At 49.8% G+C, this 115,343-nt stretch carries 108 protein-coding genes and 1 tRNA gene (2 of these 109 cut by a window edge); 57 read left to right on the top strand and 52 right to left on the bottom strand.

Features of this window, described 5'->3' with window-relative positions:
- The 6 genes from Q9292_RS13025 to Q9292_RS13050 form a co-directional block, all read left to right on the top strand.
- Positions 1–1,160, top strand: partial view of a tetratricopeptide repeat protein gene (locus Q9292_RS13025; RefSeq protein WP_313988783.1) — the 3' portion only. It extends 5,983 nt beyond the left edge of the window; only the last 1,160 of its 7,143 coding nucleotides appear in the window; the start codon falls outside the window, past its left edge; the stop codon is at positions 1,158–1,160.
- Entirely contained in the window at positions 1,157–4,609 is a 3,453-nt protein-coding gene (locus tag Q9292_RS13030) for a tetratricopeptide repeat protein (protein ID WP_313988785.1), read from the top strand. Before Q9292_RS13025 ends, Q9292_RS13030 begins: the two co-directional genes overlap by 4 nt.
- Position 4,610: 1 nt before the next feature.
- Positions 4,611–5,540, top strand: coding sequence for a GNAT family N-acetyltransferase (locus tag Q9292_RS13035; protein WP_313988788.1), 930 nt, complete (start codon positions 4,611–4,613; stop codon positions 5,538–5,540).
- Complete coding sequence (locus tag Q9292_RS13040; protein ID WP_275354908.1) at positions 5,537–6,295, top strand: class I SAM-dependent methyltransferase; 759 nt, start codon at positions 5,537–5,539, stop codon at positions 6,293–6,295. The genes Q9292_RS13035 and Q9292_RS13040 overlap by 4 nt, the downstream gene beginning before the upstream one ends.
- 2 nt (positions 6,296–6,297) lie before the next feature.
- Complete coding sequence (locus Q9292_RS13045; RefSeq protein WP_313988792.1) at positions 6,298–7,752, top strand: FAD/NAD(P)-binding protein; 1,455 nt, start codon at positions 6,298–6,300, stop codon at positions 7,750–7,752.
- A 185-nt stretch (positions 7,753–7,937) separates the two neighbouring features.
- Positions 7,938–8,348, top strand: coding sequence for an FdtA/QdtA family cupin domain-containing protein (locus tag Q9292_RS13050; protein ID WP_313988795.1), 411 nt, complete (start codon positions 7,938–7,940; stop codon positions 8,346–8,348).
- Between the two features lie 87 nt (positions 8,349–8,435).
- Here the strand turns inward: Q9292_RS13050 and Q9292_RS13055 are convergent, their stop codons facing one another.
- Entirely contained in the window at positions 8,436–9,287 is an 852-nt protein-coding gene (locus Q9292_RS13055) for a 2OG-Fe(II) oxygenase (protein ID WP_313988796.1), read from the bottom strand.
- Between the two features lie 413 nt (positions 9,288–9,700).
- Between Q9292_RS13055 and Q9292_RS13060 the strand changes: the two genes are divergently transcribed.
- From Q9292_RS13060 to Q9292_RS13105, 10 genes are all read left to right on the top strand, one after another.
- Positions 9,701–10,501, top strand: a complete 801-nt coding sequence (locus Q9292_RS13060; RefSeq protein ID WP_313988799.1) for a flagellin — start codon at positions 9,701–9,703, stop codon at positions 10,499–10,501.
- Positions 10,502–10,746: 245 nt separating this feature from the next.
- Positions 10,747–11,850 (top strand): DegT/DnrJ/EryC1/StrS family aminotransferase, encoded by a 1,104-nt coding sequence (locus Q9292_RS13065; RefSeq protein ID WP_313988801.1) that lies wholly within the window; start codon positions 10,747–10,749, stop codon positions 11,848–11,850.
- A 235-nt stretch (positions 11,851–12,085) separates the two neighbouring features.
- Positions 12,086–12,886: a flagellin gene (locus Q9292_RS13070; RefSeq protein ID WP_313988804.1), complete on the top strand. Its 801-nt coding sequence runs from the start codon at positions 12,086–12,088 to the stop codon at positions 12,884–12,886.
- A gap of 818 nt (positions 12,887–13,704) precedes the next feature.
- Positions 13,705–14,505: a flagellin gene (locus Q9292_RS13075; protein ID WP_275354917.1), complete on the top strand. Its 801-nt coding sequence runs from the start codon at positions 13,705–13,707 to the stop codon at positions 14,503–14,505.
- A 73-nt stretch (positions 14,506–14,578) separates the two neighbouring features.
- Entirely contained in the window at positions 14,579–14,926 is a 348-nt protein-coding gene (locus Q9292_RS13080) for a flagellar protein FlaG (protein WP_194746937.1), read from the top strand.
- Positions 14,927–14,956: 30 nt separating this feature from the next.
- On the top strand, positions 14,957–16,645 hold the full coding sequence (fliD, locus tag Q9292_RS13085) for a flagellar filament capping protein FliD (protein WP_313988807.1): 1,689 nt from the start codon (positions 14,957–14,959) through the stop codon (positions 16,643–16,645).
- Between the two features lie 24 nt (positions 16,646–16,669).
- Entirely contained in the window at positions 16,670–17,158 is a 489-nt protein-coding gene (gene fliS, locus Q9292_RS13090) for a flagellar export chaperone FliS (RefSeq protein ID WP_228518641.1), read from the top strand.
- A gap of 1 nt (position 17,159) precedes the next feature.
- Positions 17,160–17,492 (top strand): flagellar protein FliT, encoded by a 333-nt coding sequence (locus Q9292_RS13095; RefSeq protein WP_194746935.1) that lies wholly within the window; start codon positions 17,160–17,162, stop codon positions 17,490–17,492.
- Positions 17,493–18,629: a flagellar hook-length control protein FliK gene (locus Q9292_RS13100; protein ID WP_194746934.1), complete on the top strand. Its 1,137-nt coding sequence runs from the start codon at positions 17,493–17,495 to the stop codon at positions 18,627–18,629.
- Entirely contained in the window at positions 18,616–18,894 is a 279-nt protein-coding gene (locus Q9292_RS13105) for an EscU/YscU/HrcU family type III secretion system export apparatus switch protein (protein WP_194746933.1), read from the top strand. Before Q9292_RS13100 ends, Q9292_RS13105 begins: the two co-directional genes overlap by 14 nt.
- 73 nt (positions 18,895–18,967) lie before the next feature.
- Here Q9292_RS13105 and Q9292_RS13110 read toward each other — a convergent pair whose 3' ends face one another.
- Together Q9292_RS13110 and fliE are read right to left on the bottom strand one after the other, a co-directional pair.
- Positions 18,968–20,563 (bottom strand): tetratricopeptide repeat protein, encoded by a 1,596-nt coding sequence (locus Q9292_RS13110; protein ID WP_313988815.1) that lies wholly within the window; start codon positions 20,561–20,563, stop codon positions 18,968–18,970.
- A 64-nt stretch (positions 20,564–20,627) separates the two neighbouring features.
- Complete coding sequence (gene fliE / locus Q9292_RS13115) at positions 20,628–20,993, bottom strand: flagellar hook-basal body complex protein FliE (protein WP_194746931.1); 366 nt, start codon at positions 20,991–20,993, stop codon at positions 20,628–20,630.
- A 276-nt stretch (positions 20,994–21,269) separates the two neighbouring features.
- On the opposite strand from fliE, the gene fliF reads away from it, so the two are divergent.
- The 13 genes from fliF (at position 21,270) to fliR (ending at position 32,841) form a co-directional block, all read left to right on the top strand.
- Positions 21,270–22,991, top strand: coding sequence for a flagellar basal-body MS-ring/collar protein FliF (fliF, locus tag Q9292_RS13120; RefSeq protein ID WP_194746930.1), 1,722 nt, complete (start codon positions 21,270–21,272; stop codon positions 22,989–22,991).
- A gap of 3 nt (positions 22,992–22,994) precedes the next feature.
- Positions 22,995–23,990: a flagellar motor switch protein FliG gene (fliG, locus tag Q9292_RS13125; RefSeq protein WP_194746929.1), complete on the top strand. Its 996-nt coding sequence runs from the start codon at positions 22,995–22,997 to the stop codon at positions 23,988–23,990.
- Positions 23,991–24,014: 24 nt separating this feature from the next.
- Positions 24,015–24,683, top strand: a complete 669-nt coding sequence (locus Q9292_RS13130) for a flagellar assembly protein FliH (protein WP_194746928.1) — start codon at positions 24,015–24,017, stop codon at positions 24,681–24,683.
- A gap of 30 nt (positions 24,684–24,713) precedes the next feature.
- Positions 24,714–26,195 carry a flagellar protein export ATPase FliI gene (fliI, locus tag Q9292_RS13135; RefSeq protein ID WP_313988821.1) on the top strand — a complete coding sequence of 494 codons (1,482 nt, stop codon included), beginning with the start codon at positions 24,714–24,716 and terminating at the stop codon, positions 26,193–26,195.
- Between the two features lie 18 nt (positions 26,196–26,213).
- The gene (gene fliJ, locus Q9292_RS13140; RefSeq protein ID WP_194746927.1) at positions 26,214–26,660 is read left to right on the top strand and encodes a flagellar export protein FliJ; all 447 of its coding nucleotides are present in this window, start codon (positions 26,214–26,216) and stop codon (positions 26,658–26,660) included.
- Positions 26,661–26,678: 18 nt separating this feature from the next.
- Positions 26,679–28,073: a flagellar hook-length control protein FliK gene (locus tag Q9292_RS13145; protein WP_313988824.1), complete on the top strand. Its 1,395-nt coding sequence runs from the start codon at positions 26,679–26,681 to the stop codon at positions 28,071–28,073.
- 150 nt (positions 28,074–28,223) lie between these two features.
- Entirely contained in the window at positions 28,224–28,838 is a 615-nt protein-coding gene (locus tag Q9292_RS13150; RefSeq protein WP_194746925.1) for a flagellar basal body-associated FliL family protein, read from the top strand.
- Between the two features lie 15 nt (positions 28,839–28,853).
- Positions 28,854–29,858: a flagellar motor switch protein FliM gene (fliM, locus tag Q9292_RS13155; protein ID WP_194746924.1), complete on the top strand. Its 1,005-nt coding sequence runs from the start codon at positions 28,854–28,856 to the stop codon at positions 29,856–29,858.
- 59 nt (positions 29,859–29,917) lie between these two features.
- A complete protein-coding gene (fliN, locus tag Q9292_RS13160) occupies positions 29,918–30,343 on the top strand; it encodes a flagellar motor switch protein FliN (protein ID WP_194747501.1) in 426 nt (141 codons plus the stop codon).
- A gap of 21 nt (positions 30,344–30,364) precedes the next feature.
- Positions 30,365–30,886, top strand: coding sequence for a flagellar biosynthetic protein FliO (gene fliO / locus Q9292_RS13165; protein ID WP_313988829.1), 522 nt, complete (start codon positions 30,365–30,367; stop codon positions 30,884–30,886).
- Positions 30,887–30,997: 111 nt separating this feature from the next.
- Positions 30,998–31,762 (top strand): flagellar type III secretion system pore protein FliP, encoded by a 765-nt coding sequence (fliP, locus tag Q9292_RS13170; protein WP_255521171.1) that lies wholly within the window; start codon positions 30,998–31,000, stop codon positions 31,760–31,762.
- A gap of 23 nt (positions 31,763–31,785) precedes the next feature.
- Entirely contained in the window at positions 31,786–32,055 is a 270-nt protein-coding gene (gene fliQ / locus Q9292_RS13175) for a flagellar biosynthesis protein FliQ (protein ID WP_194746923.1), read from the top strand.
- A gap of 18 nt (positions 32,056–32,073) precedes the next feature.
- Entirely contained in the window at positions 32,074–32,841 is a 768-nt protein-coding gene (fliR, locus tag Q9292_RS13180; protein WP_194746922.1) for a flagellar biosynthetic protein FliR, read from the top strand.
- A 107-nt stretch (positions 32,842–32,948) separates the two neighbouring features.
- Here fliR and flgL read toward each other — a convergent pair whose 3' ends face one another.
- The 11 genes from flgL to flgB all read right to left on the bottom strand — a co-directional run bounded on the left by flgL (position 32,949) and on the right by flgB (position 43,037).
- Entirely contained in the window at positions 32,949–33,854 is a 906-nt protein-coding gene (gene flgL / locus Q9292_RS13185) for a flagellar hook-associated protein FlgL (RefSeq protein ID WP_194746921.1), read from the bottom strand.
- Between the two features lie 40 nt (positions 33,855–33,894).
- Entirely contained in the window at positions 33,895–35,538 is a 1,644-nt protein-coding gene (flgK, locus tag Q9292_RS13190; RefSeq protein ID WP_194746920.1) for a flagellar hook-associated protein FlgK, read from the bottom strand.
- Positions 35,539–35,640: 102 nt separating this feature from the next.
- Positions 35,641–36,717, bottom strand: coding sequence for a flagellar assembly peptidoglycan hydrolase FlgJ (gene flgJ, locus Q9292_RS13195; protein ID WP_313988836.1), 1,077 nt, complete (start codon positions 36,715–36,717; stop codon positions 35,641–35,643).
- Between the two features lie 13 nt (positions 36,718–36,730).
- Positions 36,731–37,816, bottom strand: coding sequence for a flagellar basal body P-ring protein FlgI (locus tag Q9292_RS13200; protein ID WP_275356364.1), 1,086 nt, complete (start codon positions 37,814–37,816; stop codon positions 36,731–36,733).
- 87 nt (positions 37,817–37,903) lie between these two features.
- Complete coding sequence (locus Q9292_RS13205; protein WP_194746918.1) at positions 37,904–38,554, bottom strand: flagellar basal body L-ring protein FlgH; 651 nt, start codon at positions 38,552–38,554, stop codon at positions 37,904–37,906.
- A 40-nt stretch (positions 38,555–38,594) separates the two neighbouring features.
- A complete protein-coding gene (gene flgG / locus Q9292_RS13210; RefSeq protein WP_194746917.1) occupies positions 38,595–39,377 on the bottom strand; it encodes a flagellar basal-body rod protein FlgG in 783 nt (260 codons plus the stop codon).
- A gap of 53 nt (positions 39,378–39,430) precedes the next feature.
- Positions 39,431–40,174 carry a flagellar basal-body rod protein FlgF gene (gene flgF, locus Q9292_RS13215; protein ID WP_194746916.1) on the bottom strand — a complete coding sequence of 248 codons (744 nt, stop codon included), beginning with the start codon at positions 40,172–40,174 and terminating at the stop codon, positions 39,431–39,433.
- A gap of 44 nt (positions 40,175–40,218) precedes the next feature.
- Positions 40,219–41,457 carry a flagellar hook protein FlgE gene (flgE, locus tag Q9292_RS13220; RefSeq protein ID WP_313988842.1) on the bottom strand — a complete coding sequence of 413 codons (1,239 nt, stop codon included), beginning with the start codon at positions 41,455–41,457 and terminating at the stop codon, positions 40,219–40,221.
- Positions 41,458–41,495: 38 nt separating this feature from the next.
- Positions 41,496–42,167 carry a flagellar hook assembly protein FlgD gene (locus tag Q9292_RS13225; RefSeq protein ID WP_275354943.1) on the bottom strand — a complete coding sequence of 224 codons (672 nt, stop codon included), beginning with the start codon at positions 42,165–42,167 and terminating at the stop codon, positions 41,496–41,498.
- Positions 42,168–42,187: 20 nt separating this feature from the next.
- Complete coding sequence (gene flgC / locus Q9292_RS13230; RefSeq protein WP_194746913.1) at positions 42,188–42,595, bottom strand: flagellar basal body rod protein FlgC; 408 nt, start codon at positions 42,593–42,595, stop codon at positions 42,188–42,190.
- 19 nt (positions 42,596–42,614) lie between these two features.
- Positions 42,615–43,037, bottom strand: a complete 423-nt coding sequence (gene flgB, locus Q9292_RS13235) for a flagellar basal body rod protein FlgB (protein WP_313988846.1) — start codon at positions 43,035–43,037, stop codon at positions 42,615–42,617.
- Between the two features lie 276 nt (positions 43,038–43,313).
- Between flgB and flgA the strand changes: the two genes are divergently transcribed.
- The 3 genes from flgA (at position 43,314) to Q9292_RS13250 (ending at position 45,051) form a co-directional block, all read left to right on the top strand.
- Positions 43,314–44,081, top strand: a complete 768-nt coding sequence (gene flgA / locus Q9292_RS13240) for a flagellar basal body P-ring formation chaperone FlgA (protein ID WP_313988849.1) — start codon at positions 43,314–43,316, stop codon at positions 44,079–44,081.
- A gap of 161 nt (positions 44,082–44,242) precedes the next feature.
- Positions 44,243–44,563, top strand: a complete 321-nt coding sequence (gene flgM, locus Q9292_RS13245; RefSeq protein WP_275354946.1) for a flagellar biosynthesis anti-sigma factor FlgM — start codon at positions 44,243–44,245, stop codon at positions 44,561–44,563.
- A 5-nt stretch (positions 44,564–44,568) separates the two neighbouring features.
- The gene (locus Q9292_RS13250) at positions 44,569–45,051 is read left to right on the top strand and encodes a flagella synthesis protein FlgN (RefSeq protein ID WP_194746909.1); all 483 of its coding nucleotides are present in this window, start codon (positions 44,569–44,571) and stop codon (positions 45,049–45,051) included.
- Between the two features lie 72 nt (positions 45,052–45,123).
- Here Q9292_RS13250 and Q9292_RS13255 read toward each other — a convergent pair whose 3' ends face one another.
- The 11 genes from Q9292_RS13255 to Q9292_RS13305 form a co-directional block, all read right to left on the bottom strand.
- Positions 45,124–47,031, bottom strand: a complete 1,908-nt coding sequence (locus Q9292_RS13255) for an ATP-binding cassette domain-containing protein (protein WP_313988853.1) — start codon at positions 47,029–47,031, stop codon at positions 45,124–45,126.
- A 1-nt stretch (position 47,032) separates the two neighbouring features.
- Positions 47,033–48,949, bottom strand: a complete 1,917-nt coding sequence (locus Q9292_RS13260) for a nucleoside-diphosphate sugar epimerase/dehydratase (RefSeq protein WP_313988855.1) — start codon at positions 48,947–48,949, stop codon at positions 47,033–47,035.
- A 17-nt stretch (positions 48,950–48,966) separates the two neighbouring features.
- Entirely contained in the window at positions 48,967–49,542 is a 576-nt protein-coding gene (locus Q9292_RS13265; protein ID WP_313988857.1) for a sugar transferase, read from the bottom strand.
- A complete protein-coding gene (locus Q9292_RS13270; RefSeq protein WP_313988859.1) occupies positions 49,532–50,419 on the bottom strand; it encodes an NAD-dependent epimerase/dehydratase family protein in 888 nt (295 codons plus the stop codon). Before Q9292_RS13270 ends, Q9292_RS13265 begins: the two co-directional genes overlap by 11 nt.
- Positions 50,416–51,315, bottom strand: a complete 900-nt coding sequence (locus Q9292_RS13275; RefSeq protein WP_275354954.1) for a glycosyltransferase — start codon at positions 51,313–51,315, stop codon at positions 50,416–50,418. Before Q9292_RS13275 ends, Q9292_RS13270 begins: the two co-directional genes overlap by 4 nt.
- Before the next feature lie 11 nt (positions 51,316–51,326).
- A complete protein-coding gene (locus tag Q9292_RS13280) occupies positions 51,327–52,289 on the bottom strand; it encodes a glycosyltransferase family 2 protein (protein ID WP_275354955.1) in 963 nt (320 codons plus the stop codon).
- Entirely contained in the window at positions 52,279–53,607 is a 1,329-nt protein-coding gene (locus Q9292_RS13285; RefSeq protein WP_313988866.1) for a hypothetical protein, read from the bottom strand. The genes Q9292_RS13280 and Q9292_RS13285 overlap by 11 nt, the downstream gene beginning before the upstream one ends.
- Positions 53,608–53,612: 5 nt before the next feature.
- A complete protein-coding gene (locus Q9292_RS13290; protein ID WP_313988869.1) occupies positions 53,613–55,475 on the bottom strand; it encodes an acyltransferase family protein in 1,863 nt (620 codons plus the stop codon).
- Positions 55,475–56,230 (bottom strand): glycosyltransferase family A protein, encoded by a 756-nt coding sequence (locus tag Q9292_RS13295; protein WP_313988872.1) that lies wholly within the window; start codon positions 56,228–56,230, stop codon positions 55,475–55,477. The genes Q9292_RS13290 and Q9292_RS13295 overlap by 1 nt, the downstream gene beginning before the upstream one ends.
- Positions 56,227–57,165, bottom strand: coding sequence for a hypothetical protein (locus Q9292_RS13300; protein ID WP_275354963.1), 939 nt, complete (start codon positions 57,163–57,165; stop codon positions 56,227–56,229). Before Q9292_RS13300 ends, Q9292_RS13295 begins: the two co-directional genes overlap by 4 nt.
- Positions 57,166–57,248: 83 nt before the next feature.
- A complete protein-coding gene (locus Q9292_RS13305) occupies positions 57,249–59,288 on the bottom strand; it encodes a UvrD-helicase domain-containing protein (RefSeq protein WP_313988875.1) in 2,040 nt (679 codons plus the stop codon).
- A gap of 225 nt (positions 59,289–59,513) precedes the next feature.
- On the opposite strand from Q9292_RS13305, the gene Q9292_RS13310 reads away from it, so the two are divergent.
- Positions 59,514–60,701, top strand: coding sequence for a GGDEF domain-containing protein (locus Q9292_RS13310; RefSeq protein WP_313989282.1), 1,188 nt, complete (start codon positions 59,514–59,516; stop codon positions 60,699–60,701).
- A gap of 31 nt (positions 60,702–60,732) precedes the next feature.
- On the opposite strand, the gene ylqF is transcribed toward Q9292_RS13310, so the two are convergent.
- Positions 60,733–61,668 carry a ribosome biogenesis GTPase YlqF gene (gene ylqF / locus Q9292_RS13315; protein WP_313988877.1) on the bottom strand — a complete coding sequence of 312 codons (936 nt, stop codon included), beginning with the start codon at positions 61,666–61,668 and terminating at the stop codon, positions 60,733–60,735.
- Positions 61,669–61,830: 162 nt separating this feature from the next.
- Positions 61,831–62,913: a DUF481 domain-containing protein gene (locus tag Q9292_RS13320; protein WP_313988880.1), complete on the bottom strand. Its 1,083-nt coding sequence runs from the start codon at positions 62,911–62,913 to the stop codon at positions 61,831–61,833.
- Positions 62,914–63,189: 276 nt separating this feature from the next.
- Between Q9292_RS13320 and Q9292_RS13325 the strand changes: the two genes are divergently transcribed.
- Positions 63,190–64,020: an SAM-dependent methyltransferase gene (locus Q9292_RS13325; RefSeq protein WP_313988883.1), complete on the top strand. Its 831-nt coding sequence runs from the start codon at positions 63,190–63,192 to the stop codon at positions 64,018–64,020.
- Positions 64,021–64,139: 119 nt separating this feature from the next.
- On the opposite strand, the gene Q9292_RS13330 is transcribed toward Q9292_RS13325, so the two are convergent.
- Both Q9292_RS13330 and Q9292_RS13335 read right to left on the bottom strand, forming a co-directional pair.
- Positions 64,140–64,841 carry an OmpW/AlkL family protein gene (locus tag Q9292_RS13330; protein WP_313988885.1) on the bottom strand — a complete coding sequence of 234 codons (702 nt, stop codon included), beginning with the start codon at positions 64,839–64,841 and terminating at the stop codon, positions 64,140–64,142.
- Between the two features lie 180 nt (positions 64,842–65,021).
- On the bottom strand, positions 65,022–65,333 hold the full coding sequence (locus Q9292_RS13335; protein ID WP_194746890.1) for a hypothetical protein: 312 nt from the start codon (positions 65,331–65,333) through the stop codon (positions 65,022–65,024).
- A gap of 242 nt (positions 65,334–65,575) precedes the next feature.
- On the opposite strand from Q9292_RS13335, the gene Q9292_RS13340 reads away from it, so the two are divergent.
- Complete coding sequence (locus Q9292_RS13340; RefSeq protein WP_313988888.1) at positions 65,576–66,631, top strand: M14 family metallopeptidase; 1,056 nt, start codon at positions 65,576–65,578, stop codon at positions 66,629–66,631.
- Here the strand turns inward: Q9292_RS13340 and Q9292_RS13345 are convergent.
- From Q9292_RS13345 to Q9292_RS13410, 14 genes are all read right to left on the bottom strand, one after another.
- Entirely contained in the window at positions 66,628–67,923 is a 1,296-nt protein-coding gene (locus tag Q9292_RS13345; protein WP_313988891.1) for a DUF3526 domain-containing protein, read from the bottom strand. The two genes, Q9292_RS13340 and Q9292_RS13345, sit on opposite strands and share 4 nt — an antisense overlap.
- Positions 67,920–69,326, bottom strand: a complete 1,407-nt coding sequence (locus tag Q9292_RS13350; RefSeq protein ID WP_313988894.1) for a DUF3526 domain-containing protein — start codon at positions 69,324–69,326, stop codon at positions 67,920–67,922. The genes Q9292_RS13345 and Q9292_RS13350 overlap by 4 nt, the downstream gene beginning before the upstream one ends.
- Entirely contained in the window at positions 69,323–70,033 is a 711-nt protein-coding gene (locus tag Q9292_RS13355) for an ABC transporter ATP-binding protein (RefSeq protein WP_313988897.1), read from the bottom strand. Before Q9292_RS13355 ends, Q9292_RS13350 begins: the two co-directional genes overlap by 4 nt.
- Positions 70,030–72,087, bottom strand: coding sequence for a TonB-dependent receptor (locus Q9292_RS13360; RefSeq protein ID WP_313988899.1), 2,058 nt, complete (start codon positions 72,085–72,087; stop codon positions 70,030–70,032). The genes Q9292_RS13355 and Q9292_RS13360 overlap by 4 nt, the downstream gene beginning before the upstream one ends.
- A 319-nt stretch (positions 72,088–72,406) precedes the next feature.
- Complete coding sequence (locus Q9292_RS13365) at positions 72,407–74,521, bottom strand: TonB-dependent receptor (RefSeq protein WP_313988902.1); 2,115 nt, start codon at positions 74,519–74,521, stop codon at positions 72,407–72,409.
- Between the two features lie 64 nt (positions 74,522–74,585).
- Positions 74,586–74,930 (bottom strand): hypothetical protein, encoded by a 345-nt coding sequence (locus Q9292_RS13370; protein WP_275354983.1) that lies wholly within the window; start codon positions 74,928–74,930, stop codon positions 74,586–74,588.
- A gap of 101 nt (positions 74,931–75,031) precedes the next feature.
- Complete coding sequence (locus Q9292_RS13375) at positions 75,032–75,736, bottom strand: DUF1826 domain-containing protein (protein ID WP_313988907.1); 705 nt, start codon at positions 75,734–75,736, stop codon at positions 75,032–75,034.
- A gap of 1 nt (position 75,737) precedes the next feature.
- Complete coding sequence (gene zigA, locus Q9292_RS13380) at positions 75,738–77,000, bottom strand: zinc metallochaperone GTPase ZigA (protein WP_313988909.1); 1,263 nt, start codon at positions 76,998–77,000, stop codon at positions 75,738–75,740.
- Complete coding sequence (locus tag Q9292_RS13385; protein ID WP_313988912.1) at positions 76,988–77,968, bottom strand: GTP-binding protein; 981 nt, start codon at positions 77,966–77,968, stop codon at positions 76,988–76,990. Before Q9292_RS13385 ends, zigA begins: the two co-directional genes overlap by 13 nt.
- Positions 77,965–78,756 (bottom strand): ZIP family metal transporter, encoded by a 792-nt coding sequence (locus tag Q9292_RS13390; RefSeq protein ID WP_313988916.1) that lies wholly within the window; start codon positions 78,754–78,756, stop codon positions 77,965–77,967. Before Q9292_RS13390 ends, Q9292_RS13385 begins: the two co-directional genes overlap by 4 nt.
- A 200-nt stretch (positions 78,757–78,956) precedes the next feature.
- A complete protein-coding gene (locus tag Q9292_RS13395) occupies positions 78,957–80,066 on the bottom strand; it encodes an aminomethyltransferase family protein (protein ID WP_313988918.1) in 1,110 nt (369 codons plus the stop codon).
- Between the two features lie 220 nt (positions 80,067–80,286).
- On the bottom strand, positions 80,287–81,957 hold the full coding sequence (locus Q9292_RS13400) for an APC family permease (RefSeq protein WP_313989285.1): 1,671 nt from the start codon (positions 81,955–81,957) through the stop codon (positions 80,287–80,289).
- Between the two features lie 390 nt (positions 81,958–82,347).
- Positions 82,348–82,989 carry a two-component system response regulator NarL gene (narL, locus tag Q9292_RS13405; protein WP_272227256.1) on the bottom strand — a complete coding sequence of 214 codons (642 nt, stop codon included), beginning with the start codon at positions 82,987–82,989 and terminating at the stop codon, positions 82,348–82,350.
- A gap of 14 nt (positions 82,990–83,003) precedes the next feature.
- On the bottom strand, positions 83,004–84,848 hold the full coding sequence (locus Q9292_RS13410) for a histidine kinase (RefSeq protein ID WP_313988921.1): 1,845 nt from the start codon (positions 84,846–84,848) through the stop codon (positions 83,004–83,006).
- Positions 84,849–84,889: 41 nt separating this feature from the next.
- Between Q9292_RS13410 and Q9292_RS13415 the strand changes: the two genes are divergently transcribed.
- Positions 84,890–86,269, top strand: coding sequence for a PAS domain-containing protein (locus Q9292_RS13415; protein ID WP_313988924.1), 1,380 nt, complete (start codon positions 84,890–84,892; stop codon positions 86,267–86,269).
- Positions 86,270–86,294: 25 nt separating this feature from the next.
- On the opposite strand, the gene Q9292_RS13420 is transcribed toward Q9292_RS13415, so the two are convergent.
- The 4 genes from Q9292_RS13420 to Q9292_RS13435 form a co-directional block, all read right to left on the bottom strand.
- Positions 86,295–87,332 (bottom strand): DUF3445 domain-containing protein, encoded by a 1,038-nt coding sequence (locus Q9292_RS13420; RefSeq protein ID WP_313989290.1) that lies wholly within the window; start codon positions 87,330–87,332, stop codon positions 86,295–86,297.
- Positions 87,333–87,343: 11 nt separating this feature from the next.
- On the bottom strand, positions 87,344–88,297 hold the full coding sequence (locus Q9292_RS13425) for a PDR/VanB family oxidoreductase (RefSeq protein ID WP_313988927.1): 954 nt from the start codon (positions 88,295–88,297) through the stop codon (positions 87,344–87,346).
- Positions 88,294–88,899 (bottom strand): dimethylamine monooxygenase subunit DmmA family protein, encoded by a 606-nt coding sequence (locus Q9292_RS13430; protein WP_313988930.1) that lies wholly within the window; start codon positions 88,897–88,899, stop codon positions 88,294–88,296. The genes Q9292_RS13425 and Q9292_RS13430 overlap by 4 nt, the downstream gene beginning before the upstream one ends.
- A gap of 97 nt (positions 88,900–88,996) precedes the next feature.
- Positions 88,997–90,463, bottom strand: a complete 1,467-nt coding sequence (locus Q9292_RS13435; RefSeq protein ID WP_313989293.1) for an NAD(P)/FAD-dependent oxidoreductase — start codon at positions 90,461–90,463, stop codon at positions 88,997–88,999.
- A gap of 332 nt (positions 90,464–90,795) precedes the next feature.
- Here Q9292_RS13435 and Q9292_RS13440 point away from each other — a divergent pair, with 332 nt between their 5' ends.
- Entirely contained in the window at positions 90,796–93,120 is a 2,325-nt protein-coding gene (locus Q9292_RS13440) for a DUF1989 domain-containing protein (RefSeq protein ID WP_313988933.1), read from the top strand.
- Positions 93,121–93,299: 179 nt separating this feature from the next.
- On the opposite strand, the gene Q9292_RS13445 is transcribed toward Q9292_RS13440, so the two are convergent.
- The 3 genes from Q9292_RS13445 to Q9292_RS13455 all read right to left on the bottom strand — a co-directional run bounded on the left by Q9292_RS13445 (position 93,300) and on the right by Q9292_RS13455 (position 95,908).
- Complete coding sequence (locus Q9292_RS13445) at positions 93,300–93,716, bottom strand: DUF393 domain-containing protein (protein ID WP_313988935.1); 417 nt, start codon at positions 93,714–93,716, stop codon at positions 93,300–93,302.
- A gap of 123 nt (positions 93,717–93,839) precedes the next feature.
- Positions 93,840–94,313 (bottom strand): Fur family transcriptional regulator, encoded by a 474-nt coding sequence (locus Q9292_RS13450; RefSeq protein ID WP_313988938.1) that lies wholly within the window; start codon positions 94,311–94,313, stop codon positions 93,840–93,842.
- An 8-nt stretch (positions 94,314–94,321) separates the two neighbouring features.
- Positions 94,322–95,908, bottom strand: a complete 1,587-nt coding sequence (locus tag Q9292_RS13455) for a protein adenylyltransferase SelO (RefSeq protein WP_313988941.1) — start codon at positions 95,906–95,908, stop codon at positions 94,322–94,324.
- A gap of 212 nt (positions 95,909–96,120) precedes the next feature.
- On the opposite strand from Q9292_RS13455, the gene Q9292_RS13460 reads away from it, so the two are divergent.
- The 9 genes from Q9292_RS13460 to Q9292_RS13500 all read left to right on the top strand — a co-directional run bounded on the left by Q9292_RS13460 (position 96,121) and on the right by Q9292_RS13500 (position 106,951).
- Positions 96,121–96,588 (top strand): archaeosortase/exosortase family protein, encoded by a 468-nt coding sequence (locus Q9292_RS13460; protein ID WP_313988943.1) that lies wholly within the window; start codon positions 96,121–96,123, stop codon positions 96,586–96,588.
- Positions 96,573–97,133, top strand: coding sequence for a hypothetical protein (locus tag Q9292_RS13465; protein ID WP_313988946.1), 561 nt, complete (start codon positions 96,573–96,575; stop codon positions 97,131–97,133). Before Q9292_RS13460 ends, Q9292_RS13465 begins: the two co-directional genes overlap by 16 nt.
- A gap of 140 nt (positions 97,134–97,273) precedes the next feature.
- On the top strand, positions 97,274–99,397 hold the full coding sequence (locus Q9292_RS13470) for an IPTL-CTERM sorting domain-containing protein (protein ID WP_313988947.1): 2,124 nt from the start codon (positions 97,274–97,276) through the stop codon (positions 99,395–99,397).
- 93 nt (positions 99,398–99,490) lie between these two features.
- Positions 99,491–101,392, top strand: a complete 1,902-nt coding sequence (locus Q9292_RS13475; protein WP_313988950.1) for a ribonuclease catalytic domain-containing protein — start codon at positions 99,491–99,493, stop codon at positions 101,390–101,392.
- Positions 101,385–102,176, top strand: coding sequence for a polyamine aminopropyltransferase (locus Q9292_RS13480; RefSeq protein WP_313988953.1), 792 nt, complete (start codon positions 101,385–101,387; stop codon positions 102,174–102,176). Before Q9292_RS13475 ends, Q9292_RS13480 begins: the two co-directional genes overlap by 8 nt.
- Before the next feature lie 4 nt (positions 102,177–102,180).
- Complete coding sequence (locus Q9292_RS13485; RefSeq protein ID WP_313989296.1) at positions 102,181–103,320, top strand: class I SAM-dependent RNA methyltransferase; 1,140 nt, start codon at positions 102,181–102,183, stop codon at positions 103,318–103,320.
- A gap of 291 nt (positions 103,321–103,611) precedes the next feature.
- Positions 103,612–105,855 carry a putative bifunctional diguanylate cyclase/phosphodiesterase gene (locus tag Q9292_RS13490; RefSeq protein ID WP_313988956.1) on the top strand — a complete coding sequence of 748 codons (2,244 nt, stop codon included), beginning with the start codon at positions 103,612–103,614 and terminating at the stop codon, positions 105,853–105,855.
- Between the two features lie 35 nt (positions 105,856–105,890).
- Positions 105,891–106,265, top strand: a complete 375-nt coding sequence (locus tag Q9292_RS13495) for a nucleotide pyrophosphohydrolase (protein ID WP_313988959.1) — start codon at positions 105,891–105,893, stop codon at positions 106,263–106,265.
- Between the two features lie 191 nt (positions 106,266–106,456).
- A complete protein-coding gene (locus tag Q9292_RS13500; protein ID WP_313988961.1) occupies positions 106,457–106,951 on the top strand; it encodes a YbaK/EbsC family protein in 495 nt (164 codons plus the stop codon).
- A gap of 108 nt (positions 106,952–107,059) precedes the next feature.
- Here Q9292_RS13500 and Q9292_RS13505 read toward each other — a convergent pair whose 3' ends face one another.
- Complete coding sequence (locus tag Q9292_RS13505; RefSeq protein WP_313988963.1) at positions 107,060–107,497, bottom strand: hypothetical protein; 438 nt, start codon at positions 107,495–107,497, stop codon at positions 107,060–107,062.
- Here Q9292_RS13505 and Q9292_RS13510 point away from each other — a divergent pair.
- The 10 genes from Q9292_RS13510 (at position 107,496) to Q9292_RS13555 (ending at position 114,475) form a co-directional block, all read left to right on the top strand.
- Entirely contained in the window at positions 107,496–107,699 is a 204-nt protein-coding gene (locus Q9292_RS13510) for a hypothetical protein (protein ID WP_194746865.1), read from the top strand. The two genes, Q9292_RS13505 and Q9292_RS13510, sit on opposite strands and share 2 nt — an antisense overlap.
- Positions 107,700–107,708: 9 nt before the next feature.
- Positions 107,709–108,548 carry an aminodeoxychorismate lyase gene (pabC, locus tag Q9292_RS13515; RefSeq protein ID WP_313988966.1) on the top strand — a complete coding sequence of 280 codons (840 nt, stop codon included), beginning with the start codon at positions 107,709–107,711 and terminating at the stop codon, positions 108,546–108,548.
- A complete protein-coding gene (gene mltG, locus Q9292_RS13520; protein ID WP_313988968.1) occupies positions 108,535–109,539 on the top strand; it encodes an endolytic transglycosylase MltG in 1,005 nt (334 codons plus the stop codon). The genes pabC and mltG overlap by 14 nt, the downstream gene beginning before the upstream one ends.
- Before the next feature lie 29 nt (positions 109,540–109,568).
- A complete protein-coding gene (gene tmk, locus Q9292_RS13525; protein WP_313988970.1) occupies positions 109,569–110,174 on the top strand; it encodes a dTMP kinase in 606 nt (201 codons plus the stop codon).
- Positions 110,168–111,178: a DNA polymerase III subunit delta' gene (gene holB, locus Q9292_RS13530; RefSeq protein ID WP_313988973.1), complete on the top strand. Its 1,011-nt coding sequence runs from the start codon at positions 110,168–110,170 to the stop codon at positions 111,176–111,178. Before tmk ends, holB begins: the two co-directional genes overlap by 7 nt.
- A gap of 124 nt (positions 111,179–111,302) precedes the next feature.
- Positions 111,303–111,665: a PilZ domain-containing protein gene (locus tag Q9292_RS13535; protein ID WP_275355029.1), complete on the top strand. Its 363-nt coding sequence runs from the start codon at positions 111,303–111,305 to the stop codon at positions 111,663–111,665.
- A 25-nt stretch (positions 111,666–111,690) separates the two neighbouring features.
- On the top strand, positions 111,691–112,467 hold the full coding sequence (locus Q9292_RS13540; RefSeq protein ID WP_313988978.1) for a TatD family hydrolase: 777 nt from the start codon (positions 111,691–111,693) through the stop codon (positions 112,465–112,467).
- A complete protein-coding gene (locus tag Q9292_RS13545) occupies positions 112,458–113,222 on the top strand; it encodes an MBL fold metallo-hydrolase (RefSeq protein ID WP_313988981.1) in 765 nt (254 codons plus the stop codon). The genes Q9292_RS13540 and Q9292_RS13545 overlap by 10 nt, the downstream gene beginning before the upstream one ends.
- A gap of 137 nt (positions 113,223–113,359) precedes the next feature.
- Positions 113,360–113,728, top strand: coding sequence for a hypothetical protein (locus tag Q9292_RS13550; RefSeq protein ID WP_313988984.1), 369 nt, complete (start codon positions 113,360–113,362; stop codon positions 113,726–113,728).
- 159 nt (positions 113,729–113,887) lie between these two features.
- Entirely contained in the window at positions 113,888–114,475 is a 588-nt protein-coding gene (locus tag Q9292_RS13555) for a hypothetical protein (protein ID WP_313988986.1), read from the top strand.
- 147 nt (positions 114,476–114,622) lie between these two features.
- Here the strand turns inward: Q9292_RS13555 and Q9292_RS13560 are convergent.
- Positions 114,623–114,707, bottom strand: a tRNA-Leu gene (locus tag Q9292_RS13560).
- Between the two features lie 35 nt (positions 114,708–114,742).
- Here Q9292_RS13560 and rnr point away from each other — a divergent pair.
- Positions 114,743–115,343 carry the 5' portion of a ribonuclease R gene (gene rnr, locus Q9292_RS13565; RefSeq protein WP_313988989.1) on the top strand. It continues 1,877 nt past the right edge of the window, so only the first 601 of its 2,478 coding nucleotides appear in the window; the start codon lies at positions 114,743–114,745; its stop codon lies off the right edge, out of view.

Here is a 115,343-nt window from a genome sequence, read left to right on the forward strand (position 1 = left end):
CTGTTCAGTGGTTTAACAAGACAAAACCACTTGCAGATCAGACAGTTTTCCCTGAAAGCTGGTTAAAGGCTTATCCTCAGGCATTGATGATTGAGTACACTTCCCGTTGTAATTTGCGCTGCAAGTATTGCTCCAAGAGCAATCCCGGCGACGACCAAATTCCTGGGCGCAATATGGATATGACAACCACAACCGTGGATGCGGTCATTCATTTAATCGAGCAATCTTCCTATAGCGAGTTGTTGCTGGCAGGAACCGGTGAGTCTACTTTTCATCCGCATTGGCGTGAAGACTTTCCACGCATGATACACGCTGGCAAGTCTCGTAATCCGTCATGTTATATCCATGTCAACAGCAACTTTGCGGCCAAATACGAAGATGAGGATTGGGCTGTGTTTGCGCAGCTAGACGGGATCGTGATTTCAATTGATACCGCTGATCGGCAATTGACACGTGAGGTACGCGCCAAGTCCGACCTCGGTTTGATTATTTACAACATTACCCGTTTGCAGACTTATTGCCAGTTTCACGGTCTCAAGTTGCCCAAACTGACGGTGAACGTTACTTTATATCATGAAGCGGCTGACGGCCTGCCTGAATTGATGGCGATGCTGTCTAATTTACCGATCACGTCGGTGACGATTTCAGATTTGTTTGAGCGTGAAGCCACTGACAAACATGCGATTCGTCCTTTGCACAATGATGATCCGGTGTCATTCAAGCAAGCTGTTGAGCATTTAAAGCATGCCATGGAAATTGCAGATAAGCAGCAGGGCTTTCGCGTCACCATACAGCCACATTTGATGGAGAGAATCGAAGCCATGGCGAAAAGTATCAATGCTGCAGCCACTGATACAGGCGCTGTGCAGGCCGATCCGCAACTTTCCACCAAGCTTTGTTTGCAGCCATGGACACGCTTTACGCTGGCTGCCGATGCTGCAATCTTCCCTTGCTGCATGACTGAAATGGATCCGGTGGGCAATATTGATAGTGGCAAAGAAGAGGAGGGGTTGAACGGTGAAGGGATACGTGCCTTCCGTCATGCATTGCTGCGAGGTGATATGCCAAGCTCCTGCAAGCATTGCACGAATGCACCGGATGTCAGCCCACAAACCCTGCAGACAGCAATCCATGAACTTTCAAGAAAGGCCAATGCATGAGCCAGGACACTATCAATCAGATGAATGCCACGCCGGAGCAACTGATGGCTGAGGCCAATGCGCTGGCAGATCAACCGGAACAAGTGCTTAGACACTATCAGGCTATGTTGCAGCAATATCCTCGCTATGCGCCTGCTTATCACCAGTTTGGATTGGTTTTGCGCTCACAAGGGGATGCTGGTGCAATCGGCAAACTTGAACAGGCTGTTCAGCTGGATGCCGGGAATGAGCAATATTGGGTCAGCTACATTGAGGCCTTAATGTTTTGCGCGCAATTGCAAAAAGCTGCTGCGGCAATTCAATTAGGGTTGCAGTACGGTTTAGGACTGTCAAAAGCACACGTACTGGCCCAGACATGTGTAGACATGATGGAAGCGGCCGGGTCTTCAGTCATGGCCACTGCAAGCGAAGTGCCTGCTTCATTTGTCAAATCAGGCAACGTTGCTAAGGTTAAAATTTACCAGGCCTATTATTCCGAACAAAGTCGCCTCGAGTTGGATAAAGGATTTATTCCGTTTGATAACCTGGCCAATCCCCGACCAGATTGGCGTGAGTATTGGTTTATGCGTCAATACTTTTTAAATGAGGCGCTAGATGAAGAGACCTTCTATGGCTTCTTCTCGCCAAAGTTTTCTGAAAAAACCGGGTTAAGTTCTGCAGAGGTTTACCGTTTTATCGAGGCCAATGCTGATCAGTCAGACGTGATTCTTTTTTCACCTTTTTTTGACCAGACCGCGTTTTTCCTGAATCAATTCCATCAAGGTATCCTGGCCCATCAAGGCATTGCACCTTGCTTTGAATTGGTGATCAATAAAATTGCGCCTCAAGCCGAGATGGACACACTCATCATGCACAGCGAAAACTCTGTGTATTCTAATTTCTTTGTGGCAAAACCTAGCTTCTGGCGAACATGGCTGGCAGCTTGTGAAGATTTGTTTCATGAAGCTGAAGAGGGTAAAACGCTGCTCGCAAAATGTTTGAATGCCGATACTACCCATGAACATAAACTTTTGCCGTGTAAGTCATTTGTGTTTGAACGGATTGTTTCCTTGATGTTGGTGACACAACCGCAATGGCGGGTCAAAGCTTATGATTCAACTTTAATGCCACTGGTCAATTCGACATTGGCTGAATTTGTGACCATGGATGAATTCAAGGCATTGGATGAAATGAAAAAACAGGCCTGTAAGCAGCACTGTGACGTGGATAGTTTGGGCTACACTGCTTTGAAAGATAAGATCGTTGATCGGATTAAGCGCCATCGGTTAAATCAGCTCGAGCAAGCGATTGAGGAAGTGTATGCGCAGGCCGAGCAATTACAAGCCGCAGGTGAGCTTCAAAAGGCGATGGCTTTATATGAAGATATTCTCAAGAATCAGCCACAACATGCCGGGGCCAATCACAATCTGGGCTTTATTGAAACGCATACGCGGGGTGTTGAAGCCGCCTTACCCAAGTTTGAAGCAGCAGTCATGGCCAGGCCTGAGGTTGAACAATATTGGGTGAGCCTGATTGATGCTTATATCTTAGCGCAAGACTTTCCTGCAGCTTATGAGGCGATCAAGCAAGGCCAGAAACATGCATTGACTGCACAAATGGCTCAGCTATTAAATCAGGAGTGTCTAGAGAAAACCGATAGTGCCTGGCGCTTGCAAAAAGAAACAGAGACCGCATCGCTTGTAGAGTCAAACTTGATAACGCATGCGGCAATAGAGGCTTTGTTGACGCAAGCACAAGCTTTACAGGCAGAAGGTAATTATCAGTCTGCCAAGGCGCAGTTACAACAAGTGTTACAAGCTGATCCCAAACATGCCAGGGCTAATCATGACTATGGACGATTGCTCGCAGAAACAGAGGCATTAGATGCCGCGTTACCATATTTGGAAGCAGCGATTGCGAATGCCCCTCAAATTGAGCAGTACTGGGTCACCATTATTGATGCCTATACCCAGTTACATGCCTTTAAAACCGTGTTTATGGCGATCAGCGAGGCTAAGAAGTATGCCTTGTCTGAGGCAATGCATGACATGCTATATGAGGAAGTTGTCAATTACGCGATTGGTCTCATTGGCAATCCTCAAGTTCAACAAAGTCCGGTCATGGAGGGGTTGATAGACGCTACCGGCCTGCTGCAGGAGATTGTGACAGCCAATGTAGCCGATATTCAAAGAGGCCAGTCTAGCGGAGCGTTGATTTCTGGCAATATGGATTTAAGCGCTTGTGAGGCCTTTATGCAACGTTTTCCAGCTTTGATGGAGAACGATAAACTGATTAATTTTGTGCGTGCAGTGGTTTTGAAACTGATGTGGTTGCCAGAATTTACTGGTCATAAAATATTTGCACCATATTTTGATCAGTTACTTGCCAACATAGACTTGGGTATTCCAGCCGTTGTACCACGCAATGCCAAACTGGCAAACATTGTTGTTGCAACAGAAGTCTATGACTTTGGCGGACATACCAAGGATATTATTACCATGCTGCATCAGCTTGAGAATCCCATGCTGGTGATCACCGATGTTTATGCAAGATTTGCAACACAATCGTTTTACAAGAATATTCAAAGCGCGCTGCCACAGTGCCCTGTTTTAGTCCTGCCACAAGAAAGTTTGCTGGCCAAAGGCCAACGTTTGGCCAGCCTGATTAATACCTATGCCCGCAATGTGTTTTTGTTGACGCATCAGGATGATGTCGCTGCGGTCGTGGCTTGTCAGCCTAATTTTGAGACGGATTACTACTTTATTCACCATGCGGATCACAATTTGTCAGTAGGAAGCGGCGTCCCCCATTTGAAACATGTCGATTTGTATGGGCAGCGAGCCATCAACTGTCATGAAGATTTGGATCGCGAAACATTGTTTTTACCAACGACGGCTGTTGACCAAGGGATTAAAACTTTTGACTATACCTCTGGCAAGTTGAATACAGTCACGGCTGGCACCTTTGCCAAGTTTAAAACCGAGGGTGCGATTGCTTTTCAGGAGTTGGTCTGCCAGGCATTGTATCTAGGCGAAGGTCAGCATTATCATTTTGGTGAGATTCAGGCCCCTGTGCTGCAACAAGTGCGGGACTACCTAACGCAAAAAGGCTTGGATGTAGCGCGTTTTGTGTATATGGGCAACGTGCCCTCCTTATGGCAAGCCTTGCTCGAGATTGATGCACATGTGTTTATTGGCTCTGCCCCTATTATGGGCGCTAAGTCGGATATTGAGGCGCAGGGAGCCGGCTATCCTTTACTGGCGTTTAAAGCCCTAGATTGCCCGCGTCATCTTAACGTTGGCAGCCATGCCCCTGAGACGATTTACTGGCATGACATGGAGACGTTTATCGCCGGTTTAAAAGCACTGAATGCTGATCATTCGAAGTATGCAAAAGCGGCACGTACCTACTATGAACAGGCTTGTTCCATGAACGCTTATCAAGAGGTATTGGGGAAAATGAGTCACTAGTATGGATATTCGGACTTATCAGCAACAGCATGTGGCATGGGACCAGTTTTTGGCACAGAGCCGGAATGGGGCCTTCTTTTTCAAAAGAGGCTACATGGATTATCACGCTGACCGTTTTCAGGATGCTTCTTTGTGGATAGAGAAGGAAGGGCAAGTACTTGCCATGTTGCCGGCGAGCCGCGACGGTGACACCATCGTCAGCCATGGCGGTTTGAGTTTTGGCGGTTTGGTCATGAGTGCACGTCTGGGGGCGGCAGATGTAAAAGCCCTGTTTGAGCAGTTACGTGATTACTGGGCGGCCATGGGGATTAAAAAGCTTATTTATAAGCCTATTCCTCATATTTATCACAGCATGCCCAGTGAAGAGGATTTGTATGCCTTGTTTAGATTAGGTGCCAGGACCATGCGAGTGGATGTATCAACCACCATTATGCAGGAGTCACGTTTGCGCTTATCAAAAGGTCGTAAGCATGCATTGTCCAAAGCGGCTAAAGCAGGGGTCACGATTAGAAAAAGTGATGACTATGCCAGTTGTTGGCAGATACTCACTGATAATTTGCAAGCGCGACATGGCACCAGTCCCACGCACAGCCTGCAAGAGATCTCGCTGCTAGCCAGCCGCTGTCCTGAAATCAGCTTGTATATGGCCTATCTAGATGAGCAGCCGATTGCCGGAGTTGTCATGTTTGATTTTGGCCGGGTTGCGCACACGCAATACATTGCGCCTAGTCCGGTGGCAAGAGAAGTGGGGGCGGTAGATTTACTACTGGAAACGCTCATCAGCGAAGTCTACGCAGATAAGCCCTATTTTAATTTTGGCATTTCTACCTGCCACAATGGCTTAAGTTTTAATGAAGGCTTATGTGCGCAAAAGGAAATGTTTGGTGGCCGCACGACAACCTTGCAATGGCTGGAAATGGATTGTGTATGATGCATGATGACCAACGTAAACAGGCGATCTCGGCTTATGAGCAAGCGTACAGCGCCAGCGATTTTGAAGTGATTCAGGCGCGCTATCGTAAAAAACTCTTGCTAGAGTTGTTTGAAAAATATCAACCCAAACATGTGCTGGAGGTAGGCTGCGGTTGGGATACGATTGCGAATCACTGGCAAGGCTTTGAAAGCCTGACCGTCGTTGAGCCTGGCCCGCAGTTTGCAGAAAAAGCCAGAAAAGATACTGCCCAATTAGCAGGTGCACAAGTGATCGAGGCGTTTCTTGAAAGTAGCCATCTCGGTAAACCTGACCCGGCATATGATTTGATCCTGCTGAGCAGCCTGTTGCATGAGGTGCCAGATGCGAAGGCATTATTGGCTAGTGCCAAAGCATTGGCAGGTCAAAATACAGTGATTCATATCAATGTGCCGAATGCGTTGTCTATGCACCGCCTGCTAGCTGTGGAGATGGGGTTGATGGATAGCGTCTATGCCCAGTCTGCACTGCAAAAATCATTTAATCAGCCACGTATTTTTGATTTAAAACAATTAAAAGTATTGGCGAAAGAACTAGGATTACAAGTGCTTGAGGCAGGTTCTTTTTTGGTGAAGCCATTTACCCATCACCAAATGATGACGCTGATGCAACAAGGCTTGCTGACGCAGGAAATGCTGGATGGCTTGTGGCAATTGGCCCGGCATTTTCCTGAAAACGGCTCTGAAATTTATGTCAATCTCAAACTTGAGGACTGAAAATGGATACTAAAACAACGGTGATTGTAGGGAATGCTTTAGCTGGAATGGTCGCGGCATTAGAGTTGGCGCGCCAAGGCAAAAAGGTGACCTTGGTCAATCCTGGTGGACCATTGGGCGGTTACTTTGCCGGACTGGAGATTGATGGCGTGATGTTTGATGCGGGTCTAGTCAAGTTTGAGCTGGATGGCTATCTTTCGCAAAAAAGTACCTTAGCCAGCTATAACCCCAAGCTACGTAATGATGTGGGCCGCTTTATGAATATCGTGCATGCCTGGGCCCTGCAGTATGCGCCATTACATCAGTTTGACATGCCAAAAATGTGGTTGCAGAACAAGGCTTACGATGATGTGGTATTGAGTAATAGCTACCATACCTTTAGTCAATTGCCTTTTGCCCAGCAAAGTATTCAAGAGTTGCAGCAATTACCTGCTGCAGAGATTCATGCGCGCGAAAAATCCAATGGTGCCCGTTACCATACGCTGGATTACCTGACCGCTTCCCTTGCCAATCATGGTAAAGCCATGCATGACCATATCATTGCTCCTTACCTGATGAAGGCACAAGGCGTGACAGCCGACAAAATGCTGGCACGTTATCATCGTGTCGCCTGGTTACCACTCTTCTACCCCGAGACATTGCTGGCTAGTTTTCAGGGAAAAGCGGTGCCCCTGCAACCCACCGTATTTCACTATCCCAAGCAAGGGGCGGTCGGTGGCATCTGCCGTCAAGTCAAACAACAAGTACTCAGTCATCCCAATATCACCTATGTGCAACAAGCGATCCAAACGGTAGAAAAAAATGACAGTGGATGGCGGTTACAGTTGGGTGAGGGGGCCGTGAGTGGTCCTATTGAAGGTGGCCATTTGGTCTGGACCGGTGCGCCAGCAGCTTTGCTCAAGGCGCTGGGGAAACAGCCTACCATAGTGCAAGAGATTAAATCGCCGATTGCTGTACTATTTCTGCGCATTAAAAAAGCGGACATCCGTGATGTGTATACGATTTTGCATGTTCTGGATATGGATAAATGCGCTTATCGGATTACAAATCAGACGGCATGTGCTGATCAACAAGACGAAGATATGAATATTGTGGTTGAGTTTAACCAGAATTATTTCAAACAGTTGTACGGTGAGAATGATTCGGACGCATTCATCGTTGAGAAATTACTGGCCGAACTGGCGGCCATGAACATGATTGCGGCAGATGCCCAACCTCTGATTGCTGCCATCAAACGTATCCCGGGTGGATTTTTGGTACCAGATCAGGCGGCACGGGATGCTTGGGAGCAAGATCAGCAAACCGTGGCAGCACTGCATCCTGAGATTGCTTTACTCGCAATGTCGAGCGGCTTTTTTGCCACCTCACTTAACGATCAGGTGATTCAAGGGTTGTACTATGCAGAAACCCGCCTGGACGCAGAAGTTGAAACAGTCAAGGAAACACTGCCTGCCTGAATCTCAAGTCACTGACTCGCCACAGATTCTGGTGGCGAGCAATTTGATATGCCTTATTTGGCTGTGAGGCGAGCCTGTCACCTTACTGATGATAAATGCTGCCTTTTCCAGGCTTTATTAGTTGAATTAATTCGTGCATGCCTATCGTATAGTGGGTTGAGTTACGAGATAGAGCAGGTGTGTGTATGCCACTAGAACATTGCAGAATTATTGAGTTGCCTAAAATCCATGACCCGCATGGCAACCTCACATATATTGAAAGTGATAATCAAATCCCATTCGCGATTCAGCGCGTCTACCATGTGTATGATGTGCCGGGCGGGGCCGAGCGCGGCGGGCATGCGCACAAGAATCTGCATCAGTTTATTGTCGCCATGTCTGGTAGTTTTGATATCACCCTGGATGATGGCAAGGATAAGAAAAAATTTCATTTAGCCCGTTCTTATTATGGCTTGTATATCTGTCCTATGATTTGGCGTGAAATTGATAATTTTTCTTCAGGTTCAGTATTAATGTGCCTGGCCTCAGAAAAATATGACGAAACTGATTATTTCCGGCGTTATGATGATTTTATGCGCGCGCGCTGGGCTGCTTGAGATCACCGTTTTATCCCGTTTTTGAAGTGGGCATATAAAAAGGCGCATCATTGATCTGATGCGCCTTTGTTTTTTATACGTGAATCACTATGTGCCCGAGTGGCTCACAGTGGTTGCAGTCGTGACAGGTTGTGCTGGTTGTTTGACCGGCTTTTTGTTTTGGCGGTAGACCTGGCCAGAGGTCGATACATTGGCGCGCATTCTAATCAGCTCAGCAATCTCTGCATTTTCCTTCTGCTCTTCTCTAGGGGCAAATAAAGCTCTGCCTCTAGGGTCAGCATCGACAGGGGGTTCGCACAGGTAATAGACGGCCAGGCTCTTGCGATAGATACCATAAGGCTGCGTCAGGGGGCGGCTCATGCCATGCCAGGAGTTCTGGGTGGTATCAAAAATCACGGCCCGGTTAAATTTGGGGCAGACTTCTTTGATCAGTTCACCTGGCTGGTTTTGTTCAGCGTCGTGACTCCACAAACCCAAATGGCCGCCATGGTAAGCCTTCAGTTGTTCAGAGACGTAGATAATGATGTTGATTTTGCGTTGCAAGCCCAGTTTGGGGTGAATGGAGTAATCCAGGTGCGGATTCAGGTTGCCTCCGGTGCCGTGAATATGCCAGCCGCCACCATGCAACCCGTTATCAGCATACAACTGGGTGCCGACAATTTCGGACAGTTTGTCTATCACGGGTGCTGAGTTCAGAGTTTGAAACAGGGCATAGGTCAGAGCAGGGAAGGCATTCCAGTCATTTAAGGCCTTTTTATCTTCAATCTGGTTTTGGTAACAAAACCAGCGCGAAGAATCATACTCGGGAAACTCACGTGCAACCTTTTTCACCAGGTCAGGATTCAGGAAGTTATCGATCACGGCATGACGAAAGGGCTTTGCATCCTCAAAATGTTGCATTCCTTTGGTCAGTTGATTCAAATCCAGAAACGATTGCATGAAAATCCCCCTTCGCATTCATTGAGCGTGTTATGTATTTATATCGGACGCACAAGCAATTTATTAAGGCGAATACGCATGTATTTATGCGCTAATTTTTGTAGATGCAGTACCGACCTTGGGTGGTGGCGCAGTGCGACAAGGTCTTAGCGTTTTAGCGCATCAATCAGCGCGCAGGGATATCTCTAGAAATAGTGGCAAAACCACGTTCTATTCAATGAAATCAAATATGCGGGGCTGCGATAAAGTGATTCTTAACTTGACGCAACGTTCTTACTATAACGGTCAGCATTTGCTTAACTTGAGTAATAACGTGCGAAATCAGATTAATTTAAAACAGATTTGAAGAGCTTGAGTGTGGCATGAATACTTAACATGAAGCTCGATATTTTTGTACATTAAGGAGGCTTAACATGGCTGCAGTCATTAATACCAATATTTCATCATTAAATGCCCAGCGCAATTTAAATGCATCTCAAGCTGGTTTGAATCAATCCATACAGCGTTTGTCTTCAGGGCTGCGCGTTAACAGTGCCAAAGATGATGCGGCCGGGTTGGCGATTGCAACACGCATGGACTCTCAAGTCCGTGGCAATGATGTGGCAATTCGCAACTCCAATGATGCAATTTCCTACCTGCAAGTGACCGAAGGTGGTTTGTCGAAAGCGACTGATGTGCTGCAGCGTATGCGTGAGTTGGCGGTGCAGGCAGCCAACGGCAGCTACGGTAGCGGTGATCGAGCCAATCTGGACACGGAATTTACGCAATTGACTGCGGAGCTAACCCGCTTGAGCACCTCCACCCAGTTTAACGGTTTGAATGTATTTGGCGGTCCAGGCTATACCTTCCAGATTGGTTCTGGCTCTGCGGATACTTTGCAAGTCAGTTCCGTGACCGCAGCTTCCATCACTGGTAATGTGCAAACCGCCTCAGCAGCAACGGCTGCGATTACAGCCATTGATGCGCAACTGGATTCAGTGAATACGTCACGTGCGAGTCTGGGTGCGTACCAGAACCGCTTTGAAGCGGTAATCAGCAGCTTGCAAGTGAATATCGAAAATGTGTCCGCGGCGAAATCCCGGATTATGGATGCAGACTTTGCGTCAGAAACTGCGAAGATGACCCGTAACCAGATTCTGCAACAAGCTGGCACGGCGATGCTGGCCCAGGCCAACCAGTTGCCTAACAGCGTCATGTCACTGATTAAAGGGTAGTCTTTCAGCAGCTTTCTTGGTGTATATGTTTACAGGTCGTGGGCTTTTGTCTAGGCAAAAGCTCACGACCTCTTCATTTCTGGATCATCTCATCAACACACCAGTTCTCTATCGTTCAGGATAGGCCGGTAAAACCGGTTTTGTTTTTTTCAATTTAAAGTTTCCAGATGCGATATAGTTAACGCAATCTTTGCGGTAACACGCGCGATCCCTGTTGCTGGGATGTTGATAATTGGATGCCAAACATGATTCCTTTCCTTGATCTCAAAGCCGCTTATGACGAATTGTCGCCTGACCTTGAGACTGCCCTGTTAAGGGCTACCCGTTCTGGCTGGTATATCGGTGGCGAAGAAGTGGAGGCCTTTGAAGCCCAGTTTGCCGCATATACTGGCGCCCCGTATTGTGTCGGCGTGGGCAATGGCCTCGATGCACTGACCTTGGCCTTGCGCGCCATGGATGTGGGGGTGGGGGATGAGGTGATTGTCCCCTCCCATACTTATATTGCGACCTGGTTGGCGGTGAGTGCGGTCGGCGCGACTGTGGTCCCTGTCGAGCCTACTGAGGGGCAGTTCAATATTGATGTTGCCGCCATTCAGGCAAAAATCACAGCTAAAACCAAAGTCATTTTGCCGGTGCATTTATATGGTATCCCGGCAGACATGGATGCCATTTGTGCATTAGCCAAACAGCATGGCTTGCTGGTGTTGGAGGATGCTGCGCAAGCGCATGGCGCTGCCGTCAGGGGTAAATGGGTAGGTACGCATGGGGATGCGGTCGCATGGAGCTTTTACCCGGGCAAGAATTTGGGGGCTTTGGGCGATGGTGGGGCCGTCACCACAAGGCATGAGCATCTCGCCCAACGTATACGCGCGCTTGGCAATTATGGCTCAGCCGTCAAATATTACAATCTGGAGCCTGGCGTGAATAGTCGCCTGGATCCCTTGCAAGCCGCCGTGCTGTCAGTCAAGCTGGCTGCGCTGGATGAGTGGAATACACGCAGGCAGGCATTGGCGCAGCGCTATCTTGAGGGTTTGCAAGGCCTGCCTTTGCAATTGCCTGTTTCTCCAGCCTGGGCCAATACTATCTGGCATTTGTTTGTGATCGCAACGCCACAACGCGATGCCTTGCAAACCTGGTTGCAGGCGCATGGGGTGCAAACCCTGATTCATTATCCCGTCCCGCCACATTTGCAACAGGCTTATCAGTCGCTCGGTTGGCAAGCAGGCCATTTTCCGTGTGCCGAGCGTTATGCCAATCAAGTACTGAGTTTGCCCATGGGCCCGCAACTCTCAGTCACGGCTGTCGACCAGGTGATTGAGCTGGTACAGCAGTTTTTCAGAGCGCAGTGAGACTGTCTCACGCATCGCCTCGTTTAAAGTTTTTCCGAGTAGGGTCGTAAAGAGTGTCAAGTGCATGATCTTCCCAACAGAAATTTAAAGTGCATGATTAAAGAAATTTCTGGCGAAGTCGATAAAAGTAATAACAACGCTGAATAGCAAACACGAAGTCAAAAAGTGGATCAACGTTGATATGACATGCCGATTTGACACTAACTACACATAGGACTCTGAAGGAGACTAAAACATGGCTTCTGTAATTAATACCAACATTGCATCCCTGAATGCACAGCGTAACCTGAATGCTTCACAAACAGGCTTGAATCAATCGATTCAGCGTTTATCTTCTGGCTTGCGTATCAATAGCGCCAAAGACGATGCAGCGGGGATGGCAATTGCCACTCGCATGGACTCCCAAATTCGTGGCAATGAAGTTGCGATTCGTAACTCAAACGACGCGATTTCTTACCTGCAAGTGACAGAAGGTGGTTTGTCCAAAGCGACAGACGCCCTGCAACGTATGCGTGAACTGGCCGTACAGGCAGCCAACGGCAGCTATGGTTCTGGTGACCGTACTAACCTGAACACAGAGTTTACACAACTGACTTCAGAATTAACCCGCTTGAGTACTTCTACCCAGTTTAACGGTTTGAATGTATTTGGTGGTTCAGGTTACACCTTCCAGATTGGTTCTGGTTCTGCAGATACCTTGCAGGTGAGTGCAGTGACTGCGGCTTCTGTGACTGGCAGTGTTGCCACCGTTTCAGATGCGACTGCAGCGATTACCGCGATTGATGCGCAACTGGATGCGGTGAACACTTCACGTGCCAGCCTGGGTGCCTACCAAAACCGTTTTGATGCCGTTGTGAGCAGCCTGCAAGTGAACGTGGAAAACATTTCTGCAGCGAAATCCCGGATTACGGATGCAGACTTCGCGTCAGAAACTGCGAAGATGACCCGTAACCAGATTCTGCAACAGGCAGGCACAGCAATGCTGGCCCAAGCCAACCAGTTGCCTAACAGTGTCATGAGCTTGCTCAGAGGCTAAGTTTTCTCGAGGCTTTCAAATTATGGCGAGCATTTGTTTAGACAAGTGCTCGCTTTTCTTTTTTTAGTCGCCAGCATTGTCAGTCAGCACCTGGCTATGCATCCTGATCTGCCGGTCTAACACAACAGCATCAACCCTTGCACTGGCGTGTCACAACATGGGCATTGCAGGTTTGTCCTGCGGATGCAACATTGCGCCTGATCTACAGCCGAGTGGCTTTCATTTCCCTTCTTCGTTTCATGATCCACAATACGTCAAGCAATTCGATAAGTTTATGAAAATAAAAAGAATACCTTTATTTTCACCTCTGATTTCAACGTACTCCATCTCTCAGTGAGCGTCTGTGCGACTTTGAAGATAAGCAGGTAAAAACGTCGTTGTTTAGCCAAATTATGCTGGCTTGGTTACGGTAAAGTAGGCATGTTGGTGTACCGCTAACTCACTTGAGTGCAGCGGGCACAAAATGAGTTCATGGAGACTGCAGGACTGAAGGAAATTACACGGGATTTTTCGCAAGAATAGACCAAGTCGTGCTGACGCGATGACCATGCTGACACCGGCATGGTAGCCATGTTGCACGGCTTGAATTTGCCATGAATGATTTGATATTAAAGTTTTTCCGAGAGGAGTCGTAAATAGTTTCAAGTGCATGATCTACCCAACAGAAATTTAAAGTGCAGCATTAAAGAAATTTCTGGCGAGGTCGATAAAAGTAATAACAACGCTGAATAGCAAACACGTAGTCGCAAGTGAATCAACGTTGATATGACATGCCCATTTGACACTCATTGGATATACGACTCTAAAGGAGATTTAACATGGCTTCTGTAATTAATACCAATATTGCATCTCTGAATGCACAGCGTAACCTGAATGCTTCACAAACAGGCTTGAATCAATCGATTCAGCGTTTGTCTTCCGGCTTGCGTATCAATAGCGCTAAAGATGATGCAGCGGGGATGGCGATTGCCACTCGCATGGACTCCCAAATTCGTGGTAGTGATGTTGCGATTCGTAACTCAAACGACGCGATTTCTTACCTGCAAGTGACAGAAGGTGGTTTGTCCAAAGCGACAGACGCCCTGCAACGTATGCGTGAACTGGCCGTGCAGGCAGCCAACGGCAGCTATGGTTCTGGTGACCGTGCCAACCTGAACACAGAGTTTACACAGCTGACTTCAGAATTATCCCGCTTGAGTACATCTACCCAGTTTAACGGTTTGAATGTATTTGGCGGTTCAGGCTACACCTTCCAGATTGGTTCTGGTTCTGCAGATACCTTGCAGGTGAGCGCAGTGACTGCGGCATCTATTAGCGGCAACGTGTCCACTGTTTCAGATGCGACTGCAGCGATTACCGCGATTGATGCGCAACTGGATGCGGTGAACACTTCACGTGCCAGCCTGGGTGCCTACCAAAACCGTTTTGAAGCCGTTGTGAGCAGCCTGCAAGTGAACGTGGAAAACATTTCTGCAGCGAAATCCCGGATTACGGATGCAGACTTCGCGTCAGAAACTGCGAAGATGACCCGTAACCAGATTCTGCAACAAGCAGGCACAGCAATGCTGGCCCAAGCCAACCAGTTGCCTAACAGTGTTATGAGCTTGCTGAGAGGTTAATTGTTCAGACACTTGAATCATATCCACAGAGGCATCCCTCTGTGGATTTTAGGCTAAGCAGAGGAGCAGCATCATGACTCAATCTATGGATGGTGTTGGCGGTAACCGCACATTAACAGGTGTGCCTGCAGTAAATAGCTTGAAGCTGGTGAAGTATGCAGAAGCCAGCGGCGAGCAAAAACCTGTCGAAGCGATGGATAAAGCCACTTTGACCGGGGCGGTAAAAAAACTGAATGACTATGTGGCGCCTGCGCTGCAAACCATACAGTTTTCGATTGATGATGACACAGACCGTATCGTCGTGAAAGTGGTCGACACCGAGACACAGAAGGTGCTCAGGCAAATCCCAAATGAGGAGGTGCTGGCCATTAGCAAGACGCTGGACAAATTAAGAGGCCTAGTCATTCGTCAAACGGTGTGATGAATTGTGATTGTATTTGGAGACTAGATTATGGCATCAATTGTAAGCTCAACGGGCTCATCAGGGTTACCTATTGACTCTCTTGTCAGTGCCATGATGACGTCTGCCCAGCAGCCGATTACCCAGATCAAGACGCAAGTCTCTACTTACAATGCCAAACTCTCTGCGTACGGTACGTTGAAAAGTGGATTGAGTACCTTCCAAACAGCTTTGGATGGTCTGTCTAGTGCCGGCAAGTTTAATGCGCAATCCGTGACGCTCACCGATTCAAACAGTATCAGCGCGACTGCAAATGGTAGCGCTACCAATGGCAACCACAGCATTTCGGTGAGCCAGCTGGCGACTTCACAACGTATTACCACGTCTGCTTATAGCGATGCCAGTACCACTTTTGGTACCGGGAGCCTGAAGATTTCCTTTGGTACTTATACCCCAGCCAACGGTAGTACGGCAGCTTCTTTTACTGCGAATAGCAGCAAAAATGCGATTACGGTCAATATCGACAGTAGCAACAATACCCTGTCCGGTATCCGTGATGCCATTAACGCACAAAATGCTTCTGTCACGGCGTCTATTGTCAATGACGGTACTGGTAACCGCCTGGTGATCACTTCCATGGACACTGGTGCAGCCAATAGTCTGAAGATTGATGTCACGGATAACGATGGCAACAATACCGACGGTAGCGGCTTGTCCACCTTTGCTTATGACCCGACCGCCTCCAGCGGCAGTGGTAAAAACTTAAGTGAGCTTCAGGCTGCACAAAATGCGTTATTGACTGTTGATGGGTTGAGCATCAGTAAGGCGAGTAACACCATTACTGATGTGATTGAGGGCGTGACCTTAAACCTGAAGGCAGTCACCAGTACGCCTAATGCAATGACGATTGCGACGGACAATAGCGCGATTAAAAGTTCTGTACAGAGCTTTGTCGATGCCTACAACAAACTGAATACCAGTCTGCGTAGCCTGACAAAGTTTGTTGATGGCGGGTCTTCTGCCAATGGCCCTTTGCTGGGTGACTCGGTGGCCCGTAACGTGTCAGTGAAACTCGGATTAATGATGTCCCGCATTTCACCTACGGCCAGTACCTACCGTACCTTGAGTGACATTGGCGTCACCGTGGGTGATGGCGGAGTCATGACGCTGGACGATACCAAGTTTCAGAAAGCGATGGCGAATAGCCCTTCCGATGTGGCGAAAATCTTTTCACCTTCGGCAAGCAGTACCGATCCATTGGTCAGCTTCGTCAGCAGTGGGGATAAAACAGTTTCTGGCACCTATGCCGTCAATATTTCACAAGCGGGGAGCAGCTCACAAGATGTGGCTGGTACCCTGAATGGTGTGAATGCGATTGGCAGTGGTAATACCCTGACCGGCGCATTTGGTCAGGATAGCGCAGGTTTGAAACTCAGTATTTTAGGCGCTACGACTGGAGACCGTGGCACGGTGACTTTCAACCGCGGCCTAATCGGGGAGTTTAGTAGCATGCTTGATAGCTGGCTGGACTCCGATGCTGCGTTGGCCACCAGGACAGACGGTTTGCAGTCGTCTATTAAATCATTGAATAAAAAAGCCGATGACTTGAGCGCCAAGCTGCCAAGCCTTGAAGCAAGTTATCGTGCCCAGTACGCAAAACTGGACGCATTACTCAGCAGCATGCAAACCCAGAGCACTGCGTTGACACAACAATTGAGTGCAATAAGCAATAATAGCTAATCGCGGAATATTATCAGGAGAATCATGATGTTTGGATCGAAACAATCTGGCATTAATGCCTACGCCAAAGTAGGTTTGGAAACCGGCGTCGTGGATGCCAGTCCGCTCAAGCTGACGATCATGCTTTACGAAGGCGCTGTAACTGCCTGCATCCGCGCGCAGCAAGCGATTCAAAAGCAGGATATTCCGCAAAAAGGTGAATATATCTCCAAAGCCATTTCCATCATTGAAAGCGGTTTGCGTACCAGCTTGAACAAACGTGCAGGGGGCGAGGTTGCCCTCAATCTGGACCAGCTGTATGAATACATGATCCGTACACTCATGCAAGCGAGCCTGCGTCAGGATAGTACTAAAGTTTATGAAGTTCAGCAGTTGCTCATGGAGTTGAAAGGCGCCTGGGAAACGCTGGAAAAATCGGGGATGAGCCGCCTTGCACAACAGAATGCCTTGGAAAACTCGGCGATCGCAGAAAAAGCACAGGCGTATCAACATTTGGCCATGGCCGGGGCCTGATATGTCCAAGGCGCTGATTAATACTTATGAGTCTGCTGCCAAAATCATGGCGCAGATGCTGCTGGCCGCTCAGCAAAATGCTTGGGAAAAAGTGACAGAGCTGGAGCAGTCTTACATGCTCAAGATCGAAGTGATCAAAGCGCTGGAACAAACCTTGCGTTTACAATCCGAGCAACTGACACAGGCGCAGCATTTGCGCAAACAGGAGTTGGTGCAGAAAATTTTGGCCGATGATGGCGAGATCCGTAATTTGCTCTATCCCGTCATGCATCGCATTACCGATATGATTTTTGATGCGCAGCTACATGCACGCACCCCACCGGATGTGATTTAGATGATTCCTATCCCGCAAGTCCTCTCACAACGTTTCATTACCAGTGAAACTGAGAACTTGCGTGCGGTCACTTCCATCATGCCGGTGGAAGGTACCCAGGCCGAAGCTCCTTTATGGGAGCGCATGCGTCCAGGCATGCAGTTTACCGGACTGATTTTGCAAAAAGACAACGCTCAAAAAGGCGCAGGCAATGCCGACCTGGCTGCTTTTAAAGTGCAAATCCAGTTACCCAACCAGCCACCCATGGTGGTGCAGATGCAATTACCCGCTTACTTGTCGCAACAGCAAACACTGAACATGCAGTTTATGGGGCTGGCACAAGGCCAGGGCAAAGACGCCGAGGGCTATCCGCAAGTGCGCTGGGGTGTGCAGTCTTCCGCGGCGGGCACGTCACGGCTGTCGACAGCTGGGTTGCTGGCAGAGACGCCACATGCAGACAACCCCGCTACTATGCAAAGTCTGGTACAGAATGCGGCCGGGCAATCGAGTCTGGTCGAGTTAAGCTCTCCCGCCAGAAACCTACAGCGCTGGCTGGATGCCAGCCCGTTTCAGTCGCAATCTGCCGTCTTGCAGGCACAAACCGTGGTCAGCAACAGCCCGCAAAAGCCGCAAGTGCTGGCGCAAGATCTCAAGCATGCGCTGGATAGCTCGGGCTTGTTCTATGAGTCTCACCTGAAAGAGGCGACGCTGGGCACCCGGCCCTGGCATCAACTACTGCAAGAGCCGCAAAACAAACCTCACTTTGTACCGCCGGAGATGGTGTCGCAACAGTTACAGGTGCTGGAACAACAGCGTGTGATTTGGCATGGTGAAGTCTGGCCCGGCCAGATGATGGAGTGGCAGGTCAGTGAGCGCAAAAATTCCCAGCAGTCTAGCGAAGACCCGACCTTAAACAGTTTGTTTAGCAATTTGAAATTGCAGCTGCCAAGGCTGGGCGAGGTGGCTGTAAGAATCACGCTGGCTAACGGGCGCTTTAGTGTCCGTGTGCAGCCCACGGATGCAGCGAGCCTCAAGGAAATGCAATCTGGCCGCAGTACGCTGGCCATGAATTTGCAAGCTTCTGGCGTGAAGCTGGATTCCTTGCAAATCGTGCGTGAAGAAATCGCGCAGCACAGGCCGCAATATGCAGCAGGATAAGCCTTATACCCAATCTGCCGTGGCCCTGGCTTACGAAGCCGGGGATTTGGCGCCACGTGTGGTGGCCAAAGGCAATGGTCTGCTCGCACAACGCATCATTGCCCTGGCGCAAGAACACGAAGTCTATGTGCATGAGTCACAAGCCATGCTCAACCTGCTCATGCAGGTCGAACTCGATGCCCATATTCCCCCACAGCTGTACCAGGCGATTGCTGAAATTCTGGCCTGGTTATACAAGCTGGAACAAGGGCAGGCCGACCATTAAACTGGCCAGTCTCAGATAGAGACTTTGTCGCAGTAAAATTGCCGCATCTTGTTTTGCCAGAGAGTTACTGCGTCTACGATTTTTCTGCAATCACTTCTGCCAGCGCCTGTTTGACGTCTGTAATGACACTTGTCCAATGATGGTGTTGGGCTCTGAACAGTCTGGCCGAGGGGTACCACGGACTGTCTTCGCGTGCGAGCAGCCAGCGGAAGTCTGGTGGGTCAGGTAACAATATCCATACCGGTTTGTGCATGGCGCCAGCCAGATGTGCGACTGAAGTATCCACTGAAATAATCAGATCCATGCGTGCGATGAGCGCAGCGGTATCGCTAAAATCCTCTAGTTCGGCCTGGTGCTGCGTGAGTTGTGGTAGCCCGCTTAACGCAGCCTGGTCAGTATCGCGAACTTCTTTTTGCAGGCTATGAAAACTCGCATCCAGTGCCAGCAACGGCGCCAGCTGCGCTAGCGGAATACTGCGGTAACGATCTTTCTGATGCGTGGTGGATCCTGACCAGACCAGGCCTACCCGTAATCTGTTCTGACTAGTCATCTGCAGACGGCTTACCTTGTCAGGCGCGGCAAACAGGTAAGGGGTGTGCTGAGGCAGATTGCCGAGTTCTGTCTTGAAGACATATGGCAAGCTCATGAGCGAACAATGGTAATCATAGTCCTGATACGCGGTGCCTGCAGCAATCAGTAAATAGTCTGGCCCCAGTGAGCGCAACAAGGGAATCAGGCTCGCTTGCACTTCAATAATCACCTGTGCGCCCAAGGTGGCGACCAGTTTGGCGTAGCGTATAAACTGGATGGTATCGCCCAGCCCCTGTTCGGCGTAAAGCAAGATACGCTTACCTTGCAGGGATTGTTCGCCGGTCCACATCGGTTGCACACAGACCGCACGGCGTCCCCTGGGCAAATGTGGCGCATGTTTGCCACTTTCGTACATGGCCCAGCCTTGCGCATAATCGCCGGTGAGTAACTGAAATAACGCCAGATTCCAGTGCAAGGTCGGGTTGTGTGGTTCCAGTGTCAGCGCCTGACGATAACAGTCGCTGGCCATGTCAATGTCCAGCATATCCAGATACAGGTTGGCCAGATTAAGATAAAACAACGCGTTCTGCTGATCGGCTAGCGGGATTTGCTGGTAGCTGGCCAAGGCCTCATGATGGCGGCCAAGCACGTGTAAGATGCTGCCTCGGCATAATAAAGCCGGTGCCAGCGTGGGTGCATAGCCGACCAGGTGGTCTGCACTGAGCAAGGCTTCTTCATAGCGGCCGAGCCGACTCAGGATCAGGCTTTTGCTGTGTAAGGCGGCAACGCAAGCCGGGTTTAACTGTAAAGCAAATTCATGATGGGCGAGCGAAAACTCAAATTGCTCTAATTCAAACAGCAAGTTGCCGCATTCGATAAGTGTGGGTTCATGCTCAGGCGCAAGATGCAGGGCCTGGTTAAAACAGTGCAGGGCCTGCGGGGCGTTTTTTTGCTGCTTGAACAGCATTCCCTTTTGAAACCAGGCTTGAACATTCGCGGGGTTGCTGGCTAACACGGCGTCAGGTGACTCGTGGCTGGCGGTACTGCCTGATGGCCGCAATACTGGCGTGCCATTGAGTCGCATCAGCGGGGCAGAGGGGGTGTGTTGTATCAAGCCAGCCACGGGTTGAGCCTGCATTGTTCTTTTCTCACTGTTAAAACGGACTGATGGTCTGGCCCAGTCGCCAGCTGGCTAGTTAAGCCTAGACTTGCATATTCATCATGTCCTGATAGGCGGTGACCAGTTTGTTGCGGACTTGCACTGTGGCCTGAAAGGCGATATTCGCTTTTTGCCCGGAGATCATGACATCAGACAGGCTGACATTGTCATTTCCCATGGCAAAATCCTTGCCCATTTGTTCGGCCTGCAATTGCATATTGTTGACCTGGTCCAGAGAGGATTTCAGCGCATCACTAAAGCTCACTTGTGTCGTCGGGCTTGCCTGGGGCGGCTTGGCGACAGGATTGGCAATAGCACTGTTGCCCAGACCTTCTGGTTTTTGAGCCGCCGCCCGTAATTGCGCCAGCATGGAGGAGATGCGTTGTGCATCAATACCGCCTGCGTTCATAGGTGTCTCCTTTCATCCTGTACTCGTTTCGTGGGGGAGGCCATCACCTCTTATCTCATGGTGAGCACTGTAACATTGCGCCAGCTGGACTGCTTTGCAAAATAGGCAACATTAATCCGTCTTATTTGCTGATTTGAATAGGCAGGGTCAGCGCATAATGTGATCCATGTGAAAGTGTCCTGACAGGATATTGAAGTTCAAAAGAGGTGGCAGCATGACCGGCAATCAACAGGCCGGGAGGCAGGTCACTGCAAGTAGGTAATATTGGAGGTTCAGATGGCTGCTGATGCTGCCTTATTAACAACAAGCAATGAGTCTGGCGGAGCGTCCAACATGTTTGGGCAGCTCGGACAAAAGTTAATGCTGGTCGCCGGGATTGCTGCCGTGGTTGCGGTGATGGTGGTGTTCTGGCTGTGGAGCCAGAAGCCGGATTACCGGGTGTTGTTCTCCAACTTTGCTGACAAGGATGGCGGTGCCATCGTCGCCGAGTTGGATAAATTGAATATCCCTTATCAATTTGCCGATGGTGGGGGTGCCATTCTGGTGCCTGCTGACATGGTGCATCAGGCACGTTTGAAACTGGCGGCACAAGGTCTGCCCAAAGGCGGCAACATCGGCTTTGAACTGCTGGAAAACCAGAAATTTGGCGTGTCTCAGTTTGTTGAGCAGGTAAACTTTCAACGCGGCCTTGAGGGCGAGCTGGAACGCAGTATCCAGTCTATCTCTGCTGTGCAGGCCGCACGTATCCATCTGGCGATTCCCAAGCCCAGCGTGTTTGTGCGCGAGCAACAATACCCAACCGCTTCTGTGCTGCTCAATCTGCACAATGGCCGCCGGTTAGACGCGCAACAAGTGGGTGCCGTCGTGCATCTGGTGGCAAGCAGTGTGCCTAACCTGTCTGCCGATCATGTCACCGTGGTCGATCAAAACGGCAATTTGCTGTCCGATAACGCCAATAAGCTCAAGCAAAGTGGCCTAGACCCAGAGCAGATGGCCTACGTGGAGAATATGCAAAACAGCATTGCTCGCCGCGTGGAATCCATTATTACGCCGATTGTTGGTGCGAAAAATGTGCACGCCGAAACCAGCGCCGAGATTGACTTCTCGATGACAGAACAGGCCAACGAGTCCTATAAACCCAACACCAAGCCGGATGACATGGCGATTCGCAGTGCGCAAAGCCATGAGACGCAAAATACCGGCGCCAACAACGGCGCGGTGCCTGGTGCTTTGTCTAACCAGCCGCCTGCAGATGCGACTGCTCCGATCAATGCCCCTGGTGCGCAGGGTCAAGGGGAAAATGCTGCGCCTGCTGCTGCCCCAACCCCACCACAAAATACGCAAAAAGATACCACCACTAACTACGAGCTGGACAAGACTGTGAGCTATATCCAGCAGGCCAAGGGCGGCATCAAGCGCCTGCATGTGGCGGTGGTGGTCAATCACATCCCAGTCGTGGATAGCACCGGTAAAACGACTTACCGTGCACTGACCGCGGCCGAGAAGCAGCAGGTAAGTGACCTGGCAATGCAGGCCATGGGCTACAACAAAGAGCGTGGCGATACTATCTCTGTGGTGAATACCCCGTTCGTGGCCGAAGCACAGGAAAAACTGGTTGAGCCACCGCTGTGGAAGGACCCTGTCATGATTGAGTATGGTAAAGATGCCTTGCGCTTCCTGGCTGGCGTGGTGGTGTTGATGATGATTTATAAAAAGCTGCTCAAGCCGATGGCCACCAAACTGACTGGCGCGGATAAAAAACAACTGGCTGTGACTGCGGCACAAAACGCGGCAGCAGGCGGTGAAGCGGTTGCCGGCGCGGCAGGCAGTGCAGCTGAAGGTGAAGATGCACTGGTCACCTTGAGTGGCGATCCTCCTGCGTTAACGGGCGATGATGGCCGTATGGATCAAACCTTGCTGGCCGTGAAGCAGGTGGCCAAAGAAAACCCACGCATGGTCGCGAATGTGGTTTCCAGCTGGGCGACTGCGGAGAAATAAACCATGACTGAAGGCTTGACTAAAAGCGCGATTTTGATGCTTGCCCTCGGTGAAGACGAAGCGGCGGAGGTGATGAAGTATTTGTCACCCAAAGAGGTACAGCGGCTGGGCATTGTCATGGCCTCAATGAAGCCGGTGCCACGTGAAGAGGTAACTGCAGTGCTGGAGTCCTTTATGGTCGACTTTGCCGGCAGCAGTGACTTCGGTCTGGATTCGGACGCCTATATCCGCTCGGTTCTGATCAAAGCTTTTGGCGATGACAAAGCCTCCAATCTGTTAAGCCGGATTCCGCAATCGCAAGATGCCGCGGGTATTGAAAGCCTGAAGTGGATGGATGCCTTCAGCGTGTCCGAGTTTATCAAGAATGAGCATCCACAGATTATCGCGACCATCTTGTCACATCTGGAGGCAGACCAGGCCGCAGAAATTCTGGGGCATTTTACTGACCGTTTACGTCAGGATGTGATTTTGCGGATTGCCACGCTCGACAGCATTAAACCGGCCGCGCTCAAAGAGCTCAATGAAGGCATGATGAAAATGCTGTCAGGCAATGAAAACCTGAAGCGTCAGCCGATAGGTGGCGTAAAAACCGCGGCTGAAATCATGAACTACCTGAGTGGCGACAACGAGGCCAAATTGATGGAAGGCCTCAAAAGCTATGATGACAATATGGCGCAGGAGATCATGGACCAGATGTTTGTGTTTGACAATATTCTGGAAATTGACGACAAAGGCATTCAAACGCTGCTGCGTGAGGTGCAATCTGATATGTTGATTGTGGCTTTGAAGGGAACCTCTGATGAAATGAAAGAGAAGTTCCTGCGCAATATGTCTTCGCGTGCAGCCGATATGATGCGTGAAGACATGGAAAGCCGTGGTCCGGTCAAGCTGTCTGAGGTTGAAGCACAGCAAAAACAAATTCTGCAAATTGTGCGCAGGCTGGCCGATGAAGGCCAGATCATGCTGGCTGCCAAAGGCGATGGCGAGCAATATGTTTAAATCCAGTCAGTGTAAGGAAGCATAATGGTGGCTGCAGCAATCCCAAAAGAACAAATGAGTGCCTATCAGCGCTGGGAGATGGCCAGTTTTGATGATGCTAATAGCAGTGAGAGCGTGCGTCGCAAACAGGCACAGGCCGATGAAGCCGCGCGCACGGTCACTGAAATTCTCAAGCAAGTCCGCCAGGAAGCCTATGAAGAAGGGTTCAAGATTGGTTATGGCGATGGCATGCAGCACGCGCAGGCACAACTGGAAAACGAACGTGGTCAGTTGTTGCAAATGGCGCAGAGTTTCCAGCAGGCGCTGGCGTTTCAGGATAGCCATGTTGCCGAGTCTGTTTTGAGCCTGGCGCTGGATCTGGCCAAAGCCATGATGAAAACCAAGTTGCAGGCCGATCCGCAGGCGGTGCTCCCGGTCGTGCTGGATGCCATGCACTATTTGCCCCAAGTCAGACAGCCCGCGCGCCTGATTGTGCATCCGGATGATGCGCAGGTGCTACGCAGTCATATCGGCGACACACTCAAAGAGCAAGGCTGGCAAATTGTCGAAGAGTTGCAAGTCGAACGTGGCGGTTGCCTGGTTGAAACGGCAGATAACCAGATTGATGCCAGCAATGAGGTCCGCTGGAAACGTCTGGTACAAGGGCTGTCACGCTATGATGACTGGCATAAACCTGCCTCCACCCACGAATAAGTTTTTCACTTTCTAGTTTAAGCCTACGTCATGACAATTTCAGATTCAGGGCTGCCGACGTTAGACGCGGTTGCTGACAATAGCCCCCAAGTCACCAATGAGCCTCCCAAGCAGCCCAATGTGCATGAGCAGCGCTGGCAAAGTTATTTGCGCGATTGCAGTGAACTGATCAATATGGTCGACCCGCTAGAAGTCGCAGGTCGTATCGTCAAGGTGACTGGCCTGGTGATGGTCGCTACCGGTATCAAAATGCCAATAGGCGGTGCCTGTTTTATCCCGTTACAGGATGGAGGCCGGGTAGAAGCCGAGGTGGTGGGATTCGATGGCGAGAATTTGCTGCTCATGCCGCAAACCGCGTTGGAGGGGGTGACCCCGGGCGCCAAGGTGTTCAGCATGGAAATTGCTGAAACCGTGCCAAAACCCCAAATTGGCCGCCCGCCACGTCGACGTGCACAGGATAGAGCGCGCCATTTTCCGGTAGGGGATGGCTTGCTCGGACGCGTGGTCGATGCAGCCGGTAATCCGCTGGATGGTCTGGGCCCAATTCCGGGGGATGTGACCGCGCCGCTTAATGGCCGCGTGATTAACCCTTTGCAACGGGCACCGATTGAAGACACGCTGGATGTAGGGGTGCGTGCGATCAACGCCATGCTCACCGTGGGCAGGGGGCAGCGCATGGGCCTGTTCGCCGGCTCTGGTGTGGGTAAGAGTGTGCTGCTGGGCATGATGGCCCGTTACACCACTGCGGATGTGATCGTGGTCGGCCTGATTGGTGAACGGGGCCGCGAGGTACAGGAATTTATCGAGCAGATTCTGGGGCCGGAGGGGCTGGCACGCTCTGTGGTGGTCGCTGCACCTGCCGACGTCTCGGCATTGATGCGCTTGCAAGGCGCGAGTTATGCCACGGCCATTGCCGAGCGTTTCCGCCAGCAAGGCAAAAATGTGTTGCTGATTATGGATTCACTCACGCGTTATGCCATGGCGCAACGCGAAATTGCCCTGGCCATTGGTGAGCCACCGGCAACCAAGGGCTATCCGCCTTCTGTGTTTGCCAAATTGCCGGCACTGGTCGAGCGTACCGGCAATGGCGCCAGGGGCGAGGGCTCGATTACAGCGTTTTATACCGTGTTGACCGAAGGCGATGACCAGCAGGATCCGATTGCGGACTCTGCGCGCGCGATTCTGGACGGACACATCGTGTTGAACCGCAGCCTGGCCGAGAGCGGACATTACCCCGCCATTGATATCGAGCAGTCGATCAGTCGCGCCATGCACAACATTACCAGCAAAGAACATCAACAGGCCGCCCGCATGCTCAAGCAGTGGTACTCACGCTATCTGCGCAATCAGGACTTGATCGCGGTAGGGGCTTATCAGCCAGGATCAGACCCCATGCTGGATATCGCGATTAGAAAACGTGACGACATCAATGCCTTTTTACAACAAGACATTGATGAGTGTGCGGATATGCAGCATAGCCTGCAGCAATTAGCCAACACGCTAACCTTATAGCCCCTTTAAAGCGAGCCCATGGCCAAACAATCCACCCAAACCCTGACCTTGCTTAACCAGTTGGCTGCCGACGAGGTGGAAGCGGCGATGCAGGCGCTGGCCCAGGCCATGCAACAGCTGGAACAGGCGCAACAGCAGCAAGTCATGCTGGCGCAATATCAGCAGGAATATGAGCAGCAATGGCAGCAGGTAGTGCAAAACGGCCTTAAAGCCGATTTATACCGTAATTTTCAGGGCTTTTTCTCGCAATTGGAATTGGCGGTACGCACGCAAAATGCTCAAATCGAACAATGTCAGGCGATTGTCCAGCAGCAGCGGTTGCGGTTGCAGGAAAAACAGCGCAAGCAAAAGTCTTATGAAGTTTTGATTACGCGGGCTCAAACCTCACAGGCCAAGGCTGAAAACAAGCGTGATCAGAAAATGATGGACGAATTTGCCAGCCGCGCCAGACGAGCACGTTGGTAAATAGCCGGGAGTAATGTGATGGCCTTGATTAATTCACCAGTACTGCCTACCCAGGCGTCAGAGGCGCTTAAAGCGCCCATGACGTCGTCAGGCGGCCAGGAGCCGGTGTCACCCGATGCGTTTTCACAAACCTTGCGCCAGCAAATGGCCCAAGCCCAACCTGCTGCGCCTAAAGACAAGCCTGCTGCGCCCAAAGCGGAGAGCAACACTGAGCAAGGTGCTGTGTCGAATAAGGCGAGCGAACCGACTGAACAGGATGGCAAAGGCACTGCTGCCACGGGGACAGAAGTGGCCCCAACCGAAAAAAATATTCCCCATCGCACAGGCAAAACCACGGCCAAATCTAAAGCAGACGAGAACGCCAGTCAGGCAAACAGTGTCGCCAAAGAGACTTCTAGCGTGGTCTCACCTGCCATTGGAGGGATTGACCCTGCCAGTTTGACCGATGCCAAACCTGACCAGAAAAAAACCGGTGTTGGCACGACTGAGGATACCAGCGCTGCGGCTGCCGGCATCATGCCATGGATGCAGACCATGCTTGCGATGCGGGCCAATCAGCCCGCAGAGGCTGCAAAAGGTGGCGCCGAAGGGGTCGCATTGACCCTTAGTAACGGTCGCTTTGCAGCCGCTGGCTTCGATAAAGCCTCTAGCCAACACGGAATAACGAATGAGTTGCAGATCACGCCAGCCACCGACAAAGACACGCTGACAGCAGCGACCGCGGTTGTGCCAGACGGTAAGCAGCTCTCGAGTCTATCCACCAAATCAGAAAAGACGGCGGAAGGTTTTACAGCGCTGTTGAATAACGCCAAATCGACCAGCGCGGAGATTGTCTTGCCTAAAGGCATGGAGCAGGCCGTGCGTGCGCATGAAACGACGCAGGGCGCCAGTACATTGACCACGCCGCCCATGATAGAGGCCATGCAGCAGACGCCCTGGTTGCAATCGGCTGGCGTGACCGATTTGAGTCAGGTGGTCACCACCCAGATTACCACGCCGTTTACCGATGACCGTTGGCAAGCGGCAATTAACCAGCATGTGATGCAGATGGCCAGCCAGAGCGACGAAGTGGCTAGCCTGACCCTGTCGCCCCCGGATTTGGGGCCCATCCAGGTGGTGTTAAAGGTCGATAACCAGTCAGTGAATCCCAGTTTTATCACGGATAACCCTCTGGTGCGCCAGGCGCTGGAAGATGGCATGCAGGATCTGCGTGATCGCATGCAGTCCCAGGGCTTGCAACTGGGCCAGACCTTCGTCGGCAACGGGCAGCAAGCGCAACAGCATTTTGAACAGCAATCCAGCCGTGATTCTGCAAGGACTGCAGCCCCTGCGGCTGAGTCAGACACGGCGATCGCACCGCAAACGGCAGTCCAGCCACGTGTGGTACGTGGCCTGGTGGATACGTTTGTATAAGCATTGCTCCAGGCTGGCTAGCATGCCTTACCCAGCATAAAGGTCGATTTAACGCTGATTTTCCCCTTTTATCCGGCAATGTTTTGCTGGGCGCTCTCCGCATAATGACACCATATATCGTCAAGGTTTTACAGTAAGAAAGGTAGTGTCATGGCTCAAGAACCAGCAAAAGCAGACGGTGCAGCAGAGGCCGCCCCCAAATCCAAGAAAAAACTGATTGTGATCCTGGCCGTGGTGCTGGCGTTAGCCGCTGGCGGCGGCGCAGCAGCCTTCTTCCTGATGAAAAAACCTGAAGCGCATCAGGCCAAAGGCAAGCATGGTAGCAAGGCCGAGAAAGAGGATGGCCATGAAGAAAGTGCTGCTGAGGGCGAAGAGGAAGAGGCCGCAGCCGATGAAGAAGAGGAAGAGCATGAAAGCGGTGGTGGCGGTGGCCATGGTGAAGCAGGTGCGGGCCCGGCCTACTTGCAGTTTGAAACGTTTACCGTGAACTTGCTGCCTGATCCCGATGAAAAGTTTTTGCAACTGGACCTGACCATTGAAGCCAAAGACACTGCACTGGCCGACAAAATGAAGGCACAAATGCCGCTCATGCGTAACCGTGTATTGATGTTGCTCACCAGTAAAAAAGCATCGGATATTGCGACGCCTGAGGGCAAAGCTCAGCTCAGCGAAGAACTGCTGGCAGAACTGAAAAAACCTTTGAAAAAGGGGGGTAAACAACTCAAGATCAAACAGGTGTTGTTTACTTCATTTGTCATCCAGTAATGCCTGAGAATAACCATGTCTGCAGATAAATTCTTATCACAAGACGAAATCGACGCCTTACTTAAAGGGGTCGAGGGCGACGATGACAGTGATGCCTCCAGCAAGGATGAGTCTGGTGTTCGCAACTATAACCTGGCCACGCAAGAGCGCATTGTGCGTGGGCGCATGGCCACGCTTGAGATCATTAATGAGCGTTTTGCCCGGTTGCTGCGTATTGAGTTGTTCAATTTTCTGCGGCGTACAGTCGAAATCTCGGTAGGGCCGGTCAGGATCATCAAATACACGGACTTTATCCGCAATCTGGTGGTCCCCACCAATCTCAATTTGATTCACATGAATCCCTTGCGCGGCACGGGTGTGCTGGTACTGGATCCTACCTTGGTCTTTTTGCTGGTGGATAATATGTTTGGCGGCGATGGCCGCTTTCATACCCGGGTGGAGGGACGTGATTTCACCGAAACCGAGCAGCGGATTATTCAACGTGTGCTAAATATCTTGTTTGACGCCTACCAGAAAGCCTGGGCGCCTATTTATCCGGTGCAGTTTGAGTATCTGCGCTCGGAGATGAATACCCAGTTTGCCAGCATTGCCACCCCGAATGAAGTGGTGGTGGCGATTACGTTTAATGTGGAGCTGGGACCTAACAGTGGCGAAATCCATTTCTGTGTGCCTTATGCCATGGTGGAGCCGATCAAGGACTTGTTGACCTCGTCCCTGCAAGGCGAGAACCTTGGCGGTGACAAACGCTGGGTAAAAATGATGACCCAGCAAATCCAGGCGGCAGAAGTTGAAATTGTGGCCAATCTGACCACACGCAAGATGATGGTGGCAGACCTGCTTGCGTTAAAAGTGGGGGATGTCATTCCTGTGAATATTCAGGATACGGTAGAAGGACAAATCGATAACGTGCCCATTATGGAGTGTCGTTATGGCGTGTTTAACGGGCAATATGCGCTCAAGGTGGAAAAAATGATACGTGCTGACGGTAGTAGTCAGGAACAATTGCAAGGAGAGTCATAATGGCAATGGATCCCGCGACAAGTAGTAATGAAGAGGAATTGGATGCCGCACTGGCCAGCATGGGGATGCCTGAGTCGGAGGGGGTGCAAACCATTGCCGAGGATGACTGGGGCGCGGCCCTGGCCGAGCAAACCAAAGCCGAGTCCTCTGCATTGCAAGAGCCGATAGGCAAGGCCGCCGTCTTCAACGAGTTTAGCAGCAGCAACAAGCTCGAAGGCACCCAGAACGATATTGATTTTATTCTGGATATTCCGGTACAGCTGACTGTAGAGCTGGGCCGTACCAAGATTTCGATCAAGAACCTGCTGCAATTGGCGCAAGGTTCTGTGGTTGAGCTGGATGGCATGGCGGGTGAACCCATGGACGTATTAGTGAATGGCTGCCTGATTGCACAAGGTGAGGTGGTGGTGGTGAACGACAAGTTTGGTATCCGCCTGACCGACATCATTACCCCAGCAGAACGTATCCGTAAACTGAACCGCTAACTGTCCGGGATACTGATGCGTATGATGTATGCATGCAAATGGCTGCTGGCCGCCTTGGCTAGCTGGAGTGTTTCGCCGCTCGCCCTGGCTGCCGCGACAACAACGGCTGCCATGGTAGCCCCTAGCACCGGCGATACCTTGGGCCGTATGGTGTGGGGCACGGTGATCGTCTTGCTGGCGATTGCAGCGGTTGCCTGGTTCTTGCGCCGCGTCCTGCCTGGGCAAGGCCTTTCAAAAGCTGGTGTGATCAGGCAGGTTGGCGGCTTGCAATTGAGCCCACGCGAGCGGGTGGTGGTGCTTGAAGTGGGTGGCCGTTGGCTGGTGGTAGGGCTGCATGGTGGGCAAATGACCGCGTTGGGTGAGGTGAGTCCGACTGCCACTGAATCGGCTGCAGCCGACAGCACGCAGGCGGCAGAGCCTTCTGCCCAGGCGATCTCTGCTCAAGCGATTGTTGATCCGCAAGCTTCTTTTGCCGTGCGTTTGCAACAGGCGATGCAGGCCACCTTGCAAGACAAAGTCAAATCTTTCAAAAACAAGCCTTGAGTGGCTTATTTCCAGCCTTTGATTGGGCTGTCCCCAGCGTAGACTATCCCTAACTTATTTTAGAGCTTGTGCTGTCCAAAGATGGCGCAAGTCAGTGACGGGTATTGTTGCATGCGTTTACATTCCATCCTCAAGTCTTTGCAAGTCATGCTGCCAATCGCACTCCTGCTATTGTGGTCATCAGGCAGTCTGGCGGCAGAGGGCTTGCCCATCGGCACGGTGACGCCGGCGCCAGGGGGTGGCCAGGACTATACACTGAGCCTGCAAACGCTCATTCTGCTGACTGCACTCACGTTTATTCCAGCCGCCTTGCTCATGATGACCGGCTTTACGCGCATTGTGATTGTGCTGTCGCTGTTACGTCAGGCGCTGGGGACACAATCTGCACCGTCTAACCAGGTATTGATAGGCCTGGCCTTGTTTATTACCTTTTTTGTCATGGGGCCGGTATTTGACAAGATTTATACCGATGCCTACCAGCCGCTTTCCGAAAGTAAAATCACCATGCAGGAAGCGCTGCAACGCGGTGTCTTGCCGCTTAAAACCTTTATGCTCAAGCAAACGCGCGAGACCGACCTGGCCATGTTTGCCAATATGGCCCATAGCGAGTCCATCAATACGCCAGAAGAAGTCCCGCTCAGAATCCTGGTGCCTGCATTTATGACCAGTGAGCTAAAAACGGCGTTTCAGATTGGTTTTGCCATTTATATCCCGTTTCTGATTATTGATATGGTGGTGGCCAGTATCTTGATGGCCATGGGCATGATGATGATGTCACCGGCCGTGGTCTCTTTGCCTTTCAAGCTGATGCTGTTTGTGCTGGTAGACGGCTGGCAATTGATCCTGGGGTCTTTGGCGCAAAGCTTTGTCCTCTAACTCGTTTCTTTTTGGAGTATTGTATGAGTCCAGAACAAGTCCTGACCTTGGGCAGTGAAGCCATGCAGACCACCTTGCTGGTGGCAGCGCCGGTATTGGGCACTGCGCTGATCATTGGTCTGGTGGTCAGTATTTTTCAGGCGGCCACACAAATCAACGAGCAGACCTTGTCTTTTATCCCCAAGCTGGTAGGGGTGATGGCGATCTTGCTATTGGCCGGGCACTGGATGCTGATGACGCTGGTGGATTACATGCACCATATCTTTACCATGATTCCACAGCTGGTCAATTAACGAGGGCTGCCTCGCCAGATGCTGACGATTCATGACTCAGACCTGCAGCAGTGGGTGGTACAGTTTCTCTGGCCGCTGACACGTATCCTCGGCTGCATTGCCGTGGTGCCATTATTTAGTCATCCCTCCATTCCCAACCGCATTAAACTCACAATCGGCTTTATCATTACGCTGGCACTGGTGCCTGGCATCCAGGTGCCTAATATTGCCGTGCTGTCATGGCAAGGCTTGTTCTCATTACTTGCACAGTTTTTGATCGGCATCAGCATGGGCTTTGTCATGCGGCTCATGTTCACTGCCGTCGAGCTGGCTGGCTTTATGATGGGGATGAGCATGGGGCTGGGCTTTGCCAGCTTTTATGACCCGCATACCGAAGGGCAAACCATCGCCGTCGCCCAGATGCTGACCATGCTGACCTTGATGGTGTTTATGAGCCTGGACGGGCACTTGATTGTCATTGCAGTGATGATGCAGAGTTTTGAAACCATGCCGATAGGCATGACGCACTGGCAACTGAATAGCCAGGCGATTGCAAGCATTGGAGGTCATATTTTCTCGCAAGGCTTGCTGATGTCTTTGCCCGTGATTGCCAGTCTGCTGATTACCAACATGGCGCTGGGCGTATTAACCAAAGCCGCCCCTCAACTCAACCTGTTTGCCATGGGCTTTCCAATCACGATCGCGGTCGGGTTTATCATGATTTTGCTCGGATTACCTTCTCTGATTCATCCGGTCGAGGACTGGATGATCGATGCGCAGCAATACATGCTGCAAGTGTTGCATTAGTCTCACTGATTTACCAATCGCGCTTTAGACGTATTGTTTGGATTGATCCATGAAAAAGCCGATTGCTGGTAAGCGATCGGCTAAAATCAGTGCGATACCGGTCTGAATTAAATAAACTGGAACAGTGACAGTTTAGAGGTCGAAACAAACGACTTCTGAGCGGCTTCCATAATGGTATTCTTTTTAGCCAGGTCAGACAGTGCTTGCGTGTAGTCCAGGTCTTGCAAGTCGGAAAGTACCTTAGAGTATTGCAGGGATATATCATCGCCTGTGTCATCCAGAATCTGGATTTCATTGAGTTGGCTACCAATTTGCGCTCTGGTATCAAGAATACTGTCCAGGGATTTGTCTGTATTCTGCAGAGCAGTTGCCAGGCCATTGGTGAAGTTGGTGCGGGATGTTGCATCAGTAATCGGTGTATTGAGCAACGTAATTGCCTGTTGCATGTTGGCAAATAAATTATTGCCATTGGCATTGAACACGCTATCACCTGTAAACGTGGTCGGCATGGTCCGGTTATCGTCAATCTGCAAATTCATACGCGAGGTCTCCCCCTGGAAAACACCCGCACTGGTAAATGCCGCCTTATCTGTAGTAAATCCTGAGTAGATAAAATTACCCATGGAGTCTTTGGCGTTGGCCAGACTGATCAGGCTATCCAGGCGCCCTTGCAACTCAGTCGCAATACTTTGGCGCTGTGAATCGTTATAGGTGGCGTTACCCGCGGCCGTCAGCGAACTCTTGATATTTAACACCAGGTCAGTCACGGACGATAAATTGGTTTCATAGTTTTCGAGCATGCTACTGGCCGTTTTTCGCGTCTCAGCAAAAGTGTCCTTCATGCTCTTGTTATTGTTGATCTCGATAATCCTGGCAGAGGCAACCGGGTCATCCGCTGGCGAGCGGACTTTCTTGCCTGAAGAAATTTTTTCATTCAGATCATTCACGTCACTTTGTAGGCCCATGAGGCGGTTGGTGCCATTGGCATAGATCGTATTTGTACTTAATCTCATAGTGACATCCTTACTCGATGTGATTTACCCAGTTCTGAATTTATCTGCCCAGACTTAGCAGGGTATCGAACATATTACTGGCGATTTGCATCATTTTGCCTGCCGCTTGATAGGCTTGCTGATAGCGTAGCAGGTTGGCAGCCTCTTCATCCAGGTTGACCCCTGATTGTGACTGCATGGCCGAGGTGGCATTATCCAGCGCAGTTTTGTCGGCCTGGTTAATGATGCTCATCTGGTTGGCTTTAATCCCCACCGCACTGGTGGTGAGGGCATAAGCCTGTGCAAAGGTTCTGTTGGTAGAGCTGGCATTCACCCTGACGAAGTTCTGATTCTGTAAATCAGCCAGTTTTAGCGCATTGGTGTTGTCGCTTTCCCCTTTAGAAGGGTTGTCGGCCAATGCCAGCTTTTCCACATCCGTTACCGCCAGGGTCAATCCGCTGGCAGCATACTGGGTAGGCTTAATCAGGTAAGAGTCGCCATTGGTCGGTGAACTGGTATTCGTGTTAATGGTGATGCCATCCTGATTGAATGGCAAGGTTACATTTGTCCAGACGTACTTATCATTTTGGCGCGTGATATTGTACTGACCATTCACATACTCCAGGGTGTAGTTGCTGCTGGTCAGTTGTGAAGGGTCCGTGATCGCGACAGAGGCCTGTTTGCTCTGGTCAGTATTATTGCGGTTACTGATCGCGACCGGACCAGCAATATTAAACATATTCTGGCCAACGGTACCGGTCAGGTCTGTGCCCTGTTTGTGCTGGTTGTTAAACGCCGTGGCAAAGGTAATCGCCAGTTGTCCCAGCTGGTTTTGTACCGTGTCTAGCGTTTCATCCCTGAATTGCAATGCGCCGCCCAATGCGCCGCCCGTCAGAGAGCCGCTTATGGGTTTAGGCGAGCCAGAAGCACCATAACCGACTTCAAGTCGGGTGCTATCTGTGTCATTGGGTACCGCATACAGGTCTTGGGATTGATTGCCCAGTACAATCGGGATGCCATTGCCGATGGAAACGTTGTAAGTGTTATCTTGCTGTGGCAGGACTGTCGTTTTGATCTGTTCACTGATTTTTGCGACGAGCAAGTCACGCTGGTCCATCAGGTCATTGGGCGGATTACCAGTTGAACTAAACGCTTGCTTGATTTTTTCATTCAGATCCGCAATAGAGCTGGCATAGCTGTTAATGGTTGCCACACTGGTTGAAACTTGCGTATTGATATTCGAACGCATTTCATCCAGACGCGAATTGACTGCGGTAAAGCGGCTCACCAAGGATTGCGCATTGGAAATGACCGTTTGCCGGGTGGCGATATCCGAAGGGTTTGCAGCCGCAGCGCTGACAGATCTGAAAAAGTTGGTCATCACCGCGCTCACGCCGGCTTTGTCATCAGACAGCAGGCTATTAACTTCATTAATGCCTTGTAAATATACCGAGCTTGAACTTTGGTTACTGGTTGTATTAATCACTTGTTTGGCCAGCACGTCATCGTAGGAGCGCACGATGGTCCCAACCTCGGCGCCTTGACCAAGGTAACCGTTACCAAAACTTTGTGCGGCTGCTGCCTTTTGAACAATAGACTGCCTGTTGTATCCAGGCGTGGATGCATTGGCAATGTTATGTCCCGTGGTTGCAATGCCTAGCTGAGCGACGGTCAGCGCACTTTTCCCAACGTTTAATACATTCATATGCTATAGACCTTTCGGGCAAGCGGATGGATGACCGCTTAAAAACGGTCATCAACATCACGATTAAGTTGCCTAACGGCAATGTTTTCAAATACTTTAATTTCAACTTCGCAAATGATTAATCACTTGCGTCAGTTTTTTGCCATATTGCGGATCAGTCGCATAGCCTGCACGCTGCAGCGCATGGGCATAAGCGCTGGCATCATGCGTGTTATTCATGGCTTGTTGATAGCGCGGATTTTGCGAAATCATTTTGGCGTAATCCTTGAATGCATCACTGTAGCTGTCGTAGGCACGGAATTTTTCCACTTTGGTTTGCTTGACGCCATTCACGTACTCGGTGGTGGTACTACTGACGACTTTGCCTTTCCAGCTGGCATCAGCCTTGATGCCGAACAGGTTATGGCTGTTGACGCCATTCTCTGTTTTAATTTCATGTTTACCCCAGCCGCTTTCCAGTGCAGCCTGGCCGATCATAAATTTGGCAGGAATGCCAGATGCGTTACTGGCTGCCTGCGCATGTGGCAGCATGCTTTGAATGAATTGCTGGGTTTTGCCAGCGACTTCACGCATCGCGGTCGCCAACGGCGCCTGGGGCAGGGTAAAGCCTTGCACATTGGCTTGTGTTTCTTCAATCAAAGGCGGCAATTCCGGGATGCCACGTGCCCAGGCGGTATCGCTGGCTGGCGCTGTGGACTGAGTATCAGCAGCTTCCCATTGTTGATACGCTTCACGGATTTTTTGTGTTGCTTGTGCCAGCACGGCTTGGGCATGGGTGGGGACTGCGCTCTGCACCGTTGCACTGCTGACTTTGTCAGTGGCTTTATTCGCCTTGCCCGATTCGTTACCGCTTGCGGGCGTGTTGGTATCCACGGGATGTCCGTTGAGTTTACTCAATTGCCTGACCAACACATCAGTGAGACCCAGGCCTTTCTGGCTCAAATGGGTACTCAATTGTTGATCAAGCATGCCGGTAAACATTTTGCTTTGTTCGTTATCGGCAAAGCCTTCTTGCGGGACGGTATCGCGCATGCTTTTGAGCATCATGTTCATCAAAATACCTTCAAACTGACGTGCCACTGCACGAATGGTTTCAGGCGAGTCATTTTTGGCTCGCTTGAGGCTATTCAGCGCACTGCCGTCTATGGCCAGGCTATTTGGATCGACACGTGGTTGCATGAGCGCCTCCCGTTTAAATCACCTCAAGCTCGGCATTCAATGCACCGGCCGCTTTCATGGCCTGCAGAATTGCCAGCAAGTCCTGCGGCGTCGTGCCAATGGCGTTGAGTGCTTTGACCACATCTGCCAGGTTGGCCCCATTGTTGAGCTTGAGCACTTTGCCAGGCTCTTTGTTGATATTGATCTCAGACACTGCAGTAGACACCGTTTGGCCGTTAGAGAATGGGCCAGGCTGGCTGATGACCGGTGAGGTATTAATGACCACTGACAGGTTGCCATGCGAGACGGCGCAACTATCCAGCGTCACGGCCTTGTTCATGACCACGGAGCCGGTGCGTGCATTGAGAATAATTTTGGCAGGCGTTGCCGCCAGCGCTACATTAATGGTTTCGAGATTGGCTAAAAATGAGACACGGCTCATGCTCTCAGGTGGGCGAACCTGGATCACGCGGCCGCTCTCGGCTTGCGCAGTCATCGGGCCAAACTTTTTATTGATGGCTTCCACGACGTTATTGGCGGTTGAAAAATCACTTTCTTTAAGCTCAAGCCTGACAATATCCTGGCTGAGCAGGGTGTTTGGCAATGCGCGCTCTACGGTCGCCCCTTCAGAAATCCGGCCCACGCTCAGATGGTTAATCTGGGTCTGGCTGCCATTGGCTGAAGCGCCGACCCCGCCGACCACCAGGTTACCCTGCGCCATGGCATAAATCTGGCCATCTGCACCTTTGAGCGGTGTCATCAGCAAGGTGCCACCCCGCAAGCTTTTGGCGTTGCCCATGGAGGAAACGGTCACATCCAGTGTTTGTCCTGGTTGCGCAAAAGGGGGCAGGGCACTGGTGACCATGACGGCGGCAATATTTTTCAGCATCAGGTTGGTCCCGGGTGGAATCGTCACACCGAGCTGGTTCATCATGCTGATGATACTTTGGACGGTAAACGGGGTTTGTACTGTCATGTCACCTGTGCCATCCAGACCGACGACCAGACCATAGCCAATTAACTGGTTGCTACGCACGCCCTGGATGTTGCTGATGTCTTTGATCCGTTCTGCGTGGGCATTATCGGTGTTGACGATGGTCACGCTGAGGAATAACAGCATGCACAACAGTTCTTTTCTGTAGTCATAAAAAGACCGTAACAGGGTGCGTGCGTTGCTGGGGCGTGTTTGTTTCATCATGTGTGCCCCTTACAACGGAATCATGCTAAGAAAGAAGCGGGAAAACATCGATAGCACTTCTGCCGCATCCATTTTGCTATTGGTGCGGTATTCGATACGCGCATCAGCCACCTTGGTAGAGACCACCTGGTTACCAATGGTAATCATGTCCGGGTTGACCACGCCAGAGAAGCGCACATACTCTGTGCCTTTGTCAAAGCCGATCTGTTTTTCGCCGCTGATCACGAGATAGCCATTGGGCAGAACATCGACCACGGTTGCCGTGACAGAGCCGCTAAAGGTGTTGCTGGCATCCGCAGTCGCCTTGTCTTTGAAGGAGAGGGCAGAGCTGGCATTGAATGAAGCTTTAGGCACGTTGTGACCAAATAAACCGGTGACGCCAGCCGTAGTTGCACCGTCTTTGGTTTGTTCATTGTCAGTGGCTTTGTTGGCGGTGGTGTTCTCTGTAATCAGCACGGTGACCATGTCGCCGACATAGCGTGGACGACGATCCTCAAACAGTGGACGGTAGGCGCCGCTGTTAAAAATAGCCCCTTCGCTGCGCGTATCCGGGCGGGCCGCTGCAACGCGCGGTGTTTCAGGCTTTTGAACAATCGTAGACGGCGTGATGGAACAGCCATTCAGTAATTGGGAGAATGCCAGACAAAGTAATAAGCTCATGATCGTTCTATTCATCATTTGAATGCCCCTCAACCAGGGATTAAAGCTGCGCTAGTTTTTGCAGCATCTGATCCGAGGTCGTGATTGCTTTGCTATTAATTTCATAGGCGCGCTGCGTCTGAATCATGCTAACCAGTTCTTCCACCACATTGACGTTGGACGTTTCAACATAGCCAGAATTCAACAGCCCCGCGCCATTAGTGCCCGGTGTGTTCACACCAGGGTTACCAGAGGCCGTGGTTTCGACATACAGGTTTTCGCCTTTGCCCTGCAAGCCAGCCGGGTTAATAAATGTTGCCAGCTGGATCTGTCCAATTTGTGTAGTGGCGGTAGAACCTGGAGTAGTGATCGAGACCACGCCATCACGGCCTATGGTCAGGCTTTGCGCGTTGGCCGGAATACTGATTGCCGGTTGTACAGGATAGCCGCTAGCAGTGACCAGCTGGCCCTGGCTGTCAACCTGGAAAGAGCCGTCACGGGTATAAGCGGTGGTGCCATCTGGCAGCAAAATCTGGAAGAAGCCTTGACCCTGGATTGCGACATCCTTGTCGTTACCTGTTTGCTGCAAGTTGCCTTGGGTGAAAATACGCTCAGTCGCGACCGGTTTGACCCCGGTACCCAACTGCAAGCCGCTGGGTGACTGACTTTGCTGAGAAGTCTGGGCACCGACCTGGCGCAGGTTTTGGTATAACAGGTCTTCAAACACGGCACGCGATTTTTTAAAGCCACTGGTACTGACGTTGGCCAGGTTGTTTGAAATCACGTCCATCTGCATTTGCTGTGCATCCAGACCGGTTTTGGAAATCCATAATGAGCGTATCATCGTTCACTCCTTGGGCATTGAGCCATGTTCATAGTGTCATCTTAGTCCTGGCCTTAGCCATTCAAACCAAAGAGTTGATCAGCTTTTCCGGCGTTGTTTTGGGCGTTATCAAGCATTTTCATTTGCATCTCAAACTGGCGCGCCAGGCTGATCATGTTGACCATGGTATCGACGACATTCACGTTACTACTTTCCAATGCACCACCGACCACCGTGACATTGGCATCTGCCGGTGCCGGTTGTCCATTCGAAGTCACAAACAAGCCATCTGCAGCCCGTTTCAGACTGGATTCTGGCGGGTTTGCCAGTTTGATACGTCCAATAATATTGGTTGCACCGGGCGCCGTCAGGTTGTTCACGCTGGAGACCGTGCCGTCCTTGGCAATCGTCACCGAGACATCCGGTGGAATGCTGATCGGACCACCATCGCCCATCACATTCAAGCCGGATTCGGTTTGCAACTGCCCATTCTGGTTAATCTTGAGTGAACCGTTACGCGTATAGCCCTCAGAGCCATCGGCGCGCTGGACGGCAATCCAGCCTTCGCCTTGCACAGCAATGTCCAGGTCGCGTCCGGTTTGCTGAATGCTGCCTGCGGCATAATTGGTACCCATGGTGGCGTCAACCACAAAGGCGCGGGTCGGCAGGCCATCTCCTAAAATCGGCACCGCCCGGAAGCTGTCTATCTGCGCTTTGAAGCCTGTTGTCGTTGCGTTGGCCAGGTTGTGTGCAGTGGTAGCCTGTTGCTCCAGGATATGTTTGGCGCCGGTCATGGCGGTATAAATCAGACGGTCCATTGCGACTCCTTCAATCAGTCAACATTCAGCGTTTAACGACTCAATTAGCGCATGTTCACCAGTGTTTGCAGCACCTGGTCTTGCGTTTTAATGGTTTGTGAGTTGGCCTGGTAAACACGCTGCGCCATAATCATGTTCACCAGTTCTGCAGTCAGGTCGACGTTGGAGTCTTCCACTGCCGAAGATTGCAATACCCCCAGCGTGCTGCTGCCTGGTGCGCCAATCAAGGCTTCGCCTGAATCGAACGAGGATTGCCACTGATTGCCGCCCAGCGAGCGCAAGCCGTTAGGGTTGACAAAGTTGGCCAAAACCACACGGCCCAGCGCCTGTGATTGACCATTACTGTAACGTCCCACAATAATGCCGTCGCTACCGATGCTGAAGTTGGCAATCCGGCCAGAGGTGTAGCCGTCCTGGGCTAACTTGTTCACACTGAAGCCAGAGCCATATTGCGTACTGGCGGTGTAATCCAGTTTGAGGTTGACGGCAGCTGCACCGCTTGAAGGTGTAAAGCTAACATTCAGGGCTGTAGAGTTGGTGGTGTCATACGCGCCAGAGGTCGTGAATTGAATCGTGCCCGTTGCTGTATATGGATCTGAAGCATTCGCTTTCGGTGGGACCACACTGCCGTCAGCAGTGGTATATGTTTGCCAAGTATTTGCAGCGGTTTTGACAAAGTAATTCTGCACCGTATGGCTATTGCCCAAGGCATCATACACGGTAATCGAAGTCGAGTTGGTGTAGGTAGTGGCATCAGAAGGGTTAAATGGTTTAACCGATTGATCGATGACTGGACTATCCGAGTTCAGATTGAGCTTGCCGGTGACCTGGGTGGATGTTTTTGGGGGCAGGTCGCTGGTGTTAATTTGAATATCTACTGGCGAGGAGCCTTCCAGGTTGTCAGCACTGTTGCCTCTCAGGCGTTTGCCTTCACTATTCACAATATAACCATCTTTATCCATCTCAAACTGGCCGTTACGCGTGTAGGTGACGACACCGTTCTGGCTCATAATGAAAAAGCCATTGCCATTGATAGCTACATCCAGTGTATTGTTGGTATTGGTGATGTTGCCTTGAGTGAACTCTTGCGAGACCTTGGCCAGCTTGGTACCAATCCCGATTTGTGTGGCACCCCCGCCGTTCAATGAGGCGGCATACACATCAGAAAATTTGGAGGTTGATTGCTTAAAACCCACAGTGTTGGCGTTGGCGACGTTGTTGCCAATCACAGACAATTGTTGAGAGGTGGCATTTAAACCGCTAAGACCTTGTTGAAAACTCATGCTATTTCTCCTTGCGTAAGATTACATTCTGTGGGGCTTTAGAATACTTCCAGAACATCGGCCAGTGCCACGTCCTTGCCTGTACTCAAATTCAGTCTGGACGAGCCGTTCATTTGTGAAACACTTTGCACCTGGGCCAGGCTTAATGCGGTGCTGGTTGTTTTTGCATCCCCCAGTGTTGCGGTCGTTTCAAAGGTATAAGTGCCAGTCGGTGCCGGTTGGCCGCTCGCGTCTTTTCCATCCCAGGACAGGGCATTGATGCCGGTGGCCTGCTTGCCTAGCGTCAGTGTTTGAATGACGGTGCCTGCGCCATTTTTAATGGTGACGGTCAGGTTGTCGGCTCCGTTCGGGATGTTGACACCGAACAGTGCGCCTTTTTCACCCAGCTCCATGGTATTGCCGGCAGACAATATATTGCGGCCTATCATGCTGGTCGCCTGGTAGGACTGGCCCATCTGCACGTTGTTGATGAGGCTGGTCATGGAGTCATTCAGTTTGTTGATCCCGGTTACCGTGTTCAGTTGCGCCATCTGGCTAGTCACCTGGGCATTGTCCATCGGGTTGAGCGGGTCCTGGTTTTTCATTTGCGTCACCAGAAGCTTCATGAATCTATCTTGGGCATCATCGGTACTGGTTGTATTTGATGAGCGATTGTTCACTGTATTGAGCAAGTCTTGAGGGACCTGATTGTTAGTATTCACCGTGGTCATATGAGATTCCTTTCTGCAGGTTATTGACCAATATTGAGTGTTTTAAGCAACATGGTCTTGGCCGCATTCATGGTTTCCACGTTGTTTTGATAAGCTCGGGAGGCAGAGATCATGTTCACCATCTCTTCAGTAACGTTGACGTTAGGCATGGTGATATAGCCTTCACTGTTGGCCATCGGGTGTTTGGGGTCGTAGACCACTTTGCCGGGGCGGTTATCTTCAATCACGCCGTCAACCGCAACCGTGCTGGCGTTTTGATTCGCCGCATCTTGCACGGCCTTGAACACGACCTGTTTGGCCTGATAGGGTTTGCCGTCAGAGCTGACCACGCTGTCCGCGTTGGCCAGGTTACTGGCTACGGTATTCAGACGCATGGATTGTGCGCTCATCGCAGAGCCGGAAATCTTGAATACATTAAACAAAGACATGTCAGTACTCCTTACTCAATTACTGGCCATTGATTGCGGTCAGCATTTTTTTGATCTGGCCGGTGATCATGGTTAAGCTTGCTTCATAACGGATGCCGTTATCGACATAGGCATTACGTTCTGCATCCATGTCTACCGTATTGCCGTCTACAGAGGCTTGCGTCACCGTACGGAACAATGGATCACCAGGGCCTGCATAACCTTGATTCGGCTGACCTTGCATGTGGCCCGAGTCGGTTTTTTGCAAACCACCTGTTGCTGTACCCGTGCTACTGGCTGGATGCATGGCGGCCTGCATGGCGGCTTTAAAGTCGATATCGCGTGCCTTGTATTGCGGTGTATCCGCATTGGCGATATTGGATGCCAACAGCTCTTGACGTTCATTGCGTACACGCAATGCCGTCTGATGAAAATTCAGTGCGGCGTCTAATTTGTTGATCATCATTGATTCCTTTCACTTGCCTGAATCTCTGGCTTTAATTTTTGGTTAGCGATTGTTGTAGCCTCGTCGCCAAAACACCTTTATTCAAAAACATCCTAAAGGTTTGCCAGACACTGCCGTTAATCCTGATAACTCGTTACCTCTTATTGCTCGAGTCACTTTTACTAGCTATGCCTAGTGTACGCCGCACGTTTATGAACAATTTCTGAATTAAATGCGGTAAATCCCCTTTATTTGAGCATTTAGCGCCAGCGGTTGTGCGTAGAATGAATGCTCATGAAACCTCGTCTGCTTACAATTTTTTGTGCGATGCTGATTGCCCTGGCCGGGTTCTTCAGTCATTTATTGCACGCAGCTGACCGTACGGCGACAAACGCTACGCTGGCCAATCAGCGTGTCGCTGAGCCGGCGGTCGCAGACATGCACAGCCGCGTATATCAAACCGCTGTGCAATATGTGCAGAGCCAGACGCAAGGTTATCCAGGCAAAGTCAATGTCGACATTCAGCCACTAGACAGCCGTGTTCGTATTGCTGCCTGCGACATGATGGAAGGATTTACCGTACCAGGCTCACGGTTGTGGGGTAAAACACATATAGGTGTCCGTTGCCTGCAAGCCGAGACCAAGTTGTGGACGCTGTATGTGCAGGCAGACGTGCAAGTGTGGGCTGAATATGCAGTGACGGCAGTGCCAGTCAGTCAGGGTGCACTACTCAGCCCGAACGATGTGGTGTTGCAATCAGGGGATTTAAGCAAGCTACCGGCTGGCATTATCACGGACTTGTCCATGCTCGAAGGCAAACAAGCCGCCTTGAATATGCCGCTGGGCACGGTGTTGCGCCCAGAGCTGCTCAAGTCCAGACCTGTGATCATGCAGGGTCAGACTGTACAGTTAAATAGCCGTGGAGAAGGATTTGTGGTCAGTGCCGATGGGACTGCACTGCAAACAGCCAATGCCGGGCAGGTGGTGGATGTCAAAGTCAGTAGCGGCCAGGTGATTAAAGGGGTTGCACTGTCGAGTGGAAAAGTCGATGTAAGATATTAGGCAGACTCACCACGACAACCATGAAAAAATACTTCTCAATCAGAATCTTGAGATAAAAACTATATTAACAACTAAAGTTCGCTTAAACTATGCCGATAGAACTGTTAATCAATGAGGGTTTAGTCACCCGACAAACTCAGACATCAAGGCAGAGGGATAGCATGAATATTTCAGATTCGATCAAGAAACTTGGGATTGGTGTAGATAAACCAGTATTAGATAAAGGTACCAGCAGCAAAAGTACCGAAAAAACAAGCACATCGGCAACGCCAGCCAGCAAAGACAATGTGACATTGTCCGCGGCATCGGTGCAGATGCAGTCCATTGAAGCGGGGATTGCCTCGTCAGAGGTGTTTGATACGCACAAAGTGGACGAAATTAAAAGTGCTATTGCGCGTGGAGACTTTACTGTCGACACGGGTAAAGTGGCTGACGGCTTATTGCAAACCGTTAAGGACTTGATACATTCGAAAAAAGGATGATGTTTATGACAACTGCAAATCGCAACGCTATCCCTGAGATCAGTTTTGAAGCGGATGCCAATCTGGTTGAAGCGCTCATTGAAGATTTGCAGAATGAACAAAAAGCCTTGGTCAAAGCTGACCTGGACACCATAGAACGGATTATTGATCAGCGTGTAGAGTTACTACAGGCGCTGGGTGAAGCCGCAAAACAGCGTTACGCTGCCTTGTCGGCCGCCGGCTTCGAAGCCAATGAAAAAGGCATGGCTAAATGGCTGGAGTTAGGACATGGCAAAGTGATGGATACTGCATGGATGGAGTTCCAGAAAAAACTGGCGCAGGCAAAAGAGCTTAACCGCATCAACGGCATCCTGATCAACAAGCATTTTCAACGCAACCAGGAAAAGCTGGATGCGATTCAAGGCAAAGCAACCAATGCCACGCAGTTCTATGGCAAAAATGGCCAAACTCACGGTGCCCATAGCTCTCGCACCAGCTTTGCGGTATAACTCGCATTAAAATCAAACGATCACAACCGTAAATGGCAATTCATCATTGCCATTTACAGGCTTGAGCGTTGCTTACTGGCTTTCCAGCCATTCCCAGCGCTCCAGTTTCTGCAAGATTAACGCTTCAATTTCATCCAGTCTCTCTTGTCGTTGCTTGACCTGCTCAGGCGCTTGCTTGTAAATGTCGCCTTGTGCAAACTGTGACTGGATATCAGCTTGCTCTTGCTCTAATTGTTCAATTTCTGCAGGCAGCGCTTCAAGCTCACGCTGTTCCTTAAAGCTCAACTTTTTTCGGGTTGAGGTGTTGGATGAGGCGTTCGTGCTGACGGGGGACGAGGCTGCAGGCACCGGTTTTTCGACTGGTTTATTTGCAGCTTCGCGCTGCTGGCTAAAGCGCAGCCAGTCATCATAACCACCGCTAAATTCGGTGAGTTTGCCCTGGCCTTCAAAAGCAATGACTTGTGTCACCGTATTTTCCAGGAATGCCCGGTCATGACTCACCAGAAACAGGGTGCCCGCATAATCTTGCAGCAGGTTTTCCAGCAGTTCCAGCGTATCGATATCCAGATCGTTGGTGGGTTCGTCTAGCACCAATACATTGGCCGGACGCGCAAATAATCGGGCTAGTAACAGACGATTGCGTTCACCGCCAGACAGAGATTTGACCGGGGAGCGTGCACGTTGCGGTGCAAACAGAAAATCCTCAAGATAACCAATGACATGGGTGCGTGTTTCACCGATTTGAACATACTCCGATCCCGGACTGATCGTGTCCATCAGCGTTGCTTCCGGGTTGAGCTGTTCGCGCATCTGGTCAAAGTAGGCCACCTGGATATTCGTTCCCAGTTGCACCTTGCCCGCGCTCGGCGCCAACTCGCCCAAGAGCAGCTTAAGCAGGGTAGATTTACCGACTCCGTTCGGGCCTAGCAGTCCGATGCGGTCCCCCCGCATGATGCGGGTACTAAAGCGATTAATCAGCACTTTGTCACCAAACGCCATGCGCACTTCTTGCAGTTCTGCAATCAGCTTGCCTGAGCGCTCGCCCGCATCCAGTTGCAAGTGCACCTGACCTTGACGATCACGGCGTGCAGCGCGGTCAAGCCGCAGTTGTTCCAGTCTTCTGACGCGACCTTCATTGCGCGTGCGCCTGGCTTCAACCCCTTTGCGGATCCAGACTTCTTCCTGCGCTAGAAACTTGTCAAATTTGGCCTGGTGTTGTGCTTCTACGGTCAGCAATTCAGCCTTTTTCAGTTGGTACTGGCTATAGTTGCCTGTAAATTCGGTTAAATGACCGCGGTCAAGTTCGACAATACGGGTAGACAGGCGGTCCAGAAAGCGACGATCATGCGTAATCAGCATCACGCTGCCTTGATAGCCCAAGAGCAGCTCCTCTAGCCAGACGATTGCTTCCAGATCCAGATGGTTCGTCGGTTCATCGAGCAACAAGACATCGGGGGCTTGCACTAATGCCTGTGCCAGGGCCACGCGTTTGCGCCAGCCACCTGACAAGGTGGCAATTGGGGTGTCTGCCTGTAGCCCGAGTTTGGACAACACTGACTCAATGCGGGATTGTAGCGCCCAGCCGTTTTCAGCTTCCAGGCTGTGCTGTAATACTTGCATGCGATCGAGCAAAGCTTCAGTCTCTTGCGCCTGCGACAACTGCAGTGACAGGTCGTGATATTCTTTAAGTTGTGTCACGACATTCCCCAAGCCTTGGGCGACGGCAGTAAACACATCATGCGCTGCATCCAGCTCGGGCTCTTGCGGTACGTAGGCAATCTTGCTGCCTGGGTCGCGCCAATATTCGCCATCATCCAGTTTGATCAGCCCGGCGACCACTTTAAGCATGCTGGATTTACCGGTCCCGTTACGGCCAATGATGCCGACACACTCCTTGTTATCCAGCTGAAAGTTGACTTGGTCCAGCAATGGCACATGACCAAAGGCCAGGCTGGCCTGTTTGAGTGTGATTAAAGGCATATCAGTGTATCTGTTGTGAAGGCGAGGGGAGGGTCTCTAAGGGCGCCAGAGTGGCACGTAAAGAGACAGAGGGTGCGGGCCGGGTATCTGGCTGATACTCCTCGACCCAGCGCTGCAAGTCTTGCTTGATTTGAGACTCTGGCAAATGCGGTATGGTCGCCAACCACTCGAGCAACTGCGTCAGCCAAAGGCTATCTGCACTGCGCGCTTGGGCAATCCGTAGTTTTTCATGGCTCGTCGGCAAGGTGTTTTCATCATCTGCCAGCAACTCTTCATAAAGCTTTTCACCCGGACGCAGGCCGGTAAACTCAATGCGTATCTCTTGCTCTTGCAGACCGGATAGTTTAATCATGTCGCGTGCCAGATCAATGATTTTGACCGGTGTGCCCATATCCATTACAAAGACTTCACCGCCGTTGCCCATGGTCGCTGCCTGTAATACCAGTTGAGCGGCTTCCGGGATGGACATAAAGTAGCGTGTGATCTCCGGGTGTGTAATTGTGATTGGGCCGCCGTGCGCAATTTGCTCGCGGAATTTTGGAATCACGCTGCCACTGCTTCCCAGCACGTTGCCAAAACGCACCGTGATAAAACGTGTGTGATTTTGCTTGTTTTGCAAGCCCTGACAAATGAGTTCGGCCAGACGCTTGCTGGCACCCATGACATTGGTCGGATTCACTGCTTTATCAGTGGAGACCAGCACAAAGGTGGGCACATTAGCTGCCTGGCACGCCGCTGCAATCTGGTAGGTGCCGTAGGCATTGTTCTGCAAGGCCTCTACCACGTTAAAATGCTCCATCATAGGCACATGCTTATAGGCCCCGGCATGTAACACAACCTCCGGCTGATGATTTTGCAAGATGCGTTGCATCCTGGCCTGATTCTTCACATCCGCCACCAGATAGACCAGCTCGGTATTGGTGACGGACTGATTAAATTCTTGCTGCAAGGTATACAACGCATATTCCGAGATATCCAGACAGATTAATTGTGCCGGGTGAAAACTCAGTATTTGTCTGCACAGTTCAGAGCCAATGGAGCCCGCAGCCCCCGAGACCAGCACTACCTTGTTAGCCAACATCGTACTCAAGCCATGGGTATCCAGTTGCACCACATCACGCCCCAGCAAGTCCTCGACATCAATCTTGCGAATTTGCGAGAGACTGATCCGGCCACTGATCAGGTCAGACATGGCTGGCAGGGTCAAAACCTCCATCTCGGGAGATTTTCTGGCGGCTTCCACCGCCAATCTGCGTTTCTGGTGCCGGCTACTTGGCATCGCGATCATGCAATGCTTGCAGCCATAACGTGCGGCAATTGCTGGAATATCTTCCAGACCACCTTCTACCTTGGTGTGCATAATTTCTCGGCCCACCAGCCTGTTCGCTGGATCTATCATGGCCACGACACGCCATTCCGGATTTTTACTGAGCTCTTTAATCAGGTTAAAAGAAGCATCTTCAACCCCGATCACAATCACAGGTTTACCTTGAAGCGCAACCGTATTAAATAAACGCCGCTCTTTCCAGGCACGGTATAAAAAACGGCTCCCACCCATCGCCAAAATGAGCAACATAGGATTCAGGATCAGCACCGAGCGCGGGATGATGATCGTTGGGTGGACCAGCAGGGCATACGCTGCGCTAAGCAAGGCAGCAAATCCGACTGCGCGCATAATCCGTTTTAAATCGGGCAGACTAGCAAACCGCCAAAGTCCTTTATAAAGGCCAAAGGTATAAAAACAAATGGCATGAATGGCAAAAATCACTGGCAATGTTTGCCAGATATACTGCACAAAAGTGGAGGGTATCTGAAAGTTAAAGCGTAAAGAGAAAGCAAAGATCCATGCCGCGACCAGGACGACCGCATCATGAGCAAACGCAAAAAAAGACAAAACGCGTGTTGGTAGCCTGAGCATAGCAATCAAACAAACAATCAATGCGTGATGTTATCACGCCTTAATACCTTGATCACTGTTAGCACAATAATCTTGATATCAAGACAGAGGGATTGACGTTGCAAGTAATACACATCTAACGCCACTTTTTGTGGGATTGGAATTTCGTCCCGGCCATTCACTTGCGCCCAGCCTGTGATGCCTGGTTTCAGTGTATGGACGTTTTTTTCAGTGCGTAATGCAATCAAATCGTCCTGATTGAACAGTGCAGGCCGTGGACCGACAATGGACATGTCGCCTTTCAACACACTCCATAATTGCGGTAACTCATCCAGGCTGGTTTTGCGGATAAAGCTTCCTACTGGCGTTAAAAATGCGTTTGGATCCGTTTGCTGATTCATTAAATGGGTGGCCATTTGTGGCGTTCCCACACGCATGGACCGGAACTTTGGCATGCTAAAAAGCTGGTTATGCTGACCAACGCGCTTGCTCCAGTACAACGCCGGGCCTGTGGAGCTGAGTTTCACCAATAGATAAGTCGCTAATAACAAGGGACTCAAGCATGTTGTTGCGATCAGCGCCAGTACAATATCTAAAACTCTCTTAATCCACATAGTCTGCCACAGTACGTTTAATGCCTTCGTCAAAGCTGATGACCGGCTGCCAGCCCAACATTTGCTTTGCCTTTGCGGTATTCACTTGCAAATTGCCCAATAAGCGATCACTCAAGCTGTGTCTGCCAACCAAGCTAAACATCCACTTCATTAGCAAAGGAGGAAATGGTAACAATAAGGCTCTGAGACCTAGCGATTTTTTAATTGTTCGGATTAACATCATTGTGGAAACATCGTGATCGTCTGAGATCAAGAATATTTGATTGGCAGCGTGCGGGTGATGGCAGCATAACGTAATAAAATCATTCAAATTTTCCAAACTAATCAGGCTGCGTTTGTTATAAATAGTCGCAAATGGTAAGGGGACGGTTTTTTTACAAAGGGTAATCAGCGATTTAAAGTTGGCTTTGACGCCTGGTCCATAAATGAGCGGTGGACGTATGATCACCCATTCGATGCCATTCGCTGCACAAAAGCCCTTCAATGCAATCTCAGCCTCAAGTTTTGATTTGCCATACGCATCAAGCGGCGCTGGTTTATCCTCAGGTGTAAAGGGCGTTTCAGTGCTTTCGCCATTGACTTTGACTGAGCTTAAAAAAATAAACCTTTTAATGCCCAGATCTTTGGCCAGTTGTGCCATTTTCATTGTGTAATTGATATTTATATCCGCGTAGGCTTGATAGACATTCGTTGCCGTTTCTTGCATGATATGTGCCCGTCCAGCTAAGCTCACCAGACAGTCGTAAGGGATGTCTGACCATAAGCTGGTAAAGGGCGAATGGCGATCAATTTTTGTAACAGAATGTCCGGCCTTTTGTAAAAAAGCACATAAAGCTTGACCGACAAATCCAGAGGCGCCAGAGACCAGAATATTCATTTTTTTGCCAGAAAAAGCACATATAACGCGAACGCTACCTGGTCGCGAAGTCTACGTCTGAACTGATGAGCATGCAGAGCAAGCTTGAAGCGATCAAATAGATTCAAGCGTACAAAACTATTGATTGGCCAGCGATTTTCATATCCTACTGCGGCGGCAATCAGCAATATTTGTTGGCGATACCAGCCTTGTCCCAGTTTTATTAATCTGGCGATCATCGGCTTCAGTCCCCGGTTTGCACCGATGACATTATTTGCATGCTGTCTATACATCATGCTGGGGTAGGAATCTATGTACCATTGATAACCTTTAGAACGGGCAAATGCATAAATAAACCAGTCATGTAAGAAAATTTCCTGTGTCTGCAAAACATTGTTTCTTAAGTAGGATTGCAATTCGACTGCAAGTTTTTTGGAGAGCACAAAAGTACATCCAGGGCCAGCAGACTCAAACATGAAGTCATGATTCGTTTGTGCTTGTGCTTTATCAATCAGTATCTGTTTTCCATCCTGCCAGAAAGCTGTCACATTGCTGGAGTAAGCGTGTGTATGGTGTTGGGAAATCATGACGATTGCATTTTTTAACTTGGTTGCGTGCCAAACGTCATCCTGATCGGAGAGGGCAATATAGTCAAATGGTTGCAGCTCAACTTCTCTCAACAAATGAAAAAAATTTTTTGCTGCACTGCCTAACACACCTTGATTAGGTAGCTTATACAGCGTCGGATAGCTATCTTTAAGTGTATCAACCAATGAACTGGTATTGTCTGAGGATAAATCAACGCTAATTGCAAGCGTAACTTCAACTTCTTCCTGAGAGTAAATGCTTTTAACTTGTTCCTTTAGCCAGTTTTCTCCATTATAAGCAGCAAGTAGGACTAAAACGTTGGGGTGCATAAGCGTAATGTTTAGTTGGGCTCAATATTGGATTTTGGAATGGCGATACAACTGGATGACTCTGTTATTAGTTTACCATCTATCCCGGTTAATCCATGAAACAGCCCTAACAATAACATGCGTATACGTAACAATCTATTTGGGGCAAAAATGATGAAAAACAAACAGAAGTAAAGTAGCCTGAGCAGTAAAAAAAGTTTTATCGGGTAAAGACCTGAAATGTTCTTGATGCAAAAAACAGTATTCCTGAACATATAGTAATCACGGTAAGGTGCATGGTGAGAAACTTGCCTGTTCTTCATAAATGGAATGGTTTGAGCATGGTCACCGATCGCATGAATCAGTCTCGCATCATTAACTCCATACAGTTTGTAGCCTGCACACAGGGCGCGCATGCACCATTCCGTATCAACATGATCAATAAAATAACCACTTCTATTCCCGCCGATTGCCTGAATAGCCTCTAGCGAGACCAATGAGCCAGACGATATCAAAAAACAAGCCTCTGTTACATGGCTGGCTTCATTTGTGTCTTTTTTTACTTCTCTGACAGGATAACCATGTTTAAGCACTAAAAATGGTGATTCGATCTTGGTCCTTGCATCAATGGTAACCGGCGCGGTAATCGCTACTTTATTCCCTGCAGCAAGCTCACAAAAACACTTTAAAAGTGCATTCACCATGTGTGGTGTTGGAACACTGTCTTGGTCTAGAAACAATATATAGTCAAATTTTTGTTTTATTGCATACTCAATTGCAATATTTTGTGCGTAGGCAATGCCCATATTATCCGCAAGATGAATAATTTTTACATTCATCTCTTTGGAGGGATTTAGATTAAAGGAGTGCAGTGGACTATTGTCGATGATGACCATTTCATCGACCTGTTCTTTAGTCTCGGAAACCAATTTAGAGAGTGAATCGTTACAGGGATTGTATGTTACTACCGCTGCAAGGACTTTTTTATTGTTCATTTTTTCCTAAAATCTTGGTATGGAACTGATGTAGAACGTAAATAGCGCCAAGCATGCCAATCAACACAGTATTGATCAAATAGATCCCAAAAATATAACTGACCTCTTTGAGTACGTAAATAACGCAAATCGAGGTAAATAAAAAAATAATTCTTAGCAGGTTTAATTTGAAAAGAGGATCTAGCTTAAATGACAGCAGATAAGTATTGATGGATGTGTAAACATGTATTCCGATTGCTGTAATCGAAAATAGTAAAATATATTTTGCGCTTAAGAATCTGGATAAGTATGGTGAGTTTGTTTGGTTGAGCGCAAAAAATAATGTCCACAGTATTAATAGCAATAAGATTAATACAAGCAATGACGTCCCAAATAAGCTTTTAAACTGAGCGTAAACTTTTAAACGCTCTCCTTTTGATATCGAAGCGCCAAACAGGGCAAGTTTGGAATTGATCCAGGTAATGGCAAATCCATTTATTGCATTAAACGCTTGTAGGGTGACGCCTAGTTTACCTGCCAGTTCAACTTGCCCGAGAGCAAACATTAACGGAACATAGACTTGTGCACCCATGTAGATAGAGAGAAAAGACACGCTCAGTCTTTTTTGTAAGGGGAAGACAGATTTTAGGTATGAAAAAAAATCTTTGATTGAGATGTGTTGGTTAAGCGCTTGCCGAATAAATAAGCCGTATTGACTGAGCAGCCATGCGCTTAATGTTATGACATTTGCAATTGCCTGTATGACCAATGCATAAACGCCGAGGTGAGAGGATAAACAAAGCCATAAGGTCGGAATGGAGACGAGAGTCGAGAGCATTCTTGCGATTGCAACATCATTAATTTTTCCTGTGCCCTCAATGATATTAATGGCTGTATTGATGAAAAAACTTAAACAATAAACCAGTACCAGTAAAAGCCAGGGCAGATAAAGCGTAGCGGATTTTTCGAGGAGGATGCCACCTAGCACACCTAATGACAGCGCCATGGATATGGCAAGAAAAAACGCATGTACTAGAATGTTCTTAACCAGAGTCAGAAACTGATTTAACGATGATTCAGGCCCGACCAACCTCTGCTTCTGAAAATAAGTGTCGCGCACATGGTGACTTATTAACTGGATGATTAAGGTACTGAGACCAAACTCAAAAAAAACACTGAAACCAATCAAATTTAAAAAGGTGTAGTAGTGTCCCTGAAGTTTATCGTTTAAGTAATGGAGTACAAAGTAGATTGTGACAAAGCCACCAAGGCTATTAATGACTCTGCCTGCAAGAATCAGCAATACTGTTTTATCAATGAGATGTGTTTTGTTAAACATAGGATCTAATGATAAAGTCCACTCAGTACGTTTGGATCCAGATGTTCTAGTAAGAACTGCCCGCCAGCTTCGGAAAGGTGTGAGCTATCCAGATACAATATTTTAGAGCCATTTAAAACCGGGCATCTGTCTTCATGACACATGGCAGGCATAGGGTCGATGACTTTTAGGCCATATTTTTGAACGATAGGCGCTATTTTTTCCCGGTAGCGCTGCTCATTCTGAGTCACAAGCGTTTTTGGTAAATCACACCCCTTTAACTCGAAAGGCAATCTTTCAAAACACCTTCTGGGTTCTGCACCTAAGGGCACTGAGTAAACAATATATATTTGATCGATGTTTTTTGAATATGCAGCAATAGTGTTTTCAAAAGACTGCCAAAAAAAATCTGACGTAAACGTCTGGCCGTTGACCGTGATGCCATCACTGTATAACGGCCATTGTGCAGCAATAATCAGCGTTTTAAATGTATGCCGCTGCGTGATGTGCTCAAAAGTTTTTGCCGCAAAATGACGGCAGTCATGAGTACCATACCCAATCAGCGCAGGGCACATACCCATGCCCAATTGAAGGTAGTTAGATTTTTCAGAAGATACAAATGCGTTAAGTACCGTCGTGAAGGCATTTGATTGGCTATCGCCAATGACAGCCAACTTGGTTCCGCCCTCTACATAGTGATCATCATTGCAGCGGTCTTCTTTATGAGGCTTCCCAATATATTTCTCGCATGACCTTCTGTAAGTCATGACTAACGTATTGTTTTGATTGAGTTCTGCGTTATTAAGATGAACGGTTCTTGATGTGAAGCCTTTGTTGATGATGACGAGCACAGAAACGGCTGCGGTTGCGAGCAGGAGCGTGATCAATAGCTTAAGTTTTTGGTCTTTCCTTAGCCATTTTTCATAGTAGAAAGTCGTCACAAAGGCTAGCGCCATGGATATTATTAAGAGTTTGATTCTGAACAGAGGGGTGAGTCCTCCCCAAATCAATTTGGAGTATTCTAGTAATGGCCAATGCCATAGATACAGCGCATAGCTCATTTCGCCGACAAGGGTTAGTGGATAGAGCGAAAGGGATGTGGTCACAATGTTGGGTCTTGTTCGCACTAGCAGCAGTGCGGCGGCCAACACTGGTAATATCGTGATGAGCCCTGGGTGTGTTGACTCACTGGACATAAGAGATAATGCCAGGGCGAGTAAAGCCACTCCCAGATAACTCAGGACCGGAGTAGATTCTTTATCTTTTTGTAGCAATGCAGTGATCGCGCCTGCCAAAAACTCCCATAGTCGAAACGGCGTAAAGAAGAAAACGGCAGAAGGTGCGCGATTGACCAAGGTAATATCAAGCAAAATAGATACTGTTGTGCACCCAAGCAGCAACAACAGCATGTTGTTTCGATTGCGACATAAACTGCAAAGTAGTGCAATAAAAATATAAAACTGAAACTCAACTGCCAGTGACCATAGGTGTAGTAGTGGGCGAATATTAATCGCATTATCGAAATATCCACTTTTGGAAAACTCAAAGTAGTTGGATTGTGCCAATAAAGACGCTAAGACTGAGGTGGATAAATCAACATACTCTCCTGCCAATAATACACACCCACCTATCGCCAGGGTACAGATGAGGATTAGCAGAAATGATGGAAATAGTCTTAGAAATCTGCCTTTTAGGAATGCTTTTAAAGGGAGTTCGTAATTATTTTTTGAAATAATTTGAAAAATCAGATATCCGGAAATGACAAAAAAGATATCCACCCCAATAAAGCCAGCCTTGAGATAGCTGGGGAAATAGTGGTAAATCAGAACAAAAGCAATGGATAATGCTCTCAGACCACTGATTTCTGGACGGTAATACAGCTTATTCATCAATTTCTATACAGAACGTGTTTTTTGATGAGATTTCTTAGCTTGATGTAGGCGCGGGCGAAGAAAGCACTTTCCCATTCCTGAGGAATATGGTCTCCCCATCCAATGTGCTTGACATATCCCCCAGGATGAATCGTGATGGCGGCTCTAAATCCAAGTCGGTCATAGTAAATCGACAGGTCAATTTCTGAAGCAACGCTTTGATTTTTCTTACCAATCAGGATTGGTTTTTCTGCATAAGGGGCCAGTAGATGGTAGTCTGCCAATCGCCTTAGCCCCGGATTAAATGTAAATCCGCTCCATGCGCCGCGATACTTTCTTTGCATTAACTTGTTATCAAAACCTTCGACCGATTCGGATTGCGAGATTGGATGCGTGTTCGTATCGTCGTGAGCTCTCAACCAAACAGTAATGATCTGTTGATGACGCTCAAGGATAGCCAGCGACTCCTCAATGAAGCCTTCCTGGTAAAACTCCCAATCATCTTCGCAATGAAACACATAAGGCGTGGTAATGCTGGAATAAAGCTTATCAATCGAACGAATCTGCCCGATATTTTCTGTATTCAAAATAAACTCGTAGCTGTTGGGAATGCAGGCACTAATACGTTCAGTGTCAAACCCACCGCAGCTATCATCAATAATAATGGTTTTAAAGATAGGGTAAGTGTTGAGTTTGTAGAAGCTTTTAAGCGTCTTTTCCAGTAAGTCCATTCGGCCACAAGACGTGATGGCTAGGGTGATCGGATGTGTCACGCGTGCTGCTCCCATGGGTAGTCAAAACCGAATTGTTCTCGAAGCGCTGTTCTTAATTTCAAGTGATCATACATGGATTTCCCTATGCCTTGATCAACCCATACGGAGTGGCCGGTTTTTCCATCTTCCCAGTGTAAATAAAACGTGCTTTTATCCTTTCCAGCAAGCGGATCTGTAAAGCTCATGCCGTCTTCAATCAACTTTGAAAACCAATAAGCGGAAGTATCTCCTCTATCATCAAAGTTACCAAAAAATATTTTATGTTTTTGCGTTATTTTTTTAGCTATACCGACTTTTAGTAAAGCGGACCATTCATTTATCCGGCATGCCCATTTGTGGTCATTTTTATCCAGTTTGGTATTTGGCCATTGTTGAGAAGGGCGATATCCGGCACAAATTTTTTCAGGATTACAGCCAACCGCTTGATAGGCACAGCGCCAGCATTGACCTAGGTCTCCGACAATTCCAGGGTTGGGGAGATTTTTAATAGCGTTGAGATAGAGTGCAATAATGTCCCCATTAAAGCTGATGTCATCATGCATGATAAACAGATATTCTTTGTCCGTATTTTCGATGGCCCATTGGTAACGTAAATCCTCCCTGTCTACAAAAATAGATTTATTTTTATAGAAGTTCCATAGCATTCTGAAAAACATATAGCGATATGTCAGATACGTCGGCTTGTAGCCTTTGACGAATGAAAGCCACCACCCCATTCTGTGATTGTTTCTTCGAACGTTTATTTTCCAGGGATGCAATGCTTTTAAAAGCGCATCGGATTTGTAAGCTTTGAGTATTTCTGGCGGAGATTGATCATCATTGATCCAGACCGTATCTACCAAGTCTTTTGATTGTTGGTGAAGGGTGAGCAGCGAGTAAATTAGAGATTCCGGTTTTTTAAAAGACTGAATGGCAACATCGACTTTGTTTAACATGGTGAAATCCCGCCTATTGCATAGTTCCGGTCATTTTAGCTGTAATAAGACTGCTTAACGGTTTGGTGTTAGCGAGCTAGTAGCTAGGATTGGATTGATGTGGTTTTACTCGCCAGCATCGCCTTAATATTTGCCATCTTACTCTTGCCATAATCTTTACTCAGCACCTGATCTGGCCCATTAAACGGGTTGCCAAAGTGTTTAACATCATCTTTAGGCAATTCGGCAATAAAGCGGCTAGGCTCGCAGGCTTGCATTTCTCCGGCGCGTTTACGTTTTTTGCACCAGGTGATGTTGAGTGATTTTTGGGCGCGGGTGATGCCTACATACATGAGTCGGCGTTCTTCTTCAATCTGGTCGGCGTCGATGGAGTTGGTGTGCGGCAGGATGCCTTCTTCACAGCCGATCAGAAAAACATGGCCGTATTCCAGTCCTTTTGAGGCGTGCAGGGTAGAGAGTTTGACGGCATCCGGCTCGCCATCTTCGCGGCCTTCTAGCATGGTGATGAGCGAAACCAGTTGTGTCAGTTCGATCAGGTTTTTACCGTCCGATTCATGGCCGAACTCGGTCGAGGCTTCGCCTTTTTTGCTGAGCCAGGCGACGAATTCTTGTACATTTCCCCAGCGCGTCTCGGCAGATCTGGCTTCTTCACCGTCGTACAGATAGCTTTCATACTGGATGGCGGTGAGTAAGTCGCTGAGCACTTCGTTAGCAGGGTCTTTGACAGCACGGCCTTGCAGTGTTTGGATAAAACGGCAGAAGGTCAGCAGGTCATCGAGCTGTTTGGCGCCGACCTCATGCTGAAAGCCACCTTCAAAGGCGGCGGCAAACAATGACATTTTGTGCGCGCTGGCGTATTCGCCCAATCGCTCCAGCGTGGTGTTGCCTATGCCTTTTTTCGGCGTGGTGGCGGCACGGATAAACGCAGGATCATCATCTTCGTTCATGATCAGGCGCAGGTAGCTGATGATGTCTTTGATCTCAGCTTTGTCAAAAAAGGATTGGCCCCCCGAAATTGTGTAGGGGATTTTGTGGTTACGCAGAAACTGCTCGATGATGCGTGCCTGATGGTTGCTGCGGTAGAGAATGGCGTAGTCTTTGTAAGTCGTACGATGCTCGAATTTGTGTGCTTGCAGCTTCATCACCACGGTTTCTGCTTCGTGCTCTTCACTTTGCGTCGCCGTGACGTGGATCAGGTCGCCGGTGCCGAGTTCGCTCCATAGTTTTTTCTCAAACAGTTTGGGGTTGTTGGCAATGACGTGGTTGGCCGCGCGCAAAATCCGCACGGTAGAGCGGTAGTTTTGTTCGAGCTTGATCACCTTGAGTTTGGAAAAGTCTGTGGTCAACTGACGCAAGTTTTCCACGTCGGCACCACGCCAGCCATAAATCGCCTGGTCATCGTCGCCTACGGCGGTGAATTGTGCTCTCAGGCCGGTTAGCTGTTTAATCAGCTTGTACTGGCAAGCATTGGTATCCTGATATTCATCCACGAGCAGGTAGTGCAACTTGCGTTGCCATTTTTCCAGCATTTCACTGTGCTGATCAAACAGCTCCACCGGCACCTTGATCAGGTCATCAAAGTCTACCGCCTGATACGCGCGCAGGGTTTGCTGATAAAGCTGGTACACCCGGGCTGCGGCATGGGTGAGCTCTTCATCGGCTTGTGATTTGGCCTGATCCGGGCTGATAAAGTCATTCTTCCAACTGGAGATTTGCCATTGTGTTTTGCGCAAGAGCTGCTTGTCGGTGGTGGCTAAAATATCACTGAGGATTTTAAAGCTGTCCGAGGCGTCCAGAATGGAGAATTGCGGTTTATAGCCGAGCAGCGCCGCTTCCTGGCGCAAAATCTGCAAGCCTAGCGAGTGAAAGGTGGTGACGGTGAGTCCCTTGCCACTTTTGCCTTCCAGCAAAGGCGTCACGCGTTCCTGCATCTCACGCGCGGCCTTATTGGTAAAGGTGATCGCCGCGATTTGATGACCCTGGTAACCCGCCTGGTTGATCAGGTAGGCAATTTTCTGGGTAATGACGCGAGTTTTACCACTGCCAGCGCCTGCCAGTACCAGCAATGGGCCGTCAAGATAGTGAATCGCTTCACGCTGGGGAGGATTTAACAGATGCTGCATGAGCGGATTGATAAAACGTGTTTCAGTACAAAGTGGAGAATAATGGGAAAGCAGACAATTATTAGCCTAGATGGACTATTCAACCCTTTCATTTATATGGGTATAGTCCTGTAACCATAGTATGATGTTTCTTCAGGTTAACTAACTTTGTCCGTCCCTGTGTTTGATCTCAATAGCGCCATTCTATCATCAATTGGACTCACCCTAACGCTGGTTCTGGTCTTGATGATTTCTGGGGCCTATCAGCAGCGCCGCCTGATCATGGGTTGGGTGCGGGGCTTGCTCATTTTTGCCTGTGGACTGGCCGTGTATTTCTTTTCTCAAACTAGCCTCATCATCGGACCACAAAGTATCTATATTGCGGCGGCGGTGACTCTGGTGGCACAAGGCTTGAGTCAGCTCGTTAATGGGATACGTATGTTCAGGGGCTACCGCGTTTACCGCTATTGGACCTTGCTCGTGATTACCACCTTGCTGGCCTGCAATGCCGTGATGTTGAACATGCATATTTCCAATCGCTGGCTGCTACTGAGTAATTTAGCCGTTTTGCTCTGGATATTTGCCTACGGCAGCCGCAGTTTAGTGGGACATGGAAAAGATTTTGTCGCCAATATCTTTTGGCTGTGTTGTAGTCTGTTTGCCATGGTTGGCTTGATCCTGGCCATTGTCGCAGTCAAGGTTGGCCTGGCGGATCAGGCGAGTCTCGATGGCTTTGGCGACTGGAGTATCCATGCTTATCTGGTGTCCTTTTTCATGCTGATCATCACGGCGGTGGTGAGCTTGCTGTTGTTGATCATGCATGTCAAGGCACAGGCCGGTTTGCAGGCGATTGCGACGCTGGATGGCCTGACCGGGGTACTGAATCGGCGTGGCCTGCAAGAAGCCGCCAGTCGCATGCAGGCGGTTTCGCAACGCATTCAGCTCCCCATGGGCATGCTGATTGTCGACCTGGATTACTTTAAAAAGGTGAATGATGTGTATGGTCACCTGGTGGGCGATGTGGTGCTTAAGTCTTGCGCCGAGACCATACGTGCCGCCTTGCGTGGCGGCGATGTCATCGGGCGCTATGGTGGCGAGGAGTTCTGCATCCTGATGCCCAACACCGGTGAGCAGGAAGCCATGGTGCTGGCAGAGCGCATCCGCCGGATTATTGAGGTGACGCCCGTGAGCATTGCCGGTGTGGAGAGTATGAGTCGTGAGACCCAGGCGATTAAATGTACGGTCAGTGTGGGGGCAGTGAGTTCGGAAACCATGGGCTATGTGATTGATGCCTTGTTTGCAGCGGCAGACCAGAATCTCTACCGTGCCAAACAAAACGGCCGCAACCGTATTGTGAGCAATATAGAGCAGTTGCTTGATAAGTCCCCAGTGAAAGGTAAACCTGCGAAACGGCATGCCAGCGTGATTGCCTAACTTCAGAGCGCTCCTGCCGTTGACGCAGACTTTACGCTTGGTCTGATTCAGAGGCGGGTATTTCTTCCTGAACCGGACTACTTTGTTGCTCAGCCGCTTGTGCCAGCATTTCGGCTCGGCTTTGCGGGGACTCCAAGCTGACGCGGCCAATGGCGCCACTTCGATAGTCTGTGAGCAAGGCCATCGCTGTGCGCTCCATATCCCACTCTCCATCATTGCGTTTGTAGCTTCTGCGTTTGGCAATGGCTTGCAATAAGTCGATGCCATCTATTTCAGCCACATTCAGCTTCATCACGTCCAGCTTGTAGCGTGTATTCATGAGCGCTGGATATTGCTTCAACAACACATTGCCCAAAAACTCAGCCACATCCTCATCAATCACTGCATTGCGGCCAATCGCATGGCTGGCGGCCAGCATATACCCATCTGAGGCGTGTTCGATTTTGGGCCACATCATGCCCGGCGTATCCGTGATGTTGAGGCTGTCGCTCAGTTCGAAACGTTGCTGGCTTTTGGTCACGGCCGGTTCATCACCGACCTTGGCTGCACGCCGGTTGAGCAGGGCATTCATCAAGGTGGATTTGCCGACGTTGGGAATCCCCATGATCATCATGCGCAAGGGTTTCAGCGGCGTGCCACGATGCGGGGCCAGTTGACGGCATAGACCAGGGATTTTTTTTGCATCACCGGGCTTTTTGCAGGAGAGGGCAACCGCTTTTGTATTGGGCTGGCTGTTAAAGTAATTCAACCAGGCTTGCGTCACATTCGGGTCAGCCAGATCGGCTTTGTTGAGGATTTTGAGGTTAGGGCGCTGGCGGAAATTACGCATTTCCTCAATCATGGGGTTGTGGCTGGCGGCGGGTACGCGGGCGTCCAGTACTTCAATCACGACATCAATGTGTTCCAGTGTCTCTTCTGCTTTTTTGCGGGCAGAAGTCATGTGTCCCGGAAACCATTGTATCGCCATATTTTTGCTCCATGCTTAACTCAAAAAATACGGGTTCAATGTCTTTGCCGTACCCGGTTGTGTGAGGGAGCTCTATGCCGTTATCAGCTGCGCACCTCACCATCAAGCGCGTATTTTAACATTTAAGCGGCCAGCCACTAAATACGATTGTCTTTTTAGCGATTACTTCCAGCTGTAACCCAGCGTAAACAGCGCGCGCGTATCGCCTTTACGCCGTTCATCGACAGGGCGGCTGTCATAGTTATAGTCGACTTGTGTAGAGGCACTCAAGCCGAAAATAAACGGAAAACGCAAGCCGGTGGAGCTGTAAAGCAGGATTTGTGACGGCGAGTTCGGCGTGTAAGTGACTTCATGCCGGTGGAATGCTTGCACAAATGAATCAAACAGGTATTGGTTATAGTTGACCGCCCAACGCAAGGCCGCATGATTCTCGTTACTTTCCTCGTAATAATCCTGGGTGATGTATGACAGACCACCTTCCAGTGAAAGATTGCGTTTTTCGCTTTCAAAAAACTGGTAACCCGTCCCCACACTGTAGGTGCTACGCAAGCGAATGTCGCGGAAGCGGTCTTTTTCCTGAATCGTGTTCAAGTAGCCGTACCATTTTTTTGTGAAAAAGTGATCGTACTGACCACGGACTCGCCCATTATTCTGAGTCTGGCGATCTTTATCTGCAGCCCAATAGTAGTAGCCCTGTACGGTATAGCGCGTATCAAAGCCGCGCAAAATCGACTCGCCATTAAACTGCATGTTGCGGTTTTTACTGTTACCGTTGTTAAAGGCACCACCCAGGCTCATGTTCCCGGTCCAGACATAGCCTTCGCCAATCAGATCCAGGGTCGGATTGATGTAGTGAATTTCGCCGAGTTCAGTGTCCACCAGCCGTGTATTCGTTTCCTCATCCAGAATGACCTGCCCCTCAGTACTGTGTATCAAACGTCCGGTAACGATACTGCCATCTGATAGCTGCATCAGGATAGATTTTTCCGCATCAATACTGTGGATGTCATCCCAGTTGATTTTAATCTCGTCTGCATAGCTGGTTTTAAAGGTGAGCTTGTTTGAGATTTTAACCCCTAGCGTCCCGGTGATTTTGTCCCCGTTTTTGAGCCATACCGTATCTGCTTGCGCCAGATGCGTCGTTAGCAGGAGCAGTAACAAGGCCCATTGCAACCATCGCCACGGTTGTGATGGCGCGGTGTAGGATAGATATCGGCGTGCCTGAAGCATGGATTGTTGCGGCATAGGTACTACTCCCTGATTCGATTGAACAACAGCGCTGCGTGGCAGCGGATTGAATGCAGCGGTTGCGCTGCAAAGGCGGGTGTTTTTTATAAAACTGACCACCCTGTCTCTTACATGATTGCAAAACCAGCCTGAGAGTTCCCGCTAAAATGGGACTCAAAGACTGTAGCAGACGCACTTAGGCACATGCCGTTCATCTCATGCGATTAAACTCACGTGCCGTCAAACAATTGTGCTGTTAAACTGGCGTATTAGCATTTTAAAGTAGTCCGCAACATGGTCCAAACATTATTGCCCCCCGAGGTCAGGCCTGGCCAATCCTTGCCCTTATTGCAGGCCTTACATATCCTGACCCGCGACGGTAAGCTCAATCAGGATAGCCGCCGCAAACTCAAGCAGGTCTATCATCTGGTCAATTTTATCGAACCGCTGATGCAGGCGGTGATGGAAAAACAACCTTCGCCCGTCTTGGTTGATCACGGCGCCGGCAAATCTTACCTGGGCTTTATTTTGTATGACTTGTTGCTGAAACAACATGAGGCAGGCCAGGTGATTGGCATTGAGAGCCGCGGTGAATTGATTGAAAAGTCGCGTCAATTGGCGCAAGCATGCGACTTTAGCCGCATGCAGTTTGAGCATTTGACGGTGGCAGAAGCCATGCAGTCCGCGCAACTGCCAGAACAGGTTGATATTGTGACGGCCTTGCATGCCTGCAACACCGCCACCGATGATGCGATTGCGTTTGGCTTGCAAAAGCAGGCACAGTTTATGGTGTTGGTGCCTTGTTGTCAGGCTGAGGTGGCTGAAGCGCTACGGCAACATAAAGCTGAGGCCTTATCAAAAACCTTTTTAAGTGAGTTGTGGCGTCATCCTATCCATACGCGTGAGTTTGGCAGCCAGGTGACCAATGTGCTGCGCTGCCTTGCGCTGGAAGCGCATGGCTATCAGGTGACCGTGACCGAGCTGGTAGGCTGGGAGCATTCAATGAAAAATGAACTGATCATTGCCAAGCATACCGGCCAGCGTAAACGCAGCGCGCGTGAGCGCGGCTTGCAATTGCTGGAGCAGTTGCATTTGTCTGGCCTTGCGCCAAGGTTTCACTTTTAGCATTTGATTTTTAGGCTACGCTCAGTCAGGCGCAGATAAAAAAACCTCTGACACTGGGAGAGTATCAGAGGTGAATGGAGCTAATGCTTTGCCCCAGGGAAGAGACGTTATGCGCCTAACTAGAAGCGCTTGCCGATACCAATGCCCAATACCCATGGATTGATATCCAGTTTGTCAATCTTTGTCCAGCGGTCACCAGTTAAAGCTGCGCTTTTCATTTCAACTTCTGTGTTAATCCACAAATACTTCACATCAGCGTTAATCATCCAGCCATCTTTTAAGTTAATGTCAAAGCCTGCTTGCAATGCCGGACCAAAGCTATCGCGGTCAATTCTAATTTTTTGGCCATCAATAGCACCAGCAGACCCTCTTAAATATCTGTCGAGCATGAAAGTTGCATTAATACCAGCACCTACATAAGGATCGAAAGTTGCATCTGGATTAAAGTGCCACTGAGCAGTCAGCGTTGGTGGCAACAGGTCTACTTCACCCAATTTTTGATTTGTTACTACGCCACCGTTATCGCCTGTGATCTTCACATCATGCTTGGTGCCCAAGGCAAGAATCAACTCTGTCGCAATGTTTTTTGTCCAGTAGTAGCTGATGTCCAGTTCAGGGATGGTGTTGCTATCAACTTTTAACTCTGAGCTAGGAGTCATTACGTTTGCAACGTTTCGATTAACATATTTACCCAAGCTGCTGTCTTCATTAGGCTTGATATTGGCTGCACGCAGGCGGACAACCCAGTCGCCTTGTTCTGCCTGAACATTGAGGGCTGGCAATAAAGCAGCCAACATTAAACTGATTGCGGTTTTTTTCATTGTGATCACTCCATTAGTGCATTGAACTTGAGTGCATTGTAGGTCGGCAAGTCAGGCCGTATATTGATGCAGGTCAACTGGATTGGATTTGCCTAAAACGCCGTGCAAAAAGCAAAGCGCACGCATGGAGTGATAAAAAAACCAGTCCTCAGACTGGTTTTGGGTGGCTGGATCGTTGGATCAGTAGTCGTTGCGTTGTTTCCAGGCTTCATCCAGTGCTTTGGACTTTTGTTCAAAGATGGCTTTTTTGGCATCGAGGTCTTTTTCAATCTGGGCTTTTTCCGCCTGATATTGTTTAAGCGTTTCTTGTGCTTGCGTCAGCACGGCTTGCTGGCGTTGAATTTTTTGCTCGATATCGCTGAGTTTGCTCATGGCGTCGCCTACGGCATCGCGGGCACTGGCGGCTTCAGATTGTTCGACGCTGATATTGCGCGCAAAAACTGGTTCGCTGAAGGTCAAGATCAAAAGAGCGGTGAGGGTCAGTATACGCATGCGGGACTCCATTAAAAAAGCGGTATAACAACAAGCCATGAATTAAAAAGCAGATCATAGGCGTTTAAATCATGTGCATCAATCTTTTAGTAAGGCATGTAAGCGATTAGTTTCTTTAGTTCATCCGTTTAGCCATTCGATGGCTCGCTCAATCATCGCCGTTGGCGAGCGCACTGCTGGTTTAACGCTTTACATATACACCTTATTCCGCAACAATGTTGCATATCATTGAGGAGGAAAAAATGCGTTTCTGCTGGCTTTGCATGCTGTTGTTGTCTTGGGGAAGTTTGCATGCAAGGGAGGCCTTTGATTTGGCGGGCAAGCAGATTGCGTCAGGCACGCTCTCTTCGTGGATGATGGCCGTGTCGTCAACGGCAATTCCGGTGACGGTGATTCATGGGCAAACTTCAGGACCGGTATTGACCCTGACAGCAGGTATCCATGGCGATGAATTTCCTTCGATACTGGCCTTGCAGCAGTTGCGCAAGCAGATACAGCCTGAACACTTGAAAGGGACCCTGATTCTGATTCATCTGGCGAATCTTGAAGGTTTTCATGCACGTCGCATTGCGCTGAGTCCGGTCGATGAGAAAAACCTGAACCGGGTGTTTCCTGGTAGCGCACAGGGCACCCTGACTGAGCAGATCGCCGATTTTTTAACGGCGCAAGTCATCAGCAAAACGGATTACCTGATTGACATCCATTCTGGCAGTGCCAACCAGCATTTATGGCCACATGTGTATTCCCCGGTGTTGCACGTGCCAGCGCTTGATGCCAGAACACAGCATTTTGCTGATCTTTTAGGATTGCCAGACATTGTGCTCTATGACGGCAGGCCCAATGATCCTGATCATTCCATCTCATATCCGAATACGGCACAGACCAGGGGCAAGCCTGCATTGACGCTGGAAGTCGGCCAGTTTGCTCAGCGCGATGCCGCTTTTGTGGCCATGATCACGCAAGCTTGTGCACAGGCCATGAGTGGCTTGGGCATGATAGATGCGCCTGAAACGATAGATGTCAGCACGCAACACAGGACAAAGGTAGCCTCGCCAATTCATTATTACAGCAAAATGGTTGAGCTACGCAGCCAGCAAACCGGCTTGTTTACGGCCAAATCCAGCATTGGCGATTGGGTGACAGCAGGGCAGGTCGTAGGTGAAGTGACGGATTATTTTGGCGAGAAGATTGAAACTTTGCGTGCGCCTGTGGCCGGGCGCATCCTGATTCAAAATGCCACGCCACCGATACGCGCGGGCGAAGTCACAATATCTATCGGTGTGGTGAAGGCCCCTTAGCTGTTGCCATCAGGATGCGCACCTTGCGCGCACGGCTCGTTTGCGTCAAAGACTGGCATGGATTCAATCTCTTTGCGATGTAGTGCCCGCTCCTCAAACAAAAAAGGGTAGATGGCTTCACGCAGGCGGGTGTGAAACTTCTCTATCTGCTGTCTGTGTACTAGCAAATGGCTAATATCGCTGCATGCGACCGCTTCCAGTTGTGTTTGCGCCCAGACCGTGGGTAACCACCGCCCCATCTTTGTTGCGGCATCCGCCCTCATTTGTAAGGTTCGTGTCCGGGCAGCCACTTGTGCTTGCAAGTGGACATCGCCCATATGTTGAAAGGCAAAGTACCACTTCCAGTGAAAGCGGCCTGTGACGGGCGGAGTATCTTTCCATTGCGGATACAAGGCATAGAAGGGTTTCAGCGTATCCTCTTTTGGTAAATCCCAGGCGCCATGTACCAATTGCCGATGCTGCATGGCAAGCTGGCTACCGTCTTGCAAGGGATAACGGGCGTGCAGCCATAGCTGGCAAAGATTCGGTAAGACCACGCATAACATGACCCAAATGCTGCTCAGCAACATGGCATTGAAGTTGGCGTTGAGTGCTCGTTTGCGCAGGCTGACTGCACTACACAATGCAGACCATAAAAACGTGTATAAGGCTGTAATTGTCAAAACCTGTAACAGGGGTGACAAGGAAAGCGAGTGCATCCCGGCAAACAGTAATAACGGGAGTACGAAGACAAGCGTGACAAGCACCCAGCGGGATAACACCCGTTTAAACCAGAAATGACATGGTTCTTTTACCAGGCTATGCAAAAACAGTAAACGTTGCGCCTGTTGCTCGCTGGCTTTCAGGTCATGCATCAGGGCGATACAGAGCAAAGGCGCAAAAAATACCAGCAAAAAAGCATAGTCAAAGGTACCCAGCATCACATATTCAGGGTGATGCGACTCACCATCGTAAAGCTGGCTTTGCAAGCCGAGTAAACGTATCCGTTGCACGTACGGCACCACCAGCCGGTTGCCCAGGGCAATAAAGCTCCATTCGCCAGGGCGGTAATAGACGTTGTGGAACAGGTAATAGCCCACCTCTCCTGCCTCAAGTGCCACGTCATGACTGTTGTGCTGGATAAAGTCCTGCTTGCGCAGGGACTCTTCCTGTTGCGCATGCTGGATCTGGGACTGGATATGACGGATATTTTGCCAGCCGTTTAACAAGCTAAAACTAACCAGTACCAGGCTGAGCAAAAGCAATAGGGTCAGGCTGCGTTGCTTGAGCAGCAGAGTGAATTCATGTTTCATAGTCGGTGCGAAACCCTAACAAGCAAGGAGCCAGGCAATAACAGCCAGCCAATCAACACCAGAAAGGCAGCTGTCAGACTGGCGTGGCTGACTGCCATCGGTGGCAGATTCACCGGGGGACGGGGCGCGTTCTTCCAAAAGTCGGCAGAAACACGCGTGTTCTTATCGTCATGCTGGTCCACTTTGTAAGTGTGGATCTGGTTCAGATATTGGATTAATTGATACCGCCGGGCTTCAGACTGCCGGATAAACGCCTGGTGGTGCGGCAGGTCATTGCCGCTAGCCGCCATCTGTATATATTGCAGCGCCAATGCCGGTGTGAGCCATAACCAGTGCCGGATACTTTCATTCTGTTTTGCCAGCTGTGCGTCATGCAATGCCTGTTGTTCGCGGTAGACGGCCGTGGTCAGGCGCTCGCCTTCCTGCATCAGCAGTCCCTGGTAGTTTACTGGCAGGTCTTCGATCCGGCTTACCTGGTATTTGTTGAGTATGCTCTGTTTAAAGGCCTGAAAATGCGGATCGTCAGGGTTATGGCTGTCGCCTATGCTTTGCAGCTTGCTTTCCGCATGGTATTCAGCCTCTGCGCGAGGCTGTGTTGGATAGGCGATCTGGGCCAGATTCGCCAGCCCGCGCGGAAAAATGATGCAGACACAGACCCAGCACAGCAATAACGTCAGCAAGGCACTATGCAGTTGCCGGCTGTACCAGGACACGGTGACGACCAGCAGGCACCAGCCGGCAATGTAAAGCGTTTGGGCCAGCAACATGAGCGCCAGCCTGGCCAATAACTGATCGCTCTGCCAGCTCCATGCCAGCGTCAACAGTGCTTGCAGGCACAAAAGGAGCAGCAATGGTAAAAACAATGCCAGCCATTTTCCGGCGGCAATCACCCAGCCAGGGGTGCCATTGCCGCGCATTAAAGCCAGGATGCCGGTGATTTTATCGGCAGTGACGGTGGCATAGGCAATCATGATCAAAAACAGTGGCATCCACCATTGCACGATCATGGCTGGTGTAATTAATGAAAAGCGGCCCAGCGTAGTGGCTTCAGTCGCCGGGTTGAAGTTGGCACTGTTCAGACGATGTGCTTCCAGATACACCAGATGGCCAGACTGGTCGAGGATGCCGGGCTCGATCACACTGAGCGGATGGACCGGCTTGGCGACGAAATCGCCAAAATGCGAGACCCGGTGCGGATGACGGTCGGGTTGCGATTGCCAGTCATGCTGGCTGCGCGCTGTCACCTTAGCTACCGTCTGTGCATGATCTTGCCAGTGGTGATGGGCGGCAAGGGCGGCAATGCCCCATAATGTCACCAGCACTATCATTAACAATGCCGGAACCCGCGCATGCCATAACCTGCGCCATTCATTGCAGGCGATTTTCCAGATCAATGCGCTCATGCCTGCCCCTGATACAGTTTTTTCAGGCTATCCAGTGTCAGTGCTGACTGGTCCAGCATTACCGGTTGCAACTGCCCATTGGTCAGCATCAGCAAGCGGTCAGAAAAACCAATGGCGGACAACACATCATGCGTGACCACCAGCACGCCCATGCCACTTTCTTTGCATTGCACAATCAGCTGGTTTAAGTCTTCGGTAGCCTGTGGATCCAGCCCTGAATTAGGCTCATCAAGCAATAGCAGCGTGGCCCGTTTGGCAAGTGCAAACGCCAGCATCACCTTTTGCTTCATGCCTTTGGAGTATTCGCTGCAAGGCCGGTGCCAAGCTGTTTCCGGCAGGCCGGCCATGGTCAGGCAGCTGTTAATATCCTTTTCTTCACCTATGTTGGCCAGGCTTAAAAAGTAACGGATATTTGCTATCGCAGAGAGATGTCCATACACGGCAGGTTGCTCCGGCACATAGGCAAGGTGCGATAGCGCCCGCTGGCGGTCCTGCGCGATATCAATACCGGCAATCAGGATATTGCCTGTTTGTTCGGCCGTGTCATGTAAGCCTAAAATACTTTTCAGCAGCGTTGATTTACCGGCGCCATTGCTGCCCAGCACAGAGACGACTTCACCTGCCTGTAAGTTGAGCTCAAGCTGATTTAGAATTTTCCGCTTGGAAAACCCCAGGCTGAGCTGTTGAATCGATAGCAATGCAGTCATAAAAAATCCACCGTTGCTGTGAGCATAAAGTTACGGCCAGTACCTGGAGCGAAGTTAAGCTGGTTGGTCGCACCTGTGGATGAAAAGTCATACACATACTCATAGTAGCGATCAAAAATATTATTGGCTAACAAGCTGACGCGTCCCCAGCTGGTTTTATAGTCAATATTGGCATTGGTCAGCGTATAGCCGCCGTATTTTCCGCCCTGGTTACTCTCATTGACGTAGTAGTCGCCTTGGCTATCCACGTGAACACGTGCAATCCAGTTTGCATTGGGCGCATATTGCAAGCCCAGCGAGGCGGTGTAAGAGGGGATGCTGCGGACCGAGTTATCCTTGAATTGCGGATGTAATGCATCCGGTTTCACGATAATGGCCTCTACCCGTGACACATTGCCCCAAAAGTGCCATTGCTCGTCTAACGCATAGTCAAAACTGGCATCTATCCCTTGCCTGCGGGTGGTACCTATGAGTTGGTTAATGTTGTCAATATTAATAAATTCGTTTTCGGCTTTTTGTTGCCAATAAGAAAGACGCGTATTCAAATCAGGATGCCACTGGCTCTTGATTCCTAATTCCCAGCCATCGTTGATCGCAACCTTTACGTTGGTCGGGCCATTGGTACTATAAAGATTAAGGTTAACGCCAGTGGGTGTTTGAAAACTGCGCCCGGCATTTACAAATAAAGTTTGCTGCGCATTCAGGTTGGCAAACAAGTTGAATTTGGGTTGTACGATGGTCTGGTTATCCAGCATGCGTGTCCTGAGCGTATTCCCATTAATCACAAACTGGTTTCTAGGGTCGCTGTTCAAATAATCCACCCGATAGGCCAGGTTCCAGCGTAGCCAGTCCAGCGGCGTGTTCTCAAATTTGGCGTAAATGCCTTGTGCGGTGAAGTCGTATTGGGCATTGCGCCGGATAGTGGTCAACCGTTGACGGAATTCATCGACATGCTGGCGTTCAATATCGTAGCCGGTTTCAAAAGCCCAGCTGGGATTGATTTTCCAGTTTAACTTGCTCACAAAGCCAATCGAGGTTTCGTCTTCCAAGCGATGTTCCAGGCCTGGCGATCCAAAAAAACGTACATTCCGTTCACGATCAAAATTCTGCCAATAGGCTTTCAGACTTAAATCCAGATCGTTATTAAAAAAGTAATCGTAATGCAGGCTCAAATGCTTGAATTCTTTTTCACCGCTATCGTTGAGTGCATTGGGCGCCACGCCTCTGCGGTCATCACGCGCTTGTTCTTTAGACATAAAACCCGGTGCTTCAGGCGAGTTGTATTTGCCATACTTGGCGCTCAATGCCAGGCTGGACTGCTCGAAATCCAGTTGCCAACGGCCGGATAAGGCAATTTTTTCATTTTCGGTATGGGCGCGGAAGCCATTGCCTTTGCGGTAGCCGATTGCATAGTTTTGGGTGAAATCACCTTGTTTTTCACCATAGTAGCCTTGCATTTCGCGGGTTTGAAAGCTGCCATAGCTAAATTGCAATTGCTTGCCGATATCTTTACGGGTTTCTACCTTGTAGTTTCCTGCGGTGGCAAACAGGCCGGTCGAAGCGTCGCTGGTGCCTTTAAATACTTGGGCACTCTGAATGTTGGTGGGGAACAGGTAATCCAGCTCACTGAGACCTGAGAACAAATTGGACGGAATGCCATCCACCAGCACTTTGGCGTTCGGTGTTTCACCATTGCCACTAAAACCGCGGATAGACACTTCGGTATTGACAATGCCCTGACTAAAGCGAGACAGCACCACGCCTGGTGTTTTGCTAAACAATTCCAGGGTATCGGTGACGTGTTCATATTCCAGTTCTTGACGCGTAATGACATCTACCGAGCCAGCCAGGCCTTTATCAGTGGCTGAGACTTGCTCTTTTTTGCCAAGCACCACGACGCTATCCAGCTCGACACTGCTGACCGGTGCTTCATTTTTCTTGGCTTTACTGCTTTGTTTGGAGGGGTCCAGTTCTACCGAGTCTTCAGCATAAACCGTTACCGCCGGGAACAGCATGACTGCCAGCAGGCTGGCAATCGTTTTTGGGTACATCATGATTTATCTTCCCTATAAGTCTGCGTATTCATCAATCTGGTTCTGTGTGTTCTCTTTGTGCCTCATCTCATCCGGTGGCTGAGGCAATATGTTTTATTTTTATTGGGTTAAAGCTGTTAAATAAGAATGATTGTAAAGTGATCTATGCGACTTCTCCTTAAAAAACAATGTCTGGTGTAGAAAAAACACACAGCAGCCTCGTTGTGTGCGCTTGTTGTGATGGACTGTCACTTTTTTGATCCTTCAATCGGGGAATGGTCCGCCGATCAAACGATGATCAGAGATCCTTGGTCCATCACATGATTAGCGTTGCAGCAGATTAAAAGTATTTATTCAGACCAATAAACACCCCTCTGCGTGGCCCAAATTGTGGCGCATCAATGCCAATGCCCGAGCCATCCCGTAATTCATACTTTTTATCAAACAGGTTGATGATGGCTAGCCTGGTTTCCAGCTTGCCGAGGGTGCCTGCGTTGATCATGGTGCTGGCCCCCAGATTGACCTGCGTGTAGGCGGGCATGTGTTCGGTATTGGCAAAGCCACGGCGCAGGCCGCTGCCAAAGAACGCATCGGCACTGAGTTGATAGCCTTGCCATAAGTAACCGACGCCGGCGGACGCGGTGTAGCGCTGGTCATGGTCGGTATGCACCCAATGATTGGCGGTATAGTCCAGCTCATCTTGCTCAAAGTTATATTGTGCAGAGTCGACTTTCTTGGCCAGGCTCATGGAGCGTGAGAGGTTGGCATAGGCAGAGAAGGCTTCGTCTTTATAACTCGCCGTTAATTCAAAGCCATAAATTCTGCCTTTGTCATAGTTAAAAGGCGTGTAGACCAAGGCTTCACCAAAGCGACCCTCATCAATCAGGTCCTGGACAATTTTGTAGTAGCTGTCGAAGCCCACGGTGAGTTTGGGCGTTAACTGGTGACTGACGCCGACGTCAAAATAATGTGAGCGCTCGGGTTTGACTGCGCTGTTGAGGTCACTGGACGCAGCATTGGTGGTATTGCTGAATAACGCCAGTGTTTTAGTGCCGACCAACTCCGTCGGAGGCGGTGTAAAGTATCTTGAGTAGGCCGCATGGAAGGTGGTTTGAGGCGTGGCATTCCATACCAGGCCCAGGCGTGGGCTGAGTTGGCCGCCGCTGACATAGGCATTCATTTTGTCAGCTCGCACGCCATAGTTCATCACCAGGCTGTTGTTGATTTTCCATTCGTCCTGCAAGTAAAGCGCCAGCAAGGTGTTACCGTTTTTGTGATTGTTATCAACAATGGTGGCCTGGGTGTTGGTCGTCGTGCCGCCCGAGGTCAGGAACACATTGGCGGTATTGTCGCTGGTGATATCTTCGGTGCTGGTAAACATCCCCATGCGGATGGTGTGGCTATCGCCCCAGTGATAGCTGCCATCGGCTTGCAAGCCATTACTCATGCTGTCTCTAAACACGCGCGAGGCCACGCCATTAAAAGCCAAGCCCCCCGTGATATCCGGCGTATAAGTGGTGCTGGTATAGCGAGTGAACAGTGAAACCTGGTAATCGAAATCAGGGCCAATGGAGCTCTGCACGGCCAGTATGCCGTACTGGTTACGCTCGTTCTGGTGATCTCTCAGGCTGGAGGAGTTATAGCCAGACAAGCCTAAGGCAGAGAGATAGTCGCTGTTGGCCGCCTGCGCCGGGTTATTGGGGATTTGAAAATTACCATAGTAGGAGCCCAGCATCGCCACAATTTGCGTTTCTGGATTCAGCAAGTACGACATGTAGGCGAAGCCTTTGGTTTGCTGGGTATTATCATGAATCGGGTTGTAGCTATCGGTGGTATTTTCGATGCCGCGATTATTGGAGAGATAAGAACCCGTGACGTAGTAACTGAAGTCGCCCGTGGAGTTGTGCATTTGAATACTGGGGTTGACGGTGTCGCTGGTGCCACCATAAAAGCCAACATTGCCGCCCGGTTTAAAGTTTTTCTTGGTCTCAATCTCAATCACCCCGGCCGTTCTGTAGCCATACTGCGCAGGCAAAGCACCGGTGAGCAGATTGATTTTATCGGCAAAGCGCGTATCCAGAATCTGACCAAAACCATTGATGCCCTCCGGCAGAATGACGCCGTTAATCCGGTATTGGATATTGCCGTGATCGCCACGGATATGCAGTTGTCCATAAGAGTCATTGGCGACGCCAGGGGCACGTAACAAAATCTGGTTAAAGCTGTTGTTTTCACCACCCGGAATATTGCTGATATCTTTCTGGTCAAAGCGGTATATGCTGCCGCCCGTGGCTGGTGACAGGCTATTACGGATTTTGCTGAACCGTTCTGCTGTCACTTGCACGCTATCGAGCTCGAGTGCGCTTTCATCCACCGGTTCTGCCAGTACAGAGATTGCAGGGTAGCTGGCAAACAGGCCGCCCACCGCTACAGAAATGATGCGTTTGATCTTCATAAAGTTGTCCTCTTGGCCTCACGCTGAGGCCTTTTTCGTCTGGTTGTGTTGGGGTTGTCAGGGCTCAAACGAAAAGAGGTGGTGCGCGCGCAGCGTAGCGGCGATAGGACGGTTTGGTATGTAAAACGGTATGGCTGGTTTGGGCTGATGTGACGAGGTCTGGTGCATGTAGCAATAACGGACGTCCTGGCAGCAGCGTGTCAGGGAGATTGTCCAGGCACAGGCATTCTTCACACAGATTGTCCTGGCTGGTTTTATCATGCTTGAGGGTGTGATTAATCTCTTCAGACAGGTGAGAGATGGCGTGCGCAATCGCATGCTGCTGCGCAAATACAAAAAACAGCAAGACTGCCAGCAGGGCGCCTAGCAGCCATTGATTGAGTCGGGTCCGTATGTAGTGATTTAGCATGCAGTCTGGCGATTAAAAAACCTGCGATGAGCGCGTCCTCTATCTAGCCATGTTCTGATGACACACTCATGAAGCGGGCAAGTTATTTTCATCACAGCGCGTTAATCCCTGATGGCATCCAGCGCGAGTACGACGCGTGCCTGCCCCTCTGGCACCACAGGCGAACGATGAATGGCGCCGCCTACGGTGTTCCCTTGCCACTGACTACCTTTGAGCAATACGATATCAAAGGCGTCTGCCTGTATGATGCCACGCGCATCGAGTACCACGCCTGCACGCTGTTGGTTGTTGAGTCCAGGCGGGTTTAAGTGACTGCGGTGCTTTAAATAACCGCGGTCGGCAAATGCTTCCTCCAGCCATTCGGTACCTGGCCCCATGTAAGTACACAGCAGCCGAATTCCGGTATGGTCAACATGAAATTGCGGGCACATGGCTTTTTGCAATACTTCCAGCCGCAGGCCCACGGTCTGGCAATCCAGCAGCTCGGCAAACACCGTCACCAATTGTGCCAGCTCTTGAATAAACGCTTCGCGGCCCGGCTGTGCAGGCAACGGCAAAGCACGCAACTGTGGCGCAAGTGCGGGCTGCAATGAAATCACGTTGCGCAGTCCAGGCGCCAAGCTGCGCGCTGCCAGCTGCAGGTAGTCGCTGATTGCCGTTTGCGCTTCCCGGCGTACGAGACAGACTTGCTGCTCGGGCTCAAAGATCGGCAGCATTTGCAGTGGGTTAAAGGTCAAGGACTCGCTTGCTGGTGTCAGCGTAGGTGCAAGTGAAGCAGTTTGAGGGGAGCTGGCAACCGACAACATGCTAGACACTTTCCAATATCTGCATATCGTCGTTGGTTTCAACGGTTTCTTCTACCGCCCAGCGGGGAAATGGGTCCTCAAACTTGCGCCAGGCGTCCATGCCCAATGCCAGCTCGCTTTCTGTCAGCAGGCAGGCATCAAATTTTGCCGTTAGCGCCGCTTTATCCATCTCCATGCCAATAATGACCAACTCTTGTTGACGATCACCATAAGGCGCTTGCATGCGTGAACGGATATGTTTCAGGCTGTCTGTATCCTGCGGCCAATAGTTGGCCGGCGTTGCCGCCCACCAGATGCCCGCAAGCTCGGTGCGCGTCACCGCACCCGCTTGCGACCACATGGCACAAAACTCGGGGCGCGAGGCAATCCAGTAGCGGCCTTTGGAGCGGATCACGCCTGGCCATTCGCTATTCAGCCATTGCCATAAGCGTTGCGGATGAAACGGGATGCGTGAACGGTAAACAAAGCTTGAGATGCCATATTCCTCGGTTTCTGGGACATGCTCACCGCGTAGCTCTTGGAGCCAGCCAGGTGCTTCTGCAGCCTGGTCAAAGTTAAACAGGCCAGTATGCATGATGCGGTCTAACGGCACCTTGCCAAAGCTGCTGTGCAGGATCTGTGCACGCGGGTTAAGCGTTTTGAGTATGCCTTCCAGCCGGGCAATTTCCTCCAGCGTCATCAGGTCAGTTTTATTCAACACCAGCACATCGCAAAATTCAATCTGGTCGACCAGCAGGTCAACCACGGTACGTTCATCTTCTTCGCCCAGGGATTCCCCTCTGTCGGTCAGGCTTTCTTGTGAGCTGTAGTCCTTGAGAAAATTGTAGCCATCCACCACCGTGACCATGGTATCGAGTCGTGCCACGTCTGCCAGAGACACGCCTTCCTCATCGGCAAATGTGAAGGTTTCGGCAATCGGTAAAGGCTCCGAGATACCGGTGGTTTCAATCAGCAGGTAATCAAAACGGTTTTCCTTGGCCAGGCGGGTGATCTCGACCAGCAGGTCTTCTCGCAAGGTGCAGCAGATGCAGCCATTGCTCATTTCGACCAGTTTTTCTTCCTGACGTGACAGCTCGGCACCGCCGTCGCGTACCAGCTGGGCATCGATATTGACTTCAGACATGTCGTTGACGATCACCGCGACACGCTTGCCTTCGCGGTTATTGAGTACATGATTCAACAGCGTGGTTTTACCCGCGCCCAAAAAGCCGGAGAGTACGGTGACAGGGAGTTTTTTGAGGCTAGAATCGCTTAAACCAGACATAAATTGAGTCCTTGCGTGAAAAGTTCTTTAGGGAGGTCGGTACCGATGAATACCAGCGTAGACACTTTGCGCTCATCAGGCTGCCATTGCGTGGTATGGTCACCACTCATGAGCATGTGTACGCCTTGAAAAACAATGCGTTGTGGATCGTTGTAGGCATGCACAATGCCTTTGTAGCGCAGTAGTTGCGGTCCGTAATCATTGATCATGGTTTCGAGAAAGATTTCCAGTTTTTGCAGGTCAAACGGCCGCTCGCTACTAAACACAAACGAGGTGACGTCGTCATCATGCGCATGGCTCACATCACGCAAAAAGTCTGGTTCGATTTCGAGGATGGCATCTAGCGAAAAACCATCAATATCCAGAATCTGCCTGAGGTCGGTTTGGCCAAAGTGCACGCTGTGAATGGTGGCCCTGGAGTTGATGTTATGCAGCCTTGCCGAAAGGGCGCTCACTGTTTCAGGAGTCACCAGATCCGTTTTTGACAGCAGAATACGGTCAGCAAACCCCACTTGCTCTTGCGCCTCGTGGTGCGCATCCAGTTGCTGCATGGCATGCACCGCATCCACCACCGTGATAATGGCATCCAGGTGATAGTTGGCATAAACGTCATCTTCAACAAAAAAAGTTTGTGCGACCGGTGCCGGGTCGGCCAGGCCCGTGGTTTCGATAATGACGCGGTCAAAGCTAATTTCCTGCGCTGCACGTTTTTGCGCCAGATCACCCAGAATACGCAGCAGGTCGCCACGCACGGTGCAGCAGATGCAACCGTTATTCATTTCCACGATTTGCTCGTCCCCCTGAATCAACAGTTCGCCGTCTATGCCGGTCTCGCCAAACTCATTTTCAATCACGGCAATGCGCTGGCCATGTCGCTCTTGCAGAATGCGGTTAAGCAGGGTGGTTTTACCTGCGCCTAAAAAGCCGGTCAAAATCGTGACGGGTATTCTGGGTGTGGCTTGCGTCATGCGGTTCCCCAAAGTGTAATGATCTGTTGTTGTATAAACGGTGAAATCCAGGCCACGCCGAGACCACAAGCAATCAACAGGCATTGCACCAGTAAATCCTGCGGGCGATATTGCGTTTGCAGCGTTGGCACTAGGTCTGCCAGGGCGATGTAGATAAAACTGGCCGCGGCCAGTAACAAGGCGTACGGAATCAGCGGGGCAATATGCGTAAAACTCAACCAGCCAACCAAGCCACCCACAATCATGGCCGAGCCCGAGAGCATATTGAGCAGGAGCGCACGGGGCTTACTCAAGCCAGCATGGATCAACACCATAAAATCTGAAATCTCTTGCGGGATTTCATGCGCGACAATCGCAAACGCTGTCACCCAACCCAGCTTGATATCAGTTAAGAAACTGGCCGCCAGCAAGATGCCATCGACAAAATTATGGATGCCATCGCCCAGCAGAATAATGGCCACTTGGCCACCAGACTGATGTTCTGCAGGATGAGTAGAAACAGGTGCAGTGTCCGCATGATGGAAATGCCGCCACAATGCCAGCTTCTCCAGAATGAAAAACAACAACATCCCGGCTACCAGCATCCAGCCCGCGTTGGTCAGGTTGATGCCCTGATTCAAGGCTTCCGGTAATAAATCCGTGAAAGCAAACCCGAGCAATACACCCACGGCAAATGCCACCATGCGCCGCGCATGATTGGCGAACAGGGTATTTGATAACCAGCCGGCGATCAGTACCGAAACCACACCACCTACGGTACAGGCCAGCATTAAACTGGGGAATAACATGCTTGAACTTTAAAATGCAATTTTGTTGCATTTTAAAGGGTGGGGGATTTAATTGCAACAATGTTGCAATTTTGTGTGTAAAAAAAGCAGGCATCCCATTCATAGGCGCCTGCTACTTACGCAATACGTATTTTTACGATCTCATCATCGTTAGATGCGCATGCAACATCGACAGCCTGATATCGCACGCGCTATCGTCATCAAGCGTGCGTCCTTAGTCTCATAGGATCATAAAAGGGGGTAGGGGCCACATAGGCTGACACTCTTTGATGGCTGCACACCACTTCTACTGCCGTTCCAATCGCTGTGTATTCTGGCTTTAAATGCACCATGGCTAAAGACTGCATTAAATAATTGCTAAAGGAGGCGCTGGTGACGACACCGATCTCTACCCCATCTTTGACTATTTTTGCGCCAGCCTCAACACTCGTGGGTGATTTGCAGATTAAACCAGCTTGTTTCACCCGCTCTTTGCCTTTGGACGCCAATACAGCCGCTTTGCCGATGTAGTCTCCCTTTTTATCCAGGTCCACACCCCAGCCCATGTTGATCTCCCATGGCGTGGTATCACCTTCAGGCATTTCGAATGGAAAAAACAAGAGCGCTGCTTCAATGCGCGTTAACTCTAGTGAGTTCCAGGAGGCTGGGATCGCGCCAAAAGGCTTGCCAACCTCTAAAATCTTATCCCATAGCTCAATGGCATCTTGCCCTTTACAATAGACTTCGTATCCACGCTCTCCTGAATAACCACCGCGGGCAATGACAACATTTTTACCAAATAGACTGGTGGGCTTGTGCTTAAAATAATCCAAGCTTGCCAGGTCAAAGTCGATGACATGCGGCGCTAATATCGCTAAGGACTGAGGGCCTTGTAAAGATAAAATATGCGCATCAAGATCGGGCGCGATGGTCACGTCTTTGCCAGCCGCAAGCATGTTTAAGTTTTCCGGTGTTTTGCCTGAGCCGTGGGAGAGCCTAAAGCTGTTGGCACTGTCTCTGATAATCATGATGTCATCACAAATTGCACCCGATTCATCCGTTTCTGCAGCCAGGACACTGTGGCCGGGTTCGAGTTTGGTGATGTCTTTTGCCACCAGCCTATCAAGGACCTTTTCTGCATCTGGGCCATCCACATTGATGATGTTTAAGCCAGACACGTCGTATAAGCCAGCACGACTCCTCACCGCGACAACTTCATCATGGACATCAGTGTGATAGCTCCAAGGAATAGGCATATTGTTCCAGGTGTCGCCATCTAAATTTGACCCTAATTCCCGGTGTCGAATATTGAGTATTGAGTTTCTAGACATGATGACTTTTCTCCCATTAAATTGATGATTCGGAATACTATAAAAATAAAGATTTGTTCAACACTCTCTTTAGGATGTACTACTTAAGAAGTAAAGTTGTCTTCAAGTGACACCTTCAAAAAGTTGAGCTCACCCAGAGCAGGTATTAAAAAAGGGTGAGCAATCAAACTTGCTCACCCTTGGTTAGGCCATGCGTCCCAATTTGAACTAAATAGTTGAACTAAATGCTATGCAGCCAGAAGACAATGAAGACGCCCACCAGCAACGCTATATAAGGGAGCACGCCAGCCCGTTTCATGACGCCATCTTTAGCATTGTCTAGTTGCATATCTTCTAGCATGGCTGACGGAAATACACCTTTATCCTGGATGAAGTGTCTGTAAATAAAAACCGGCACAATCAAGGTTGCAAAAAACAGTCCGGCATTGAGGGTGCCTGCCCCCCAGACGTCAGCGCCTAATCCCATCAATCCCAGGTTAACAAAACCGAGCAAGCCGCCTAAAAGCAGTAGGATAGTAGGTGCTTTGTATGGACGGTCCCAGTTCGGTCTGTCCATGCGGTGTATCCAGCCGGAATTCAGATTGAGGAAGTTAAAAATGATGTAACCAACATTGGATGCAGCCAATACAAACACATAGTCTGACATCAGCAATAACAGCAGGTTGAAACACAAATCTGTCCACATCGCTTTGGTTGGCGCGCCATGCTCATTGACTTGAGACAAGTATTTGGGCAGCCAGCCATCGACAGAGGCTTGATAAAGCGTACGAGAAGAACCGGCCATGGAGGTCATGATCGAGAGCAAAAGAGCCAAAACCAGCATAATTACCAATACTGTCACAATCAGCTTGGAGCCGCCCAACATACTCGACAACACTCCGGCAACGCCCATGCCACTGTAAATGTCTGGTGCCAACATCCCATCGTATACCGCGCCAGTCGTTACGTTACCCGCGGCATCTGTCACCGCTGGCGTCACCAAATGGCCTAAGCCTAAATGCGCCTGAAAAGCGATGGGCACCAGTGTGTACACTGCAATGCAGAGCAGACCTGAGTAGAAAATGGCCTTAAAAGTATCTGTTTTAGGGTTCTTGAATTCTCGTGTGTAACAAACGGCGGTTTCAAAGGCATACGTTGACCAGGCAGCAATAAACAAGCCAGCCGCCATTAATTTCCAGCCTTCAATATTCCAAATACCATCAATCACATTCCCGGCTGTGTCATAACTTAAAGGCGCCAAGGGAAAGAAATTCGCCATAGGCATGTCGCCGGTGAGGATAGGTACCAAGCCTATCAGCATGAGTGGAATTAACGCGGTGACCCCCAGGATCATGGTTGCTTTGGCAGAACGTAAAATACCACCGTGCTGTATCGAAAACACTGTGAGTAAAACGGCAGCCCCTAGAATAAACGTTGCGTTAATTCTTAAGCTTAAGCCAGCTTTAATGCTGCTCAAATCCATGAGAGTAATTTGCCAGGTGTTGATGGCGGCATCTGGGGAAAATAAGGCACTTAAAATGTAGCCTGCAGCCAATCCAGAACCGATAGCCAATACTGGAGACCATGCGAACCAGTTACACCACACCGAGACTGGCGCGATAAACTTGCTATATCTTACCCATGCAACCGCGCCATATACCGAAGCACCGCCAGACTTATGTGGAAACAAGCCTGCAATTTCTGCATACGTAAATGCTTGAATAAAACCAAATGTGATAGAAATGGCCCATACCAACCAAGCTGGTTTGCCTACCGTTGCCGAAATGGCGCCCATAGAAAACAATACAAGCGCTGGCACGCCACTAGCGACCCAAAAGGCACCTTGCCAACCAATCTTGCGATGCAGAGTGTTCTTGCTTTCAGCATCACCAGTGTAGCCGGCGTTATACATGTCAATCGAAGAATTTATACTCACCTTATTTTCCCTTCCCTAAAAGCCTTCTTTTTTTCACCTATCTACTGATTTCAAGAAAGGCTAATAAGAAGATCAACGTTCAATGACAATCAGATATCAACTGCACATGGGATTAAGTCAATACATCCACAGTGGAATCTATTTTGATGATTTGCAGCTGTTTACTAAATTCTCACTACGGATTACTCCTAAAGGGGTAGTTGGTGAAGATTTCAAAGGAGCGTTGATTGCCGACACAGCTTGCGTTGGAGGGGGAGCGTTCAGAATGTGTTGATAGGGGCGTGCGCGAGACTTTGCGCCTACGTACAATTTGAAAAGGCCTTTTTGCTGAGCGTTAAAAAGGCACGAGGTCTGCGCTAGTACACCTTATTTTTGATTGTGTGCCCAGACTGCGGCTTCTAAGCGGCTACTTAGTTTAAGTTTGCTCAGTAAATGTTTGATATGCACTTTCACGGTGGTGTCGCTAATGCCAAGTTTGCGGGCAATGGTTTTGTTATTGAGTCCGTCACTGAGACATTGCAATATTTCTCTTTCACGCTCAGTGAGCGAAGCCTGCTCATCTTTACGTTGAGGTTTGGGCTCTAAAAGCGCTGTTCTCAGTACTTCAGTGAGCGTATCTTGAATAATCGTCATGCCATTAGCGACTTTTTTTAAGTTGGCACAGAGGTCTTCCGGCTCCATGTCTTTTAATAAGTAGCCATCAGCACCTGCGCGCAAGGCCTCTAATAAATCGTCTTCAGCATCTGACACCGTCAGCACTACATATTTGGCAGTCAGGTCTAACGCTTTGAATTGGCGTAAGGTCTCTATGCCATTCATTCCTTTCATGTTGAGGTCTATCAACACAATGTCTGGTTTAAAGCCAATGGCAGTATCCAAACCCTCTTGCCCTGAGGCGGCTTCACCGATCACTTTGAATGCCGGGTCTGCATCTATGATTTGTCCTACCCCTTTGCGGAAGAGGGCATGATCATCGATCAAGAACACTTTGTATTGGGTCTGCATCATTTTTAAATGTCTTTCTATGATTGAGGCAACTGTGGCGTAAAAATCAAGCGCACTCGCGTGCCCCCTTGTTTGCGTCTGAGAACCGCAACATTTCCCCCCAGGCTTTCTGCCCGCTCTTGCATGATGCTCTGTCCATAATGGCCAGACGCTTCAGTGGCGGTGTAGCCAATACCATCATCATCAACGATGACAATGATGGTTCCACTGTTTTGAAAATTAAGTGAGATTTCCACTCTACTTGCGTTTGCATGGCGCACTACGTTGGAGAGTGCCTCACGCAATACATGTAAAATATGAAACTCTTCATTGACAGTCAAGCGACAGTTTATCAGACGATTATCCAGGGAAATGGATAGGTTGGAGCGTTGGCTAAACTCATCAATGGCAGTTTGAATTGCCGAGTTTAATCCCCGCACATCCATATGTACGCGGAAGGTTGCCAATAACTCGCGTAGCTCACGATAAGCAGTATTCAAGCCATCGCGCAATTCGTTGACAATGCCGCGAAATTCATTTGTCTCTAATTGGTTGTTGCTTGCACTTTGCAGTCGCGAAATTTGAATTTTCATGAACGACAATGATTGCGCCAGGGAGTCGTGCAACTCACGGGCAATGGCCGCACGCTCTTCTAACAATGCCAGACGCCGACCCTCTTGCTCCCGCCCTTGGAAACCCATCACCATAGAAAGTAAATGGGCCGTCAGTTCGATCAACTGCGTTTCTGTTTCATCAAACACATGCTCAAGGTCCGCCTCGACTTGTAACACGCCCAATGCCCCCGTGGGGGTGACGAAGCCGACTGCAATACATTGAAAGCCATTACCATGTGGCGAATTGTCATTGGTACAGAATCTCACCAGATTGGTTGTGGTGAGGTCTTCTAAAATGGCGTCACTGAGTTTTTCTGGTTTGTGATTGGAAAATAAAACGCGCTCTGTTGAAATGCCCAAGTCATTTTCGGTAAAAATGAGAGAGACATTTAAAATGTTTAAGGCCTTTTCCAGCGAGAATAAACTTTTGCGTAAGACCGTTTCGCTTAATAAAGTGTTGTTGATAGATTCTACAAATTCATGCAGAAAGTCTTGTGATCTAATTAATCGACGCAGGCGTTCACTGCTATTTTGATTGAACCATTCGTTTTCTGCTTTAAACCCTTCTAGTCTTGCTGAGGTTTCGTAGACCAGGCGTTCAATTTTGACAAACTCATCTTCATCCTGCTCGCGCTGTTCATTTTGCGCGTCTAGGCCAGCAAAACTGACTAGCGTATCCATACGATCAACCAGGAGCTTTCTCGCTCTAAACGCGATGGTGATCAAGCAACTGATGGCTAAATAAATGCTCAGCAGCTGCAGCAGTGAAATCACTGATTGCTTTGCCTCGACCTCTTGCAACAATAGCGCGACCAATTGCTCATAGCTTGAGATTAAGGTCTGAACCGTGAGTCGTTGCGAGGTGATGGACGCTTGTTGAAAGTGGCTGTCACTGATTTTTTCTCTTGCTTCTCTGAGTTTCTGCAACAGTTGATTGACTTGAGTGGCATCATGGTTGTTAATCTGTGTCACCATCTTGCCGAGATCAAAGCGTAAATGGGGATCGGCCTTAAGGATTGCTTCGGTCAATTTCTCGGGCGCTTCTCCGATGGCGGTGTCTGAAAAATGTTGCCAGAAAATCTGCTCTTTGGTGATGTCTTGAATGACTTTTTGATTATTAGCAGTGTAGTCGAGCAAAAAGAGAGAGCCAGCCTGCATGAGTATCAAACTGGAAGTAATACAAAAAATTAATATGATAAGCTTTGCATACAATGTGTGTATTGTCAGATCTTTGATGCTTTTGATCAGGTTTGCAAATTGAATGCTCAAGGATGACTCCGGAATTGAAATTTCCCGCGAAAGGCGCTTAGATGAGTTTGTTTGTTTTTAGCACACTAATATTGAGTGTCATTTTTTTTATCGTCTTTAACGCATGGTGGGTGTCTGGCGCCTCATTTAACACGCATTTATCTGCATTGATGATCGCTGCAACCACCGCATTGACTTCCTTGTTGTTGATTGCAATCTACCCCATCTTTCGTAAACATTATACGCGTCATCCCAAGCCATCGATGGATCATACCGTGACTTGGGCTAATGATGTGTCTAGCAATCTTTCTACGCCTGCCGCAGTCATTGATGGCTACATTGTTAAGTTTGCGAACAAAGCATTTCTGATGGAAATTGGCATGTTAAGCATGCAGGAGCAAGTGGTCGGGATGCCGTTGACCAATATTATTCATCCTGGTGACCATCAGCTGCTGGCTTCTCTATTTGCAAAGACAACGGCGACACAAGATAAAAAAAATCACTTACGCATTCGTCTGCTCTGCCTGGATGGCAGCATTTTACCGACACACGTCTCCATTTCACCCATACAAGAAGACAGTCGATCTGTTGTCAATTTACTCCAATTCTCTTCCAGCCTTTCACAAAAGATGGTGGAATCCAGTGAGCTTGAAAACTCAATACATGAGCAACTCATCAATCACATAGAACAAATTGTGTTTTATCTTAAAGTGAATCAAGAAATCATATACTTAAACCATTCTTGGGAATCAATGTTAGGTTACAAAGTACAAGAATGTCTCAATAAAACCTTACTTACTTTTGTGCATCCAGAAGATAAACCGTTGGCTGAGGCGAGAATCACTTCTCTCATTCAAGGAAAGCGCAATAAAACCGTTGTCGAGTTTCGTCTGATTGCCAGAAATGGCGATTCTCATTGGGTGGAGTTGCGTGCTAAAAACACCACCGCATACAAAGGCGAGCGATCCAGCATCATCGGTACCCTGACCGATATCAGCCAAATGAAGCTCACGGAGTCTACCAAAAGAAGTCATCGTCATCTGCTTAATGCGCTCATCAACAATACGCCTGGCATGATTTATCGTTGTAAAAATGATAAAAACTGGAGTTTTGAATTTGTCAGTGAAGGCGCGGTTGATATTACGGGTTACGAGCCGTATGAAATGATAGGCAATCCCAACTTTTCCTATGCCCAGATTATTCATCCTGAGGACCGCAATATCGCTTGGGATCATGTGCAAGAGAAAATCAGGCATCAACAAAAATTCCAATTACTTTATCGTATTTATACGCGTTCTGGCTCGATTAAATGGGTACTAGAGCAGGGTAAAGGGGTATTTTCAAGTGCTGGAGAGTTGTTAGCACTTGAAGGCTTCATTACCGACGTGGCTCAAGAGGATGGGTCGCAGTCCATACAGAGCTTACAAAAATATTTTATGTGATTTTCAAGGCAAAGGGTATCCAGTGTTATGGGTGTGTCCCTAACGCCACTTCTGCGCCATCATCTTTTTTAGACAGCCATTCCACCGTTAAATCTTTAAACTTGGTTAAGCCTTTGTACTCCACTAAATCCGGATGTAACGACTTCAGCACGCGATGAAAACGTTTTGCCCAGCGAGCGGAAGTGGTCAACTCATTCATATTGATTAAATAGCAGCGGATACTGAACAGTATGGCATTGCTGCGTGGCAATCTGAATAGGCTTTGCAACTCAACACGTAAATGTACCAGCTCGCCCACATTGTCGATGGTGACTTTATTACGGTCGCCGCCCCATAAGGGATAGTTTTCGGGCGACGTGTCTAGCCTTGGGTTAATCGTCATGGTCCAATTTAAACGCCGTACGGGTGCACCCAATTGCAAGGCCATGAGGAATTTTAAAGCGCGATCCATCACACCTAGTTTCGTCACTTGCGGGACAGGGCCGTGCCACTCATGCCACGCCATGCCGACATCAAAGGCCAGCGACCAATCTGCTTGGCTGGTGATAAAACCAGCATCGGCATACAACGTGCCGTTGCGTTGATCCAACAGCACAAAGTCACCTTGCACCTGTCTCCCCATATATTCCATTGGATCCATGTCAAATGAGGTGCTATCGCCAAATGTAAACGTGTTTTTAATCCCAAGCGGTTTATTTTCCCAGGTCCACAATAGGCCGTCTTTTTTGAGCGAAAATAGCTCAGGATAGTCGTTCGATAAACTTTCCATCGTCAGCTCTAGAAAATCCCATTGCGCCTCCGCCATATGTGGCAAGGCCTGATACCGTCCCGCATCTAGCGCTAATGTTTTGGCTTTATCCTCGCATTCAGCGACGTAGTGCTCATCAATATCAAAGGCAAATTCAGTCACAGCACCCACCGGCCCCTTGGTGTGAGGCTCAATATTCACTGAATACATGTAGCTGTCTTCTGCAAACGGAAATGGAAACCGTCTAATGGCTTTGGCTGAGTTTTGGTAGGTATAGTCATCGCGAAAGGTTTCTTTTTTAAAAGCTAAGCTCATAGCATTTCCTGTTAAAGATTGATTTCTAAGGATTGGCATTTTGCGCGCGAGACGCAAGGCATAATCTTTTTGCCAGCCGCCTTGTCTGCTTCTGATAAATAGTGATCTTGATGCACCAGCACGCCATCAGTTCGGATGACTTCCAGCTCACAGCGGCCACATGCGCCGCCACGGCAAGAGTAGGGCGCATCCACCCCTGCCGCTTCAATGGCTTCCAACATGCTCATTTCTGCGGGGACATGAACCTCAATGTTAGATTTTGCCAATTTCACTTTGAATGGTTCACCTGAAGGGGGCGCTAAAAACTGTTCGCTATGGATATGATTTTCTGGCCAACCCAGTGATCGCGCCGTTTCAATTAAAGCCACCACCATCGCATTCGGTCCACACACATAGACGTGGGTGCCCAGGGGTTGTTTGCTTAATAGCGCTTTTAGATTAATGCTGAGTCCTTCGCTTTCGACATACACACGGATTCTTTCATCGCATTTTTCTTTCAGGGCAGAGGTGAATGCCGCGTGATCCTGAGAGCGATAGGCGTAATGCAATTCGTAATTGGCTTTGGTCCTGATTAAATCATCAATCTGCGACATGAATGGGGTGATGCCAATGCCACCTGCGACGAGTAGATGTTTACGCGCTCTTTTATCCAACGCGAATAAGTTGTTTGGATACGTGATTTCTAATTGAGAGCCAACCTTGACCTCGTGATGGAGGTAAGCCGAGCCACCGCGTGAGTGTTCTTGTAGACGCACGGCAATGTGATAAGTATCAGGCGCCTGCGGAGAGCCCATCAGTGAGTAAGGGTTGCGATGGAGTCGGCCATTGATGTTCATCGCAACCACCACATGACTCCCCCCTGAAAATGGAGGCAAACTTGCGCCATCCTCCCTGATAAAGGAGAACTGCTTAATCAGCGGAGTGATTTGCTGAATATTTGAAACAACAACTTTAAATGTACTCAAGGGTAAATCTCCTCAATGCTTGGAATCTGCCCTGGGTCTTCAGCGTCCACCATCAGCCCCATATAAGCACCAAGGCGTCTAGAAAAGTGGTCTCTGACAAACAGTTGTTTGCCGCAGCCATCACATTTTTTGATATTGGTATGCGCTTCATAAGAGATAGTCTTGCAATGAACACAATAGATAGGCCGAGCTAAGGTGCCAACGAGCTCTTTGATGATGTCACTGTCATCAATGCCATATTTGTCAGCCATTTGAGCCACCTGCCAGATAAAGCGCTCTGAGCCTGCCACGTAGATGCGTAAGCCCATGCATGCAGTGGATAAATGGGCCTCAAAGGCAACGAGAGACTCCTCTGTCGTTTCAAACATCAACAGCGTATCCGGCACAACCTTGCTTAAGGGGATGCTGAGATCCTGTTGCACCACAGGGTTTCTTGCGTAGAGTACTTTGGTAGGGTGCTCTGGATGCATTTGCTGGAATAACTTCATTGCCGCCAGGCCCCCGGCGCTGCCTTCAACCAGCACAATATGTGCGTTTGCTTGTTGTTGCCAGACCAAGGTTGAATAGACCGGCTTACTTCGAATCCAATATCCGCGTTCCATGGTATTTTTCCGTCGTATTTTTATGTAAAATCATATGCTTAATAAGGGTTATTCCTGTATAGGATGAAGTGAGCACCTAGAGAACATATCCTTTAATTTAAGCCTCTTTCACCGCAGGCAACTCGCTTTTATCGGAGAGATACGCCTCCAAGGAGTCGTCCAACGCTTCTAACCAAGGTGTGTGATGCGGTGGAGACATAGTGCCCGTCATCAAGGAACGATAAGAGTGATCACGGAAAGTCATGATGTTTTGCTTTTTATGATACTTCCATTCCAGGAAGGTCTTGTTGACCGCAGGAATATCAAATGACGGATAATCAGTGGCATCTATCAGCTCCTGAATATAGTCGCCTTGGTAGGTGTACATTTCTTCCGCGGTTTGTAGCGCCAGTTCTTTTTCACGCCATAGCATGCTATGCGCTTTCATCTCGGCTTTTGCCGGTAATTCAATACGTCCCAGAATAATGTCTCGCACGTACCAAGCCTGCGCATCAAACATATTGAAGGAATACCACTGATCCTGCATGCCGATATAGAAGAATTTTGGATTGTCTTCCCATGCAACGCCTTTATACAGGTTGAGTGGCCATAGTCGATTGTTGGTTTTTAGGCGTAAATCATCTGCGAGGAATGGAAAGTGATGCAAATAGCCTGTGCACAGAATAATCGCATCCACTTTTCGCGAGCTGCCATCGAGAAAATAAGCAGTATCCGTATCGACTCTGACCAGATTGGGTTTTTCTTCCCAGTTTTTTGGCCATTTATAATTCATTGGTGCGGTGCGGTAACAGCTGATGATGCTGCGTGCCCCATATTTGTAACATTGTGAGCCTATATCTTCTGCGGAATAACTGCTGCCGACCAATAGAATGTCTTTGTCTTTAAACTCCAGGGCATCTCGGAAATCATGGGCATGCAAGATGCGTCCGCCAAACTTGTCAAAGCCTTCAAAACTCGGAATTTTGGGGGTAGAGAAATGCCCGGTTGCGCAGACCACGTAATCAAATTCCTCTGCGTAAATGGTATCCGTGGTGTGATCTTGCACAGTCACGGTGAACTTCTGAGTGGCATCGCTAAAGACGACATTGCGTACAGCAGTATTAAAGCGAATATAATCGCGCACACCTGCTTTCTCTACGCGACCTTTGATGTAATCAAACAACACTTCGCGCGGTGGGTATGAGGCGATCGGCCTGCCAAAATGCTCTTCAAACGTGTAGTCGGCAAATTCCAGACACTCTTTGGGACCGTTAGACCAAAGATAACGATACATACTGCCATGGACAGGCTCGCCATGTTCATCTGTCCCTGTACGCCAGGTGTAATTCCACAACCCACCCCAGTCGCTTTGCTTTTCAAAGCACACAATTTCTGGAATTTGAGCGCCTTTTGCCTGGGCTGATTGAAAGGCTCTAAGCTGTGCGAGGCCGCTTGGACCCGCCCCGAGTATGGCTATTCGCGTTGACATTAGGATTCTCCATAAATCTGATTGATTAGTTTGCGCCGCGTTTAGAAGCGCGATGTCGCTAAAGTAACCTGCTTCACCAAGATGAAAAATCCTCATCAAGAAGTACTCCAAATTGGGTAAGTGAGGTTGAGGTCATCCCGTTGATGAGGCCGTGGCTGGAGATGTGTTGAGTGCGTTTTGATGACCGCGCATAGGCCAAGCCTTGTTGATACACCGGAATCGCTGGCGCTTATGTATTGTTGACATGGCTGAGTGAGGGCGAAGCCTAATACCAAAGAGGTACGCCATGAGGGTAATTGAATCTCATGCCGTCAAAGTCAATATTAGTGCATTGGATAACGGCCTATTGGTGAATATCAACCTATTAATAGATATCCATAGGATAGGCAAGCTTTTAACTTGGACACTTCGTAAGACATGGTGAATCGATGCAAGCAATCAAAGAACAGCAGTGGGGGGAGGACTATTATTTTGGCGCTTCCTTCACCAAGCCTATTAGCAAGTACCGTCTGGATGGACAACATGCCATTCAATTATCCCTAAGCGCAGGCGACCGGCTTGAAATTCTAAGCCCAGACCAAGCGCAAAGCACCGAGTTGATTGTATTGGATGCACATGGCACATTGGCACCTGCGTTACTCGACAAGCGTCCGCCAGTGGTCGCGGTAGGTATTCAACAGCAACTTCAGCAGCGTGGTGCGGCCTCCCAAAGGCTGCGTAATCAATTAAACACTTGGCAGCTGGATGAGTCTTCTTTGCAGCAAGCTATCACAGTGTCAGGTGCAGAGCATGCCAAATTCACAGCGGCAAATGATTTGACTGTCATGATTGTCGCGGCTGGTCCAAACATGTCTGTTGAAGCGCACACGCCAGTCACCGAAGTGGACATTACCGTGACTTACGCCAATCTGGCAGAACCACCCTTGCCAGCACCATTGGCGCCAATCAAGCACGAGTTGAGGGTTAGTCGCGCCACGGCACAGACCTATGAAGTCAAAAAAGGCGAATGGATCCAGATTATTGATGTGTCTGGCAAGCAATGCTCGGATTTTATTGCGTTTGATAAACAGGCGTTGGCACAAGGCAGCGTGTTGGGACTGGATCCGACAGCGACCAGAACGGTGATGGGCTTGAGCAATCCTGTACCCGGATTGCACTCACGATACCTTGGTTCGGATCTGAAACCCATGATAGAAGTGGTGCAGGATACCGTGGGTCGGCACGATAGTTTTCTACTGGCGTGTACCCCCAAATATTACGAGGACAGTGGCTATTTCGGCCATGCCAGTTGCACCGACAACTTTAACCAACGATTGGCTCACTATGGCATTGCACCACGGGCTGGCTGGCCAGCGATTAATTTGTTTTTTAACACCTTTATTGACGCCTCGGGCGCCGTGCTGATGGATGAACCGTGGTCACGGGCGGGAGATTATATTTTAATGCGTGCTGAGCGAGACCTTGTCTGCGCCTCTTCTGCTTGTCCTGACGATATTGATCCTGCTAATGGCTGGCATCCGACCGATATTCATGTGCGTATTTACGATGCTGAACAATTTTTCCCACGCGCCATTGCCTATCGCAACACTTCTGAGGAGCTGCCTCGCATGACCAAACCTTCTGGTTTTCACCCCCGAACTTCCGCAATGACTAAAAAATTTATCGACTATGCAGGCTATTGGGTGGCTACTGAATACGATGGCTGGGGGACGAATGCCGAATATCTCGCCTGTCGTGAACGCGTGGCACTGCTAGATTTGTCGGTGATACGCAAATTTGAAATCGTCGGCCCTGATGTGGTGGCTTTTTTGCAGTATGTATTAACGCAGAACATCAGCCGCATGGCCATTGGTGAAATTGCGCACTCGGCGATTTGTCTTGAAACCGGCGGCATGATCGATGATGGCACCATATTCCGTATGGGGGAACAGGCTTTTCGCTGGTGCTGCGGTGCGGAATACACCGGTATCTGGATGAGGGAAAAGGCCCAAGAAAAAGGCTTTAAAGTCAGCATCCGCAACGCCAGCGCACAGCTAGACAATCTCGCTGTGCAGGGTCCGAACAGCCGCGAGTTGTTAAGCAAGCTGATTTGGACCCCGGATAGTCAGCCATCGGTTGAAAAGCTCAAATGGTTTCACTTTGCGATTGGCCGGCTAGGAGGGGCTGCAGGGGTACCCGTGATGGTTTCCAGAACAGGTTACACAGGTGAACTGGGCTATGAAGTCTGGTGTCACCCCGATGACAGCGAAGCAGTATGGGATGCTGTGTGGCAAGCGGGTCAGCGCTTTCAGATTGCCCCGATGGGCTTGAATGCGCTTGACATCCTGCGCATTGAAGCCGGTTTGAGTATGGCTGGGCACGAGTTTGACCACAGCACCACTCCATTTGAAGCAGGCACTGGCTTCAGTGTGCCTTTAAATAGCAAACAGGAAAACTTTATCGGCCGTGAAGCCTTGTCGCGGCAAGCGCCAGAGAGCCGACATCGTCTAGTCGGCATGATTCTGCAAGGTGGCGATCCTGCCAGTCATGGCGATCATGTTTATCATGGGCGTTTCCCGGTTGGCATCGTCACCAGCGCTACTTATTCGCCATTGATGGGAAAACAGATTGCCATCGTGCGCGTGGCACCCGATTTTTCCAGCATAGGCACGCGCCTGGAAATAGGTAAGCTGGATGGGCAACAGAAACGTTTGGCGGGAGAGGTCGTGAAGTTGCCTTTTTATGACCCTAAGCGCGAGAAACTACTCGCATGAGGCTGATGAGACATATAGATCCTGTGTCGTACATGGTCTTAATGCCTTTGTGTTGCTGGGGGGCGTTTCTCCGCGCTGAATTGTGATGCATACACTGAGTCAGTGCATCCAGCATGGCAAAGATTTAGAGTGTAAGGGTCTTTGCCAGACCAATCACTAAGGTCATTGTGATGAGCCAACTAGCGCGGCTTGGCGTTTTTTGAGATGAGCTTATGCAACAACCACGGCAAGGGTGTTTTGCTGAGCCACTGACGATGGTCGGCCACCCACGGATATGCCCGGCTAAGCAAGGGCCTTAGTATTCGACTGGACCAGAATTTGCCCATCTTTGTGAAGCCTGTCACGGTGTATGCCGCGGCAAAGACATCGACACCATTGATCCAGCGTCCCATCGCATCTTGCGCATGAATCCTGTTCATCAGGGCGTCACGCGTGACCGGGCAACTGTCGGGTAACTGCATTGCAGTTTGTGAACAGTCGACCAGTATAAGCTGATTGGCAGCATCGGCTTGCTTCAGCGTCTCCATTTCAGTCCGACACAAGGGACAGGAGGCATCGTAATAAATGGTCAGCGGAAAGGTAATTTGTGAGCGCATGATTTAGTTCTCAAAAGGTTTTTGCTAGATTAAAGCGCTGGTTTTAGGCCTTGAATCCACTCACTTATGAGCATCAAAAATCACGCAAGTTCGCGTGCTCATTGCGTCTACAACACCAACAGGTTAAGCGTGTGCGACTGCAGCCGCTTTCTGGCAATCCGGACACAATCCCTTCAAGCTAATCTCAATATTTGACACCTGATAAGTATCAAAAATCGCCTGTGGAATATGCGCAGCGAGTTCGTGTATGCATAACACGGTGCCGCAGGACTGGCAGAGCAGGTGGGCGTGGCCGTGGTTGTTGAGCATGCCAGGGGACGTGCTGCTGGACGTTTTAAAGCTGCGTCTTGGGCTGTTTAGCTGGTATTTCCAGGCGCGGTCTTCGGTGGATATTTTGTGTATGAGGGCGTTTTCCTGCAACCAGTCGAGGACGCGATACACCGTGACCCGGTCGATTTCTTTGACGCCTTGCAAGGCGTTGAGGATTTCAGGCTGACTCAAGGCGGTATGCGAGTTGATCAGCGTCGTGAGCACGGCCGTTCGTGCTTGTGTCGGGCGTAACCCGGCTTCTATTATCAATTGTTCAGCGGTAACCATGGCTAAAATTATGAACTACACGACAGCATGGAGCAACCCGCCTTTTGTCTTGCCCAGTCTGGGCGCTTTTGCGCAAAGTGTTCTTTGCCAGGCTGCAGGGTATACGGCTGCCGTAAGACTTCCAGTAATTCCAGCAAGCGGCTATTGTCGCCTGCTGTGGCCAAATCAATCGCTTCTTGGGCCAGGTAATTGCGCAGTACATAGACCGGATTGGCGGCAGCCATGCGTTGCTGGCGTTGCTCTATTGTTTGCTGGGATTGCGCCAGGCGTTGGCAATAAGTCATCAGCCAGGCCTGAATATCCTGATTAAAATCCTGCCAGCCTTTTTGCGTGTAAAAAGCGTTTTGCAGGGTGCTGACTTGCGGTTGTTGCAGGTCAATTTGCGCAAGCTGGGTGAAAAACAGTGTCTGGTCAATTTCGGCACGGGTCATGAACTCAAAAATCTGGTTGATGAGCTCGCCATCCCCCTCTTGCCAGCGCTCAAACCCAAACTTGTCAGCGAGGCTGCTGGTGAGGGCGCGGAAGTAAGTTTGGTCATAGGTGGCGATTCCGTCCGCCAGGCCTTGTGTAGATGGCAACAGCGTACCCAAGGCTTCTGCCAGCCGTTCCAGGTTCCAGCGGGCAATATCGGGTTGGCGGCCAAAGCAATAACGGCGCCCTTGTGCGTCGGTGGTGTTGGGTGTCCAGCCAGGGTCAAAATTATCTATCCAGCCATAAGGGCCATAGTCTATGGTCAGGCCTAGGATAGACATGTTATCGGTATTCATCACGCCATGCACAAAGCCCACGCGCATCCAGTGCGCGATCATGACTGCCGTACGGGCACACACTTCTTCAAACCAGGCTTCAATCAGTTCGGGGGCAGGATTGTTGACATCCAGCTGCAGGCCGGTGGAGGGCCACCAGTCGGCAAAATCGCGGTCCAGCGTAAAGCCAATCAGGCGTTTTAACAGCGCAAGCTCTTCGCGGCTGGCCAGCAGCTCAAAATGCCCAAAGCGCGTAAATGAAGGGGCCACGCGGCAGACAATGGCGCCAGGTTCCAGCTGCGGATGCCCATCGTAAAACATGTCGCGCACCACCTGGTCACCAGTCTTGATCAGGCTTAAGGCGCGCGTGGTCGGCACGCCCAGATGGTGCATGGCTTCCGAGCATAAAAATTCGCGCAAGCTGGAGCGTAATACGGCACGGCCATCTGCCGAGCGCGAGTAGGGGGTCTCGCCTGCGCCTTTAAGTTGCAATTCAAAACGCTTGCCGCCATGCACTAACTCACCCAGCAAAATGGCACGTCCATCGCCCAACTGCCCTGCCCAATGTCCAAACTGGTGGCCGCCGTAGCGGGTGGCATAGGTAAACATGCCGTCCAGCATGCCATTGCCGCCCAGCGTTTGCATCAGTTCGCGGTCTTGCATGTCGCTGGCGGTGAGTCCCAGCATCCCGGCCACTTCTGCGCTGTAGGCGATCAGTTGCGGGTCTTTGACCGGGGTGGGTTGTACGGCAGACCATAGGCAGTCACTGACTTGTCTGGTGTAGTTATGGCGGATCGGGTCGCCCGGCAGTTCGCGGACAAAACGGTTATCAAAAGTTAAAGGGCGCATATGAAATGGACAATGCCGTGCATCAATAGTGCTTTAATCATAACATTTTCATCCATGCTAAACTCTGGCGCATCAAATCTCGTGCCTTTGCAGTGTTCGCACAAAACTGTTTTTGAAAGTCGTTTTCCCCTATGAACCATCTGCAAGGTTTAAGTTTTCAAGACATCAAAAAGTTGAAAGGTGTGCTGATATTTTTTTGTCTGTTTATCGTTATGCAGCAAATTTGGTTGAGTGTTGCCGATACTGGCGTAGGGGTATGGTGGATCAACGAGGTCATTACCCGGACATTGGCTTTTACGATAGGCTGGCTGGCGGACGAACAAGTGACGGTGGCAGGCAGCCTGCTGACAGGCGCACATGCCAGCATGAATATTGCCAATGGCTGTGATGGGGTGGACATGATGCTAATGTTGATCGCTGCACTGTTAAGCTCAACATTAAGCCTGCGGCAAAAGCTGCTGGGTGCCTTATATGGGTTACTGTTTTTATTTTTAATCAATCAACTACGGTTGCTGCTGTTGTTTGAGGTATTGCAGCACGATCGCCAGTACTTTACCTTTACCCACGGTATTCTTGCGCCTTTTTTAATGTTGGGCGCCACCGGAATATTTTATGCATGGTGGCTGGCCGCCTCTACCCAACCTCTGGCGGATGATGAGTCCACATGCGCTTTGCAATAATGTTTTTCTGTTATGTCTTGGGCATTGGGCTGGCGCTCAATGCATTTTTCAGCCCCTGTATCCAGGCACTTTTGCCACTTTTTAAAGGGTTATTGACCTTGATTGATGGTCATTTCGAGGTGATCTCTGCTCAGGTGATGACAGTAGGCGATGCGCAAGTCATCGATTTTGAGGTGAGATTGGCAAAGTCTTTCTGGTTGGGAAAGCATTTTATTGAAGTGGACCCCAGCGGCGTTGCGCATGCCAGTACGATGCTGGTGCATCTTTGGCAAAGCCTGGCGGTATGCCTCGCGCTGATCTTGTCCTGGCCAGAGATCCTTATGCGTAAACGCCTGCAGGCCCTTGCTTACGGGCTGCTAGGCACGCTGCTGGTGTGGTGCATCGATGTGCCATTCGTTTTGCTGGCGGCCTTGTGGCAAATGATTTATGTGCATTACGCGATTCCAGACTTTTCAATTTTGACTGATTGGCAGCAGGTACTTGAAAACGGTGGCCGGTTAATCTTGGGATTGATGATAGGCTGTTTGGCCATTTTCTTGGCTTAGCTGCTTGAGAGTACAGCGGGGGCTTGCCATGGTCCCTCAATACCCGCATCCATGCTGGGCATGGTTCTGCCTTCATCAAGCCTTCATAAATAAAAATTAGCATCTGTAAGCTACTGACAATTCATTATTGATAGCGCACGATGCCTTTTTTACTGCTGTATTTCCTCATCACTTTTTCTACCTTTTCTCATGCAGCAGACATTGAGCAAGAAATCCTGACCCGTTTTAATCAGGGCGAGACACAGGATTTAATTGTTGAATATGATGATGCGTCTGTGAATAAAAGCCTGATCGCAACCCGCTTGAATAAGCGGCTCAAGACCGATAATGACGATGTGTTGGCAATCAAGCGCAAGGCGTATGCTTCGCTTAAAAGCCAAATGAAAACGCTAGAGCTGCAGCAGGGCATCCAGGGAGTCAAAGACTATCCATACTTGCCACTGAGCTTAAAGCGTTTTAAATCGCTCAGGTCGCTCAAAACCTTCATGGCCAATGGCAACATCAAGGCCGTGTATGTTGACCGGATCATGCATAAGGTACTCATGCAGAGCTTGCCTTTGATCAATCAGCCTGTCGTCAGCCAGGTTAATTACAAAGGGGCAGGGGCCACTGTGGTCGTGATTGATGACGGCATAGACTTTACAAAGTCGGCGTTTGGTCCTTGTACTGCGGTGGCGACGCCCTCGGCGACGTGTCGCGTGGTGGTGGCTAACACCATCGTCAATTCTGGCACAGCCAATGCCAGCCCAAATCATGGTAGCAATGTGGCGGCGACGGTATTGGGCGTGGCGCCAGAGGCCAAAATTGCAGCAATCAATGTCTTCAATAATAGTGGCGGCGCTTATACAAGCGATATTTTAAGTGCGATCAACTGGGCGGTTGCCAATCGATCCACATACAATATTGTGGCCATTAACATGAGCTTGGGGGCGTCGGATAAAAATACCAGTCCCTGCCAGTCCAATCCTTTTACCAGTCCGATACAACGGGCAAAGGATGCCGGCATTAATGTGGTGGTCGCCGCAGGCAATGATGGATACCTGGATGGCATCAGCACACCTGCTTGCGCGCCAGCGGCCATTTCAGTCGGGGCGGTGTACGACAGTAATGTTGGAGGCTTGGCCTATAGTAACTGTACCGATACGACTTCGGCCGCGGATAAAGTCACTTGTTTTTCAAACAGTGCCAATTATTTAACTCTGCTGGCGCCGGGTGCTTTAATCACCGCAGCAGGGATCACGATGGCAGGGACTTCTCAAGCGTCTCCGCATGTGGCTGGTGCGGTCGCCGTGTTAAGGTCAGCGTTTGTTAATGAAACAGCTGATCAAATTCAAGCGCGATTGACCAGCTTTGGCAAACCTGTCACAGACAGTCGCAACAGTCTTGTCAAACCCAGGCTAGATTTAAGCGCTGCAGCCCGTCCGCAAAATGATTCATTTTCTAACCCAGCCTTGATGAGTGGCGACTCTGGCAGTGTCAGTGGCACCAATCTGCTCGCGACGGCAGAGGTGAGCGAGCCAGCCCACGCCGACCTGGCAGCGCAAAATACAGTCTGGTTGCAGTGGACGGCACCAGCTTCTGGCCAAGTAACGCTTACCGTCAATGGCAGCGTTGCAAACCCCAGACTTGCGGTGTATACCGGGACAGCAATCAGCGCATTAACGCCTAAAGCAGCCATTGATAATGCGAATTCCCCCCTGTATTTTCAAGCTAGCGCGAATACCCAGTACCACATCGCACTCAACACCAATCAAACGGATGCCGGTAATTATCAACTGCAATGGCAATTGAACACACAGGCAAATGCCAATTTATCCGTTACTTTTAGTGGCCCTAACCAACAACTTGCGGTGGCCACGCCTTATCTTTACACCTTAACTGTTGGCAATGGCGGGCCCTCGAATGCCACCAATGTTGCCGTACAACTGATTTTGCCAACGGGGGCGGATCTGGTCAGTGCAGACCAACGATGCCAATTGCAGGGCAGAACGCTGACTTGCCGCGTTGCACAGTTGAATGCCGGGAGTTCAAGCAGTTTTAATGTACAACTGTCGTGGAGCAATACGCAGGATGTTCCACCATTGGCCATCTCTGTGAATTCTGACTTGGCGGATGCTGACACTGGCAATAACTCGACAACATTTTCGTTACCAGCCACTCAGTCCTCCACAGTGACTGATGTGCCGACGCTGCCTGAGTGGGGGCTCATTCTCCTGGCTTGTATGTTGATTTTTTTGAACCGCAGAAACCTCCAGAGAGTTTAGCGCTCCCTTTTCTTTTTTCATCTCGGCATTTCTTGCACGCTGAATCAAACGCGCTAAGGTATCATTACGGCTGTATTTTAAAGAATCAGTTGAATGAACGTATTTTATGAAGAGGATGGCGGCTTTAAAGTCGCCTCCATCATGTCCGAGGCCGATAGCAGCATGCAGGTCGAAGCGAGCTCGGGCAAGCGCAGCAAAATCAAAACCGCCAATGTCTTGATGCGGTTCGAGGGGAGTTTGTCCGGTTTTCTGGAGGCCGCCCAGGCCGAAGCCGAAACCCTGGATACCGATTTTTTATGGGAATGCTGTGGCGAGGATGAGTTTGGTTTTGAAAGCCTGGCCGAGGAATACTATGGCGGCAAACCGAGTCATCAGCAAGCTGCTGCCATTGCCATCAAATTGCATGGCGCGCCCATGTATTTTTACCGCAAAGGCAAAGGACGCTACAAGGCTGCGCCTGAGGACACGCTGAAAGCGGCATTGGCGGGGATGGAGAAAAAGCGCCAGCAAGCTGAACTGTTGGCACAGATGGTTGCACAACTCAAAGCGCACAGTCTGCCAGACGGCTTTGCCAGCAAGCTGGACCAATTGCTCTACGCGCCGGATAAAAACAGCCTGGAGTGGAAAGCGCTGGATCAGGCAGCCAGCGAACTCAAGCAACTGCCGGTGCAAGTGCTGCATGCCAGTGGCGCCATTGCCTCGATTCATGATTACCATCTGGGGGCGTTTTTACGCGAATACTTTGCCAATGGCACGGAGTTCCCGGCCTTTACGTTGGCTGATCTCCCCGAGGCACTGCCTTTGTCAGCGGTGCAGGCCTTTAGTATTGATGACAGCACCACCACCGAAATTGATGATGCCTTATCGGTGACCGCGCTGCCTAATGGCAACACGCAGGTCGGGATTCATATTGCTGCACCAGCCTTGGGTGTGTCGCCGCATGCGTCGCTGGATAATGAGGTCATGAAGCGGCTGTCTACGGTATACATGCCCGGGCATAAAATTACCATGTTGCCAGAAGCTGCCATCCGTCCGTTTAGCCTGGATGCCGGCCAAGTAAAGCCGGCTTTGTCCCTGTATCTTGAAGTGGCACCTGATTTCAGCATTGTTAGCCATCAAAGCCGCCTGGAGCAGGTAACCATCATCGAAAACCTGCGCCACGACACGCTGGAGCCTTATTTTAACGAGCAGACGCTGGCCGAGGACAGTGGCCATCCGCTATGGCAACCGTTGGTGTTTTTGTTCCGCTTTGCCGAGAGCCTGGAAAAAGCGCGCGGTAAATATGACCCGACCCGGCCACAACCGGTGGATTACAATTTTTATGTGAGCGAGGGAAAAGTCAGCATTATCAATCGCCAGCGCGGCTCGCCCATGGATAAACTGGTGGCCGAGCTCATGATTGCCGCCAATAGCCAGTGGGGCCTGTTACTGGCGCAAAACGAAGTGCCCGGTATTTATCGCGCACAAAATGGTGGCAAAGTGTACATGACCACCAAAGCCGAAGGCCATCAGGGCCTGGGCGTGGCGCAATATGCCTGGTGTACCTCGCCGTTGCGCCGCGCGGTGGATTTGATCAACCAGCGGCAACTGATCAGCGTGTTGACCCTGACGCCGCCAGTCTACCCGTCCAACAGTGATGAAATTGTCGGCCATATGCGCAATTTTGATCAAACTTATAATGCCTACAACGAGTTCCAGACGCGGATGGAGCGCTACTGGTGCTTGCAGTACCTGATCCAGGAAAATATCACGGAAATCGACGCAACGGTCTGGCGTGAGAATCTGGTGCGCCTGCAAAGCTTGCCCTATATGACCAAGGTACACAGTTTGCCAGCGACCAAGCCCGGCAGCAAAGTTCGGTTGGCGGTACAAAAAGTCGATACTTTACTGATGGAACTGGACTGTAAATTCCTGCACCTGATCGAAGAGACCACAGAACCCTCAAATGAAGCCGAGGCTGTGGTGGAAACAAGCATGGAGGTGCCTAATGTTTAAATTTAACCGTAAAGTGCACAAAGCCGTCTCCGACTTTGAAATGGTGGAAGTCACCGAAATGGATGGCGTGCGCTCCATGCACTTGGGCTCGCCGACCATACAGAGCAGTATGAGCGTGAAAGACCCGTTTGCGCTGGTCCTGGCCTATTCCTGGGGCGCCCTGAGCAGCTTGTTGTTCAAGCCGGACGCGCGCAAACTATTGCTGGTTGGGCTGGGCGGCGGGTCGATTGCCAAGTATGTATGGAAATATTGTCCGCAGATCAAGCAAACGGTGGTGGAACTCAATCCGCAAGTGATCCAGGTCGCCCGCAGCCATTTTTTTGTGCCGGATGACGATGCGCGATTACAGATCATCGAAGGCGATGGTATTGCCTATCTGCAGCAGCATCCTGGCAGTGTCGACTGGCTGATGATGGATGCCTTTGGCAGCAACGGCTTACCGCCAGACTTTTGCACCCAGGCTTTTTTTGACGACTGTGCCGATGCACTGACGCCGGATGGCTTGTTTACGATTAACCTGTGGGGCTCGGACAAAAAGTTTGATATCTACATGCAGCGCATGGAGCAGACGTTTGACCAGCGCGTGCTCATGATGCCTACCGGCAAGCCCGGTAACATCATCGTGTTCGGCTTTAAAGCCGAACTGCCCATCCCGGATCTGGCGACGTTGCGCAAACGTTCGCAAGACGCTATGCAGACGCATCGTATCAACTTTCCCGACCTCATAGACCGCCTGCAAGGCGCAAACCCCAATAACGGCAAGGAGTTTCAACTCGGTGGCTAATTTTCTGAATCATTTTTTCGCAACCTGCCCACGTGGCCTGGAAGCCATTCTCGTCGACGAACTCAAGCAGAGCGGGGCGCGCGACATTAAAGCCACCGATGGCGGTGCCAGTTTTAGCGGCGAGTTGTCGGTGTGCTATCACGCCAACCTGCATTCGCGTGTCGCCACGCGCATTCTCATGCAAGTGGGGCGGGGCCAGTATCTGAAAGAGGACGATATTTATCAGGGCGCGCTCAAAATTAACTGGCCTAACTGGTTTGATGTCAAACACAGCATGATGGTCAAGGTCACGGCTGTGCGCAGCCCGCTTAAAAGCCTGGAATTTATTACCCTGCGCGTCAAAGATGCCATCTGTGATAAATTCCGCCAGGCCGTTGGCAGCCGTCCTAATATCGATACGCGTGAACCTGCGGTCCGCGTACATGTATATCTCACCACTGACAGCTACCAACTGTATGTCGATACCTCCGGCAACCCGCTGTACCAGCGCGGCAACCGCAAAAACAGCATAGAAGCGCCGTTGCGTGAAAACCTGGCCGCGGGCATCCTCAAGCTCACCGGCTGGCAGCCGGGCCAGGCCTTGCTGGATCCCATGTGTGGCAGTGGCACCTTTTTGCTTGAGGCGGTGATGATAGCTCTCAATATTGCGCCTGGTTTAAATCGCAATTTCGGCTTTGAAAAACTCAAAAACTTTGAATCTGATACTTTCCGTAAAATCCGCAATGCCGCAGCCAAAGCTGCCAAGCCGGTCAGTTTCCAGAGCATTTACGGCTCGGATATGGATTTACGTGCCGTACGCGTCACCAAGCAGAACCTGGAAATGGCGGGCTGGCTGGACGCCGTACAACTGACACACTGGGAATTCACGCAAGTGGTGCCGCCCGCTGACAGCGGTGTCCTGGTCGCCAACCCGCCTTATGGCGTGCGTATTGGTGAAGATGAGACCTTGGCCGCCTTGTACCCCGAAATGGCCGCTGCGCTCAAACAGAAGTTCTCTGGCTGGAATACCTATTTCCTGACCAACGACTTGCGCCTGCCCAAGCTCATGCGTCTGAGCCCCAGCAAGAAAACACCACTGTATAACGGCCCATTGGAATGCCGGTTGTTTGAAATCAAGATGGTGGCAGGAAGTAACCGTAAATAGGGCAGTTGTATTCTTATCCGTCGATGCCTTATGCATCAATGTAGGTCGCATGTATTCATCCGCTGCAATCTCTAGTGTCTGTGAAGGACGACAGGCGCTGGCAGATTGCATTGCAGTCTCAAAGTGCACGCTTGGATCAAATGTTAATGATTGTTTTATCTGACCCGCATTTCTATTGTTTAGTATAAATTATAGTGGCAAATATTATCGTTAGCATTTCTTATGCTGAACGTGATTAAGCAGATTTAAGTCGTCACATTTCAACAATTAAGAATCAACTAAGAGGCTGCTATGGATGCTTTGTTGAGTTTGTTGGTCCCTGATAACTTCATGCCCCATGGCCATTGCTATTTATGGACGCCCGTCCTGTTGTGGATGTATGTTGTTTCTGACACTGTCATTGCGATTTCTTACTATACGATTCCGATGGCATTGCTTTACCTGGTTAAAAAACGCGCGGACTTGGAGTTTAACTGGGTATTTTTCATGTTTTCCCTGTTTATCTTTGCCTGTGGAACAACGCATTTGATTGCAATTGCAACCATTTGGGAGCCAGCCTATTGGCTTGATGCCACAATGAAATGCTTAACAGCCGTGGCTTCAGGGATCACGGCAGTGATGCTTTGGCGCTTGATGCCAGTTGCGTTGACGATTACCAGTACCAAGCAGCTAAAAACAACCATTGCCAGGCTAGAGTCCGAAGTGCAGAAACGATTGCTCGCAGAACAGGCCTTGGCAAAATTGAATTTGAATCTTGAGCATCTGGTCAAGGCGCGTACGGAAGATCTGAGCAATATCAATGCGAGTTTAAGACTGGAGATCGAGCAAAGAAAACGCACAGAACTTGAGCTGTTTAACCAGAAACAATTGGCAATTGTCACGCTGGAGTCCATCGGCGATGCGGTGATCACCACCAATATGCAGTCCGAAGTGACTTATCTGAATCCAGTGGCCGAAAAAATGACGGGCTGGAGCAAAGCCGAGGCAATGGGGCGGCCGATTCTGGAGGTGTTCAGGATTTTGAATGAAAGCACCCGCAAGCTGGCAGCCAACCCAGTGGATGTGGTGCTGGCGCACAACAAGGTCTGCGGACTGGCCAATCATACCTTGCTGATCGCCAAATCTGGCGCTGAATACGCGATTGAAGATTCTGCGGCGCCGATTCGTGATCAGGATGGCAACATTCTAGGGGTCGTGCTGGTGTTTCATGATGTGAGTGATGCACGTCAGATGGCACAAAAAATGACCTACCTTGCCGAGCATGATTATCTGACCGACTTACCGAATCGACTGTTACTGACAGACCGTATTACGCAAGCGATCAGTGCAGCGAAAAGAAGGGGTTCCAAGCTGGCCATTCTGTTTTTTGACATAGATCACTTCAAGCGGGTGAATGATACCCTGGGCCATGAAGTGGGCGATCAATTGCTCAAAGTATTGAGCAAAAAGCTGCAAATGTGCATTCGTGCCTCTGACACGCTCAGTCGCCAGGGCGGGGATGAGTTTGTAGTGTTGTTGCCAGAGTTAACAGATGATGCCGTCCCAGCCGAAATCGCACAAAAAATACTGTTTTCCATCAAGGACCCGATCAGCATCGCAAATCACGAGTTGTTTATCACGGCCAGTATTGGGATTGCCGTATATCCTGATGATGGTGACAATGTCGATGTGCTGACACGACATGCGGATGCGGCAATGTATCATGCCAAAAATTCAGGTAGAAATAATTACCAGTTTTTTACCAAGGAAATGAGTGCACGTGTCGCGGCTCAGCTTACGATGGAAAACAGTTTGCAAAAAGCAATAGCAAACAATGAGTTAATCCTTTTTTATCAGCCAAAAGTCAGCATCAAAACCGGCAAGATCATCGGCGCTGAGGCTCTGATTCGATGGGTGCATCCGCAATGGGGCATGATGATGCCAGATCGTTTTATCAAGATTGCCGAAGACTCTGGCTTGATCAGAGGCATTGGTCATTGGGTATTGCGCGAGGCGTGTACGCAAAATAAAAAATGGCAAGATTCCGGTTTGCCCGAGATTCCCATCGCGATTAATGTTTCGGTGGTTGAGTTGCACCATGCGCACTTTACACAAGAAGTGACTAAAGTGTTATTACAAACAGGTCTGCAACCCTATCATCTCGAACTGGAGGTGACTGAAAGCGTTGCGATTCAGACTGAGGTGACCGTGATTAACGATTTGAACAAGCTCAAAGAGATGGGTGTCCGGTTATCAGTAGATGATTTTGGGACAGGATATTCCAGCCTGTCATATCTCAAGCTATTGCCGGTAAATACCATTAAAATCGATAAAAGCTTTATTCGTGATATACAAGTGGATGCTAACGATGCGGCAATTGTCACTGCGATTATCAAAATGTCACAAAGTCTGGGATTAACAGTGATCGCAGAAGGGGTAGAAACCCAGGCACAGCTCGAATTTCTGCAATCGCATGACTGTGACGAGATGCAAGGTTATCTATTTAGCCGACCCTTGCCTGCCGATGAATTTGCAGCGCTGCTTGCGCAGCAATAAAGCTTCCTATCTTATTGTTTTATTGAGTTTATTTTATGACTGAACACCAACACCAAACGACTGACTCTTTACTGAATTTGCGTGAGCGCATTAATGCATTTGTGCAGGCACGTGACTGGGCGCAGTTCCATTCCCCTAAAAATCTGGCCATGGCCATGATTGTTGAGGCGGCAGAAGTGGTAGAGCATTTTCAATGGATGACTGAGGATAACAGCCGCCAGTTGGATGCCGCCACGCGCGAAAAAGTTGGGCAAGAGCTGGCCGACACCTTTGTTTATCTGCTTCGGATTGCCGAGGTGTGTGGCATAGACTTGATTGCGGCCACTAACGCCAAGATTGAGTTGAATGCGCAAAAATACCCGGTTGAAAAATGCAAGGGGAGCAATGCTAAATATACAGAATATCAATAGGGCACTTCTATAAACTCAATTTCCGTCGCTATACTGCGTTGCGCATAAAAAATGTCTCCTTACACATCCGCTATATGCGACGTCAAAACTTTTTAGTCGCGTCTTATCTGACTTAGCAACTTGCATTGATAGAACCACCCGCGCATTTAAATGTTGAATTTAATGTAGTTTGTTATATTGAAGGAATAGCCATGCGTGTAACTTTAGATTCCCCGGTAACCCGTTTGCTCGAGCAGCAACACATCGCGTTCGAGGTCATCGAAATCCCGCTCAGTGAAGACAAAAAACCAATTCGCAGCCTAGAAGAGCTGCTAACAGCACAAGGCCTGGATCCACAATCGGTCGTGCGTAGTGTAGTGTTTAAAGGGGAGCATACTGGCTTTAGTCTGCTCGCTGTGGCGGGCGCTGGCCGTGCCGATTGGGCCTTGTTGCGCGCGCACTTGAGTGAGCGTAAGTGCCGTATGGCAGAATATGACGAAGTGCCTGAGGCCACCGGCTATGTGGTTGGTGCAGTGCCGCCGATTGCTTTGCCCGCTGGCTTGCGCGTGCTGGTTGACCAAAGCGTGTTGAGTTACGATCGGGTGGTGATTGGTAGTGGTGTGCTGGGCTATGCACTGGCGCTGAGTGGCAGTGATTTGCAAGCCTTGTTGAGCGCATACCCGGTTGGGCAGTTTGTGAAGGTTTAACTTCAGCTTAGAAGCGCGCAGCATTAAGTGCCTGGCGTCGCAGGGACGTTAAGACTCGCCCGCTGAGTGGTGAGTCCAGTCGTCAGTCAGGCTGAACGGCTTGCCGACTTATTTGTTGTTGAAGATCGTATTCAGAGAGTTACTTTTACTGCGCTCGACCATCACGGCTGCCTGACCAGGATTTTTGCTAATGGTGCTTGCCCAGTCTTGGCTGCTGTCTGATTCCTCAGCGTTATTGCCAAGCATACCGGGCAGTGCATCCTGATTGGCGTCGTCACTGTTGTCCCCAAACATTACTGTAGCGTTGTCGAGCTGGTACTGGCGCAATTGTTGCATCAAGCCTTGCGCTGTGTAGGTTTGTGGCGCCTGTTGGCCCCCAAGGATCACTTTGGCGCTTTCAACAGCGGCTTCTGCCGCGGTTTGCGGCGTCTCAGCCTGTTTGCTGTCCGTGGTTTGCACCTTGCCGGTCGCAGCACTGTTATCCGTGTTGTAAGCCTTGTTCAATAACGACGACACATTGCTGTTTTGTATACTTGAAATAGACATGATCGAAGCCCTTAATCATTATTTCGCTCACATTACCGCGTATCTTGTTAACGGCATGCCAGAAAAAAACTTTAGAACACCCTTTAATTCTTTTAATTTGCCGCATTTTTCCAGTGTGCTGGCCTGCATTTTTGGCCAGCCACCCGTCAGTGCCAGCAGATTTATGGTAAGGTTCAGCCTTGTTAGAAACACAGATATTTAATGGCGAAACATGAGTTTGGTGCGTTACTGCGTGAATGGGAGACTGGTGAGCGGCGTGAGCCCGACCAACCGCGGTTTTGCTTATGGCGATGGCATATTTCGCACCATGCGCCTGCTCGATGGTGAACTACAAGACTGGCCCCTGCATTATCAAACCCTAGTTGCGGATTGCAGCAAAATCCTGATGGTCTGTCCGTCGGCTGAATTGCTGATGCAAGAATTCAAAAGCCTGATGTCTGCCGGTGAGGATGAGACCAAATTATCCGGCGTAGTCAAAATCATCATTACGCGTGGTGATGGTGCCCGCGGCTATGCGCCCCCCGCCATTTCCGAACCAACCCGCGTGTTTGTCTGGAGCCCTTTGCCAGTCTATCCTGAGGCCATATATACCCAGGGGGTCGCGCTCTATCAGTGCCAGACCCGACTGGCCAGCCAGCCTTTGTTAGCGGGCATCAAGCACTTAAACCGGCTGGAAAATGTCTTGGCCCGGGCCGAACTGAAAGACCCCCGCTTTTTTGACGGCTTGATGCTGGATTACCAGGATCAGGTGATCGAAGCGGTGAGCGGTAATCTTTTCATTCACAAGGCCGGGCAGGTCATGACCCCGATATTGGACCAGTGTGGCGTGGCCGGGGTCATGCGGCAAAAAATTCTGGACTGGTATAAAACGCAAGGCCAGCCGGTCAGCTTGACCCGGTTGACCCTACAAGATGTGCTCTCTGCCGATGCCGTGATTATCACCAACAGTGTCTATGGCGTGTTACAGGTGACGCAGCTTGATGCGCAGCCATTGGCACACAATGATTGGGCACACACCCTCAGAACCCAGTTGCATTATGTTGTTCATTAAACGTTTTTTTCAATACAGTCTGGCCTTGTTGGGCCTGACGACACTGGCATTAGCCATCTGGATCGTGATCTTTTTGATCCGCCCGCTGCCCATGGCCTCAGAAACCATAGGCATGCAAATTCCGGCCGGGGCCAGTGTGCGTGCGATTGCCGACCAGTTGGTGGCTTCAGGCGTGCTCACCGAGCCTTACAGTTTTTTGCTGGTGGTGAAACTCACGGGCAGTGCCAACAAGTTGCAGGCGGGCGATTATGCCTTTAATACGCCCTTGCAAGTGATGGGCCTCATTGATGTGCTCAAGCATGGCACGTTTGACCAGTTCAAACTGCAATTGACCGAGGGTAAAACCTTTGCCGACTTCAGGCAAAAGCTGGCGCAAATGCCGGGTATCCGCCACGACACGCTGATGTTGTCCGACCAGGAACTGATGCAACAGGTGAGCGGCCAGAACGATGCCCCCGAAGGCTGGTTTTTCCCGGATACGTATTTTCTGGATGCGCAAAGCAGTGACCTAGATTTGTATAAGCGCGCTTATCAAAAAATGGTGCAGCACTTGAATCAGGCGTGGGAGCAACGCGCATCGGGCCTGCCTTACCGTACCATGTATGAGGCATTAATCATGGCCTCGATTGTAGAGAAAGAAACCGGTGTGGAAGAAGAACGGCCGCAGATTGCCGGTGTGTTTGTGAACCGCCTGCGCAAAGGCATGCGCCTGCAAACTGACCCCACTGTGATTTATGGCATGGGCACGCGTTACCGTGGCAATATCAGCAAAAAAGACTTGCTGACGGATACGCCTTATAACACTTATACGCGCAGCGGCTTGCCGCCGACGCCGATTGCTTTGCCTGGCCTGGCCTCGATTCAGGCGGCATTGCATCCGGCCAATACCAACGCCTTGTATTTTGTTGCCAACGGCCAAGGCAGGCATGTGTTTACCGCGACGCTCGAAGCGCATAACCAGGCGGTGCGGGCGTATCAGTTAAAAAAATAGTTGTCGTAAAGTTAAAGGGAAATCGGGACATGGCAGGGTTGTTTATTACGCTGGAAGGCATGGATGGTGCGGGCAAAAGCACGCATATCCCCACTATTCTGGAGTTGCTGCAAGCGACCGGCAGAGAAGTGGTGTCATCGCGCGAACCCGGCGGCACGCCTTTGGGCGAAGAGCTGCGTGCCTTGCTCTTGCACCGTGAGATGCATGTGGAGACAGAGTCGCTGCTAATGTTTGCGGCGCGCGCCGAGCATTTGCAGCAAGTCATTCTGCCCGCCTTGCAGCGTGACGCGATTGTGCTGTCAGACCGTTTTACCGATGCTTCTTATGCGTATCAATGTGGCGCACGTGGCCTGGCCATGGAAAAAATGCAGCAGCTTGAGCAGTGGGTGCAGGGTGATTTACAACCAGACCTGACCTTGCTGTTTGATGTGCCGGTAGAGGTGAGTCTGCAACGGTTGGCGGGCGCACGCACCCCGGATAAATTTGAAGCGCAGGGCGCGGCGTTTTTTGAGCTGCTGCGCGCACAATATCTGGCGCGGGCTGCCCAATATCCGCAACGCTTCAGAGTCATAGATGCCAATCGCCCCCTGCTTGACGTGCAGCAGAGTGTTGTAGAAATCATCCGCCAATGTTGATGACCCAAGAGTACCCATGGCAGGCCACGTTATTTGCACAATGGATGCAAGCAGGTCAGTCACGTCACCATGCGCTGTTGTTGCATGGCAAAACCGGCATCGGCAAACTGGCTTTTGCGCGCGCGATGGCCGCTGCCTTGCTGTGCTTGCAGCCTGAACACGGCCATGCTTGCGGTCAGTGTCAGTCCTGTCACTGGTTATCCGAAGGCGCGCATCCTGATTTTAGGGAGATCACGCCAGAAGATGAAGACAGCGCTGAGGGCAGCAAAAAGAAAACCCGCAAGCGGCAGCAAATCCTCATCGACCAGATTCGCGCCTTGCATGATTATTTATCGCTGAGTAGTCACCGTGTTGAAGGCATGCGCGTGGTGTTGATTCACCCGCTGGAAGCCATGAATGTCGCGGCGTCCAATGCCTTGCTCAAGTTGCTGGAAGAACCGCCGCAACGCACGCAGTTTTTGCTGGTCTCACATCAAAGACAAGCGTTGCTGCCGACCATCCTGAGCCGCTGCATGCAGGTGGAGATGCCGGTGCCCAGTGAATCACAAGGCTTGCAATGGATGCAGTCGCAAGGCATTGTCCAGCCTGAGTGGCTCTGGCACTACAGTGGCGGGGCGCCCATTACCGTGCTGCAAGACGACCTGGACTGGTATGCCTGGTATCAGCAGTTTCAACCGCACTTACGCCGCGGTGCCGAGATGGACGTGGTGGCTGCGGTGCCGGTGCTGATCAAGCAAGGCATGGAAGCGGCGATACAAGTGCTGCAAAAGTGGTTGCTGGACGTTTGGTTGTCCTGCCATCAGCAACCCTTGCGCTACCACCCTTCAGAGGCAGCAGCTTTGCAGGGGCTGGCCGGGCGTGTGCAGTTATCGCGGCTGCTGGCGTTTCAGCAACAGCTAAATCGTTTTAAAATGACCGCACAACATCCGCTCAATCAGGAGTTGCAGTTGGAGCAGCTGTTGTTGCAATACAAAAAAATATTTGAGGATAAACCGAATAAGTGAGTGCGCGAGATCAGGTGCAAGGCGCGCGGTGTTAGAAACAACAACGTGCAACGCAGTATTGTGCTCAAGTAGTCACTATCCCTGTATCCTTCATTAACCGCTCACGTACTCTGGAGCTGATGTCATGACCGAGATGCAACCTTCTGCAGCGGCAAAACCTGGTGTGTTGTCGCTGGCGATTCGTGAAAAAGCCGCCCTGTTTGCGGCGTATATGCCTTTTGTCAAAGGCGGGGGCTTGTTTATCCCCACCAGCAAGTCTTTTAAAATGGGCGAAGAAGTGTTTATGTTGCTCACTTTGCTCAATGATCCAAACAAGCTCAAAGTGGTAGGTAAGGTGATCTGGATCACGCCGCAGGCGGTCAACAACAAGCCGCAAGGCATAGGCATTCAGTTTAGTGATAAAGATGGCGGTGCCGAAGCCAAAAAACGGATTGAATCTATCTTGGGTGCCGCACTCAAATCTAGCCGACCGTCGAATACCATTTAGTGATTAGCACGCAGACAGAAAGAATATGTTAGTAGATTCCCATTGCCACCTGAATTTTCCTGAGCTGGTCCAGAACATGGATCAAGTATTGGAGAGCATGCGCAGTAACCAGGTAGGGCATGCCTTGTGTGTCTCGGTCACGCTGGATAAATTCCCCGAAGTACTTGCCATTGCCGAGCAGTATCCCAACATTTATGCCTCAGTCGGCGTGCATCCTGATTACGAAAACATTACCGAGCCTACCGTACAAGGCCTGGTTGAACTGACCAATCATCCACGCGTGGTGGCGATTGGTGAAACCGGGCTGGATTACTTCCGTTTAACTGGTGATTTGTCCTGGCAGCGCGAGCGCTTTAGAACGCATATCCGGGCGGCAAGGCAGACGGGTAAACCCTTGATCATCCATACCCGTAATGCGGCCGAGGATACGATCAAGATTATGCAGGAGGAGGGCGCGGCCGAGGTCGGGGGCGTCATGCACTGCTTTACAGAAAGCTGGGAGGTGGCCCAGGCCGCGATTGCCATGGGTTTCTATATCTCGTTTTCCGGCATCGTGACTTTTAAAAATGCCCAGGCGCTCAAAGACGTCGCGCAAAAGGTGCCGCTGGCATCCATGTTGGTCGAAACCGACTCCCCCTATCTAGCACCCATCCCATTCCGTGGCAAAACCAATCAGCCCGCTTATGTGCGGCATGTGGCAGAAGAAATTGCGCGCCTGCGTGAGCAGCCATTACAGCAGATCATGGACGCAACCACCGCTAACTTTTTTAAACTGTTCAAGCACGCCCAGCCATGCAACTGACCATACTAGGCGTAGGCTCCAGCGCTGGCACGCCCGCGATCGGCTGCCAATGCGCCACCTGCAGCTCGACCGATACGCGCAACAAGCGCACACGCTGCTCCAGTATGGTCACGCTGGATGACGGCCGGGTGATCCTCATAGACACCTCGCCAGACCTGCGCCTGCAAGCTTTGCGCCAACAGATGCGCAGGGTGGATGCCGTGCTGTACACGCACACCCATGCAGATCACCTGCACGGCATTGATGATTTACGCGCGTTTTGCCAGATCAACCGCTGCCAGATTCCGCTCTACAGTTATCCTGAGGCGATTACCCATATTCAGGAAAAGTTTGGCTACACGCTGCGTGACCCCATCCCCACCTACTGGGACTTACCCGTTTTGGCTGCGCATACCGTCGAGGGCCCGTTTGAAGTGGCTGGTCAGCAGATTATTCCCATCCCCATCATGCACGGTAAAATCCGCATCTACGCCTACCGTATCGCTAACTTTGTCTACATGACCGATGTCTCCGAGATCCCGGAAAGCGCGTATGCCTTGCTGCAAGGGGTAGACGTGTTGCTCATAGATTGCCTGCGCGAAAAACCGCATCCCACGCATGTCAACGTTGAGCAATCACTGGCCTTGATTGAGCGCATAGGCGCCAAGCGTAATGTGCTCATTCATATGACCCATGAGCTTGAATACCAGGCCCTGCAAGCCAGGGTGCCTGACAATGTCCAGGTCGGTTATGACGGCATGCAACTTGATTTTTAAACGGTGCACCAAGGGCTTTAAATCTTGCACTGAAGCCAACTGGCCGATTAGCCAGGTCAACCAAAGCCAGACATAAACAGTTATACTTGCACAAAACAATAATTCAGCAATTTGATTTTGGATAACAGGAAGTAAACATGAAGGTATACACCCATCTTATGACCGCCTTGGTCACCGCCACACTTGCCCTGGCTGCAAACAGCGCACTGGCAGGCAAAACCTACGATGAAAACGACTTTATCAACGGCTTTAGCGGCAAATCCAAAAAAGTGGTGCTCGAAAAACTCGGCCAACCCTTTAAAAAACAGCAATCCGTCAAGCCCACCAACGCTAACAGCATGATCGCAGGCATCGGCAAACAACAAGACAGCTCAAAACCTGTACAGGTTGAAATGTGGTACTACAAAAACCTGGTGAAATACGACAAAAAGAACACCTACAAAGAAACCGAAGTCACGTTTGTGAATGACAGAGTGATGAATATTGGGTTCTTTAATAACCGCTAAGCAATTCAGTTGCTGGATTAAAAAAAGCCTCGGCAGACCGGGGCTTTTTTATTTTTCCATTAACCAGTAATGATTATGCGAGGTTTATGTTGCAATGCCATGCCGCTTGAATTTTGCTTATAATTTAGACAATTAAATAATCAATGATGGATGATTATTATGAACAGTCTAATTGATTTCTTTGAACGGCTACTAACTAACTTCACATGGTCTCGACTCACATTTACATTCGTTTTGCTGTTTCTTCTGATTAGTGCAATCTTTGCATATGAAGCGTATACACAGCACTTTGCTCTGGAGAGGCTTGATAAGCAAGTTAAAATTTTCGATCAATTAGTAACATTATCTGAAAAGCTAAACTTGGAGGAAAATGACAAGGTGCTAAATGAATCCTTTAAAAGCCTAGTAGCTGGGTTTAACTCTCAGGTAAATTATAAAAGCTATGTAGGTGTGGATGGGGCAAGTTTAACTACAAGGTATTCGTTCCCTGAGTGGTTTACAAAGAGTATTTATATTTTATTTCCTTGGCTGGTTTTAAGCTTTTTTTTGGTAGTCACCATGACCTCTGGTAGGGCAAGTGCGATGGGCGGAATAATGTTCGTGTCTTCATTTTTCCTACTCATAGGACTAATTTTACCCAGCTTTAAGGAGACACCTTGGGTGATGAAATGGGCCTACCCATGGGGTGCTATGATAATTTCGGTTTTTCTAATTGTTATTTTTGATAGAAGAAAAAAAGGAATATAGGTTTTGAAGTTTAAACAGAGTCAATTACCAAAGAGTGTTAAACTGACCACATGTTGATTCAAAAAACAGCCAAGAAAATTCTTTGTAATACACAAAAAACATTGTTTGCTTGGGAGTCTAATTTGGCACAGCTGGAAAGCTGCTTGATGGTGCCCAGAAGAGGACTCGAACCTCCACGTCGTTAAACACTAGTACCTGAAACTAGCGCGTCTACCAATTTCGCCATCTGGGCTAAAGAAGCTGTGCATTTTAAAGGAAGAATAAATATTGTCAACCAGAAAAACTAAAAAATCCCTGCGTGCAAATGACCCGCAGGCCCAGCGTGAAGCTGAGTTATACCAAACACCGCTGCCTAGTCGCGAGTTGGTGTTACAGTTGTTGTCAGACCAGGGCATTCCCCTGAGTGCTGAGCAGATTTATGTGATGCTCGATATCAGCCATGATGAGCGTGACATTTTTAACCGCCGGTTGGGTGCGATGGAGCGCGATGGCCAGTTAATGCGTAACCGCAAGGGCGCGTTTTGTTTACCGGATAAAATCCATTTGATTGCGGGGACCGTGTTCGGACATACCGATGGTTATGGGTTCCTGGTCCCCGATGATAAAACCAAAAATCCTGAAGATATCTTTTTAGGCCCCAAGGAAATGACCTTGGTCATGCATGGCGATCGCGCCATGGTGCGGTTGGCCGGGGTGGACCGCAGAGGTCGGCCTGAGGGCAAGCTGGTTGAGGTGCTTGAGCGGGCGAATAAGACACTGGTGGGGCGTGTGATTCGCGCCCAGGGCGTGACCATCGTTGCGGCTGAGGACAAGCGTATCAGTCAGGATATCCTGATTCCTTACCATCTGGATATGGATGCGCAAGTGG

The organism is Methylophilus sp. VKM B-3414 (assembly GCF_032248435.1).
Taxonomy (GTDB): domain Bacteria; phylum Pseudomonadota; class Gammaproteobacteria; order Burkholderiales; family Methylophilaceae; genus Methylophilus; species Methylophilus glucosoxydans.

What these genes read in the sequence shown, in the direction of transcription:
- Q9292_RS13355 (WP_313988897.1), bottom strand. Translation starts at nt 70,033, where the DNA reads ATGACTGCATTGCTATCGATTCAACAGCTCAGCCTGGGGTTTTCCAAG.
- flgM (WP_275354946.1), top strand. Translation starts at nt 44,243, where the DNA reads ATGAATATTTCAGATTCGATCAAGAAACTTGGGATTGGTGTAGATAAA.
- flgL (WP_194746921.1), bottom strand. Translation starts at nt 33,854, where the DNA reads ATGAGATTAAGTACAAATACGATCTATGCCAATGGCACCAACCGCCTC.
- Q9292_RS13435 (WP_313989293.1), bottom strand. Translation starts at nt 90,463, where the DNA reads ATGAGGATTTTTCATCTTGGTGAAGCAGGTTACTTTAGCGACATCGCG.
- Q9292_RS13400 (WP_313989285.1), bottom strand. Translation starts at nt 81,957, where the DNA reads ATGTATAACGCCGGCTACACTGGTGATGCTGAAAGCAAGAACACTCTG.
- Q9292_RS13510 (WP_194746865.1), top strand. Translation starts at nt 107,496, where the DNA reads ATGATCGAAGCCCTTAATCATTATTTCGCTCACATTACCGCGTATCTT.
- Q9292_RS13330 (WP_313988885.1), bottom strand. Translation starts at nt 64,841, where the DNA reads ATGAAAAAAACCGCAATCAGTTTAATGTTGGCTGCTTTATTGCCAGCC.
- holB (WP_313988973.1), top strand. Translation starts at nt 110,168, where the DNA reads ATGTTGATGACCCAAGAGTACCCATGGCAGGCCACGTTATTTGCACAA.
- Q9292_RS13035 (WP_313988788.1), top strand. Translation starts at nt 4,611, where the DNA reads ATGGATATTCGGACTTATCAGCAACAGCATGTGGCATGGGACCAGTTT.
- Q9292_RS13285 (WP_313988866.1), bottom strand. Translation starts at nt 53,607, where the DNA reads ATGTTTAACAAAACACATCTCATTGATAAAACAGTATTGCTGATTCTT.
- fliF (WP_194746930.1), top strand. Translation starts at nt 21,270, where the DNA reads ATGGCTGCTGATGCTGCCTTATTAACAACAAGCAATGAGTCTGGCGGA.
- fliN (WP_194747501.1), top strand. Translation starts at nt 29,918, where the DNA reads ATGGGGATGCCTGAGTCGGAGGGGGTGCAAACCATTGCCGAGGATGAC.
- flgF (WP_194746916.1), bottom strand. Translation starts at nt 40,174, where the DNA reads ATGGACCGTCTGATTTATACCGCCATGACCGGCGCCAAACATATCCTG.
- Q9292_RS13340 (WP_313988888.1), top strand. Translation starts at nt 65,576, where the DNA reads ATGCGTTTCTGCTGGCTTTGCATGCTGTTGTTGTCTTGGGGAAGTTTG.
- Q9292_RS13060 (WP_313988799.1), top strand. Translation starts at nt 9,701, where the DNA reads ATGGCTGCAGTCATTAATACCAATATTTCATCATTAAATGCCCAGCGC.
- Q9292_RS13440 (WP_313988933.1), top strand. Translation starts at nt 90,796, where the DNA reads ATGCAAGCAATCAAAGAACAGCAGTGGGGGGAGGACTATTATTTTGGC.
- Q9292_RS13260 (WP_313988855.1), bottom strand. Translation starts at nt 48,949, where the DNA reads ATGCTCAGGCTACCAACACGCGTTTTGTCTTTTTTTGCGTTTGCTCAT.
- Q9292_RS13050 (WP_313988795.1), top strand. Translation starts at nt 7,938, where the DNA reads ATGCCACTAGAACATTGCAGAATTATTGAGTTGCCTAAAATCCATGAC.
- fliR (WP_194746922.1), top strand. Translation starts at nt 32,074, where the DNA reads ATGCTGACGATTCATGACTCAGACCTGCAGCAGTGGGTGGTACAGTTT.
- Q9292_RS13505 (WP_313988963.1), bottom strand. Translation starts at nt 107,497, where the DNA reads ATGTCTATTTCAAGTATACAAAACAGCAATGTGTCGTCGTTATTGAAC.
- tmk (WP_313988970.1), top strand. Translation starts at nt 109,569, where the DNA reads ATGGCAGGGTTGTTTATTACGCTGGAAGGCATGGATGGTGCGGGCAAA.
- Q9292_RS13550 (WP_313988984.1), top strand. Translation starts at nt 113,360, where the DNA reads ATGAAGGTATACACCCATCTTATGACCGCCTTGGTCACCGCCACACTT.
- fliQ (WP_194746923.1), top strand. Translation starts at nt 31,786, where the DNA reads ATGAGTCCAGAACAAGTCCTGACCTTGGGCAGTGAAGCCATGCAGACC.
- Q9292_RS13100 (WP_194746934.1), top strand. Translation starts at nt 17,493, where the DNA reads ATGATTCCTATCCCGCAAGTCCTCTCACAACGTTTCATTACCAGTGAA.
- Q9292_RS13040 (WP_275354908.1), top strand. Translation starts at nt 5,537, where the DNA reads ATGATGCATGATGACCAACGTAAACAGGCGATCTCGGCTTATGAGCAA.
- Q9292_RS13130 (WP_194746928.1), top strand. Translation starts at nt 24,015, where the DNA reads ATGGTGGCTGCAGCAATCCCAAAAGAACAAATGAGTGCCTATCAGCGC.
- Q9292_RS13490 (WP_313988956.1), top strand. Translation starts at nt 103,612, where the DNA reads ATGGATGCTTTGTTGAGTTTGTTGGTCCCTGATAACTTCATGCCCCAT.
- Q9292_RS13080 (WP_194746937.1), top strand. Translation starts at nt 14,579, where the DNA reads ATGACTCAATCTATGGATGGTGTTGGCGGTAACCGCACATTAACAGGT.
- zigA (WP_313988909.1), bottom strand. Translation starts at nt 77,000, where the DNA reads ATGTCTGGTTTAAGCGATTCTAGCCTCAAAAAACTCCCTGTCACCGTA.
- fliE (WP_194746931.1), bottom strand. Translation starts at nt 20,993, where the DNA reads ATGAACGCAGGCGGTATTGATGCACAACGCATCTCCTCCATGCTGGCG.
- Q9292_RS13335 (WP_194746890.1), bottom strand. Translation starts at nt 65,333, where the DNA reads ATGCGTATACTGACCCTCACCGCTCTTTTGATCTTGACCTTCAGCGAA.
- ylqF (WP_313988877.1), bottom strand. Translation starts at nt 61,668, where the DNA reads ATGGCGATACAATGGTTTCCGGGACACATGACTTCTGCCCGCAAAAAA.
- fliP (WP_255521171.1), top strand. Translation starts at nt 30,998, where the DNA reads ATGCGTTTACATTCCATCCTCAAGTCTTTGCAAGTCATGCTGCCAATC.
- Q9292_RS13105 (WP_194746933.1), top strand. Translation starts at nt 18,616, where the DNA reads ATGCAGCAGGATAAGCCTTATACCCAATCTGCCGTGGCCCTGGCTTAC.
- flgC (WP_194746913.1), bottom strand. Translation starts at nt 42,595, where the DNA reads ATGTCTTTGTTTAATGTATTCAAGATTTCCGGCTCTGCGATGAGCGCA.
- flgK (WP_194746920.1), bottom strand. Translation starts at nt 35,538, where the DNA reads ATGAATGTATTAAACGTTGGGAAAAGTGCGCTGACCGTCGCTCAGCTA.
- Q9292_RS13535 (WP_275355029.1), top strand. Translation starts at nt 111,303, where the DNA reads ATGACCGAGATGCAACCTTCTGCAGCGGCAAAACCTGGTGTGTTGTCG.
- Q9292_RS13225 (WP_275354943.1), bottom strand. Translation starts at nt 42,167, where the DNA reads ATGACCACGGTGAATACTAACAATCAGGTCCCTCAAGACTTGCTCAAT.
- fliJ (WP_194746927.1), top strand. Translation starts at nt 26,214, where the DNA reads ATGGCCAAACAATCCACCCAAACCCTGACCTTGCTTAACCAGTTGGCT.
- Q9292_RS13250 (WP_194746909.1), top strand. Translation starts at nt 44,569, where the DNA reads ATGACAACTGCAAATCGCAACGCTATCCCTGAGATCAGTTTTGAAGCG.
- Q9292_RS13280 (WP_275354955.1), bottom strand. Translation starts at nt 52,289, where the DNA reads ATGAACAATAAAAAAGTCCTTGCAGCGGTAGTAACATACAATCCCTGT.
- fliO (WP_313988829.1), top strand. Translation starts at nt 30,365, where the DNA reads ATGATGTATGCATGCAAATGGCTGCTGGCCGCCTTGGCTAGCTGGAGT.
- Q9292_RS13395 (WP_313988918.1), bottom strand. Translation starts at nt 80,066, where the DNA reads ATGTCTAGAAACTCAATACTCAATATTCGACACCGGGAATTAGGGTCA.
- Q9292_RS13310 (WP_313989282.1), top strand. Translation starts at nt 59,514, where the DNA reads ATGATTTCTGGGGCCTATCAGCAGCGCCGCCTGATCATGGGTTGGGTG.
- fliI (WP_313988821.1), top strand. Translation starts at nt 24,714, where the DNA reads ATGACAATTTCAGATTCAGGGCTGCCGACGTTAGACGCGGTTGCTGAC.
- Q9292_RS13065 (WP_313988801.1), top strand. Translation starts at nt 10,747, where the DNA reads ATGATTCCTTTCCTTGATCTCAAAGCCGCTTATGACGAATTGTCGCCT.
- Q9292_RS13470 (WP_313988947.1), top strand. Translation starts at nt 97,274, where the DNA reads ATGCCTTTTTTACTGCTGTATTTCCTCATCACTTTTTCTACCTTTTCT.
- Q9292_RS13320 (WP_313988880.1), bottom strand. Translation starts at nt 62,913, where the DNA reads ATGCCGCAACAATCCATGCTTCAGGCACGCCGATATCTATCCTACACC.
- Q9292_RS13385 (WP_313988912.1), bottom strand. Translation starts at nt 77,968, where the DNA reads ATGACGCAAGCCACACCCAGAATACCCGTCACGATTTTGACCGGCTTT.
- Q9292_RS13290 (WP_313988869.1), bottom strand. Translation starts at nt 55,475, where the DNA reads ATGAATAAGCTGTATTACCGTCCAGAAATCAGTGGTCTGAGAGCATTA.
- Q9292_RS13415 (WP_313988924.1), top strand. Translation starts at nt 84,890, where the DNA reads ATGAGTTTGTTTGTTTTTAGCACACTAATATTGAGTGTCATTTTTTTT.
- Q9292_RS13305 (WP_313988875.1), bottom strand. Translation starts at nt 59,288, where the DNA reads ATGCAGCATCTGTTAAATCCTCCCCAGCGTGAAGCGATTCACTATCTT.
- Q9292_RS13360 (WP_313988899.1), bottom strand. Translation starts at nt 72,087, where the DNA reads ATGATGTACCCAAAAACGATTGCCAGCCTGCTGGCAGTCATGCTGTTC.
- Q9292_RS13460 (WP_313988943.1), top strand. Translation starts at nt 96,121, where the DNA reads ATGCAGCAAATTTGGTTGAGTGTTGCCGATACTGGCGTAGGGGTATGG.
- Q9292_RS13495 (WP_313988959.1), top strand. Translation starts at nt 105,891, where the DNA reads ATGACTGAACACCAACACCAAACGACTGACTCTTTACTGAATTTGCGT.
- Q9292_RS13325 (WP_313988883.1), top strand. Translation starts at nt 63,190, where the DNA reads ATGGTCCAAACATTATTGCCCCCCGAGGTCAGGCCTGGCCAATCCTTG.
- Q9292_RS13255 (WP_313988853.1), bottom strand. Translation starts at nt 47,031, where the DNA reads ATGCCTTTAATCACACTCAAACAGGCCAGCCTGGCCTTTGGTCATGTG.
- flgA (WP_313988849.1), top strand. Translation starts at nt 43,314, where the DNA reads ATGAAACCTCGTCTGCTTACAATTTTTTGTGCGATGCTGATTGCCCTG.
- Q9292_RS13450 (WP_313988938.1), bottom strand. Translation starts at nt 94,313, where the DNA reads ATGGTTACCGCTGAACAATTGATAATAGAAGCCGGGTTACGCCCGACA.
- flgG (WP_194746917.1), bottom strand. Translation starts at nt 39,377, where the DNA reads ATGATACGCTCATTATGGATTTCCAAAACCGGTCTGGATGCACAGCAA.
- Q9292_RS13420 (WP_313989290.1), bottom strand. Translation starts at nt 87,332, where the DNA reads ATGAGCTTAGCTTTTAAAAAAGAAACCTTTCGCGATGACTATACCTAC.
- Q9292_RS13275 (WP_275354954.1), bottom strand. Translation starts at nt 51,315, where the DNA reads ATGCACCCCAACGTTTTAGTCCTACTTGCTGCTTATAATGGAGAAAAC.
- pabC (WP_313988966.1), top strand. Translation starts at nt 107,709, where the DNA reads ATGAGTTTGGTGCGTTACTGCGTGAATGGGAGACTGGTGAGCGGCGTG.
- fliD (WP_313988807.1), top strand. Translation starts at nt 14,957, where the DNA reads ATGGCATCAATTGTAAGCTCAACGGGCTCATCAGGGTTACCTATTGAC.
- Q9292_RS13145 (WP_313988824.1), top strand. Translation starts at nt 26,679, where the DNA reads ATGGCCTTGATTAATTCACCAGTACTGCCTACCCAGGCGTCAGAGGCG.
- fliG (WP_194746929.1), top strand. Translation starts at nt 22,995, where the DNA reads ATGACTGAAGGCTTGACTAAAAGCGCGATTTTGATGCTTGCCCTCGGT.
- Q9292_RS13300 (WP_275354963.1), bottom strand. Translation starts at nt 57,165, where the DNA reads ATGTTAAACAAAGTCGATGTTGCCATTCAGTCTTTTAAAAAACCGGAA.
- Q9292_RS13455 (WP_313988941.1), bottom strand. Translation starts at nt 95,908, where the DNA reads ATGCGCCCTTTAACTTTTGATAACCGTTTTGTCCGCGAACTGCCGGGC.
- fliM (WP_194746924.1), top strand. Translation starts at nt 28,854, where the DNA reads ATGTCTGCAGATAAATTCTTATCACAAGACGAAATCGACGCCTTACTT.
- Q9292_RS13095 (WP_194746935.1), top strand. Translation starts at nt 17,160, where the DNA reads ATGTCCAAGGCGCTGATTAATACTTATGAGTCTGCTGCCAAAATCATG.
- Q9292_RS13110 (WP_313988815.1), bottom strand. Translation starts at nt 20,563, where the DNA reads ATGCAGGCTCAACCCGTGGCTGGCTTGATACAACACACCCCCTCTGCC.
- flgJ (WP_313988836.1), bottom strand. Translation starts at nt 36,717, where the DNA reads ATGCAACCACGTGTCGATCCAAATAGCCTGGCCATAGACGGCAGTGCG.
- Q9292_RS13500 (WP_313988961.1), top strand. Translation starts at nt 106,457, where the DNA reads ATGCGTGTAACTTTAGATTCCCCGGTAACCCGTTTGCTCGAGCAGCAA.
- Q9292_RS13205 (WP_194746918.1), bottom strand. Translation starts at nt 38,554, where the DNA reads ATGAGCTTATTACTTTGTCTGGCATTCTCCCAATTACTGAATGGCTGT.
- Q9292_RS13555 (WP_313988986.1), top strand. Translation starts at nt 113,888, where the DNA reads ATGAACAGTCTAATTGATTTCTTTGAACGGCTACTAACTAACTTCACA.
- Q9292_RS13200 (WP_275356364.1), bottom strand. Translation starts at nt 37,816, where the DNA reads ATGCTGTTATTCCTCAGCGTGACCATCGTCAACACCGATAATGCCCAC.
- narL (WP_272227256.1), bottom strand. Translation starts at nt 82,989, where the DNA reads ATGATGCAGACCCAATACAAAGTGTTCTTGATCGATGATCATGCCCTC.
- Q9292_RS13075 (WP_275354917.1), top strand. Translation starts at nt 13,705, where the DNA reads ATGGCTTCTGTAATTAATACCAATATTGCATCTCTGAATGCACAGCGT.
- Q9292_RS13390 (WP_313988916.1), bottom strand. Translation starts at nt 78,756, where the DNA reads ATGTTATTCCCCAGTTTAATGCTGGCCTGTACCGTAGGTGGTGTGGTT.
- Q9292_RS13045 (WP_313988792.1), top strand. Translation starts at nt 6,298, where the DNA reads ATGGATACTAAAACAACGGTGATTGTAGGGAATGCTTTAGCTGGAATG.
- Q9292_RS13350 (WP_313988894.1), bottom strand. Translation starts at nt 69,326, where the DNA reads ATGAGCGCATTGATCTGGAAAATCGCCTGCAATGAATGGCGCAGGTTA.
- Q9292_RS13150 (WP_194746925.1), top strand. Translation starts at nt 28,224, where the DNA reads ATGGCTCAAGAACCAGCAAAAGCAGACGGTGCAGCAGAGGCCGCCCCC.
- Q9292_RS13345 (WP_313988891.1), bottom strand. Translation starts at nt 67,923, where the DNA reads ATGAAACATGAATTCACTCTGCTGCTCAAGCAACGCAGCCTGACCCTA.
- Q9292_RS13055 (WP_313988796.1), bottom strand. Translation starts at nt 9,287, where the DNA reads ATGCAATCGTTTCTGGATTTGAATCAACTGACCAAAGGAATGCAACAT.
- Q9292_RS13445 (WP_313988935.1), bottom strand. Translation starts at nt 93,716, where the DNA reads ATGCGCTCACAAATTACCTTTCCGCTGACCATTTATTACGATGCCTCC.
- Q9292_RS13070 (WP_313988804.1), top strand. Translation starts at nt 12,086, where the DNA reads ATGGCTTCTGTAATTAATACCAACATTGCATCCCTGAATGCACAGCGT.
- Q9292_RS13365 (WP_313988902.1), bottom strand. Translation starts at nt 74,521, where the DNA reads ATGAAGATCAAACGCATCATTTCTGTAGCGGTGGGCGGCCTGTTTGCC.
- Q9292_RS13030 (WP_313988785.1), top strand. Translation starts at nt 1,157, where the DNA reads ATGAGCCAGGACACTATCAATCAGATGAATGCCACGCCGGAGCAACTG.
- Q9292_RS13475 (WP_313988950.1), top strand. Translation starts at nt 99,491, where the DNA reads ATGAACGTATTTTATGAAGAGGATGGCGGCTTTAAAGTCGCCTCCATC.
- Q9292_RS13270 (WP_313988859.1), bottom strand. Translation starts at nt 50,419, where the DNA reads ATGAATATTCTGGTCTCTGGCGCCTCTGGATTTGTCGGTCAAGCTTTA.
- Q9292_RS13265 (WP_313988857.1), bottom strand. Translation starts at nt 49,542, where the DNA reads ATGTGGATTAAGAGAGTTTTAGATATTGTACTGGCGCTGATCGCAACA.
- mltG (WP_313988968.1), top strand. Translation starts at nt 108,535, where the DNA reads ATGTTGTTCATTAAACGTTTTTTTCAATACAGTCTGGCCTTGTTGGGC.
- flgB (WP_313988846.1), bottom strand. Translation starts at nt 43,037, where the DNA reads ATGATCAACAAATTAGACGCCGCACTGAATTTTCATCAGACGGCATTG.
- Q9292_RS13540 (WP_313988978.1), top strand. Translation starts at nt 111,691, where the DNA reads ATGTTAGTAGATTCCCATTGCCACCTGAATTTTCCTGAGCTGGTCCAG.
- Q9292_RS13465 (WP_313988946.1), top strand. Translation starts at nt 96,573, where the DNA reads ATGCGCTTTGCAATAATGTTTTTCTGTTATGTCTTGGGCATTGGGCTG.
- Q9292_RS13480 (WP_313988953.1), top strand. Translation starts at nt 101,385, where the DNA reads ATGTTTAAATTTAACCGTAAAGTGCACAAAGCCGTCTCCGACTTTGAA.
- fliS (WP_228518641.1), top strand. Translation starts at nt 16,670, where the DNA reads ATGATGTTTGGATCGAAACAATCTGGCATTAATGCCTACGCCAAAGTA.
- Q9292_RS13545 (WP_313988981.1), top strand. Translation starts at nt 112,458, where the DNA reads ATGCAACTGACCATACTAGGCGTAGGCTCCAGCGCTGGCACGCCCGCG.
- Q9292_RS13370 (WP_275354983.1), bottom strand. Translation starts at nt 74,930, where the DNA reads ATGCTAAATCACTACATACGGACCCGACTCAATCAATGGCTGCTAGGC.
- Q9292_RS13375 (WP_313988907.1), bottom strand. Translation starts at nt 75,736, where the DNA reads ATGTTGTCGGTTGCCAGCTCCCCTCAAACTGCTTCACTTGCACCTACG.
- Q9292_RS13430 (WP_313988930.1), bottom strand. Translation starts at nt 88,899, where the DNA reads ATGGAACGCGGATATTGGATTCGAAGTAAGCCGGTCTATTCAACCTTG.
- flgE (WP_313988842.1), bottom strand. Translation starts at nt 41,457, where the DNA reads ATGAGTTTTCAACAAGGTCTTAGCGGTTTAAATGCCACCTCTCAACAA.